Below are 109,551 nucleotides of genomic sequence, written 5' to 3'. Positions count from 1 at the left end.
GCGGGCGACGGCGACCTGCACGGTGCGCGCCCGGTCGTGGGCGGAGATGCCGGTGGTCACGCCGGTGGCGGCCTCGATGGAGGCGGTGAAGGCGGTGCCGTGGGGGGTGCGGTTGTTGCGCACCATCTGTTCCAGGCCGAGCTGGCGGCAGCGCTCTTCGGTCAGCGTCAGGCAGACCAGGCCGCGGCAGTGGGTGACCATGAAGTTGATCGCTTCCGGGGTCACGAACTCGGCGGCGAGCACCACGTCGCCCTCGTTCTCCCGGTCTTCCTCGTCCACCAGGATCACCATGCGTCCGGCACGGATGTCCGCGATGATCTCGGCAATGGGCGACAGGGCGGTCATTGTGCGGACTCCTCGCGCCAGGCCAGCATGCGTTCCACGTAGCGCGCGATGAGGTCGATCTCCAGGTTCACCCGGCTGCCCGCGGCGAGATGCTTGAGGTTGGTCACCGCCACCGTGTGCGGGATCAGGTTGATGGAGAAGTCCGTACCCTCCACCCGGTTCACGGTCAGGCTGACGCCGTTGACGGTGACCGAGCCCTTCTTCGCGATGTAGCCCGCGATGGCCGCCGGCGCGCGGATCACCAGTTCGTGGCTTTCGCCGATGGGCTCGAATTTGAGGACTTCACCCACGCCGTCCACATGGCCGGTGACCAAGTGGCCGCCCAGGCGGTCGGAGAGCTGCAGGGCCTTCTCCAGGTTGACCTCGGTGCCCACCGTATCCAGGCCCACGGTGCAGTTCAGCGTCTCGCGGGAGACGTCGAAATTCACCCGCTGGCCGTCCCGGGCCACCACGGTCAGGCACACGCCGCTGTTGGCGATGCTGTCGCCGATGGCCACGTCGGAGAGGTCCAGCCCGCCGGCGTCCACGGTCAGGCGCACGCCGTCTTCGAGGGGAGCGATGTGTTCGATACGGCCGCAGGCGGCCACGATTCCGGAAAACATGGGGGTTGGCATGGGAGGGAAAGGCGCAATTGTAGGGTAAACACCCGGGCCGCAGGAGTTTTCGGGTCTGGGTGCGGGGGGCTGAGTGTGTTCGTTGGGGCTTGTGGGTTCGGGGTGGCCGTGCGGGGCAGGCGGCCGGCGCCTCATGCGTGCCGAAATCGTTGCCGGCCGCCTGCCCCGCACGGCTGGAAACGGTGGGGATGGCCCAGCCGACGAAAACGCATCCGATCCAGCCGTGGGGATGCCCCTTCGTTTCCTGCCGGGAGTGGGGTGTGGGCCGCGGCGATTTCGGCACGCATGAGCCGCGGCCCACACCCCACTCCCGGCCACCCCGAACCCCCGGGCCTCAATAGCCCGGAAGCCCCATTTTCATCGCAGCGCGCGGTCCAGGATCTCGCCGAACGGGCCGGCACGCATGAAGCCCACCACGCGCAGGCCGTCGCGCTCCTGCCCGGCGGCGTCGAAGAAGATGATGCCCGGCGGGCCGAACAGGCTGAAGCGGCGCAGCAGGGCCTGGTGCTCCTCGCTGTTGGCGGTCACGTCGGCCTTGAGCAGCAGCATGTTCTGCATGCGCGCGGCCACGGCGGGGTCGGTGAAGGTGTAGCGCTCCATCTCCTTGCAGGACACGCACCAGTCGGCGTAGAAGTCCAGCATCGCCGGGCGGCCGGCGGCGGCGAGCCGGGCGTCCAGTTCCGCCACCGAACCAACTTTCTCGAACACCGGCCGCACGGCCGGCTCGCTGGCCTCTGCGCGCAGCACGGCGAGCGGCTGCAGCGGGTCGCGGGAGCCGGCCAGCGCGCCGATCAGCATGGCCGCGCCGGCCAGCAGCAGCACCACGCCCAGGCCCTTCCAGAAGCGCTGCCAGCCGTGGGCCTGGGCCGGCAGCGGGTCCAGGGCGTGCAGGAAGACGCCGGAAAAGAGCAGCAGCGCGGCCCACGCCAGCATGGTCACGAGTTCCGGTACCACCGGGGTGAGCAGCCACACCGCCACCGCCAGCAGCATCACGCCGAAGGCCTTGCGCACGCCCTCCATCCACGGCCCGGCCTTGGGCAGCACGCTGCGGGCGGCCACGCCCACGACGAGCAGGGGCGCGCCCATGCCCAGCGCCAGCACGAACAGCGCCGCGCCGCCCAGCACCGCGTCGCCGGTGCGGGCGATGTAGAGCAGGGCGCCTGCCAGCGGCGCGGCCACGCAGGGGCCGACGATGAGGGCCGAGAGCACGCCCATGGCCACCACGCCGCCGACCCGCCCGCCCTTGCGGTGGGCGGCGTTGTCCGCGAGGCGGCTCTGCAGGGCGCTGGGCAGTTGCAGTTCGTAGAAGCCGAACATGGACAGGGCCAGCAGCACGAAGAGCAGCGCGAAGGCGCCCAGTACCCAGACGTTCTGCAGCGCGTTGGACAGCAGCGTGCCGGACAGGCCCGCCGCCACGCCGGCCGCCGCATAGGTCACCGCCATGCCCAGCACGTAGGCCAGCGACAGGCCGAGGGCGCGGGAGCGGGAGATGTGGTGGCCGTGGCCGACGATGATGCCCGACAGGATGGGGATCATCGGGAAGGTGCACGGGGTGAAGGCGAGCAGCAGGCCGAAGCCGAAAAAGCTCGCCAGCACCAGCGGGCCGCTGGCGTCCGCGAGCAGGCCGGCGATGCGTCCGCTCTCGTCGCCGCTCGCCGCGGCCGCCGCAGCATCCGCCGGGGCGGCGGAGAAGCCCCCCAGCGCCCGGTCCAGCAGGCCGCCGGAACCCGTCGCGGGCGAGGCCGTGAGGTCGATGTCCGCGCTCTGGGGCGTGGGCGGGTAGCAGATGCCGCCGTCCCAGCAGCCCTGGCTGGTCACGGTGAGGCGGAAACGGCTCACGCCTTCGGGCGCGGCGACCGGCAGCAGGATGTTCACCGTGCCGCGCAGGGTTTCCACCATGCCGAAGAACTCGTCCTTCTTCATCTTCCCTGGCGCCCGCTCCGGCTCGCCCAACTGCACTTCGGCCGGTTCGGCCGTGAAGCGGAACTTGTCGCCGTAGAGGTAGTAGTCCCCATGCACGCGGAAGACGATTTCGACGGTTTCCGGGTCCAGGGCGCGTGCGGTGAAGGCGAAGGCCTTTTCCGGTTCCATCGGTTCGCCCTGGGCCTGGGCGGGAGGGGCGAACAGCGTGAAGAGGGCGGTGAGGAAGGCGAACAGCGGCAGCAGTCGGTGCATTGCGGGTTCTTGGTGGTTGTCGTTCGGTTCAGGCGTCCGGCGCGGGCGGTGTATGGCGGGTTTCGGCCGCGACCCAGGCGAGATAGCCCGGCAGGCCGCGCTCCACAGGGACCGCGACGATCTCGGGAAGTTCGTAGGGATGGGCGAGGCGGATCGCCGCCTCCACGGCCGCGTAGTGGGCGGACGTGGTCTTGATCAGCACCGGCACCTCGGCGGCCTCTTCCACGGCGCCCTGCCAGCGGTAAATGGACTGGCACTCCGGCAGGATGTTCACGCAGGCGGCCAGCCGCGCATCCACCAGGCTGCGGGCGATCAGGCGGGCGCTGTCCGTGTTGGGGGCGTTGGTGAAGACCAGCAGGACGGTGTCGGCGGCCATGGCGGCTCTCCCGGTCATTTCAGCAGGCGGCGGCGCAGCAGGGCGAGCGCCAGCCAGAAGGCGCCGATGCCGTAGGCGGCGAGCACGGCCAGGTGGGCGGCGACGGCGTGCGGCACTTCGCCCAGCAGCAGCGGGCGGGCGATCAGCACCGCGTGGGTCAGCGGCAGCAGGTCCGTGGCCAGGCGCAGCGCGGGCGGCAACTGCTCCAGCGGGAAGAATACGCCCGACAGCAGGGTCATGGGCGTCACGAACAGGGTGAAGTAGTACATGAAGAAGTCGTAGCTGGGCGCCAGCGCCGTCATCACCAGGCCCAGGGCGGCGAAGCTGAGCCCCGCCAGGAAGATCAGCGGCAGCACCCACAGGGCGTAGCGCGCCTCGGCGAAGCCAAAGGCCACCACGACCAGCAGGATGGCCGCGCCGGACAGCAGGGCCTTGGACGCGGCCCACACCAGTTCGGCGAACACCACGTCGTCCAGCTCCACCGGAGCGTTGAGGATGGCGTCCCAGGTCTTCTGCACGTGCATGCGGGAGAAGCCGGAATACAGCACCTCGAAGGAGGCGCTGTTCATGGTCGAGTAGCACACCATGCCGGCGGCGAGGAAGGTGATGTAGGGCATGCCCCCCACGTCCGGCACCAGCATGCCGATGCCGAAACCCAGGCCGAAGAGGTAGATCACCGGGTCGGCCAGGTTGCCCAGCACCGAGGGCAGGGCCAGCTTGCGCCAGACCAGGAAGTTGCGCTGCCACACGGGCACGAAGCGCAGGGACAGGCGGGGTGGGCGCCAGGGGCTGGGGGCGGGCGTATTCATTTCAGTCGCGCAGTTCCCGGCCGGTGAGCTTGAGGAACACGTCTTCCAGGTTGGCCGGGCGGTGCAGGTAGCGCAGGCCGGGCTGGGCGGCCAGGTGGGCGAGCAGCGGCGCCGGGTCGGTGAGGTAGCAAAAGGCGGTTTCGCCGCTGACCTCAAAACGCTGCGCCAGCGCGGCGGCATGGTGCGCCGCCCAGGCCGGGGCGCCGCCGTTGCCGTCGTCGTATTCGCCATAGACCTCCACCACCTGGGGTTCGATGTGGGCGGCGATGACCTCCCGCGGGCTGCCCTCGGTGAGGATGCGGCCGGCGTCGAGGATGGCGAGGCGGTCCGCCAGGCGTTCGGCCTCGTCCATGAAGTGGGTGGTCAGCAGCACCGTTGTGCCGCCGCGGACGAGCTGCTTGAGGCGGTCCCAGATCAGGTGGCGGGCCTGGGGGTCGAGGCCGGTGGTGGGTTCGTCCAGCACCAGCAGCCGGGGGCGGTTGACGAGCGCGCGAGCCAGCGTGAGGCGGCGCTTCATGCCGCCGGAGAGGGTGCCGATCTTCGCGTCGCGTCGGTTTTCCAGCCCAGCGAAGGCCAGCAGTTCGGGGATGCGCGCGGCGATCTCGGCGTCCCGCAGGCCGAAGTAGCGGCCATACACCAGCAGGTTCTCGGCGCAGGTGAAGTCCGGGTCCAGGTTGTCCTGCTGGGGCACCACGCCCACGCGGGCGCGGGCCTCGCGGGCGCGGGCCGGCACCGGCAGGCCGGTGAGGCGGATTTCGCCTGCGGTGGGCGCGCTGAGGCCCAGGGCGCAGCGCAGCGTGGTGGTCTTGCCGGCGCCGTTGGGGCCGAGCAGGGTGAAGCATTCGCCCGCGTGCAGGTCGAGGTCGATGCCGGCGACCACCGCGGTGTCGCCGTAGCGCTTGACCAGGCCGCGGATGGAAAGCGGCATCAGCCCACCGGCGGCGTGGTGTCGATGAAGCTCGGGCGGGCGAAGAGGTGCTCGGCGTAGCGCTTCAGCGCCGGATGGGCGGCGCGCCAGGGGATGTCCGGATGGCGCAGGTCCAGATAGGCCAGCGCCACGCCGGCGGCCACGTCGCCCAGGGAGAGGGCGTCGCCGTGCAGCCACGGGCGGCCGCCCAGGCGCGCTTCCAGTGCCGCCAGGCCGCGGGCGATCTTCTCCTTCTGGCGCGCGATCTCCGCGTCGCTGCGCTGTCCGTCCGGGCGGCGCGATTCCAGCAGGGCGGCCACCGCGGCATCGGTGATGCCGTCGGCCAGGGCCTCGCTCTGGCGCACCTGCACCGTGGCCAGGCGGTCGGCCGGCAGCAGGGCCGGCCCTGCGTCCAGGGTTTCCAGGTAGCCGGCGATGACCGGCGAATCGAAGAAGACCTCCTCGGCGTCGGTGATCAGCACCGGCACCTTGCCCAGGGGATTGATCGTGGGGATGCGGGTGTTGGCCTCCCACGGGGAGTCCACGACCAGCTCGAAGGGCAGCTTCTTCTCGGCCAGCACGATGCGAATCTTGCGGGCGTAGGGGCTGGTGAGGGAGGCGAAGAGCTTCATGGAAGGGTTCCCTTTCCGGTTGTCGTCAGAGCGGCGCCCAGTTGCGGGCGATGAGCTCGCGGATCAGGTGCAGCTTGCCGTGGAAGAAATGGTCCGCGCCCGGCACCACCACCACCGGCAGTTCCTGGGGGCGGGCCCAGTCGAACACGTTGAGAAGGGGCACGGTGTCGTCCACCTCGCCGTGGATGATCAGGCTGGACAGCCCGCCGGGCAGCGGCGGTGTGTCGTACTGGCGCGCGCCGTCGGCCGCGCTGCCGGCGGCCATGCCCACCAGGGCCAGGCGCTGCACCGGGGTCAGGCTGCCGGCCAGGCGGCTGGTGACCCGGCACTGCACGTAGCCGCCGAAGGAAAAGCCCCCCAGCGCCAGCGGCAGGCTGCCCCAGCGCGACTGCGCCCAGCCGATCACCGCCAGGATGTCCTCGGTCTCGCCGTTGCCGAAGTCGTGGGCGCCCTCGCTCTTGCCCACGCCGCGGAAGTTGGGGCGGATCACCGCGTAGCCCAGGTCGCGGAAGGCGCGGGCCAGGGTGTGCGCCACCTTGTTGGTGTTGGCGCCGCCGTAAAGGGGGTGCGGATGGCACACCACGGCCAGCCCGCGCACCTCGGCCGGGGTGTCGATGAGCGCGTCGATGGCACCGGCCGCGCCGCGCAGCAGCACGCTTTCGGTGGGGAGGGGGCGATTCATGCGGGACTGTCCGGCAGGCGCAGGCGCTCGACGATGCGCCCGTGCACCAGGTGGGAGTCGATGATCTCGTCGATGTCTTCCTGATCCACGTAGGTGTACCAGACGTTGTCCGGGTACACCACCAGCACCGGGCCGTCGTCGCAGCGGCCCAGGCAGCCGGCCTTGTTGATGCGCACGTTGCCGCGCCCCTTGAGCCCCAGCGCCGCGATGCGGTCCTTGGCGTGAGTCTGCATGGCGGTGGCCTGGTGGTCGTTGCAACAGGCTTCGCCGGGCTGGCGCTGGTTGCAGCAGAAGAAGACGTGGTGCTTGAAGTAGCTCATGGGGGCTCCCGTGGAAGCGACCGATTATAAGCGGCCCTCGCCGCCCAGGTGCTCGCCCCGCCACAGCCCCAGCGCCGACAGATAGGCCAGCGCGAGGAAGGGCCAGGCGGCGGTGACCAGACCGGTCAGACCGTGGAAGTTCAGAAAGTGCCCCGCCGCCGCGCCGGCGCGGAAAGGCAGGTAGGGGTTTTCCGGCATCAGATTCACCAGCGCGGTGGCGGCCAGCATCGCCATGCCGGCCAGCGCGTGCTGCAGTACGCGGGGCAGCAGCAGGCTGATGCCCAGCAGGGCCGCGCCGGCCATCAGCCCCTGGCGCGCGCCGGGGGTCAGCCACGCGAGCGGCGCGCTGGCGGAGAAGAAGCTGAAGGTGGCCAGCGTGGTGGTGCCCAGCGCGAGGGCGAACAGCAGCAGGATGGGCCACAGGCTGGGGGCGAGCATGATGCAGCGCACGAAGAGGCCCACGCCCACCACGGTGGCGGCCACGTGGGCGGCCTCCAGCAGGATGAAGCGTTCCGGTTCGAAAGCCACCGGATTGGGCAGGTCCAGCCACTGGCGCAGGTCGCCGCTGCCGAACAGCAGGCCGTCCGGGGTCAGTTGCGTGAGCAGCCACAGGCCCAGCAGCATCAGCCCGGCGTCGCCCGTGTGGCCACCGATGAAGCGCCGGTTGCGCCAGCGCTGCAGCCAGCCCTGGTCGCCGAACATCCGCGTGCCCCAGCGCGTGCCGGCCAGTGCCCCGAGCAGGCCGCCCAGCAGGTTGCAGCCCAGGTCCACGTTGGCGGCCACGCGGGTGGGCAGGAAGTTCTGCACGGTCTCCAGGGCGCAGCTGAGCAGGCCCGCGAGCAGCGTGGCGGCCACGACGCGTCCGGCTGGCCCCACGCGGCGCGCCAGGGCCGGCGCCAGCACGAAGCCGAAGGGTACGTAGCCGAGCACGTTGAGGGCGAGATCCTCGACGCGGTAGTAGCGCGGCCACGGTGCGGAGAGGAAGTCGAACAGCGGCAGCCCGCTCGCCTGCCAGCCGGTGAAGGGGTGCAGGCAGGCGTAGACGATCAGCGCCGCGTAGGCGACGGACAGGTGCAGCGGCAGGTTGGAAGCGTGACGCGCCATCGGGCCGTTCCGTGGGGCGGGAGGCCCGATTCTACCCAGTGATGCGGGCCGGAGGCCGAAATCCGGGCTACGTGCCCACGGAGCGCCGGAACGGACCCGGCCGCGGCAGCCGGGCCAGCACCGCGGCGGGTGACCAGGTGGCGGCGAGCGCATCCCAGTCCACCGCGTCCAGCGTGTTCTTGACCAGCAGGCCGAGTTCGGTGTCGCCTTCCATGACCAGGCGGCGGCTGAAGAAGAGCGTGTCGGCGTCTTCCTCGCGCAGGGCCAGGGCCAGGTAGTCGCGCACGGTGGCGGAAAGGGTCAGGTCCGGGCGGCCGGTGGCGGGCAGCGTGCGGAAGCCCCGTTCGGTGAGGCCGAAGTCCAGCGTCAGGCCGGCATCGGTCACGCGCAGGCGCAGGCGGCGGCCGGTGAGGGGGGCGAGGTCCGCCCGCGGCAGGATGCGGTCCAGGGCCAGGTTGAGGGCGAGGGTCAGGGCCAGCGTGGGCGGCTGCTGGGGCAGGCGGGCGACGACGCGGCCGACCAGCGGCGGCAGCCTGAAGGCGGGCAGGCGGCGGGCGGCGGCCTGCAGGCGGGCGAAGCTGGGCAGGGCGGGCAGGGTGGGCATGGCGGTCGTCCTGTGGAAAGGGTCAGGCGGCAACGTATTGTTCGACGCCGGGGCGGCCGTGCCAGAAGCCGTTGCACGGCGCCTCGTTCATGTAGGCGCGGCTGGCGGCGAGTGCGTCCTGCGGGTCCAGTTCGCCGGCCAGCGCGGCGCGGAAGGTGTCCACCACGGCGCGGGTGTGCTCGCCCTGGGGGCTGATGCGCAGCACGCCGGCCTGGGCCTTCAGCGCGGGCAGGTCGCCCAGCAGATTGTAGATGCGCGCGGACTGGGTCTGCACGCCGTTGAGCGTGAGGAAGGGCTCGCCTTCGCGGGTGCGCAGCACGATGCCTTCGCTCATGCCCAGGCAGCGGAACTCGCAGGTGTCCTTCTGCAGGTTGTAGTGGCGGGCCGTGAAGCAGCGTGCGGAATGGGCGAGCGGCAGCCGGCCCCAGGCGAAGACTTCGGTCTCCGGCGCGGCCTCGGTGCCGGCCAGCAGCATGGCGAGGGCCTGGCCGGACATCTCCGGCGCCATGACCCAGCGCCGGGCGCCGGATTCGCGCAGCAGGCCCAGGGTGGCGGGGTTGAAGACGTTGAGGGTGGGGCCGGCCACCCAGTCGCGACGGCCGGCTTCGGCCAGCAGGCGCACCGCGCCCATGTCGTTGGCCTCCACGCCGAATTCGCGCTGGGCGACGATGCGGCGCAGGGCCTTGAGGTCGGATTCGGATTCGATCAGCGCCTGAGTGGACAGCAGCACTTCCTTGCCGGCGGCGGCCAGCACGCCGGCCACTTCCAGCCAGTCGTCCAGGCGCAGTTCGTGGCGGCGGGAGCACACGGTTTCGCCCAGGTAGACGATGTCCACCGGGCTGTCCGCGACGTCGGCGTAGAAATCCAGCGTGGCCTGGCGCGGCCAGTAATAGAGCAGGGGGCCGAGGGCGAGTTTCATTGCGTTCTCAGGATTGCATCTGCTGCGCCGTTCGCCCTGAGCTTGTCGAAGGGCGTTTCCGGCATGGGCTTCGATCGGGCTTCGACAGGCTCAGCCCGAACGGTGTCTGGTTGCTGGTGGGTAAAGCCTTACTTCCACGGCCGGTAATAGGCGCCCAGGGTGTGGCTCTGGCCTTCGGACACCTTGTTGAGTTCGGCCATCCAGGCCGGCTGCACGGCGAAGCCGTCGGCGTCGGCCATGACCCGGTCCAGCGCGGCGCGCCACACCTTCGTCACCTGGGCCACGTAGGCGGGGCTGCGCTGGCGGCCTTCGATCTTGATGGCGCGCACGCCGGCGCGGGCGAGATCCGGCAGCAGTTCCAGGGTGTTGAGGCTGGTGGGCTCCTCGATGGCGTAATAGGTTTCCCCATTGACGTCGAAGCGGCCCTTGCACAGGGTGGGGTAGCCGGCGCGCTCGCCGTCGGCGAAGCGGTCGATGAGGATGCCGTTCAGGCGCGTCTCCATGCCCTGCGGGGTCTGCTCCCAGCGCACGTGCTTGCCGGGCGAGCACGCGCCGTTGCAGTTGGGCGATTCGCCGGTGGCGTAGGCGGACAGGGCGCAGCGCCCCTCCACCATGACGCACAGGCCGCCGAAGCCGAACACCTCGATCTCCACCGGGGTGCGGGCGATGACGCTCTCCACCTGGGCCAGGGACAGCACCCGCGGCAGCACCGCGCGCTGGATGCCGAAGCGCTCGTGGTAGAAGTTGATCGCCTCGTAGCTGGTGGCCGAGCCCTGCACGGACAGGTGCAGGCGCAGCCCCGGGTGGGTCTTGGCGGCGTAGTCCATCAGGCCGGGATCGGCGAGGATGACCGCGTCCAGCTCCATCTCGGCGGCCCGGTCCACGGCGGCGGTCCAGTCGCGCCAGTTGTGGGCCTGGGGATAGGTGTTCAGCGCCAGCAGCACCTTGCGCCCGCGCTGGTGGGCGTAGCGCACGCCCTCGAGCATGCCGGCCGGGTCGAAGTTGAGCCCGGTGAAGTTGCGCGCGTTGGTGGCGTCCTTGAAGCCGAGGTAGACGCAGTCGGCGCCGTGGTCGATGGCGGTCTTCAGGGCCGGCAGGCTGCCGGCGGGGCAGACGAGTTCTATGCGTTGCGAGGGAGTCATTGGGGTTGCGGGGCCGAAAAAGCCCCGCAACCTTAGTCCGAGCCCCGCCGCACTGCTTTGACCGTGGTCAAAGGGGCAGGGGTGGAAAGCTTATCAACCGGGCAATCAAATACCGTTCGGGCTGAGCCTGTCGAAGCCCGTTTGGAGCCAACGCCCTTCGACAAGCTCAGGGCGAACGGTGTTGCCTGGATGATTGCCGGGTCAGCGCACGTGGTGGGTGGCCGCCGCGGCGTGGTGATGGCCGGCGTGGGGGCGGTGGTGGGTCTGCGGGCCCAGGTAGCCGCCCGCCACCATGCCGATGGCGCTCGCCACCAGGCCGATCAGTTGCGGTTCCACGTCGCCTTCCGGCACGGTGAATTCCAGCAGCAGCCAGGTGGCCAGGCCGAACACGACGGCCAGCGCTGCGCCCAGGTTGTTGGCGCGCTTCCAGAACAGGCCGGCGGCCAGGGGTACGAAGGCGCCGGCCAGCGTGACGCGGTAGGCGTTCTCCACCATGGCGTGGATGGTGGATTCGGTGGCCGTGGCGTACAGCGTGACCAGCCCGGTGAAGCCCACCACCGTGGCGCGGGTGCTCCACAGCAACTGGCGGTCGGTCATGGTGGGGAAGAAGCCGCGCAGCACGTTCTCCGAGAAGGTCACCGAGGGCGCCAGCAGCGTGCCGGAAGCGGTGCTCATGATCACCGACAGCAGCGCGCCGAAGAACACCACCTGGGCGGTGAAGGGCATGTAGTTGAGGATCAGCGTGGGCAGGATGAGCTGGCTGTCCTCCTCCATCAGCCGCGCCACCATGTCCGGGTCGATCAGCGTGGCCGAGTAGGCCAGGAAGAGCGGCACCGCGGCGAAGAAGAAGTAGCCCACCCCGCCCAGCGTGGTGCCCCAGATCGCCACGCGCTCGTTGCGGGACGAGTTGACGCGCTGGAACACGTCCTGCTGCGGGATGGAGCCCAGCGCCATGGTGAGCAGCGCGGCGGTCCAGGCCAGGATGTCCATCGGGTCCATGGTGGGCAGCCATTCGAATTTGCCTTCCGCCGCCGCGTGGGAGATCACCCGGTCGAAGCCGCCGGCCATGTCGCCGGCCAGCCAGGTCACGTAGAGCAGGCCCAGCACGATGATGATCATCTGCACGAAGGTGGTGATGGCCACCGACCACATGCCGCCGAACAGCGTGTAGATCAGCACCACCGAGGCGCCGATCACCATGCCCTCGTTCATGGACACCACGCCGTTGGAGAGTACGTTGAACACCAGCCCGAGGGCGGCCACCTGGGCGCCCACCCAGCCCAGGTAGGAGGCCACGATGCACAGGGACAGGACCAGTTCGGTGCTGCGGTTGTAGCGCACGCGGAAGAAGTCGCCCAGCGTGAGCAGGTTCATGCGGTACAGGGGGCGGGCGAAGATCAGGCCGAACAGCACCAGGCAGATGGAGGCGCCGAGCGGGTCCGAGATCAGGCCGCGGAAGCCCTCGTCGAGGAAGGTGGCGGAGATGCCGAGCACGGTTTCGGCGCCGAACCAGGTGGCGAACACCATGGCCAGCACGATGTACATGGGCAGGTTGCGGCCGGCGACGATGTAGTCGCGCGCGTTGTGCACCCGGGTCGCGGCCCACAGGCCGATGCCGATGGAGACGACCAGGTAGGCGACGACGAGCCAGAGCATCATGGAGGACTTCTCCGCGAGGGTTCAGGGGGCTTTTGCAGCGCGCGAAGTGTAGCAACAAGTTTCGCGTACGTGGGGCGCGAAATGAGGCGCAAAGCCCCTGAACGGCGGAGAACGTGCGCCGATCGGCGCACAAAAAAGGTGCGTGGCGCTCAGGCCGGCGATCTCAGTGCCGTTGCGGCAGCGCAGCGAGCACGTCGCAGATCGTGTCCACGGCCCATTCCGCCGTGTCCTGGTCGATGATCAGCGGCGGCGACAGGCGCAGCACGCTGCGGTGGGTGTCCCGCGTGGCCAGCCCGCGCGCGAGCAGCAGTTCCGCGGCCAGCGCCGCGGAGGGGCCGTCCGGGTGGAGCTCGATGCCGATCAGCAGGCCGCGCCCGCGGATTTCCCGCACGCAGGGCGGGCGCCGGGCGGCGAGCCGTTCGCGCAGGTGCGCGCCGAGGCGCTCGGCGTGCTCCCAGATGCGGGTTTCGAACAGCAGGTCGAGCACCTCCAGCGCCACCGCCGCGCCCAGCGGATTGCCGCCGAAAGTGGAGCCGTGGTCGCCGGGCTGGAACACGTCCATCACCGCGTTGTCGGCGAGGAAGGCCGACACCGGCAGCAGGCCGCCGCCCAGGGCCTTGCCCAGGATGAGGCCGTCCGGGCGCACGCCGTCGTGGTCGCAGCCCAGCAGCCGCCCGGTGCGCCCCAGCCCGGTCTGCACCTCGTCGGCGATCAGCAGCACGTTGTGGCGGCGGCAGATTTCGGCGCAGCGCGACAGATAGCCGGAAGGCGGCACGATGATGCCGCCTTCGGCCTGCACCGGCTCCACCAAGAAGGCCGCCGTGCTGGGTGTGATGGCTTCCTCCAGCGCCTGCGGGTCGCCGTAGGGAACGAGCTTGAGACCGGGGGGGAAGGGGCCGAAGCCGTGGCGGTACTGGGCCACCGAGGACAGGCCGACGATGGCGATGGAGCGGCCGTGGAAATTGCCGTGGCAGGCGATGATCTCGGCCGCGTCGGTGGGCACGCCCTTGACCTGGTAGGCCCATTTGCGCGCCGCCTTGAGCGCGGTCTCGACCGCTTCCAGCCCGGTGTTGACCGGCAGTGCGCGGCGGTAGCCGAACATCACGCACAGGCGTTCGAGCAGCAGCGGCAGGCGGTCGTTGGAGAAGGCGCGGGAGGTCAGCGCCAGGCGCCCGGCCTGTTCGGTGAGCGCCCGCACCAGGCGCGGGTGCGAATGGCCGAAGGCCGCCGCCGAATAGGCGCCCATCATGTCCAGATAACGCCGCCCTTCCACGTCCCACAGCCACACGCCCTCGCCGCGCTGGAACACGACCGGCAGCGGCGCGTAGTTGTGCGCGCCGAAGCGGTGTTCCTTTTCCCGCAGCGCATGGGTGCCGGGGCCCAGCGCCGCCTCGGCGAAGGCGGCCACCCACGCCGCGCATCCGCCCCGCGGGTCGCGCTCGGGCAGGTACTCGACGATCTCCAGCGCAGCCACGTCGCCGCAGCCGCGCAGCAGGTGCAGGGCATCGGCCAGCGCCTGGGCATCCAGGCCATCGGGCTCCGGGCACAGCACGGCGGGCATGGCGGCCGGATCGACGGCGTCCAGGTCCAGGCTGACGCCGAAGCCGGCGGTGCCGTTGCGGGCGATGGCCAGCGCGTCGCGGAACACCGTGTCCAGCCCGCGGCGGCGCACCTCGTGCATGGTGAAGACGTGCACGCCGAGGCGGGTCAGGCGCTCCAGTTCTTCGTCCTCCCAGGCGCGCGCGCCGACCACGCACACGTGGGCGGGGTCCAGGCGCGGGCCGGGCACGCCGGAGAGCGCTTCCGCGCCTTCGCCGAGCAGCGCCGCCAGCGGCATGCCGTGGATGTTGCCGGAGTGGGTGCTGGCGTCGGTGTGGCTGTCCAGATGGGCGTCGATCCAGATCAGCCCCAGGGCGCCGCGGGCCTGCAGGCGGCGCGCGATGCCGCGCCAGGTGCCCACTGCCACCGAGTGGTCGCCGCCCAGCACCAGCGGCAGGCTGTCGGCGGGCAGGGCGGCGAGGTGGTCGGCCAGGCGGCGCGCGTAAGCGCCGGCGGCGGCCAGGCGTTCGGCCATGGGCGCGTCGAGCGCCGGCGGTGCCGGCGGGCGCAGCACGGCGTCGGCTTCGGCCAGGATGCCGCGGATGTTCAGGCGCTCGGGCAGGCCGGCAGCCAGCAGCGCGTCGGGAGCGGCGGCCGGGCCGGCACCGGGCGCACCGAGCGCGGCCGCCGCGCCGACCACCCGGACGGTGGCGCGCGATCCGCGCGAGAGCGGAATGGGTGGGGGCATGATCGCCTGCCTGTCGTCGTCGGTTCAACGTGGAGCCGGGATGCGGCAAGCGCCCGGCGTGCCCGTTTGATGACGGGCGGGCGGAATCGTTCAGCCCAGCAGGCGCGCCAGTTCGAGGCCCACCAGCACCGCGAGCAGCACGCCGGCCAGCGCCAGGAGGCGGTTCTGCCGGCGCTGGGCGGCGGACAGGCGGTCGAGTTCGTCGCGGACCGCCACCTGCTGGCGGGTGGGTTCGGTGAGGGCCTGGTGCACCAGGCGCGGCAGTTGCGGCAGCGTGCCGGCCCAGGCCGGGGCCTCGTCGCGCACGCCGCGCAGCAGCGCGCGCCAGCCCATCTGCTCGTCCATCCAGCGTTCCAGGAAGGGCTTGGCCGTCTTCCACAGATCCAGCTCGGGGTCGAGCTGGCGGCCCAGTCCTTCGATGTTGAGCAGGGTCTTCTGCAACAGCACGAGTTGGGGCTGCACTTCCATCTCGAAGCGGCGCGCGGTCTGGAACAGGCGCAGCAGGGTCTTGCCGAAGGAGATGTCCTTGAGCGGCTTGTCGAAGATGGGCTCGCACACCGCGCGCACGGCGCTTTCGAACTCGTCCACGCGGGTCTTGGCCGGCACCCAGCCGGCGTCGATGTGGGCCTGGGCCACGCGCTTGTAGTCGCGCTTGAAGAAGGCGAGGAAATTGGTGGCCAGGTACTGCTTGTCTACGTCGGTGAGCGTGCCCATGATGCCGAAATCGAGCGCGATGTAGCGCCCGTCCGGGTGCACGAAGATGTTGCCCGGGTGCATGTCGGCGTGGAAGAAGCCGTCGCGGAACACCTGGGTGAAGAAGATCTCCACGCCGGCGCGGGACAGGGCCTTGAGATCGGTGCCCTGGGCGCGCAGCGCGGCGGTCTGGGAGATGGGCACGCCGTACATGCGCTCCATGACCATCACCGAGCGCCCGCACCAGTCCCAGTACACCTCGGGCACGATGAGCAGCGGGGAATCGGTGAAGTTGCGCCGCAGTTGCGAGCAGTTGGCCGCCTCGCGCATCAGGTCCAGCTCGTCGGCCAGATACTTGGCGAACTCCGCCACCACCTCGCGCGGCTTGAGCCTACGGCCGTCGGGCCACATCTTCTCCAGCAACATGGCGCCGACTTCCATCAGCGCCACGTCGTGGGCGATGACCTTTTCGATGCCGGGCCGCAGGATTTTCACCGCCACCTCGGTGCCGTCCGGCAGGCGGGCGAAATGCACCTGCGCCACCGAGGCCGAGGCCACCGGCGTGCGCTCGAAGTCGCGGAACACCTCGTCCACCGGCTTGCCGTAGAAGCCTTCCAGCACCGCCAGCGCCCGTTCGGTGGGGAAGGGCGGCACGCGGTCCTGCAGTAGTGCCAGTTCGTCGGCGAGATCGGGCGGCAGCAGGTCGCGCCGGGTGGACAGCATCTGCCCGAACTTGACGAAGATCGGCCCCAGCGACTCCAGCGCCCGGCGCAGGCGCACCGCCCGCGGCTCGCGGAAACGGCGCCAGAAGAACAGCACCGTCCACAGCTTCGCCAGCCGGCCGCTGGTGTCGGCGTCGAGCACGATGCGGTCGAGGCCGAAACGCAGGCCGACGGTGACGATCTTGGCGAGGCGGAGCAGGCGCACGGGAAGGGGCAGAAAGTGGCGGCGAAGCGCGGACTTTAGCCGGAAAGCGGGGGGTGGGGAAAGGGCGGGGCGCCGGGCTAAGGGGGTTCCGCCCGCCGCAACGACTTGACCAGATCGCGCACCACCTGCTGGTGCGCCTCCGTGAGCGCGGCGATGTCGCGCATCAACTGGTAGTCGAATTCCCTGTTCGGCTCGCGCACGCCAACAAGGGCATGTCCTTGACCAAAACGCAACCATTCGGCGGTGACCCCGAGCCAGTCGGCGAGCACGCGCAGCTTGTCCTGGGCCGGAATGGCCTCGCCTTCCAGCCATTTACGGGTGGCATGCAGCGTCACCGGCGCGCCGGGGTAGCGCCGGTTGAATTCCCGCGCCAGTGCCGTGGGCCGCGCCGCGTCGGGCGCGGTGCGGGCGAGAGCATCGCGCAGGCGGGCACTGAAGGCATCGCGTTCGAGGTAGGGCTGCATGAGCGCAACGCTAGCAGCCGTCCCATTGTTGAGTGGTAGATGATTGTTTCTTGACTGAAAGTAGAGTTGCCGGCACACTCCGCCCCTATGCCAACTGGAAAGGGCGGGGTGGTGCCGAATGCCGATCCGCTCACGAATTCCGCGCTACCGGCCGTGACGGCCCACTTTTCGCACACCATGCAGAACAATCAATCAGCCTTGCCGGCATATGCCGAAGATGAAATCGACTTGCGTCAATTGGTCGCCACGCTGTGGCGGCACCGGGCTCTGCTCGCAGTTGCCGGAATTCTTGGCGCGGCGCTTGGCCTGGGCGCAAGCCTGCTGTCCACTCGCTATGTCACCGAAGGCCTGTTCCTCACCCCCTCGATCCGGTCGGTGAGCGACTACAAACGGTACGAGGGCATCCTGGCCAACGGTGTGCGCCTGCAGCAGTTCCTGCAAAACACCGGCCAGGCTGATACCCCGGCCGGAAGGATTCTTCACGAACTCGCGGACGACCCGGACCGTTACGGAAAAACCCTGAAACCCGAGTTTGCCATTACCAACAAGGATCAGCAGGCACTCGGCATCAGGGCCAAGGAAGACGAATCGTCTGCCATGCTGGGCATTCACATCGTCTTCGAACACCGTGAGCCTACCGACGGCGCTCCGGCCGCCCTGCTGTCCGAATATGTGCGCGAATCGATCATCCGGGCAAGCATGGAAGCGACCCTGCTTGCCCAGTGCACGGCCTTCCGCATGCGCGAGCAGGAACTGCGCAACGCCCAGATCCAGAACGAGTTCGCCATCCTCCAGGACGAAAGCCGCGCGGCAAACCTGCGTGAGCTCACCGTCCGTAACCCCGACGCCAGTGTCGCCGAAAGTCGCCAGATCGTCTCTTTGGAAAAAGGTACGGAACGCTTCCTGTCACCCGCCGCTCAACTGGTGGCCGCGGAAATCCAGATCGCCGACATGAAGCTCGCGGAAGTCCGCCGCAAGCGTGACCGCCTTTCCAGCGCGTTCAAGCGCGAATACTACTGTCAGGCTCAGCAGGCCCTGTACCAGGCGGCTAGCGGCCGTGCTTTCCTTGACCAGCTCGGGGGTATCCAGACCGCCGTGTTCCAGGGACAGGACATGTCCGTCGACATCGTCGAACAGACATGGAACGAGCTCGACGTGGAACGCGAGAGATGGAACAGCACTTATTTGTCCGGGATGCGGTTCGTGGCGCCGCCGGAGGGCATGGAGATCAGGCAGCGCAGGCCCGCCCCGGTGCCGGGTGTCGTGTTGGGCGGCATGCTGGGCGGCATGTTCGGCATCCTGCTTGTGCTCGTGCGCGCCTGGTGGCGCGGCAGCCGTGACGAGGCCGTGGCCCCGCAGCAGGGATAGGGCGGGCCTGCCGGGGATGCGCCCGCTGGCGGGGCGGCCGGCTGCCCCGGCATTCATGGGGCAAGCGCTTCGGCGGCAGCCAGGGGATTCATCACCTCGATGCCGTCGCGCATCGGGTAACTTGCCGCCACCGGCGCCACCAGCAACCTGCGGGTGGCGCCGACGTCGCCGGCGGCCAGGTGAAAACCCCTGGACACAGTGGGGGCCGAGGAACGCTTGATCTCGACCACCCAGACCTCTCCATTGCGCAGACGCAATACCAGATCGGCCTCGGCCCCGTGGGAAGTGCGATAGAAACTGGCTTCCGCTTCAGGGGCCGCAGCCAGCAATTGTTCGATCACGAACCCCTCCCAACTTGCTCCGGCCACCGGGTGCGCCAGCACGGCCTCCAGATCGGCAAGCCCAAGCAGGGCATGGACGATACCGCTGTCGCGCACATAGACTTTGGGTGCCCGCACCAGCCGCTTGCCGACATTGCCATGCCAGGCGGGCAGGCGGCGCACCAGCATCAGGTCGCACAGCAGATCGATGTAACGCGCCACCGTCTGGCCGCTGACGGCCAGCGAAGCCGCCAGTTGCGACTGGTTCAGCAAGCCGCCCTGACCATGCGCCAGCATGGTCCACAAGCGGCGCAAGGTGGTGGCGGGAATGCGTGGGCCGAGGGCCGGAATGTCGCGCTCCAGGTAAGTGGCGATGAAAGCCTCGCGCCAGCGCAGGCTGGCCGCATCGTCGTGGGCCAGCCAGGCAAGGGGAAAACCGCCGCGCACCCAGAGCGCATTGATCGGCCGGCTCGACTCATCGGCGGCTTGCGCCGCGGTGATCACTTCCCGTGCCTGGAACGGGGTGAGTTCAAGCCGTGCCACCCGGCCGGCAAGGCTTTCGCTGGCCTGCCGCAGCAACACCCCCGAGGCCGAACCCAGCAGCAGGAACTGGCCGGCATGCTCACCCGCCCGCCGGCGCTGGTCGATCACCCCGCGCAGGATGGCGAACAGTTCCGGCAGGCGCTGAACCTCGTCGAGAATCACCAGGCGGTTGCGGTGCGCCAGCAGAAACGCTTCCGGGTCGTCCAACTGGCGTTGGGCGGACGGCAGTTCCAGGTCGAGATACAGGGCATCGCCCCGCAGATCGGCCTCCGCCAGCGCCAGCGTGGTCTTGCCGGCCTGACGCGGCCCGAGCAGCACTACCGCCGGGAATTCCGCCAAGAGTTGGTGGAGATGGGATTGGGCGAGGCGTGGATTCATCCGTGCAATATACACATTACGTGGAGAGATTACACGGTTTGCGGCCACGAAACCGGCATGGTGCACCGCTGCCATCCGGCGGCCCACGCCGCCGGGGTTGGTGCGGATGCCGCCGATCAGAACGTCACTTTCACCCCCGCAGTCAGGCTGCGCCCCATCAGCGGCGCGGCGTCCTTGATGAAGGAGGTGTGGTTGTAGGCCAGCTTGTCGGTGAGGTTGGATGCCTTGAGGTAGAAGAGCCAGGGCACCGAATCCAGGCGGCCGGCGTAACTCACCCCCACGTTGACCATGTTGTAGCCCGGCGTGCTGCTCTCGAACTCGGCCACCCGGCGCTGGCGGCCGACGCGGTAGACCTCCACTTCCCCTTCCCAGCCCTGCCAGTGGGCGTCCAGGCGCAGGCCGGCGCGGCGGGCCGGGATGCGCGGCAGGTCGCGGTCGCCGCCGCCGGCGTCGAGGCGGGCGCGCACGTAGTCGCCGAACAGGGTGAGGCCGAACACCGGGTTCAGGCGCTGGCGGACCTGGCCTTCGACGCCGGTGAAGACGGCGTCGCGCTGGGCGTATTCGATGAGCTGCAGGCCCTCGTGCTCGTCCAGGGTGTGGGCGTAGATGAAGTCCGCCACCCGGTTGTGGAAGACGCTGACGCCGAAGGTGGTGGCGCCGGCCAGCTTCTTCAGGCTGAGGTCGATGTTGCGCGAGGTTTCCGCATCCAGGTCGGGGTTGCCCCGCTCCAGCGTGCGCGTGGCCATGTGCAGGCCGTCGGCGTAGAGCTCCTCGGCGGTGGGCAGGCGCTGGGCGCGGGACAGGGACAGGGCGGCGGCGTATTGCGGGGCGAAGTTCCACACCGCGCCGACGGACACCGAGTTGCCGTGGTGGCTGCGGTCGCGCGCTGCCGAATCCACGTCTATGCGCTGCCGTTCGTGGCGCAGGCCGGCCTCGAAGCGCCAGTCGCCGAGCCGGTATTCCTCCACCAGGAAAAGGCCGTGGCGGCGGGTCAGGGTCTGCGGGACGTAGGCTTCCTCGCCCAGGGCGGAGAAGTCGCGCCGCGTACCCTGCAGCCCGATCACGCCGCGCCAGCCGGCCAGCGGCAGATGTTCCAGTTCGATGCGGCCGTCGCTCGCCTTGCTGCGGAAGCGGGTCGCCACCTCGTCGCCTTCGATCTCGTCGTGGCGGTAGTCGGTGTGGCTGGCCCGCAGGCGCAGGCGGGCGAAGCCGGCGAAGGGCTCGCGGTATTCGCCGCGCAGGTCCCAGCGGTCGCTTTTCAGATCCACGTAGGGCACGCCGCCGTGCTCGTGGTCATGATCATGGTCGTGATCGTCGTCATCGTCGTCGTGCCCCTCGCAGTGCAGGTGGTCGCCGTGGGTATGGCAGTCCTCGAGTTCGTGGCTGTGGCCGGGCAGGCCGTACTCGTTGCGCTGGCGCGTCCAGGCAACGCCGAGATAGCCGCGCTCGCCGATCCAGGACAGGCCCAGGCTGCCGGTCTCGGTCTGGTTGTAGCTGCCGTCCACCCGGCTGCCCTCGTCCCAGCCGTCGCCGACGCGGTAGTCGCGCGCGTCGCGCTTGAGGCCTTCGGCATGGAAGGCGAAGCTGCCCGCGCCGGCGGTGATCTGGAACGCGCCGGCGGCTTCCCTGGCCGCCGTGCTGCCGCGCAATTCGACGCTGCCTTCCACGCCCCGTTCCGGGATGGCGGTGGGAATCCGGTTGTCGAGCACATTGACCACGCCGCCGATGGCGCCGCCACCGTAAGCGAGTGCGGACGGGCCGCGCAGCACCTCGATCCGTTCGCTGAGCAGGGGTTCGAGGGCGACCGCGTGGTCGGGGCTGATGGTGGAGGCGTCCATGATCTCGGCGCCGTCGGCCAGCACCTTGACGCGGGCGCCGTCCATGCCGCGGATGACGGGGCGGCTGGCGCCCGCGCCGAAGTGCGTGGCGCCGATGCCCGGTTCGGCGGCCAGCGTCTCGCCCAGCGTGGCGGCGCGGCGTCGTACCAGTTCCTCGCCTTCGAGCACGCTCACCGGCGTGCTCATCTGGTCGCTGCCGACGGCGAGCGCGCTGGCGGAAACGGTGACGGGGGCGAGCTGGACGGTCCCGCCGCCGTCCGGCGCGGGATTCGGTTGCGGGTCGGCGGCGAGCGCCGGGTGGGCGAAGGCGATCGTCAGCGCGAGGCCGATGGGGCGGAAGCGTGGGGTCATGGCGTGTCCTGCGTGTCGGGGCGTACGCGGCATCGGTGCAACCCGGTTGCGGCGCACGGAAGCGCTTCCGGCCGGCGGGCCGGAAGACGCGGGGTTGTTCGGGTGGGGTCGATGGGCGCGAATCCGCCGCGGCGGCAGCGGGGCGCGGGCGGTCAGGCGAGTGCGGGCGGGGCGCGGCAGCGCGGGGGCAGGGCCGCCGCCCGAAGCGGCGGCGGGACGCGGTGGTCCGGCGGGGTGAGGCGCCCTGCGGCGAGGACCGCACGCCCGCCCCCGTCGTCCAGCGGGAGGTCGATGCCGACGAGGGCGAGGCATTCGGCACAGACGCCGTCGGCTTGATCTTCGTCGTCCGGATGGTCCTGGACGTGCGAAATGTCGGCGAGAACGTCGGCGAAATGGCCGATGTAGTGGCCCAGTGCGCCGATCTGCGCCGCCGCCAGCACGAGTGCCAGCACCAGCAGGCGCAGGCCTGCGGCGAGGGCGGAGCGCGAGGCCGGGCGCGGCGGGGCGCCGGAAGCGCCGAGCCGCGCCGCCGCGGATGGGGATGGCGTCGAGGGCATGGCGGCATTCTAGAAGGGGGTCGGGTGGTTCTGCAACTTTGTTGCGAATTGGTGCGAACGGAGGAGCCGGCGTGAACGGAGTAACGTCCGCTCACGCGGCGGAGCCGGGCGGCGCCGGCCCATCCGCTATAATTGCGCGTTTCGAATTCCCGCCGAGTGCCATGAGCGCCGATCCCAAGACCCTGCTGACCGACCTGATCAAGGCCGCCCTCAAGAGTGTGGCGCCCGACCAGGCCGACACCGCCATCCTGCTGGAGCGCTCCAGGCAGGCGAGCCACGGCGATTTCGCCACCAACGTCGCGCTGCAACTGGCCAAGCCCCTGAAGCGCAATCCGCGCGAACTGGCCGCCCTGCTGCTGGCCGAACTGCCGGCCTCCGCGCTGGTGGCGAAGGCCGAGGTGGCCGGCGCGGGCTTCATCAACTTCACGCTGGCGGCTGGCGCCAAGACAGCGGTGGTGGGCGAGGTGCTGGAACGGGGCGCGGACTACGGGCGCGGCGTGCCCACGGGCGTGAAGGTGCAGGTGGAGTTCGTCTCCGCCAACCCCACCGGGCCGCTGCACGTGGGCCACGGCCGCGGCGCGGCCTACGGCGCGTCGCTCTCGGACCTGCTGGCCTTCGCCGGCTTCGACGTGACGCGCGAGTACTACGTGAACGACGCCGGCCGCCAGATGGACATCCTGGCGCTGTCCACCTGGCTGCGCTATCTGGCCTTCTTCGGCATCGAGGTGGCCTTCCCCCCCAACGCCTACCAGGGCGACTACGTCATCGACATGGCGCGCGAGCTGCGCGACGCCCATCAGGACCGCTTCGCCGGCGTCACGCTGGCGCAGGTGCTGGAAGGCACGCCGGGACTCCCGGCCGCCGAGCGCAAGGACGACGAGGCCAAGCAGCAGCGCGAGGACCACCTGGACGCGCTGATCGCCAACGCCAAGCGCCTGCTGGCCGAGGACTACGCCTGGGTGCACGGCTTCGCGCTGAACGAGCAACTGGGCGACGGCCGCGACGACCTGCAGGAATTCGGCGTGCATTTCGACAAGTGGTTCTCGGAACGCAGCCTGTTCGACACCGGCCTGGTGGAACGCGCGGTCGCCGAGCTGGAAAAGCGCGGCCACATCTATGTGCAGGACGGCGCGAAGTGGTTCCGCTCCACCGATTTCGGCGACGAGAAGGACCGCGTGGTGCAGCGCGAGAACGGCCTCTACACCTACTTCGCCTCCGACATCGCCTACCACCTCAACAAGTACGAGCGCGGCTTCGACCGCATCATCGACATCTGGGGCGCCGACCACCACGGCTACATCCCGCGGGTGAAGGGCGCCATCGCCGCCCTCGGCCTGCCGCCGGAAAAGCTGGAAGTGGCGCTGGTGCAGTTCGCGGTGCTGTACCGCAACGGGCAGAAGACCTCCATGTCCACCCGCTCGGGCGAGTTCGTCACCCTGCGCGAACTGCGCCGCGAAGTGGGCAACGACGCCTGCCGCTTCTTCTACGTGCTGCGCAAGAGCGACCAGCACCTGGATTTCGACCTGGACCTGGCCAAGAGCCAGAGCAACGAGAACCCGGTTTACTACATCCAGTACGCCCACGCCCGCGTGTGCTCGGTGCTCAACCAGTGGGGCGGCGAGGCCGCCGAACTGAAGGCGGCCGACCTCGGCCGGCTCGAAAACGAGCGCGAACTGGCCCTGTGCGCCCGCCTGGCGGCGTACCCGGAACTGGTGCAGAACGCCGCCGCCGACTACGCCCCGCACCAGATCGCCTTCTACCTGAAGGATCTGGCCGCCGATTTCCACGGCTGGTACAACGCCGAACGCATGCTGGTGGAGGACGAGGCCCTCAAGCTCGCCCGCCTGGCGCTGGCCGCCGCGGTGCGCCAGGTGCTGGCGGCCGGGCTGGCCCTGCTGGGCGTGTCCGCCCCGGCGTCGATGTAGTTTCCGGAGACAGACGTGAGCCGCGACTCCAAACCCCGGCGCAAGGCCGCCGCCAAACGCCCCGCCCGCAGCGGCGGCAGCACCGTCATCGGCATCTTCATCGGCCTGGTGCTGGGCGCCGTGATCGCCGCCGGGGCGGCGTGGTACTTCACCCGCGCCAATCCCTTCCAGGCCGCCCCGGCCAGCCCGCGCATGCCCGCGGCGGATCAGCCACCGGTGGCGCTGCCGGGCAAGCCGGGCGACCGCCCGGTGGTCAAGCAGGATTTCCAGTTCTACAAGATCCTGCCCCAGGGCGACGGCGGGCAGACGGCCCAGCCGGCGCCGGTGCCGCCCGCGCCGCCGGCGCCGGTGGAGCGCCTCTACCTGCAGGTCGGCGCCTTCGAGGACCCTTCCGAAGCCGACAACCTGAAGGCCCGTCTGGCGCTGTCCGGCATCGAGGCCAGCGCCCAGCGCGGCCAGACCGCCGACGGGCGCATCGTGCACCGCGTGCGCATCGGCCCCTTCGTCAAGCCGGAAGACATGGCGCCCATGCGCAGCCGGCTGGCCGAAGGCGGATTCACCGCCACCGTGGTGCGCGCCACGCCGTGAGCGCACCGGGAACGTAATTGCCCCATCGCCGTCTATCTGCCGTCACCGAACCGGAGAACCGCATGAATCGCCGTACCGCCCTCAAGCAGCTCGCCGCCCTGGGTGCCCTGGCCTCGCCGGCCGCGGGCGTGCTGGCCCAGTCCAGCGCCTACACCGTCCTCAATCCGGCCCAGCCCACCGACGATCCGGCGCGCATCGAGGTCATCAAGTTCTTCCACTACGGCTGCCCCCATTGCGCCAACCTGGCGCCGCTGATCCACCTGTGGGCCAAGGCGCAGCCGCAGGACGTGCATTTCCGCCACGTGCCGGTGGTGTGGAACAACGCCCAGCTCGCCGGCCTGGCGCGCCTGTACTACACGGCCGAAGTCAGCGGCGACCTGGAGACCCTGCACCCGCAGGTGTTCCGGGCGGTGCAGGAACAGAAGCTGCCGCTGCACACCGAGAGCGGCGCGAGCGCCTGGATCGCGGGCAAGGTCGCCGATCCCAAGCGCTTCATGGACGCCTACAAGTCCTTCGGCGTGCAGTCCCAGGTGCAGCGCGGCAACCAGCTCTCGGCGGCGATGAAGATCAGCGGCGTGCCGACGCTGGTGGTTGAAGGCAAGTACCTCACCGCCAGTTCCATGGCCGGCGGCCACGAAGGCGCCATCCAGGTGCTGGACCAGCTCGTCGCGCGGGCGCGCAGCGAACGCAGCAAGGGTTGAGCCGTCCGGTGAGCGGCGGCACGCCTCCGCTGCGGGTCCTGATCACCGGCGCCTCCAGCGGCCTGGGCGAAGCGCTGGCGCGCCACTATGCGGCGTCGGGCGCGCGTCTCGGTCTGGTGGCGCGCCGCGCCGATGCCCTCGCGCGGCTGGCGGGGGAACTGCCCGGCGAGACCCTCGTGCTGCCGGCCGACTGCGGCGATCCGGCGGCGATGCGGGAGGTGGCCGACCGTTTCATCGCCGAGTGTGGCGTGCCCGACGTGGTCATCGCCAATGCCGGCGTGTCGGTGGGCACGCTCACCGAGCACGCGGAGGATTTCGCCGCCTTCGAGCGCGTGCTGCGCACCAACCTGCTCGGCATGGTCGCCACCTTCCAGCCCTTCGTCGCCCCCATGCGCGAACGCGGCAGCGGCCGCCTGGCGGGCATCGCCTCGGTGGCGGGCGTGCGCGGCCTGCCCGGCGCCGGGGCCTACAGCGCCTCCAAGGCCGGCACCATCAGCTATCTCGAAAGCCTGCGCGTGGAACTGCACGGCAGCGGCATCAAGGTGGTCACCGTGGCGCCCGGCTACATCGCCACGCCCATGACCGCGGTCAATCCCTATCCCATGCCCTTCCTGCTGCCGGCGGACGAGGCGGCGCGCCGGATCGCCGCGGCCATCGCCGCCGGCCGGCGGTGGACCGTGGTGCCCTGGCAGATGGGCGTGGCCGCCCGCCTGCTGCGCTGGATGCCGGCCGCCCTGTACGACGCGCTGTTCGCCCGCGCCGGGCGCAAGCCCCGCGGCCTTCCGCTGTAGGGCCTGCCGTCATTCATTTCATGGGCCGCGCTCGGCCGAGTGGGCTTCCAGTGCAAGGCGCGGCGACGCGGATTGGGTGGCCCCCAATCAAGGAGCCGCAACGCGGCAATGGGGGCCCACTCGACCGAGCCCTTCGGGTTGTGTCCAAACGCCCCCGCTACGGCGTTGCGTTCCTTGTCAAGGGAGCCACCCTTGACGGCGTCGCGCGCCTTGTAGCGAGAGCGTTTGGACACAACGCGACCCATGAAATGAATGACAGCAGGCCCTTGTTCCCCCTCGGCGATGCATGGTTTATGATCGCCGACTTGCATTCAAGGAGGGGGAAATGGCTGAGGAAGCCATGGAGCGGCGCGGGCACCAGCGCTTTCTGGCAACGCGCCGCGGACAGGTGTGCTTCTGGGCCGTCATCGACGGCGAGAAGCTCGACCTCAACGATCTGTCGCTGGAAGGCTTCGCCTACCCGGCATCGACCGCCCCCGTGCCGGGGCGGGATTTCCCCTTCGTGCTGCTGCGCAGCGGCGTGCCCGACGAGGTGCGCGGCACCGCGCAGGTGGTCAATTACACTCACGATGCCGCCGGCGGACAGGCTGGCTGCCGATTCACCGCGCTGGAAGGCGACGGTATCGAGCGCCTCAAGGACTGGCTGGTGGCCCACGTCATCGCCAGCGCCACGGTGCGCATCACCGAGAAGGATGCGCGCGCCATCGTCGAGGGCGGCTCGCTGATCTGAGCCGGCCGCGCCGCTCAGGCGGACAGCGCCTCGTCCGGCGGGCAGCAGGGTTGGCCGAGGGCGGCGGCCACCTGGGGATGGGTCAGGCGGCCGTTGCACACGTTGAGCCCGGCCGCGAGATGGGGGTCTTCGGCCAGCGCCGCGCGCCAGCCCTTGCCGGCCAATGCCAGCACATAGGGCAGCGTGGCGGCGTTGAGCGCATAGGTGGAGGTGCGCGCCACCGCCCCCGGCATGTTGGCCACGCAGTAGTGCACGACGCCTTCTTCCACATAGGTCGGATCGGCGTGGGTGGTCGGGCGCGAGGTCTCGCAGCAGCCACCCTGGTCGATGGCCACGTCCACGATCACCGAGCCCGGCCGCATGCTGCGCAGCATGTCGCGGGTGATCAGCCTGGGCGCCGCGGCACCGGGCAGCAGCACCGCGCCGATCACCAGATCGGCACCCACCACCGCCTCCGCCACCGCGTGGCGGCTGGCGTGGCGGGTCGCCAGCCGCGGGCCGAAGCGATCCACCAGGCGGCGCAGCACGTCCAGCGAACGGTCGATGACCGTGACGCGCGCCCCCATGCCCAGCGCGATCAGCGCCGCATTGCCGCCCACCGTACCGCCGCCCAGGATCACGACCCGCGCCGGCTCCACGCCGGGCACGCCGCCCAGCAGCAGGCCGCTGCCCCCGGTCGCCTTTTCCAGGCAGTGGGCGCCGGCCTGCACGCTCATGCGTCCGGCCACTTCCGACATGGGCGCCAGCAGCGGCAGGCCGCCGCCGGGCGCGGTGACCGTCTCGTAGGCGATCGCCACCGCGCCGCTGACGACGAGGTCGCGCGCCTGCTCCGGGTCGGGCGCCAGGTGCAGGTAGGTGAACAGCACCTGGCCGGGGCGCAGCCGGGCGCGTTCGGCGGCCTGGGGCTCCTTGACCTTGACGATCAGCTCGGCGCCGGCGAACACCGCCTCCGCGCCATCCACCACCTGCGCGCCGGCGGCGCGGTAGGCGTCGTCGTCCGCGCCGATGCCCGCCCCCGCGCCGCGCTCGACCAGCACCTCATGCCCGAGGGCCGTGGCTTCGCGCACGCTGCCCGGGGTGAGCCCGACGCGGTATTCATGGACCTTGATTTCCTTCGGCACGCCGATGCGCATGGTGTCCTCCCTGCCCCTACAATCGGACCTCGTGTGCAATCTACCACCGCAGGCCGACCCCATGCGTGCCGAATCAGACGCTGCATTGACCGACGCCGCCGGCACCGTCCACCGCCCCGCGGACGGGGAGGTGCGCATCGTTTCCCTGGTGCCCTCGCTGACCGAACTGGTGTGCGACCTGGGCCTGGCCGAGCGCCTGGTCGGGCGGACGGGCTTCTGCATCCACCCGCGGGAGACGCTGCGTGCCATCCCCAAGATGGGCGGCACCAAGGACGTGAAGCTCGACGCGGTGCGCGCGCTGGCGCCCACCCACCTCATCGTCAACATCGACGAAAACCGCCGCGAGACGGTGGAAGAACTGGCGGCCTTCGTGCCCCACGTCATCGTCACCCATCCCAACGCGCCCGAGGACAACCCGGCCCTGTACCGCCTGTTCGGCGCGGTGTTCCACCGCCGGGACCAGGCTGAACGGCTGGCCGCGGACTTCGCCGCCGCGCTTGCCGAAGCCCACGCAGTGCGCGCCGAACTGCCGCCCGAGGACGTGCTCTACCTGATCTGGCGCGAGCCCTGGATGACCGTGGGGCGGGGCACCTACATCGCCGCCACGCTGGCCGCGGTGGGCTGGCAGACCTCCCCGACGAGGGTGGCGGCGAAGGGGCGGCGCGCTACCCGCAGGTGGATTGGCAGGCGCCCTGGCTCGGCCGCTTGGCGCGGGTGTTCCTGTCCACCGAACCCTACCGCTTCGGCGAAGGCCACCTGGAGGAAGTACAGGCTTTGGCCGGCGGCCGGCCGGCGTCGCTGATCGACGGCGAGATGACGTCCTGGTACGGCAGCCGGGCTGCGGCCGGGCTGCGCTATCTCGCGGCGCTGCGCCGCCGGTTGGGGCGACATGTTGCCGCGGGGGAAAGGGTCGTGGCTCAGCGCGTCAGCAGGTCGATATAGGCCTGGTAAGCGTAGCTGCGGTTCTTCTTCTGCCCCGTCAATTCCGCCACGATGCCCAGGGCTTCCAGCGCCTGCACGGCGGCGTTCGCCGTCGGGAAGGTGGTGTCCAGGCGTTGCCGGACGTGCTCCACGGTAAAGCGCGGCATCATGGGCAGCAGTTCGAACAGGCGATAGCTGGCCGGGCTGGCCTTGGGCGATTGCAGCAGTTTCTTGCGGTCGGCGGCGATCAGGCTGGCGACAGCGATGATGCCGCGCTCTGCTTCCGCCGCCGCGACCGCCACGCCTTCCAGGAAGAAGGCCACCCAGGCTTCCCAGTCGCCTTCGGTGCGGATGGCGGCGAGGCAGCGGTAATACTCTGTCTGATGTTGCTTCAGATAGCCGCTGAGGTACATCAAGGGTTCGGCCAGCAAACCCCAGTGTTCCAGCAGCGCCCCGATCAACAGCCGGCCGATGCGCCCGTTGCCGTCCAGAAAAGGATGGATGGTCTCGAACTGCGCATGCACCAGCGCGATCTTCACCAGCGGCGGCAGATCGCCCGATTCCCGGTGGATGAAGCGTTCCAGGTCCGCCAGCAGCTCCGGCACGCGCTCCGCGGGCGGCGGCACGAACGCCGCGTTGCCCGGGCGCGTGCCGCCGATCCAGTTCTGCGAGCGGCGCAACTCACCCGGTTGCTTGCCCGCACCGCGCGAGCCATCCAGCAGCAGGCCATGGGCCTCGCACAGCAGGCGCACGCTGATGGGCAGGCCCTGGGGACTGCGCAACTGGTCCTGCACGAAGCGGAACGCCCGCAGGTAGTTGCTTACTTCCGCCACGTCGTCGGCATTGCTGACCTTGAAGCCCGCCTCCTCGTCGAACAGGTCGGTCAGCGTGGCCTGCGTGCCTTCGATCTGCGAGGTGAGCAGGGCTTCCTTGCGCACGGCGCTGTAGAGCAACCAGTCTACCGATGGCTCCAGCCCCGACACCCCCGCCAGCCGCGCCAGTGCCTGTTCCGCCTTGCGGCCGAGATCGGCGAAGGACGCGGGTGCCAGCGACGGATCGGCGGGTGGCAGCCCATGGGGCACGAAGGCCCGCACCGGCTCGCCCAGCGTGGTCGACGTGACGTAAGTGCCTGTGCTGCGGGTCATGGAAAGCAGGCTTGAATGGCGATGGTTTGTATTAAAGCATTCTTTAGAGTGAAAGGCAGCAAGTAAAGTTGGTTTTAATGTCCCCCCCTCGCCTGGCTGGCCGCCCCCTGGTACGGAGCGGGCGGGACGGAATCGCGGGAGCGGCAGGCCCCGGGTTCACTGTCCCGCTGGCGTCTACTCTTGCCGGGCCGGCGCGGGTGCCGACCACACGCTGTCCGCCGGGCCGTCTTGCACGCGACGGGCGGTGGCGCGGGCGAGCCAGATGAAGCCGAGGGCGCCGGCCAGCGCCGTCAGGTCCACGCCCAGCGCGGACGCGTGCGCCCACAGGCCCAGGCCGGGGACAAGCCAGCCCAGCAGCGAAGTGGCCGGGATGGCGAGGGTGCAGGCCGCCGCCAGCCACAGCAGATGCACCGCCGCCCGCGCCGCGCCGCGCAGGAAGGCCCAGGCGATGGCGGCGAAGAAGGCGGCGTAGTAGATGATCGGATGCCAGGTGTTCGGATCGGCGAGCTGTCCGGGCAGCCACTTGCCGGCGGCGATGGTGAGCGAGATGCCGCACACACAGCCGAGGCAGACGCCGACGGTGGCGGCCGCCATCAGGCGCACGTCGCGGCGCTGGACGGGCCGCGCGCCGTCCGGAGCGGGGGCGGCTCCGCGGCTGGCCTTGATCCGCCGCGTCTCGACCCAGAGCAGGTTGCCGCCGTAGAACAGCCAGGCACCGGCGAGGCCGAGCAGGAAGTACATCCACTGTACGGGCGTGCCGCCGTAGGTGCCGAAGTGCAGCGCGAAGAAGCTGCTGACCGTGGCATTCGCCGCGTCCTGCCGGCCGGGCATGAAATCGGTATTCACGATCTTGCCGCTGTAGGGATCGACACCGACGAAGCCGCCGATGAAGCGGGGCGAGTGCGCCGCGGGGTCGTGGCCCCAGACGCGCAATCCGGCACGCGGTTCGGTCACGTTCAAGTATTGCAGGGACGTGGGCTCGAAGCCGGGCGACAGCGCCCGCACGCGCGCCAGCAGTTCGGCCGGCGGCAGCAGGGCCGCCGGGTCGCGCGGCGCGGCCCCCGGCGCCGGCCCGGCGCCGCCGACGCGGAAGGCGGCGGTGAGCGCGCCGCCGTGCAGGAATTTGTCCTGCAGGTCGTAGATCTGGTCGTGGAAGGCGAAGACGACGGACGTGAGCGCCATCACCACGTGGAAGGGCAGGCTGATGATGCCGACCACGTTGTGGGCGTCCAGCCACATGCGCTTGACGTTCCTGCCCACGCGCAAGGCAAAGAAGTCCTTCACTAGGGAAGGCAGCAGCACGATGACGCCCGACACCAGCGCCACGGCATAGAGGCTTGCGATGACGCCCATGATCCAGCGGTTGGGGTCGCTGTCCACCGGCAGGCCGACGACCCGGTGCAGCGTGTCGATGAATTCCGCGAGCCGCGAGGGATGGACTTCCTCGACCTGCGCGCTGCCGTCGGCGGCCAGCGTGGCGACGTAGTGGCGCACCCCCGAGGTGTCGTGGTCGTCCGCGCCCTGGGGCCGCACTTGCCAGTTCAGGGGCGGCAGGTGTTCGGCCGGCTGGAGGTTCACGCGGAAGTCCCTCGCCGCCTCCGGGTGCGCGGCCAGCGTGCGCTGGATCAGGATGGGCACCTCGTCCAGCGCCATGGCGGCGCTCGCGGTGCTGGCGGCGGACGGGGGGGCGACCCAGCGCGACAGCGGCTCCTTGAAGATCGTCAGGGCGCCGGCGTAGAAGGCGATGAACAGCGCCATGCCGGCGACGATGCCCGTCCAGGTGTGGACGGTCTTGTAAATGCGGATGAAGTCGGAACGCATGATGCTCAGGACAGACGAAACACGGCCAGCAGACCGAAAGCCAGCCCATTGGCCGCGCCGAGCCAGGCCCAGGCACGCAGACCGCTATGGAAGAAATAGACGCCGGAGAGCACGCCCAGCCAGACCGGGGGCAGCGACCACATGGCGAGCTGGCCCCGGATGCCCATGGGCAGGCCGGCCAGCGCCAGCGCGAGCAGGCCGCTGCACGCGAAGGCCAGGCTCAGGCCGAGCAGGGCGCCCGCCAGGGTCTTGCTCCACCAGTCGCGCCGGATGGCGGGTTTTGCCGCCGCGCTCATGGCTGCGCCTTGCGGGACGAACGCCATGCGCCCAGATAGGGAAAGAACACCAAGAGCAGCATCAGCCAGCAGGCGAAGACGAAGCTGGCCGCCGGAGCCTGCAGCGTCTGCAGCAAGGCGGCCAGGCCGGATGCCAGCAGCAGCGCGCCGGCCGCCCTGGCGGGCCGGGCCGGCCAGGCTGCGGCCCGCCAGCACTGGTTGGGCGAGGCGAGATAGATGCACAGGCAGCCGGCGGCGGCCAGCAGCAGGCCGAGCGTGAAAGATGCGTTCATGGGCGAGGCGTCAGAATCGGGCGTCGAGCGTCATCGCCACGCGGCGGCCTTCGTCCAGCATCCAGTTGCCGTCCAGCCCCAGGGTGCGGCCGCGCTCGTCCACGGCGACCACCCTGTCGGTGACGTTGAGCACGGCGAACTTCACGCTCAGGAACTTGTTGATCGCGTAGCCGCCGCCCAGGTCCAGCGTGGTGGATGCCTCGCGTTCGCGCACGCCCATCGCGCCGTTGCGATAGGCCGCCCAATACTGCTTGCCCGTGTAGTTGGCGCGCGCATAGAGGTTCAGCGCATCGGTCGGCGTCCAGTCCAGTTGTACGTTGAATACGTGTTCGGGCGTCTTGTCGAGGGGGTGGCCATCGAGCGAACTGCCGTCGAAGGAGGGTTCGCCGCCTTTGCGCTGCGAGTCGGTGTAGGTGTAGTGGCCGCCGATCCTCCACGTGGGCGCGAGCTTCGTTTCGAAACCCAGCTCGACGCCGCGCAGGGTCACTTCGTCGATGTTGTCGTAGATGTAGACGTGCCACGGGGCGCCCAGCAGCGGATCGATCTCGCCGGTATCGTAGCTGGCCACCTTGTCCTTGAAGTCGCTGTTGAACAGCGTCACGCTGAAGCTGCGGTCGGCATCGTCGAAACGCAGGCCCAGTTCGCTGGAAACGCTGGTTTCCGGCTCGAGGTCGGGGTTGCCGCACAGGGAGCCGCGTCCGGTGGAGGCGCCGGTGGTCATGCAATAGCCCGCGGTGCTCTGGCGGATGGTCGGCGCCTTGAAGCCCTTGGCCACGCCGCCGCGCAGCGTCCATTGCGGCGTGAAGTGATAGACGCCATAGAGGCGCGGCGTCCAGTGCTGGCCGTAGTTGTCATGGTCGTCCATGCGCAGGCCGGCGGTCAGGGTCAGATTGTCGGTGGCGAAGAACTCGTTCTCGACGAACAGGGCTTTCGAATCGAGGCTGACGTCGTCCGTGTTGGCCGGGTAGCCGGCAACCACGGCCTCGCGCGCGATGCCGGTCAGCTCGTTGCGGGAGAACTGGACGCCGACCTTGAGCAGGTTCCTGCCCAGCGGCAGGCTCATCAGCCCGTCCAGCACCGTATTGACGATTTCCGGAGTGCCCGGAATTTTCGAGCCGTCGGCGTTGCGCTTGGTTTGCGTGCCGGTTTCCTGCTGCAGGGCCAGCGTCGTGGTGATGTCGCCGCCCCAGCGCCCGTTGTGCGTGACCGACCACCAGTCGCGCGCGTGCTCGGCTTCCGGGGCCAGCGCGGCGGGGTTGTTGCGGGCGTAATCGGTGGAACTGCTGAGGGTCAGTTCCGCCTTGCCCACTTCCAGGGCGATGTCCTGATTGGCCGTCGGCTTCGCCGTCAGGCGCACGGACAGGGATTCGTCCTTCTGCTCCAGCGCGCCATAGACGGCGGCGGAGGTCGCGCCGGGCGGCTGGACGAAGTAGTCGTCCTCGTCGCGCTTGATCGACTTGCCCTGGATGGAAAGGCCCAGCACGTCGCTCTGGATCGGACCGCCGACCCAGAACTCGCCCTGCCGGCTGTCGCCCAGATAGCCGCGCTCCTGCCAGACGCCGCCCAGCGACACCGAACCGCCCCACTGCGCCGGCACCTTGCGCGTGATGATGTTGATGACGCCGCCGATGGCGTCGGAGCCGTACAGGGAGGACATCGGGCCGCGCACGACTTCGATGCGTTCGATGGCCGCCAGGGGCGGCAGCAGGTTGGACTGCACGCCGCTGGTGCCGCGGTTCATGGTTTCACGGGTGCCCTGGCGCTTGCCGTCCACGAGGAACAGCGTGTATTCGGCAGGCATGCCGCGGATCATGATGTCGGTCTCGGAAGCGCCGTAGCCGACCACCGACACCCCTTCCAGCCCGTTCAGCACTTCGCGCAGGTTGGTGTAGGGCTTTTTCTCCAGTTCTTCGCGGGTGATGACCGAAACACTGGCCGGCGCGTCCTTGACGGCCTGTTCGCGGCCGGCGGCCGTCACGACCACGGTTTCCAGCGTGGTTTCCTGTGCCTGCACCGAGGCGGCGGCAGCCGCCAGGGCGGCGATGGCGATGGCCCGCGGCCCGGGGCGAGTAACGGCGTGTTGCATCATGTCTCCAGTCAAACGGGAATGGTTTGCATTTACAAAAACGGCCGCTTAGTATCGCACCCGGTGCGCGCATCAATCTTTGCGCGGCGAAAGAAAATGTTTGTGCGCCGCACGGATGGGCCGGCGGCGGGAAAGGAGGAACGCGTGTCCGAACGCCGAGGCCGTGCGCCGCAAATCGTCCTGTCTGGCGCGTTGCATGCCCAGGTGGTCGCGGGAGGGAATACGGCCTACCGCATCGCCCCCGATCTGGACGCGGAGGTTCCCGTCCTGCACGGTGTGTGCCACGGCGCGCACCTGCGGCCGGGGCTGTCGATCCATTGTGCCGACGTGCGCGATCTCCACGACCTGAGCATCCAGACCCTGCAGGGCGAGAACCTGTACCTGGCCGTGCTGCTGGACGGCCAGGTGGACGTCTCCTTCGGCCCGTGCCGGATCGGCCTCGGCGCGACGCGCGCCAGCCGTGTCCGCAAGCCCGAAGCGGCGGCGGCGTTCGCCACGTTGCGCGAGCCGGAACTTTTCGTCCGGCGTGCCCGGCGCGGCAGCCATGAACGCAAGGTGGGCATCACCTTCAGCCGCGAATGGCTGGCCGCGGCCTGCCCCGAGAGCGACGCCGGATTCGCGGGGCCGCATCCCCTGTTCGACCGCCATCTCGCCGTCGGACGCTGGACGCCGACGCCGCGCGCCGTGGCGCTTGCCGAACAGTTGGTCCACCCGCCGGAGCTGCCGCCCCTGCTGCGGGGGCTTTATCTGGAAAGCCGCAGCGTCGAACTGGTGGCGGAGGCGCTGTGCCAGTTGAGCGATGCCGCGTCCACGTCGCCGGCACTACGGCCGCGGGAACGGCGGCGCATCGTCGAGGTACGCGAGCTGCTCGACAGCGGTGCCGCCGAAGGGCTAGCGCTCGACCAGATCGCGCGGCGGGCAGGCACCAATGTCTGCACGATGCAACGGCACTTCCGCACGGCCTTTGGCACGACCGTGTTCGAGTACGAGCGCCAGCGCCGCCTGCTGCGCGCCCGCCAGGCCCTGGAGCAGGAGGGCCGCAGCGTCGGCGAGGCGGCGGACCTCGCCGGCTACACCAGCGCGGCCAATTTCGCTACTGCCTTCAAGCGCCATTTCGGCCTCACGCCCCGCCAGTGCCGGCAGGGCTTCTGAGCCGGCGGGCCAGCCAGGGTCATCCGGCAGGGTCGAAGCGGTCGGGGGAGACGATGGCGAACAGCGGCCGGATCAGCCGATGCCGGGCCAGGCGCAGCAGGGCCTTGTCGCGGGTCAGCAGCAGGGCGGCTCCGGCGTCGCGGGCGATTTCGAGGAATTTCTGGTCGTCGGGGTCGCGGCAGACCGGTAGCGCAGGGGTGTCAGTGGTGGGCGCAGGGGCGTGTTTCACGCGGGCGCGATAGCTTTCCAGCAGGGTCGCCTGCCGTTCGGGCGTGATGCCGAACTGGCGGTAGGCGAGCACGCGGCGCAGTTCCTCCAGGGCGTCCTCCCGGCAGGCGGGGAGCAGCCGGCCGGCTTCGACGCGCAGGCGCAGGTCGGTGAGGCGCGGGTCCTCGAAGAACCACAGCGCCATCACGGTGTTGGTGTCGAGGACGACGAGGGGGGGCATGGCGGCCTTGGAAAAAAACGAGGGGGCCGAGGCCCCCTGCGTGTCCCGCATGGTGGCGCGGCTCAGATCGCCTTGTGGCTGTCCAGGCGAACCTTGACGTAGCTGCCGGGGGCTTCTTCCAGCACCTTGAGCTTGCCCTTGGCGGGGTCACGCGGCGCGGTCTGTTCGTCGTCGTGGGCCACGACCCAGGCCTGCCAGTCGGTCCACCAGGAACCGGCCTGCTGCTGGGAACCTTCGAACCAGGTGTCCGCGGTGGCGGGCAGCTTGGCCGCCGGGTTGAGCCAGTAGCCGTACTTGTTGGCGACCGGCGGATTGACGATGCCGGCGATGTGGCCGGAGCCGCCGAGCACGAAGCGCACCGGGCCGCCGAAACGGCGCGCGCCCATGTAGGTGCTCTTCCACGGCGCGATGTGGTCTTCGATGGTGGAGATGAAGTAGCAGGGCACCTTGATCTTGCCGAGATCGATGGGCACGCCCTCGATCTCGATGCCGCCCGGCTCCACCAGGCGGTTCTCCATGTACATGCTGCGCAGGTAGAAGCTGTGCATCTTCGCCGGCATGCGGGTGGAGTCGGAGTTCCAGTACAGCAGGTCGAAGGGGAAGGGGTCCTTGCCGAGCAGGTAGTTGTTCACCACGAAGGACCAGATGAGGTCGTTGGCCCGCATCAGGTTGAAGGTGCCGGCCATCTCCGAGCCTTCCAGGTAGCCGCGCTCGAACATCTTCTTTTCCAGGCTGGAGACCTGTACTTCGTCGATGAAAACGCCCAGTTCGCCCGGTTCGGCGAAGTCGGTCATGGTGGTGAAGAAGGTGGCCGCGGCGATGCGCTTTTCCTTCTTCGCCGCCAGGTAGGCCAGCGTGGTGGCGAGCAGGGTGCCGCCCAGGCAGTAGCCGGCCGCGTTCACTTCCTTCTCGCCGGTCTGCTTCTCGATGGCGTCCAGCGCGGCGATGATGCCTTCCTTGACGTAGGACTCGAAGGTCTTTTCGGCCTGGTGCTCGTCCGGGTTCACCCAAGAGATCACGAACACCGTGTGGCCCTGGTCCACGCACCACTTGATGTAGGAGTTCTTCTCGCGCAGGTCGAGGATGTAGAACTTGTTGATCCAGGGCGGCACGATCAGCAGCGGGCGCTTGTACACCTTGCCGGTGGTTGGCGTGTATTGGATCAACTGCATCATGTCGGTCTGGAACACGACCTTGCCCGGCGTGGTGGCGACGTTCTTGCCCAGCTCGAAGGCCGTGGTGTCCGTCATCTTGACGCGCAGGTTGCCGCCGCCTTCCTCCACGTCCCGCAGCAGGTTGTTGAGGCCCTTGAGCAGGTTCTGCCCGTGGCTCTTGACCGTCTCGCGGAACACTTCCGGGTTGGTGATGGCGAAGTTCGACGGGCTCATGGCGTCGATGTACTGGCGCGTGTAGAAGTTGACCTTCTTCTGCGTCTGTTCGTCCAGGCCTTCCACGCAGCACACCGTGTCATGCACGTGGCGCGCGGCGATCAGGTAGGACTGCTTGATGAAGTCGAACATGAAGTGCTGTTCCCACTCCTCGTCCTTGAAGCGCTTGTCGGCCTTTTCCGGCGTGGCCACCGGGGCTGCGTGCATGCCCATGAAGCGGAGCATGGAGTGCTGCCACAGGGAGAAGTAGTCCCACACCAGGTTCATCTGGGACTGGGCGAGCTTGTACGGGTTGGCGAGCAGCTTGGCCATCATGTCCATGAAGGCCTGGGCGATGCCCAGCTCGTCGGCCGGCGCAGCCACGCCCTTCTTGAGCTGGCGCTGCACGTGTTCGCCGATCAGCTTGGAGGCGCGCTGCGCCACCTCGGAATAGGTCTTGGCGACTTCCTTCGGGTCGGGAAGCTCGGCGTGGGTGTCTTCAAAGGTGGGTACAGCCATTTATTTTCGTGCTCCTCGTTCAAGCGTTTCTTGCGAAACGAATCACGCCCTCGCCATCGACCCGCCTGCAGAGCTCTCCCCGCACTGCAAGATGGTTGAGATGGGCGATTGCTTCCCCCATGGCGAACATGACCTGATGGGTGTCCAGTTCGCGTGGGAATAGTGTACCGAGCAGCTCTCCCGCGCAGCGTGGCGTAGTGCATGCCGCCAACAGTTCCGCGCAGCGGTCGCGGTGGTGCTCGACGAGTTGCTCCACCCGCGCCCGGATGCCGCGAAATGGCCTTCCGTGGGATGGTAGCACGAGCGTATCGTCGGGCAAGTTACGGATCCGGCGCAGGGAATCGAGGAAGCGGCCGAGGGGATCGTCCTCCGGCGTGGCCGCGAAAACGCTGACGTTGGTGGAGATGCGCGGCAGCAGCATGTCGCCCGAAATGAGGATGCCGAGCGCCTCACAGTACAGGCTGGCGTGCTCGGGGGCGTGGCCGTAGCCGACGATGACCTGCCAGTCGTAGGTGCCGATGCGCACCTGGTCGCCGTCGAAGAGGCGGCTGTAGGTGGCGGGCAGGTCGGGCACCCCGCGCCGGTAGGCGTTGCCGCGGCCGGCCAGTGCCTGCAAACGGGCTTCGTCCAGGCCGTGGCGGCGGAACTGTTCCACCATGTCCGTCACGCAATGGCCGGGCAACTGGTGCCACAGGGCGTGGCCGCCGAGGAATTCGCCCTGGGTCATGAGGATGCTCGCGCCGTCGCGCGCCGCCAGCCAGGTGGCCAGGCCCAGGTGGTCCGGGTGGCAGTGGGTGACGACGACCTTCTTCAGCGGACGGCCGTCGGCGGCGAGGACGGCCTCCCAGTGGGCGCGCACCTCGTCCAGGCCGAAGCCCGTATCCACCACGGCCAGCGCCTCGCCGTCGTCCAGCAGCCAGACGTTGACGTGGTCCAGGGCGAAGGGCAGCGGCATGCGCAGCCAGCCCACGCCGGGCGCGACGGGGCGCAGGCTGCCGGGCGCCGGGTGGTCGGCCCAGGGGTAGGCCAGCGCGGCGGAAGGGGAGGGGGCGGTGGCCTGGGTCATGGTGGTCTCTCCTGTGGGCGGGGTGCGATGCGCATTGCTCAAACCCCGGAAATCTGCTTAACTCTTTTTCGTTGTCGAAATTTTTATTTATATAAAACAATCACTTGATACTGTTCCGCAGCCGGCATGGCAGGGCGGACACGACACAGGCGGCATCATGGCCAGCGAACGAACCTACACCATTACCGAGCTTGCGCGCGAATTCGACGTCACCCCGCGCGCGATCCGCTTCTACGAAGACCAGGGCCTGCTCACCCCGTCCCGCAGCGGCCGCGCCCGCGTCTACACCCGCGCCGACCGCACCCGCCTGCGCCTGACCTTGCGCGGCAAGCGCCTGGGCCTGTCGCTCGCCGAGATCAGGGAGCTGATCGACATGTACGACGGCGTGCGCAACTCGGCGCCGCAACTGCAACGCTTCCAGCGCGTGCTCAGCGAGCGCCGGGCCGCCCTCCAGCAGCAGCGCGAGGACATCGAAGCGGTGCTCGCCGAGATCGACATGCTCGAACGCCAATGCTCCGCACTGCTCGGCGACAACGCCGCCGGGGCGGCCCAGGCCCGTGCCGAACTCGACAAGCGCATGCGCAGCGTGGCCTGATTTTTTGCGTGCAAGTTTACGTTGACGTAAACGTAAAAACAACGACAGAATTCATTCACAACAAACGCCACGCCCATCGAAGGAGACACGATGCGACGCGAAGCCCCCATCTTCCAGCCGAGAGACCCCGACTACGCGGAGCGCGTGCGCGAGAGCTTCGAGCGCCAGCAGGCCATGGCCCTGATCGGCGCGCGCATCCTCGCCGTGGAGCCGGGCTTCGTGGAGATCGAGCTGCCCTGGCGGGAGGACATCACCCAGCAGCACGGCTACATCCACGGCGGCATCGTCGGCATGATCGCCGACAACGCCGGCGGCTTCGCCGCCAACTCCCTGGTGCCGGCGGACACCAGCGTGCTCACCGTGGAATACAAGCTCAACCTGGTGGCGCCGGCCGAAGGCGAGCGCCTGGTGGCCTGCGGCGAGGTGGTGCGCCCGGGCCGCACGCTGATCGTCACCCGCGCCGACGTGTTCGCGGTGAAGGACGGCCAGTGGAACTTGTGCGCCACCATGCAGCAGACCATCATGGCCCTGGCGGGCAAGGCCGAGCGCAAGGCCTGACGCCATACATCGAATAAGAGTGGAGGAGACCTCGACATGAACATTCCCAGCCTGGACTTCAACCTGGGTGAGACCATCGAAATGCTGCGGGACACGCTGCGCGACTTCTGCGCCGCGGAGATCGCGCCGCGGGCGGCCGAGATCGACCGGGTGAACGAATTCCCCGCCGACCTGTGGAAGAAGCTCGGCGACCTGGGCGTGCATGGTATGACCGTGGAGGAGGAGTACGGCGGCACGGAGATGGGCTATCTGGCCCACATCATCGCCATGGAAGAAATCTCCCGCGCCTCGGCCTCGGTGGGCCTGTCCTACGGCGCGCATTCCAACCTGTGCGTGAACCAGCTCCGCCGCAACGGCAACGCGGCGCAGAAGCAGAAATACCTGCCCAGGCTGATCTCCGGCGAGCACGTGGGCGCGCTCGCCATGAGCGAGCCCAACGCCGGTTCCGACGTGGTGAGCATGAAGCTGCGCGCCGACAGGAAGGGCGACCGCTACGTGTTGAACGGCGCCAAGATGTGGATCACCAACGGGGGCGACGCGGACACGCTGGTGGTCTATGCCAAGACCGACGCCGTGGCCGGGCCGAAGGGCATCACCGCCTTCATCATCGAGAAGGGAATGAAGGGTTTCAGCCACGGCACCCACCTGGACAAGCTGGGCATGCGCGGCTCCAACACCTATCCCTTGTTTTTCGACGACGTGGAAGTGCCGGAGGAGAACGTGCTGGGCCAGGTGGGCGGTGGCGTCAAGGTGCTGATGAGCGGCCTGGACTACGAGCGCGCGGTGCTCTCCGGCGGCCCGCTGGGCATCATGGCCGCGTGTATGGATGCGGTGGTGCCCTATCTGCACGAGCGCAGGCAGTTCGACACCCCCATCGGCGAATTCCAGCTCATGCAGGGCAAGCTCGCCGACATGTATTCCACCTGGAGCGCCACCCGTGCCTATGTGTACGCCGTGGGCCAGGCCTGCGACCGGGCCGACCACGCCCGCTCCCTGCGCAAGGACGCGGCCGGCGCCATCCTGTATTCCGCCGAGAAGGCCACCTGGATGGCCGGCGAGGCCATCCAGGCCCTGGGCGGCGTGGGCTATACCAATGAGTATCCGGTGGGCCGCTTGTGGCGGGATGCAAAGCTGTACGAGATCGGCGCCGGCACCAGCGAAATCCGCCGCATGCTGATCGGCCGCGAGTTGTTCGCCGAGACGCTGTAGCAGGGTTTTCTCCCTCCCCTTCAAGGGGAGGGCCGGGGAGGGGATGGGTCTTGACCAAGCGATACACCGGATGACCCATCCCCATCCTGTCCTTCCCCTTGAAGGGGAAGGGACCTGCTAACCCGGGCACCACCATTCGAACGAACATACCCAGGACTTCACAGGAGCCTCACCATGTCCGACCCCATCGTCATCGTCTCCGCCGCCCGCACGCCCATGGGCGGCTTCCAGGGCGATCTTTCCTCCCTCACCGGCCCGCAGCTCGGCGCCGCGGCCATCCGCGCCGCCGTGGAGCGCGCCGGCATTCCGGCCGACAAGGTGCAGGAAGTGATCATGGGCTGCGTGCTGCCCGCCGGCGTGGGCCAGGCCCCGGCGCGGCAGGCGGCGCTGGGCGCGGGCCTGCCGCTGGCGGCCGGCTGCACCACCATCAACAAGGTGTGCGGCTCCGGCATGAAGGCCACCATGCTGGCCCACGACCTGCTGCTCGCCGGCAGCAACGAGGTCATGGTCGCCGGCGGCATGGAATCCATGTCCAACGCCCCCTACCTGCTGCCCAAGGCCCGCGGCGGCTACCGCCTGGGCCACGGCCAGGTGCTGGACCACATGTTCTTCGACGGCCTGGAAGACCGCTATTCGGAAGAGAGCAAGGGCCGCCTGATGGGCACTTTCGCCGAAGACTGCGCCACGCACTTCGACTTCACCCGCGCCGCCCAGGACGAGTTCGCCGTCGCCTCCACGACGCGCGCGCAGAAGGCCATCACCGAGGGCCTGTTCCAGTGGGAAGTGGCTCCGGTCACCGTCGCCGGGCGCAAGGGCGAGGTGGTCGTGGACAAGGACGAGCAGCCGCTGAAGGCCCAGCTGGAGAAGATCCCCACGCTCAAGCCCGCCTTCAGCAAGACCGGCACGGTCACTGCCGCCAACTCCAGTTCCATTTCCGACGGCGCGGCGGCGCTGGTGCTGATGCGCCGCTCCACCGCGGATCGCCTGGGCGTGAAGCCGCTCGCCACCATCGTGGGCCATGCGACCCACGCCCAGGAACCGGCCTGGTTCACCACCGCCCCGGTGGGCGCCATCCAGAAGGTGCTGGCGAAAACCGGCTGGCAGACCGGGGACGTGGACCTGTGGGAGATCAACGAAGCCTTCGCCGTGGTCACCATGGCCGCCATGAAGGAACTGAACCTGCCCCACGACAGGGTGAATGTGCATGGCGGCGCCTGCGCCCTGGGCCACCCCATCGGCGCCTCGGGTGTGCGCATCGTCGTGTCCCTGCTGGGCGCGCTGCGCCAGTACGGCAAGAAGCGCGGCGTGGCGAGCCTGTGCATCGGCGGCGGCGAAGCCACGGCGCTGGCGGTGGAGCTGCTGTAGGAGCGGGCTTGCCCGCGATGCGGGGCATGGGTTTGCCACGGGCCGCATCGCGGCCAAGGCCGCTCCCACAGGCAATGTCATGAGCGCAGGAGGAGACACGAAAAAATGATACTGACCCAGGAACAGGAAATGATCCGCGACTCCCTGCGCGCCTTCGCGCAGGAGCGCCTGGCCCCCTTCGCCGCCGAATGGGACCGCGACCACACCTTCCCCCGCCAGGCGCTGAAGGAACTCGCCGAACTCGGCGCGCTGGGCATGGTGGTGCCGGAGGAATGGGGCGGCGCGGGCATGGACTACATGAGCCTGGTGCTGGCGCTGGAAGAGATCGCGGCCGGCGACGGCGCCACGTCGACCATCGTCAGCGTGCAGAACTCGCTCGCCTGCGGCATCCCGGCGCGCTTCGGCAACGATGCCCAGAAGGAGAAGTGGCTCAAGCCCCTGGCGCGCGGCGAGAAGCTGGGCTGCTTCTGCCTCACCGAACCCCATGTGGGTTCGGACGCCTCGGCCATCCGCACCACCGCGGTTCGTGACGGCAACGAATGGGTGCTGAACGGCGTCAAGCAGTTCATCACCACCGGGCGCGAGGCGGACGTGGCCATCGTGTTCGCGGTCACCGACAAGAGCGCCGGCAAGAAGGGCATCTCCTGCTTCATCGTGCCCACCGATGCGCCCGGCTACATCGTCGCCCGCATCGAGGACAAGATGGGCCAGAAGGCGTCCGACACGGCGCAGATCCTGCTGGAGAACTGCCGCATCCCGGCGGAGAACCTGCTCGGCGCGGAAGGCGAGGGCTACCGCATTGCGCTCTCCAACCTGGAAGCCGGGCGCATCGGCATCGCCTCCCAGTGTCTGGGCATGGCCCGCGCCGCGCTGGAAGCGGCGGTGAAGTACGCCCAGGAGCGGGAGGCTTTCGGCAAGCCCATCTTCGAGCACCAGGCGGTGAATTTCCGCCTCGCGGACATGGCGACCCGGCTGGAGGCCGCGCGCCAGCTCGTGTGGCACGCCGCCAGCCTCAAGGACGCGGGCCGGCCCTGCCTCAAGGAAGCCTCCATGGCCAAGCTGTTCGCCTCGGAGATGGCCGAGTCCGTGTGTTCCGATGCCATCCAGGTGCACGGCGGCTACGGCTACGTGAGCGACTTCCCGGTCGAGCGCATCTACCGGGACGTGCGGGTGTGTCAGATCTACGAAGGCGCTTCCGACATCCAGCGCCTGGTGATCGGCCGGGCATTGGCGGACTGACCCTTACCAAGTTCCGCGGACCCCAACGCCTCCGGGACTCCCTGCCTCCCTCTCCATGTCCGGGGGTGTCCGCGGAACTTTCTTTATGCACTGGCCTGCCGGCGCAGGCGGAGACTGAACGATGGCCGAACCGATCGACTTCTATTTCGACTTCTCCTCCCCCTACGGCTATTTCATGGCCGAGAAGATCGACGCCCTGGCCGAGGCCCACGGCCGCACGGCGCGCTGGCGGCCCTACCTGCTGGGCGCGGTGTACAAGGTCACCGGCGACGTGCCGCTGCCCTCCAAGCCCCTCAAGGGCGAGTATGCGAAGCGCGACTTCGAACGCTCGGCCCGCTTCCTCGGCCTGACCTGCCGCATCCCCCAAGCCTTCCCCATCGGCACCCAGGTCGCCGCCCGGGCGTACTACTGGCTGGAGGACAATGACCCGGCGCTGGCCCGCCGCTTCGCGCTTGCCGCCTTGCGCGCCTATTTCGTGGATGGCCGCGACATCTCCCAGGAAGCGGCGGTGCTGGACATCGCGGCAGCCGCCGGCGCCGACCGCGCGGCACTCGCCGAGGCCCTCGCCGGCGAGGCCATCCGCCAGCGCCTGAAGGACGAATGCGCCCAGGCCATCGAACGGGGCGTGTTCGGCTCGCCCTTCGTCATCATCGACGGCGAACCCTTCTGGGGCGTGGACCGCATCCCGCAGATCGAACGCTGGCTCGCCACCGGCGGCTTCTGACCCATACAAGCACAATCCCGAACCCACGAGGACGAGGAGACATGAGCACCATCAAATCCACCATCAACCCGCGCAGCGTCGAGTTCCAGGCCAACGCGACGGCCATGCGTGCGCTGGTGGACGACCTGCGCGGCAAGGCCGCCGAAGTCGCCCAGGGCGGCGGCGAATCCGCGCGGGCCAAGCACACCGCCCGCGGCAAGCTGCTGCCCCGCGACCGGGTCGGCCACCTGCTGGACCCGGGCACCGCCTTCCTGGAAATCGGCCAACTCGCCGCCTTCGGCATGTACGACGGCGAGGCGCCCTCGGCCGGCGTCATCGCCGGCATCGGCCGGGTGCAGGGCGTGGAATGCATGATCGTCGCCAACGACGCGACCGTGAAGGGCGGCACCTACTACCCGATGACGGTCAAGAAGCACCTGCGCGCCCAGGAGATCGCCGAGCAGAACAAGCTGCCCTGCATCTACCTGGTGGATTCCGGCGGCGCCTTCCTGCCGAAGCAGGACGAGGTCTTCCCGGACCGGGACCACTTCGGCCGCATCTTCTTCAACCAGGCCAACATGTCGGCCCAGGGCATCCCCCAGATCGCCGTGGTGATGGGCTCGTGCACGGCCGGCGGCGCCTACGTGCCGGCCATGTCCGACGAGACCGTGATCGTGCGCAACCAGGGCACCATCTTCCTGGGCGGTCCGCCGCTGGTGAAGGCCGCCACCGGCGAGGTGGTCAGCGCCGAGGACCTGGGCGGTGGCGACGTGCACACGCGCCTGTCCGGCGTGGCCGACCACCTGGCGGAGAACGACAACCATGCGCTCTCCATCGCCCGCCGCATCGTCGCCAACCTGAACCGGGTCAAGCCGGTGAGCCTGGCCCTGGGCGAAGGCGAAGCCCCGGCCTACGACCCGGAAGAGATCTACGGCATCGTCCCCACCGACACCCGCAAACCCTACGACGTGCGGGAGATCATCGCCCGCGTGGTGGACGGCTCCCGCTTCGACGAATTCAAGGCCCGCTACGGCAGCACGCTGGTGTGCGGCTTCGCCCAGCTCTACGGCTACCCGGTGGGCATCGTCGCCAACAATGGCATCCTGTTCGGCGAATCGGCGCAGAAGGGCGCCCACTTCATCGAACTGTGCGGCCAGCGGGGTATCCCGCTGCTCTTCCTGCAGAACATCACCGGCTTCATGGTCGGGCGCAAGTACGAGAACGGCGGCATCGCCAAGGACGGCGCCAAGATGGTCACCGCGGTCGCCACCGCCCAGGTGCCCAAGATCACCACGCTGATCGGCGGGTCGTTCGGCGCCGGCAACTACGGCATGTGCGGCCGGGCCTATTCTCCGCGCTTCCTGTGGATGTGGCCCAATGCGCGCATCAGCGTGATGGGCGGCGAGCAGGCGGCCAGCGTGCTCGCCACCGTGCGCCGGGACGGCATCGAAGCCAAGGGCGGCGCGTGGAGCAAGGACGAGGAGGACGCCTTCAAGGCGCCCATCCGCGACCAGTACGAGGCCCAGGGCCACCCCTACTACGCCACCGCGCGCTTGTGGGACGACGGCGTGGTGGACCCGGCCCAGACCCGGCGCATCCTGGGGCTGAGCCTGTCGGCCGCCCTCAACGCGCCCATCCAGCCGACCAGGTTCGGCGTGTTTCGGATGTGAGGAGTATCGTCTAAAATGGCCATGTAGATGGCTATTTGTGGAGTTGCCCATGATCTCGATTGCCGATGCCAAGAATCATCTGCCCGCGCTGATCCATCAGGCCGAGACCGAGCGCACCGTCACAATCTCCCGCCGCGGCAGGCCGGTCGCGGTACTGGTTTCGGTGACGGAATACGACCGCCTTGTGCGCGCGGCGGAGGCCGCGCCGTCGTGGATGGCCGGTCTGGACGACTGGCGTGCCCGCATGCCCGCGGATCTCGAGGGCTTGAGCGAAACGGAACTCGATGCCGCACGGGACCGGGAAGCCTTCGCCCCACGCATCGATTTCAGCTCGGACGACTACGCCGAGCTGGATGCGGTGGCCAGCGCGCCCATCGCCGCCGAACCGGCCCGTCCCTACCGCCCGCGACGTAAATGAAATACCTGCTCGACGCCAACGTGTTGTCCGAACTGATGCGGCCCCGGCCGAATCCGTCGCTGGTTGCCACGGTCCGGCGCCACGAGCGCGACAGCGTGACCGCGAGCATCGTCTATCTGGAACTGTGGTCCGGGGTCGAGATGCTGGGCGACACGGCGCGTGCCCGCTACCTGCGCGAGGGCTATCGCGGCCTGTTCGCGCCCGGCGGGCTGCCGGTTCTGCCCTTCGATGCCGAGGCGGCCGGATGGCTGGCACGCGAACGCGCTCGCCTGCTGGCGAGCGGGCGGACGCCGCCGCTGCTGGACGCCCAGATCGCCGCCATCGCCGTCACCCGCGATCTGGTGCTGGTGACGCGCAATACCCGCGATTTCGAGCCTTTCGAAGGCTTGCGGCTGGAAAACTGGTTTGAAACCGGAAATGAGTGAAACGCCCCCGACGAGGCGAGGAGACGAGATGTACGAAACCCTGGAAATCGAACTGCAGGCCGGCGTGGCCACGGTGTGGATGAACCGCCCCGACGTGCACAACGCCTTCAACGCGCAACTGATCGCCGACCTCACCGCGGCCTGCCGGCAGCTCGATGCGGACGACGCGGTGCGCGTGGTGGTACTGGCCGGGCGCGGCAAGAGCTTCTCCGCCGGCGCGGACCTGAACTGGATGAAGGCCGCCGGCGCGGCGAGCGAAGCGGAGAACTTTGCCGACGCCATGAAGCTCGCCGGCATGCTGCGCACGCTGGCCGGGATGGACAAGCCCACCATCGCCCGCGTGCATGGCGCGGCCCTGGGCGGCGGCATGGGGCTGGCGAGCGCCTGCGACATCTGCGTGGCGGGGGACAGGGCGGTGTTCGCCACCTCCGAGGTCAAGTTCGGCATCATCCCCTCGGCCATCAGCCCCTACGTGATCCGCGCCATCGGCGAGCGCCACGCCTACCGCTACTTCCAGACCGCGGAACGCATCGACGCGACGCGGGCGGCGGAACTGGGCCTGGCCCACGAGCGCGTGGCCACCGAGGAACTGGACGCCAAGGTGGCCGAGATCGTCGCCGCCCTGCTGCAGGGCGGGCCGAAATCCCAGGCCGCGGCCAAGGACCTGATCCGCGGCGTGGCCAACCGCCCCGTGTCCGACGCGGTGGTGGAGGACACGGCCCGGCGCATCGCCCAACTGCGCGCCACGCCGGAAGCCCGGGAAGGGCTGTCCGCCTTCCTGGACAAGCGCCTGGCGGCCTGGGTGCCGCAGGCTTGATGAGCGCAGGCCATGGACGCCCCCTCCGCCTGGACCGCCACCCTGAGCGAGTTGAGCCCGCTGCTGGACTGGAGCGGGCTGCCGGTGGACCTGGCTTCCCTCGCGGTGCTGGCCGCCGGCCTGGGCTGGGCGAGCGGCTTGCGCCTCTATGCGCTGGTGTTCGTGCTGGGGGCGCTCGGGCGCTGGGGCGGCGTGCAACTGCCCGGCGGCCTGGAAGTGCTGACCCACGGCTGGATTCTCGTCCTGTCGGGCGTGCTGCTCGCCACCGAGTTCTTCGCCGACAAGCTGCCCTGGTTGGATTCCCTGTGGGACGGGCTGCACACCTTCATCCGCATCCCCGCCGGCGCGGCGCTGGCCGCTGCGGTCATGGGCGACCAGGGCGCGGGCGTGCAGGTGGCCGCGGCCCTGCTGGGCGGATCGCTCGCGGCCGGCACCCATCTCGCCAAGGCCGGGGCGCGGGCAGCGATCAACACCTCCCCCGAGCCGGTGAGCAACGTGGCCACCTCCCTGGGCGAGGATGCCATGTTCGCCGGCGGGCTGTGGCTGCTGCTCACCGAGCCGTTGTGGTTCGCCCTCGCGCTGGTGCTCTTCCTGCTGCTCGCCGCGGCGCTCATCGTGCTGCTGTGGCGCTTCGTCAAACGCATATTCCGGCCCCGCCAGGGGCCGGCCACGACATGACCGACCAGAGGTTGGGGAGACGAGATGTTTGAGAAAATCCTGATCGCGAACCGCGGGGAAATCGCCTGCCGCGTCATCAAGACCGCCCGCCGCATGGGTATCAAGACCGTGGCGGTGTATTCGGAAGCGGATGCCAACGCCCGCCACGTGCGCCTGGCCGACGAAGCGGTGCTGATCGGCCCGGCTGCGGCGCGGGAGAGCTACCTGGTCGTCGAGCGCATCATCGCCGCGGCCAAGGCCACCGGCGCCCAGGCCATCCACCCGGGCTACGGCTTCCTGTCCGAGAACGAGGACTTCTGCGAAGCCTGCGAGCGGGAGGGGCTGGTGTTCATCGGCCCGCCCGTGTCGGCCATCCGCGCCATGGGCTCGAAATCCGAAGCCAAGAAGCTGATGGAAGGCGCGGGCGTGCCCCTGACCCCCGGCTACCACGGCGACGACCAGGACCCGGACTTCCTGCACCGGCAGGCGGATGCCATCGGCTACCCCGTGCTGATCAAGGCCGCGGCCGGCGGCGGCGGCAAGGGCATGCGGCTGGTGGAGAAGGGCGAGGACTTCATCGCCGCGCTGGCCTCCTGCAAGCGCGAGGCGGCGTCCTCCTTCGGCGACGACCACGTGCTGGTGGAGAAGTACATCCTCCGTCCACGCCATATCGAAATCCAGGTGTTCGGCGACACCCACGGCAATGTTGTTTACCTCTTCGAGCGCGACTGCTCCGTGCAGCGCCGCCACCAGAAGGTGCTGGAGGAGGCCCCCGCCCCCCGCATGACCCCCGAACGCCGCGCGGCCATGGGCAAGGCCGCCGTGGAGGCCGCGAAGGCGGTCGGCTATGTCGGCGCCGGCACGGTGGAGTTCATCGCCAACCAGGACGGCAGCTTCTACTTCATGGAGATGAACACCCGCCTGCAGGTGGAGCACCCGGTCACCGAGATGATCACCGGCCTGGATCTGGTGGAATGGCAGTTGCGCGTAGCGTCCGGCGAGCCGCTGCCGCTGGCCCAGGAGCAGTTGCAGATCCGCGGCCATGCGCTGGAAGCGCGCATCTATGCGGAAGACCCGGCCAAGGGCTTCCTGCCCTCCACCGGCAAACTCGTCCATCTGGCGCCGCCCGCCGAGAGCCTGCACGTGCGCGTGGACACCGGCGTCGAGGAGTGCGACGAGATCAGCCCTCACTACGACCCCATGATCGCCAAGCTCATCGTCTGGGACGTGAATCGGGACCGGGCGCTCGCCCGCATGCTGCAGGCGCTGGCCGATTATCGCGTCGTGGGCGTGGCCAACAACATCGACTTCCTGTCCCGCCTCACGGCCTGCCCGGCCTTCGCCAATGCGGACCTGGACACGGGACTGATCGAGCGGGAGAAGGACTACCTCTTCCCCCAGGAAGCGGCTGTGCCCGCCGAGGTGTTCTTCATCGCCGCCCTGGCCGAACTGCTGCGGGAAAGCGAATTCGCCGGGAAGCACGCCCGCCGCGACAGCCACCCGGCTTCGCCCTGGCATGAGCGCGACGGCTGGCGGCTCAACGCCACCGCCCAGCGCGTGCTGCTGTTCCGCTGGCAGGAGCAGGAGGCCGCGGTGACCGTGTCCTACCTGCCGGATGCCTATCGTCTGAGCTTCAACGGCCGCAGCGTCACCGCCCGCGGTGAACTCAACCCCCGCGGGCTGCTGCGGGTCGATCTGGACGGCAAGCGCCTGGACGCCACGGTGATCGCCGCCGCCGGACGCCGCCACGTCTTCGTCCAGGGCCACGCCTGGGTGCTGGCCGCGGTGGACCCGCTGCATCACACGGGCGAAGGCGGCGGCGCGGAAGGCGGCCTGGTCGCGCCCATGCCGGGCAAGGTCATCGCGCTGGCCGCCGCCGAAGGCGCCACGGTGGAAAAGGGCGCGCCGCTGCTGATCCTGGAAGCCATGAAGATGGAACACACCATCACCGCCCCGGCTGCGGGCACGATCAAGGCCTTCCGCTTCAGCGTCGGCGACCAGGTGGGCGACGGCGCCGAACTAGTGGAATTCGAGCCGGCCGCCGCCTGAAAGGAGCGCGTGAGATGAATCTGCCCCAACAGGTCCGCCTGGTCGAGGTCGGCCCCCGCGACGGGCTGCAGAACGAGAAGCAACTGGTGCCGGCCGACACCAAGGTGGAGCTGATCCGCCGCCTCGCCGCTGCCGGGCTGAAGACCATCGAGGCGACCTCCTTCGTCTCGCCCAAGTGGGTGCCCCAGATGGGCGACAACACCGAGGTGCTGATCCGGGTGCTGGGCGGCGAGGCGCCCGCCGGGCTGGACTACCCGGTGCTGACCCCCAACCTGAAGGGCTTCGAGGCGGCACTGGCCGCGGGGGCGAAGGAAGTGGCGGTGTTCGGCGCGGCCTCCGAATCCTTCAGCCAGAAGAACATCAACTGTTCGATTGCCGAATCCCTGGAGCGCTTCCGCCCGGTCACCGAGGCTGCCCGGGCCGCCGGCGCGCGCGTGCGGGGCTACGTCTCCTGCGTGGCCGGCTGCCCCTACGAAGGCCCGGTGGCGCCGGAGAAGGTCGCCGACGTGGCGGAAACCCTGCTCGCCATGGGGTGTTATGAAATCTCCCTGGGCGATACCATCGGCACCGGCAACCCGGTTTCCATCAGCCGCATGCTGGAAGCGGTGCTGCGCCGGGTGCCGGCGGAGAAGCTCGCCGGTCACTACCATGACACCTACGGCATGGCCGCGGCCAACGTCTACGCCTCCCTGCAGATGGGTGTGGCGGTGTTCGACGCCTCGGTGGGCGGGTTGGGTGGCTGCCCCTACGCGGCCGGCGCCTCCGGCAACGTGGCCACCGAGGATCTGGTGTGGCTGCTGCACGGCCTGGGGCTGGAGACCGGCATCGACCTGGACGCCCTGGTGGACGTGGCCGCCTGGATCAGCGCGGAGCTGGGCCGCGAACCGGCCTCCCGCGTCGCCCGCGCGGTGCTGGCCAAGCGCGCCAAGGCCTGCGGCTGACATCGCGGCCAAGGCCGCTCCTACCCCTTGTGGGAGCGGCCTTGGCCGCGATCAAACGGTTCAATATGACAACTTCGACCCCGATCCGACGATGACCATCCCTTCCCCCTGTATCAACGTCTGCCGCATGGATGGCGCCAGCGGCCTGTGTTCGGGCTGCCAGCGCACGCTGGACGAGATCGCGCGCTGGAGCCGCACGGACGACGTCGAACGCCTGCGTATCCTCGCCGCCGTGGCCGCGCGCCGCGCGGCGCGCGCAGCCCGTGCGGAGGTGGCGCGATGAGCGGCGATGCCCTGTGCGTGGGGGTGTGCATGATCGACTGGGACACCGGCGTGTGCCTGGGCTGCGGGCGCACCGCCGACGAGATCAACGGCGTGCCGGTGGCCGAGCCGGCGCCGGCGGAAGCCCCACGCCCGCAGCCGTCCGCCGTAAACGCCCCGCTGCCGTCCAACGTGGCGGATGCCGTCGGGGAGGGCAGCGATTGAGGGCCCCCGCGAGGCTGCCCGCCACGGTGCAGGTCTTCGAGCGCGGCTGGCTGTCGGCCAACAACATCCTGCTCGACGACGGCGAGGCCGCCACGCTGATCGACAGCGGCTACCTCAGCCATGCCGACCAGACGATCGCGCTGCTGCGCGGCGCGCTGGCCGGCCGGCCGCTGGCGCGGCTCATCAACACCCATTCCCATTCCGACCACATCGGCGGCAACGCCGCGGTGCAGGATGCCTTCGGCTGCGAGATCACGGTGCCCGCCGGTATGTTCGACGCGGTGCGGCGCTGGGACGAGGACGCGCTGCTGCTCACCGTGGCGGACCAGAAGGGTGCCCCCTTCCGGGCCGATCACGCGCTGGCCGCGGGCGAATTCTTCATCGCCGGCGGGCTGCAGTGGCGGGCGCTGGCCGCCCCCGGCCACGACATGGACGCGCTGGTGTTCCACAACCCGGAGCGCCGCATCCTGATCTCCGGCGACGCCCTGTGGCGGGACGGCTTCGGCATCCTGTTCGCCGACGTGCTGGGCACCGGTGACGGCGTGGGCGAGGCGCGCCGCACGCTGGAAGCCATCGCCCGGCTGGCGGTGGACGTGGTCATCCCCGGCCACGGCGCGCCCTTCGTGGAGGTCGACGACGCGCTGGAACGGGCCTTCGGCCGCCTGCGCGCCTTCGAGGAGGACGGCGCCCGCATCGCCCGCAACGCCATCCGCGCCTGCATCACCTTCACCCTGCTCGACCGGCGCAGCATGGGGATCGGGGAACTGGCCGCCCATCTGGCCGAGGTGCCCCTGTACCGGGAGGCCAACGCGCGCTTCCTGGGCCTGTCCGCCGAAGCGCTGGCCGAATGGCTGGTGAAGGACCTGACCCGCGCCGGCGTGGCGCGGCGCGAGGGCGAGGAACTGCGGGCCGCGTAGGGTGGCCCCATCCATCGCGCGACCCTGCGCCATGCCTGCTATAGTGGGCACCCGAACCGTCCCCGTTCCGTTCCCATCCGCAGCCCCATGCAGCTCATCCTTATCAGCGGCCTGTCCGGTTCCGGCAAGAGCGTCGCCCTCCACGTGCTGGAGGACGCCGGCTATTACGTGGTGGACAACCTGCCCGCCACGCTGCTGCCGCAACTCGTGGCCCACCTGCGCGACGCCGGCTACGGGCGCGTGGCGGTGGCGGTGGACGTGCGCTCCGGGGCCAGCATCGCCGCGCTGCCGGAGCAGGTGGGCGAGCTGCGCAAGCTGGTGGACGACCTGCGCTTCATCTTCCTCGAAGCGCGTGACGACACGCTGATCGCGCGCTTCTCCGAGACCCGCCGCCGCCATCCGCTGGCCGAGGACGGCGTGTCGCTGGAGGAGGCGATCCGGCACGAGCGCGACCTCCTCTCCGACATCGCCGAGCTGGGCCACCGCATGGACACCAGCGACCTGCACGCCAACACGCTGCGGGCCTGGATCAAGGACTTCATCCAGATCGAGGCGTCCGCGGGCCTCACGCTGATGTTCCAGTCCTTCGGCTTCAAGTACGGCATTCCGCTGGACGCCGACCTGGTGTTCGACGTGCGCTGCCTGCCCAATCCCCACTACGACCTGCGCCTGCGCCCCTTCACCGGGCGCGATCAGCCGGTGATCGACTTCCTCGAAGCCTTGCCGGAAGTCGGGCAGATGGCCGAGGACATCCGCCGCTTCGTGGAGACCTGGCTGCCCTGCTACATCCGCGACAACCGCAGCTATCTCACGGTGGCCATCGGCTGCACCGGCGGCAAGCACCGCTCGGTGTATTTCGCCGAATGGCTGGCCGAACGTTTCCGCGACCGCGTCCGCGTGCTGGTGCGCCACCGCACCGTCGCGCGCCGCACCTCCGACACGGAAGGCAACGGCACGCAGTGAAACGGAAGCTGGCCGACTGGCTGCCGCTCGTCAAGCCGGGCGACTGGCTGGTGATCGCCGCGGGCCTCGCCCTGTGCGGGGTCGCCGCTGCCACGCTGTGGCGCGGCGGCGCGCCGGACAAGGCGGTGGTGCGTGCCGGCGGCGAAGTGTTCGGCGAGTACGGCCTGAACGCGCCCTTGCGCGTGGAAGTGCCCGGCCCGCTCGGCACCACGCTGATCGAGATCGAACCCGGCCGCGCCCGCGTGGCCGCCGACCCGGGGCCGCGCCAGTACTGCGTGCGCCAGGGCTGGCTGACCCAGGCCGGGTCGGTGGCGATCTGCGCGCCCAACCAGGTGAGCCTTTCCCTGACCGGGCGCGGAGGACAGTATGACTCCCTCAACTATTGAGCTCGTCCCCACCGTCGAGGACCGCCGCATCGCCCGCCATGCGGCGGCGGCCATCGTGCTCACCGTGGCCGAGGCGGCCATCCCGCTGCCCCTGCCCGGCGTCAAGCCGGGGCTGGCCAACATCGTCACGCTCATCGTGCTGGCGCGCTGGGGCTGGCGCGAGGCGGTGTGGGTGGCGCTGCTGCGCGTGGTGGCCGGCAGCCTGCTGCTGGGGCAGTTCCTGGCGCCGGGCTTCTTCCTCAGCTTCTCCGGCGCCGTCGCCAGCCTGGTCACGCTGGGCTTCGCCATGCATCTGCCGCGGCGCTGGTTCGGCCCGGTCAGCCTGTCCATCTTCGCCGCCTTCGCCCACATCGGCGCGCAACTGGTGGTCGCCCGCCTGTGGCTGGTGCCCCACGACGGCGTGTTCTACCTGACCCCGGTGTTCGCCGCCGCGGCGGTGCTGTTCGGCGTGGTCAACGGCCTGATCGCCGCCCGCCTGCTGCGGGATCGGCCCGCGGCCTAGGCGGCGGGCAGCACGAGCACGGCGCGCAGGCCGCCGGCGGGCGAGGCCTGCAGTTCGATGCGCCCGCCATAGAGCTGCGCCAGCTCGCGCACGATGGACAGCCCCAGCCCGCTGCCCGGCGTGCGTTCGTCGGCGCGCACGCCGCGGTCGAACACCGCTTCGCGTGCGGCCTCGGGCAGCCCCGGGCCGTCGTCGTCGATGGTGATGCGCCAGTGGTCGCCGTCCCCCTCGACGGTAATCTCGACCCGGCGGTGCGCCCACTTGCAGGCGTTGTCGATCAGGTTGCCGAGCATCTCCTGCAGGTCCTGCTCCTCGCCGCGGAAGGCGGCGTCGGCGGGACAGGCGGCGAGCACCAGGTCCAGGCCCCGTTCCGCATGTACGCGCTCCATGACCCGCAGCAGGCCGGCGATGGCCGGGCGCAGCGGGCTGCGCAGGCCCGGCGCCCGTACCGCGGCGGCGGCCCGGGCGCGCGCCAGGTGGTGGTCCACCTGGATGTGGGCGGTGGCGACCTGTTCGCGAACCAGGCGGGCGAGGACGCCGTCCTCCCGCGCGGCGGCGTTGGCGAGCACGGCAAGGGGTGTCTTGACGGCGTGGGCCAGGTTGCCGGCCTGGGTGCGGGCGCGGGCGAGCATTTCGGCGTTGCGTGCGAGTACGCCGTTGAACTCGTCCACCAGGGGCTGGATTTCCGACGGGAAGCGCTCCGTGATGGCCAGGGCGCTGCCCTCGCGCACCTGGGTGAGACCGTGGCGCAGCCGGGCCAGTGGCTGCAGGCCGATGCGCACCTGGACCACGGCGGCGGCGATCAGGCCGGCGGCCAGGATGCCCAGGGCGAGCAGCAGTTGCGTGTTGAAGCGCTGCAGCGGCACGCTCAGCAGCCCCTCGTCGGCGGCGACCACCAGCCGCCACGCCTGGCCGGGGCGTTCCTCGGGGCGCACGACCCGTTCGATGGCGCGCAGGGGTTCGCCCTCGGGGCCGTCGATGCGGTGGCTGTGCACCTCGCCGTCCGCCGGGCTGTCCGGCGGCAGGGCGAGCACCGTGTCCCACAGGGAGCGGGAGCGCAGGGGGGCCGTGGCGCCGTCCAGGCGCTCCACCTGCCAGTACAGCCCGCCGTAGGGGCGCTGCAGGCGCGGGTCGGACAGGGGGCCGGCGAGCGTCGGCGAGCCCTCGCCGTCGAAGGCGAGCGCGGCGGTGAGCTGGTCCAGGTGGGCGAGCAGTTCAGCGTGGAACTGGCGCGCCAGGTGCTGGCCGAACAGGTCCGCGAGCCCCCAGCCGGCGGCGGCGATGCTGCCGACGATCCACACCAGCGTGCCGATGAGCAGGCGCTGGCGCAGGGAGCCGCGCCAGCCGCCGGACGGAGCGCCGCCGTTCATGGCGGACACACCAGCCGGTAGCCGAGCCCGCGCACCGTCTCGATACAGCCGGGCGGCAGCTTCTTGCGCAGGCGGCCGATGAACACCTCGATGGTGTTGGAGTCCCGGTCGAAGTCCTGGGCGTAGATGTGCTCGGTCAGTTCGCTGCGGGAGACGATCCGGCCGGGCCGGTGCATCAGGTAGGCGAGCACGCGGAATTCGTGGCCGGTGAGGGCCAGCGGCCGTCCATCCACGCTGACCCGCGCGCTGCGGGTGTCGAGCACCAGCGGGCCGCATACCAGTTCGGCGCTCGCCTGCCCGGCGGCCCGGCGCAGCAGCGCGCGCACGCGGGCGAGCAGCTCTTCCAGGTGGAAGGGCTTGGTCAGGTAGTCGTCCGCGCCGGCGTCGATACCGGCCACCTTCTCGTGCCAGGCGTCGCGGGCGGTGAGGATCAGCACCGGCATCGTGTGGCCGGCGGCGCGCCAGCGGCGCAGCACGCTGAGGCCGTCCATTTGCGGCAAGCCCAGGTCGAGCACGACCGCGTCGTAGGGTTCCTCCTCGCCCAGGAAGAGGGCGTCGCGCCCGTTGTCGGCCACGTCCACCGCATGGCCCGCGGCGGCGAGCGCCTCCCGCAACTGGGCGGCGAGGGTGGGTTCGTCCTCCGCCACCAGCAGGCGCATCAGCGCTCCCCCCGGCTGCGGCTGCGCAGCAGTTCGCCGCTGCGGGCGTCGAGCTCCAGCTTCTGCAGCGTGCCGTCGCCGCGCAGCAGCTTGACCTCGTAGATCCAGACGCCGTGCTCGCGCTCCAGTTCGACTTCCATCACCTGGCCCGGATGGTCGCGTTCCACCACGTCCAGCACGCTGCGCAGGGGCAGGATCTGGCCGGCGGCGAGGGCCTCGCGGGCGCGGTCGTGGTCGTCCGCGGCGAGGGCCAGTCCGGCGGCGCCGGCGAGGATCAGGGCAAGGGCGAGGGAAGGTCTGGACATGGCGGGCTCCCGGGCGGATGGCAGGCAGTACGTGCCACCTGTTTAGCGCGGCGCAGGTGAACGACCGCTGAACGGCCGCTTCACCGGGCGTTCAGCCGCCTCCCCCCAGGATGCGTTCCCGATGCAATCCGCAATGGGAGATGAGACATGAAAGCAGACCTCCGTGCAATCGCCGCAGTACTGGCCCTGGCCTTGCCGCCGGCCGTGGGTGCCGCCGGCGTCGACGAGCAACTGGATCGCTACGCCGCCCAGGCGCGCGCCGAGGACCCGGGTTTCGCCGGGTTCTCCGCCCTGCGTGGCGAGCAGTTCCATCACCGCGACTTCTCCGGCGGCAAGCCCGATACGCCGTCCTGCGCCACCTGCCACGGCGACGATCCGGTGCAGCCCGGCAGGACGCGCACCGGCAAGGCGATCGAGCCCATGGCCCTGTCCGCGTCGCCCGCGCGCTACGGGGACGAGGCCAAGGTGGAGAAATGGTTCCGGCGCAACTGCCGCGAGGTGCTCGGCCGCGAGTGCAGCGCGGTGGAGAAGGGCGACTGGCTGAGTTACGTGCGCACCCGCTGAGGGCGCGCCGCAAGAGGAGGACGAAACGATGAACATCCTGCGCAGGATTTCCCCCCGCGCCGTGCTGGCGACCCTGCTGGTGCTGGCTCCGGGCCTGTTCGTGCTGGACAAGGCGCTGGCCGGCGGCGGCCACTACTACCCGCCGGTCGCGGACGCCGTGGTGGCCGAGGAGTGCGGCGGCTGCCACCTGGCCTTCCCGGCCGCGATGCTGCCGGCCCGTTCATGGGCCCGCATGATGCAGACGCTGGACCGGCACTTCGGCGACGACGCGAGCCTGGACGCCCGGACCGCCGAGCGCATCGAGACTTACCTGATGCTGCACGCCGCCGACGGCCAGGGCGCCCGCTACGCCGGCAAGATGCTGCGCGGCGTGGCGCCGGGGCAGGCCCCGCTGCGCATCACCGAGTTGCCGAAATGGCGGCGCGAGCATCGGGAAGTGTCCCGCGCCGAATGGGCCGACCCCAAGGTGGGGTCGAAGGCCAATTGCGCCGCCTGCCACCGCGACGCTGAACGCGGCTACTTCGAAGACTGATCGCCCTGGAGCACCGTCATGAAAACCATCCTGTCGGGCTTCATCGCCCTCGTCGTCCTCGCCTGGGGGGCGGATCTCGCCGCCCGCGGCGCCGGCCCCGGCGCGCTGCCTTGGCTGGCGCGGGAACAGGGGCTGTACCTGAGCGGCCTGCTGTCCATCGCACTGATGTCCTTCGCCATGGTGCTGGCCACGCGCCCGCCCTGGCTGGAGCGCCCCTTCGGCGGCATGGACCGGGTCTATCGCGCCCACAAGTGGGCCGGCATCCTGGCCGGCGGCTTCGCGGTGCTGCACTGGCTCGTCGAGCAGTCCGGCGACCTGCTCAAGGCCCTCTTCGGCCGCGCCGGCCGGCCGCCGAAGGAGGAATTCCTCGGCCTGCTGGAGAACCTGCGCGATGCCGGCGAGGAACTGGGCGAGTTCGCCTTCTACGCGCTGCTGGCCGTGGTGCTGCTGACCCTGTGGAAGCGTTTTCCTTACAAATTCTGGCGCCATCTGCATCGCGTCATGCCGGCGCTCTACCTGATGCTCGCCTTCCACGCCGCGGTGCTGGCGCCGCCGGGCTGGTGGAGCGGGCCGGCGGGCGGGCTGCTGGCGATCCTGCTGGTCGCCGGCATGTGGGGGGCGGGCGTGTCCCTGGCCGGGCGCATCGGCCATGGCCGCCGCGCGGGCGGGCAGGTGGTGGCGGTCGGGCGACCGGCGCCGGACGTCACCGAGGTGGTGTGCCGGCTCGACGGCGACTGGCGCGGCCACCGCGCCGGGCAGTTCGCCTTCGTCACTTTCGACCGGGGCGAGGGTGCCCATCCCTTCACCATCGCCTCCGCGGACCAGAGTGACCGCCGGGTGAGCTTCCACATCAAGGCCCTGGGCGACTACACCCGCGCGCTGCCGCAGTGTCTGGCGGCCGGGCAGCCGGTGAGCGTGGAAGGGCCCTACGGACGCTTCGAACTCGTCCACCTCGACCGCAGGGCGCGGCAGATCTGGGTGGCCGGCGGCATCGGCGTCACCCCCTTCCTTGCCTGGCTGGACGCGCTGAACCAGGATGGCGCGCAGGCTCCGGCTGCGGAACTGCACTACTGCACCCGGCGCGCGGACGGCGACCCCTTCGTGGCCCGCCTGCAGACCCTGTGCCGGGACCTGCCCGGCCTGGCGCTGCACATCCACGACGCCGCCGCCGGCGAGCGCCTGAGCGCGGTGCAACTGGCCGGCCCTTCCCAGGGCGCGCAGCGCGCCGAGGTCTGGTTCTGCGGGCCCGCGGCGATGGCCGCCGAACTGCGTCACGGCCTGTCACGGGCGTGGCGCGGCCGGTTGCGCTTCCATCAGGAGGCCTTCGAGATGCGCTGAGCCGGCTTCCGCGGCCGGAACACGCACCGGGAGGAGGCGTCCAACGGCCATCGGGGCGCAGCGGAGCAGGGCATGGGCGCGTTTCTCAGGACACTGGTGGCGGCACTGGTGTGGATCGCCGGGATCATGTTCGGGCTGTGGGCCGGCATCGGCGTGGTGCGGGCCGGGGAATCCCCTCAGCCGCGCAGGGACTGCATGACGGCTTCGGGAATGCGGTCGAGCGGCAGCACGGTGTCCACGCCGCCCAGGCGGATCGCTTCCCTGGGCATGCCGAACACCACGCAGGTCGATTCGTCCTCGGCGATGGTGCGTGCGCCGGCCTCGCGCATTTCCCTCAGGCCGCGCGCGCCGTCGTCGCCCATGCCGGTCATGATGATGCCGGTGGCGTTGCGCCCGGCGAACTTGGCGCACGAGCGGAACAGCACGTCCACCGACGGGCGGTGACGGTTCACCAGCGGGCCGTCGACGACCTCCACCTTGTACTGCGCACCGCTGCGCGCCACCATCATGTGCTTGCCGCCGGGGGCGATCAGGGCACGGCCGGGGGTGACCCGGTCGCCGTGGCGGGCTTCCCGTACCTCGATGGCGCACAGGGTGTTGAGCCGCTCGGCGAACATGCCGGTGAACCGCTCCGGCATGTGCTGGACGATGACGATGGGCGGGGAGACCGCCGGCAGACGGGTGAGCACCGCCTCCAGCGCCTGGGTGCCGCCGGTGGAAGTGCCGATGGCGATGAAGCGCTCGGTGGTGCGCACCATGCCGGCCCCGGTGCCCAGGCCGCCGGCCGGGGCCGCGGCGATCACCGCATCGGCGCTCAGCTTGGGACGCGGCACGGGCGTGGCGGCGAGCGCGGCGGCCCTGCCGAGGCGGCCCATGTGGGCGCGGGCGGCGGCCTTGACCGCGTGCACGATGTCGTTGGCGCTGTCCTCGAGGAACTGCCTGAGGCCCATGGTCGGCTTGGTGATGATGGACACGGCGCCGGCCGCCAGCGCATTCATCGCGGCCTCGGAGCCCTTCTCCGCCAGCGAGGAGCAGATCACCACCGGCGTCGGGTGCTCGGCCATCAGCTTGCGCAGGAAGGTGAGTCCGTCCATGCGCGGCATCTCGATGTCGAGCACGATCACGTCGGGCCATGCGCGCTTCATGTGTTCGAGGGCGAACAGCGGGTCGGACGCCGCGGCGATGACCTCGATGCCCGGGTCGACCGCCAGCGCCTGTTTGACGACCTGGCGCACTACCGCCGAATCGTCCACGACCATGACGCGTATCGGGGTCATTTCCGCCTCCTCGTTGGCTCGCCCGCGTCCTGGAAGGCCATCCAGGCGTTGCCGTTGGATACGTCGAAGATCAGCTTGCGGTGGCCGTCGCCGCCGAGATGTTCGGCGATGATGCGGATGCCGCGTTCGGCCAGCAGGCGATGGGTGACTTCGATGTTGCGCTGGCCCACGTCCAGTTTGGGGCCGGTTTGGGGCCGGTCGGGGAACATGTTGCCGCCGCCGAAAACCTTGGCGCGGTAGTCGGCGGGGCGGGTGCCGTAGCGGGCCATTTCCTGGTCGAAGATGGCCATGGCCTCGTCGCCGTAGCGTCCGTCCAGCGCCTGCTCCGGGCGGCGGTTGCGGCCGGGCAGCATGAAGTGGCACATGCCGCCCACCCGGCGCACGGGATGCCACAGGGTGATCGATATACAGGAGCCGAGCACCGTGCGGATGCGCGCTGGCGCCGCGCAGAAATGCAGGTCGCCGATGCCCAGGTAGATGTCGGGCACGGCGCTCATCGGGGCTTGCGATAGATGGTGGGGCGCACGGGGGCGAGCTGCTCCGGGTCGGCGATGCCGTTGAGGGTTTCGGAATGGCCGACGATGAACCAGCCGCCGGGTTTGAGGCGGGTGAGCAGGTTGGCGACGACCTTGCGTTTGGTGTCTTGGTCGAAATAGATCATCACGTTGCGCAGGAAGATGACGTCCACGGGTCCGATGGCCGGTGGCGGTTCGATCAGGTTCACCTGCATGAAGTTCACCCGGCTGCGCAGTTCGCGGCCGATCAGGAAGGTGCCGGCCTGCTCGCGCACGCCCTTCAGGCAGTACTTCTTCAGCAGTGCGGGCGGGATGCCCTGGGCGCGCTCCAGCGAATAGTGGCCGCGGCGGGCGCGCTCCAGCACCTGGGTGGAGATGTCCGACGCGGCGATCTTCCATGGCGCGCCGCCCAGTTCCTCCGCCAGCACCATGGCCAGGGTATAGGGTTCCTCGCCGCTGGAACAGGCAGCACTCCACACTTCGAACGGTGTACTGCGTGGGCGCTGCGGCAGGATGTCCTGGCGCAGGAAGTCGAAGTGCTTGGCCTCGCGGAAGAAGTAGGTCTCGTTGGTGGTCAGCAGATCCACCATGGTCTGCAGTTCCTGCGCGTTCCCGCTGGTGACCAGGCGGTAGTAGTCGCCGAAACTTGCCAGGCCGAGCGCGCGCAGGCGCTTGGAGAGCCGGCCGACCAGCAGCACCTTCTTGGAAGGTGCCAGATGGATGCCGGCCTGCTTGTAGAGCAGCGCCTGGAAGCGCGCAAAATCCTGGTCTCCGATGGCGCTGGCGGTCGATTGCTCCATGCTTGGCTGGGGTGGGGCGGAGCGGCTTAGAAGCGCTCGAAGCCTTCTTCGTTGAACGCCGCGGTGGTGACCTTGGGCAGGGGCTTGCGGACGCTCTGGTTCCTGGGTTTCTCCGTCCGTGCCGGTGCCTGCGACACGGAAGCGTGGCGGCCGTGTTCATCGGCGAGGTGGAAGAACTGCATGAGCGATTGCAGTTGTTCGGCCTGGGACCCCATCTCCTCGGCGGTGGCGGCGAGTTCCTCGGAGGCCGAGGCGTTCTGCTGGGTGGTCTGGTTCAACTGGTTCATGGCGTTGTTGATCTGCCCCACGCCGCTGGATTGTTCCGAAGACGTGGAGGCGATTTCCTGCACCAGGCTGGAAGTTTTGGTGATGGAAGGCACGATCTCGTCCAGCAACTTGCCCGCCTGCTCCGCCAGCCCCACGCTGCTGCCGGCCAGCTCGCCGATTTCCTGGGCGGCGACCTGGGAACGCTCGGCCAGCTTGCGCACTTCGGCGGCCACCACGGCGAAGCCCTTGCCGTGCTCGCCGGCGCGCGCGGCCTCGATGGCGGCGTTCAGCGCCAGCAGGTTGGTCTGGTAGGCGATGTCGTCCACGATGCCGATGCGCTCGGCGATCTTCTGCATGGCGCTGACCGTGCTGCCGACCGCCTCGCCGCCCTCGGTGGCTTCCTTGGCGGCCTTGGCGGCCATGGTGTCGGTGATCCTGGCGTTGTCGGTGTTCTGGTTGATGGAAGCGCTCATCTGCTCGATGGAGGCGGAAGTCTCCTCCACGCTGGCGGCCTGCTCGGACGTGGCCTGGGACAGGGACTGCGCCGTGGCGGAGACCTGGCCCGCGGCGTCGTTGAGCGCCTGCGCCGAAGCCACGACTTCGCGCACCGTGCCGGACAGCTTCTGCACCATGTCGGCGGTGGCCTGGGTGAGCTGGCCCACCTCGTCGCCGGATTCGGCTTTCACCTGGATGGTCAGGTCGCCGTTGGCGAGGCGGTTGGTGGCGTCCAGCACCCCGGCCAGAGGGCGGCTGACCCAGCGCCGCAAGGCGAAGAATACGATCAGCAGCAGGATGGCCACCGCCACCGTGGTGGACGCCGCCAGCCAGTTGCGGGTGTCGTGGCTCAGGGCGGTGAACTCGTCCATATAGCTGCCGGTGGCGACCACCCAGTTCCATTGGGGGAAGTGGGCGTAGACCACGATCTTGTCGCGGGCGGCGGCATCGCCCGCGTTCTTCCACGGGTAGTAGATGACGCCGTTCTTCCGGGTGACGATCTCGCGGATGAACTCGTTGCCGTCGCTGTCCCGGGAGCCCAGCATGTTGTTGCCTTCCAGGGACGGATGGAGCGTCAGTTCGCCCAGGGTCGCGCCTTCCTGGGCATCCAGCGCATAGATGTAGCCGGTCTGGCCGATGGTGATGGTGCGCACCTGTTCCTTGAGGTGCCGGAGGCCTTCGGTGAAGTCCTGGCCGATGAACAGCGCGCCGATCACGCGGCCATCCGCGGCCTTGACCGGCGCGTAATGGGTCATGTAGTCGCGGCCGAACAGCCGGGCCTTGCCGACGTAGGCGTTGCCGGCGCGGAGCAGGGCGTAGGCCGGATGGGAAGTGTCCAGCGCGGTGCCCTGCGCCCGCTCGCCGTCCTCCTTCTTCAGCGAGGTGGAGATGCGCACGAAATCCTCGCCCCGGCGCGCGAACACGGTGGCGACGCCGGCCGTGTTGCGCGTGAAGCGGTCGACGGCGGCGTAGTTCTGGTTCAGCACCGTGCCGCCGCTGCGCAGGATGGGCGTGCCGCCGGATTCCTCGAGCTCGAAGCCGCCGGAGAACTGGTCGGCGAAGACGCGCGCCAACTGGGTGGCGCTGGATTCGAGGGAGCGGTTGTAGGCATCCATGGACTGGATGGCCATGCGGTTGGTCAGGGTCAGATTGACCAGGCTGTCCGCTTCCAGCGCGTTGCCGACATGGCGTGCCAGGAACACGGTGGTCGCGCCGAAAATCAGCAAGGACACCGGCAGCAGGATCAGGATCAGCTTCTGGGTGATGGTGCGGTGATGCAGGAAATTCATTTTTTTGTCTCCTCTGCCTTGCATGAAGTCCGCGGCCGGTGGCCACCGGCCGGACCCGCGGCGCCTAGGTGCCGCGCTCCTCGCCTTCGGGCGCGAGGCTGGCGCCGACGGTGGCCAGTTGCGCCATTTCATCCACCGACAGCACGCGGTCGATGTTGAGGATGATGACGAACTTGCCCGCCACCTTGCCCATGCCCTGGATGAAGTCGGCGCGGATGCGGGCGCCGAAGGTCGGCGGCGGCTCGATTTCCCCGCGCGGGATCTCCAGCACCTCGTTGACGCTGTCCACGACGATGCCGATGTCCTGGCGGATTTCGGCATCGTCCACCACCTGCGCCATCTCCACGATGACGATGCAGGTGCGTCGCGCCACCGCGGTGGGCCTGCCGCCGAAGCGCGCGGACAGGTCCACCACCGGCACCACGGCGCCGCGCAGGTTGATCACGCCGCGGATGAAGGCGGGCATCATCGGAATCTCGGTGAGCGACCCGTACTCGATGATTTCCTTGATGTTGAGGATGCCGATGGCGAACACCTCGCCGTTCAGCGTGAAGGTCAGGTACTGCTGCGAGCCCTGCTCGCCGACTGCCAGCGCAAGCGGCAAGGGGGCGGCCTGTTGTTGTGCGACGATCTGTCCCATGTGCGCCGGCTCCTTCAGAAACGCTCGAAGCTTTCTTCGTCGAACGCGGTGGCGGTGACCTTGGGCAGGGGCTTGCGGACGCTCTTGCCCTTGGCCGTCTTCGCCGGTGCCGGCGCCTGCGGCGCGGAGGCGGCCGGGGTGGTGCGCCGGACCGTCTCGAAGCGCTCTTCGGTGATGCGGAAGAACTGCATCAGCGCCTGCAGTTGTTCGGCCTGGGAGCCCATCTCCTCGGCGGTGGCGGCCAGTTCCTCGGAGGCCGAGGCGTTCTGCTGGGTGGCCTGGCTCAACTGGCCCACGGCCTGGTTGATCTGGGTCACGCCGCCGGCCTGTTCCTCGGAGGCGGAGGCGATTTCCTGCACCAGGTCGGAGGTCTTGCGGATGGAGGGCACCATCTCGTCGAGCAGGTGCCCGGCCTTTTCGGCGAGCTTGACGCTGGAGCCGGCCAGTTCGCCGATCTCCTGCGCGGCCACCTGGCTGCGCTCGGCGAGCTTGCGCACTTCGGCGGCGACCACGGCGAAGCCCTTGCCGTGTTCGCCGGCGCGCGCGGCCTCGATGGCGGCGTTCAGCGCCAGCAGGTTGGTCTGGTAGGCGATGTCGTCGATGATGCCGATCTTCTCGGCGATGGACTTCATCGCGTCCACCGTCTCCTTGACCGCGCCGCCGCCGTCGGCGGCCTCGGAAGCGGCCTTGGCGGCGATGCCGTCGGTGACGCGGGCGTTCTCGGTGTTCTGGTTGACGCTGGCGGTGGTCTGTTCGAGGGTGGAAGAGATTTCCTCCACGCTGGCGGCCTGTTCGGAGGCGCCCTGGGAGAGTGACTGGGCGGTGGCCGAAACCTCTTCGGAGGCGGAGGACAGGTTGTCGGCGGCGCCGCGCACCTCGCCGATGATCTGCGACAGCTTGCCCACCATGTTCTGCATGGCGCCGAGCAACTGGCCGACTTCGTCGTGCGAGCGCGCCTCGACCCGGACCGTGAGGTCGCCTTCGGCCAGGGCGTTGGCCGCTTCGACCGCCTCGCCCAGCGGACGGGTGATGGAGCGCGCGATCAGCCAGGCGGAGCCGGCGGCCAGCAAGATGGCGAGCACCGCCAGGGTGATCATCAGCGTGCGCGAGGCCTGCGCGATCTCCTCGGCGAGGTGGCCCTCGCTTTCCATCAGTTCGCCCTGGTAGGCGATGATGTCGGTGATGCTTTTCAGGTAGCCTTCCTGCGTCTTCTGCATGTCGCCTTGCAGCAGCGTCAGCGCGGCTTCGTGCTGGCCGTCGAGGATCAGGGTGCTGAGCCTGCCGATGTTGGTCACGAAGGCGGTGCGGGTGGTGCCCAGTTCGCGCAGCATGGCCTGTTCGCGCTCGGAATCGAGGGTTTTCTGCAGGCGATCCGAGTTCTCGTTGATGACGGGGGTCAGTTCGCGGCCGATGCGGGCGATTTCGCGTTCCGCTCCCGCGCGGTCGCGGGCCAGCATGGCATTGCGGGTGTACTGCGCGCCGAGGTTGACCTGATCGAGGATGTTGTTGGCCCACACCGTCTTCGGATAGCGGTCGTCGACGACCAGCGAGATCTGGTCCGACAGCCTGCCGAGGCGGGCGATGCTGATGGCGGCGATGATCACCATCAGCAGGATGATGAGGCCGAAGGCGATGGAGAGGCGGACGCCGATCTTGAGATTTGAAAGCATGTTGAGAGACCCTCCCTGAGTCTAGGTCGATCGTGGTGGCTGGAGTTGTCCTGTCAGTTCGCCAGGCTGTTGCGCCCGGTCTGGTTGTGCGACAGGGAGGTCTCCTCTCCCTTTGCTGCCAATTGTGCCAATGCCTGCACGTCGAGGATCAGCGCCACCTCGCCGCTGCCCAGGATGGTGGAGCCGCCGATGCCGCGCAGGTTGCGGAACAGGTGGCCGAGGGGCTTGATGACCGTCTGGAACTCGCCCAGCAACTGGTCGACGACGATGCCCGCCTTCTGCCCGGCGGCCCTGACCACCACGACGTTCTCGCGCCGGGGCCGTTCGCCGTCGATCTCGAACAGATTCCGCAGGCGGATGAAGGGGAGCACCTCGCCGCGCAGGTTGAGGTAGTTGCGCTCGGTGGTGACGGCCTGCAGTTCCATGCATTCCACCACCGTGTCGAGCGGGATCACGTAGCTGGCCGCGCCGGCGCCCACCAGGAAGCCGTCGATGATCGCCAGCGTGAGCGGCAGGCGGATGGAGAAGCGGGTGCCTTCGCCTTCCGTGGAGCTGACTTCCACCCGGCCGCGCAGGCTCTGGATGTTGCGCTTGACCACGTCCATGCCCACGCCGCGTCCGGAGAGGTTGGACACCCGGTCGGCGGTGGAAAAGCCGGGTTCGAAGATCAGCCCGTAGATCTCGTTGTCGGAGAGGCTCTGTCCGCTGGCGATGAGGCCGCGTTCGACCGCCTTGCGGGTGATCTTGTCGCGGTTCAGGCCGCCGCCGTCATCGACGATCTCGATGACGATGCTGCCCGAGTCGTGGAAGGCGTTGAGCGCCAGCCGGCCGCGCGGCGGCTTGCCGCGTGCGGCGCGCACCTCGGGCGGCTCGATGCCGTGGTCGATGGCATTGCGCACCAGGTGCATCAGCGGGTCGCCGATCTTTTCCACCACCGACTTGTCCAGCTCGGTCTCGCCGCCGGTGATGACCAGTTCGATGTCCTTGCCCAGCTCCTTGGACACGTCGCGCACCACGCGGTTGAAGCGGCCGAAGGTTTCGCCGATCTGCACCATGCGCAGTTGCAGCGCGGAGTCGCGGATGCTCTCCACCAGCCGGCTGACGATGGAGGTGGCCTCGGTCAGGTCGGCCTGGCCGGCGCGGCTGGCGAGGAGATTCACGCTGGCGCCGGCGATCACCAGTTCGCCGACCAGGTCGATCAGGCGGTCGAGCTTGTCGGCCTGGATGCGGATCAGGCGGGCATCGGCGGCCTTCTTGTCGCTCACCTGCTTCTGCTTGACCACCGCGGCCTCGACCAGCTCGGGCTGCACGACGTGCTGTTCGACCAGGATTTCACCCAGCGGCGCGGCCGGATGGGGTTCGCCGGCTGCGTCGGGCTCCGTGCCGGCACTCTGCGTGCGCAGGCCCTCGTCCAGTTCGGCCTGGGTCAGCGCGCCCACGCGCACGAGGATCTCGCCCAGGCGCATGCTGTCTTCCGGCAGCGCCGCCATCAACTGCATGTAGTCGGCCAGCCGGCTGCGCGGCGGCAGGATGTACAGCGCGCATTCGTCGCGCACGAAGTCGAACACGCGCTCGATCGCGGCCTTGTCGGCGTCGGAGGAGAAGCTGATCTCGAAGCCCAGGTAGCAGGCTTCCGGGTCCATCTCCTCGGCGGCCGGCATGGCGTCGGCCAGCGTCTCGATGCGCTCGATGCGGCCCAGCGTGGTCAGGTAGCGCAGGAAGGACAGCGGGTCCATGCCGTTCTTCAGCACGTCCGGGCCGAAGCGCAGGGAGATGTGCCAGCAGTCCGTTTCCACCGCGCCGCCGCCGGAACTGAGTACCGGTTCGGCCTTGGGCGCGGGCGCTGCCGCGGCGCCAACCGCATCGGCCGACAGCCAGTCGCGCTGCAGGCGGGCGAGCAGGGCGTCGCCGTCGGTCTGCAGGTCCCCGCCCGGCGCGGCGGTGCCGGATTCGAGCACGCCGATCAGGTGGCCCATGTGGTCGGAGCAGGCCAGCAGCAGGGCGATCAGGTCGGCATTGGCGGTAATCTCGCCGTTGCGCAGCTTGTCGAGGGCACTTTCCACCACGTGGGTGAAGGCCACCAGAAAGCCGCATTCGATGACGCCGGCGCCGCCCTTGATGGTGTGCGCGGCGCGGAACACCGCGCCGAGGATGTCTGCGTCGTCCGGGTTGTCTTCCAGTTGCAGCAGCGCGGCCTCCATGGCCTCCAACTGCTCGCGGCTTTCGGTGACGAAGACGGAGGTGATCTCATCCATCGTTCAGCGCGCCTCCTGTGCGGGCACCAGTATCGGGTCGCCGAAATGGGCCGCCATGTTGAAGAAATCCACCACCTCGCTGACCGCGGGGCTGTGGGCCACGATGTGCGCCTGCTTGCCGAGCCGTGCGGCCTCGCGCTTGACCAGCACCAGCAACTGGAAGCCGGCGGTGTCGATCTCGCCCACCGTGGACAGGTCCAGCTCCAGCTCGTCGCAGGCTGCGAGCGCCTCGACCAGGGCCTGCTTCTGCGTGGCGGCGTTGTAGATGGTCATGTCCTCGATGATCGCGAGGCGCTGGGCGACGTTCTTTTTCTTGCTCATGGTTTCTCCGTTGCGCGCAGGACCCGGGTCAGAACAGTTCCACCTTCGGGCTGCCGCCGCTGGCGCCGCCGCTCTGGTTCAGGCTGTTCTGGTGGGTGCTGCGCTGGCTGTCCATGACGTACTGCGAATACAACTGGTCGAGGTGCTCGGCCAGCGGCACGTAGGCGAAATCCGGGCGCTCGGCCAGCAGCAGGCGCTCGGCCAGGCCGGCGAGATGGCTGTCCAGGCGTTCCAGCGCCTGCATGGTGTGTTCGATCTGCTGCCGGGTGACGTCCTGGAACTGCACGCTGGCCAGCGTATCCATGAACATCGTCGCCAGTTCCTCGCTGCTGCCGCGCACGGTTTCGATCACCATGGCCTGGTGGCGCAGGATGTCCTCGTAGCTGGTGCCCACCTGTACGAGCTGGTCGGCGAACTGGCCGAGCGCGGCCTGTTCCCGGTCCAGGTTGACGGAGGAGAGCTTCTCCTGCAACTGGGTCTCGATGGCGCCGGCCACGCCCTGGATGCCCCGGTTGATCGCCTGCACCGCCCTCTCGGTTTCCGCCGACAGCTTGCGCACTTCGTCGGCCACCACCGCGAAGCCGCGCCCGGCCTCGCCGGCGCGCGCCGCCTCGATGGCGGCGTTGAGCGCGAGCAGGTTGGTCTGCGCGGCGATGTCCTTGATCAGGTTGGTCAGCGATTCCAGCGAGCGCGCCTCGCTCACCACCTGCGCCACGCGCTGCTGGTCGGCCTGCGCCTCGGTGATGCGGGTCTCGATGTACTGGCGCATCTCGCCGATCAGGCGCTGGTTCTGGACGATGTTCTCCTCCGAGTGCTCGGCCAGTTGGTTGGCCTCGGAGGAACTCGTGGTGACGAATTCGTTGAGCCGGCCGACCACCCCGTCGATCGCCTGCAGCCGGCTGGTGATGTCGTAGGCCGCCTGCTCGGTCTGCTGGATCACGCTGTCGAGCTGGTTGCGCAGCACGCCGTTGTAGGTGGGGACGGCGCGCAGTTCCTGGGACACCTCTTCGTTGACCACCTCGACGTTGCGCGAGGAGGATGCCATCTGCTGCTGGACGGTGGCCATGCCCGCGAACTGGTCGCGGAAGAAGGCCAGCGACACCAGACGCTGGGCGAGATAGGCCACCGAGAGGATCAGCACCGTTCCGATCGCATCGCCGGACGGTTGGGTGATGCCCAGCCCGGCGAGGAAGGTGCGATGGAACCAGCCGTTGAGAAAGTACACCGCGATGCCCGCGCTCAGCGCCACCAAGGCGACGACCAGGGTGGAACGGCGGTACAGGGTGGCGATGTCCATGATGGTGCTCCGGTGCGGTCAGCGCACGACCAGCTTGATGGTGTTGAGCAACTCGTCGGCGGAAGCCGGCTTGACGATCCAGCCGGAGGCGCCCGCCGCCTTGGCCTCGGCCTTCTTCGACTGCTCCGATTCGGTGGTCAGGAACAGGATGGGCATGAAGCGGCAGTTCGGCAGCTTGCGCACTTCCCGGATCAGTTCTATGCCGTTCATGCCCGGCATGTTGAGGTCGGTGATCAGCAGATCCACCTTGGCCCCGGCCTGGAATTTTTTCAGTGCTTCCTGGGGGTTGGAAGCCTTTTCCACGCCGTAGCCGGCCTTGGTGAGGATGCCGGAGATGCTCAGCAGGATGGTTGCGGAATCGTCGACGAGGAAGATGGTTTTCATGGGTGCAGTGCTCTGTGCCGTATGCGCCGAATAAAAACGCCCTTTTCGACCATGAGGCCGGAGAGGGCGCTTGCCTCGGATGAGTATACGACGATATTGCACTGCAACTTTAGGGTTGCACGCACTTGTATTACGGCGCAGGCCCGTCGCCGGGCGTCGGGGCGGGCCGCGGGCGGCGCATTCCGGACGAATGTGCGGAAGGGTCCGTGGTGCGTTGCAAATACGGGGAAACGGCGGGCGTTCAGCCGAGATGGCGCGCGAACCACTCCGTGAGCCGCTTCCAGCCGTCCTCGGCCTCGGCCTTGCGGTAGCTCGGCCGGTAGTCGGCGTGGAAGGCGTGGGGCGCGTCCGGGTAGACGACGATCTCGCTCCCGCTGCCGGCCTTCTTCAGCGCCTCGCGCATCGCCTCCACGTCGGCGAGCGGGATGCCCTGGTCCTGTCCGCCGTACAGGCCGAGCACGGGCGCGTGCAGCGCGCCGGCCACGTCGATGGGATGGCGCGGGGTGTTGTCGCCCGGCGTGCCGCCGAGGCGGCCGTACCAGGCCACGCCGGCCCTCAGGGCCGGGTTGTGGGCGGCGTACAGCCAGGTGATGCGTCCGCCCCAGCAGAAGCCGGTGGTGCCCAGGCGCGCCGGATCGCCGTTCTGGCCGCCGGCCCAGGCCGCGCAGGCGTCCAGGTCCGCCAGCACCTGGGCGTCGGGCACCTTCGAGACGATGCCGGAGAGGATGTCGGGAATGTTCTCGATCCTGGACGGATCGCCCTGGCGGAAGTACAGCTCGGGGGCGATGGCGAGATAGCCCAGGTGCGCCAGCCGCCGGGCGACGTCGCGGATGTGCTCGTGTACGCCGAAGATTTCCTGCACCACGAGGACCACCGGCAGGTCGCGCTTGCCCGTGGGGCGGGCGAAATAGGCGGGCAGCGCATCGCCGCCGGAGGGAATGCCCGCCGTGCCCTGGTCCAGGCCTTCGGCCGGGGTGGCGATCACGCTCTGCGCCATCACCGGCTGCACGGCCAGCGCGAAGCCGGCGGCGCCCAGGGTGGCGACGAAGCCGCGCCGGTCGAGGTGGGCGGCGGGGAGCAGGCTGTCGAAATCGGCGGCGTCTGTGTCTTTCATCCTTGTCTCCTTGTCGTGCGGTGAAACGGCAGGGGAATGCGATCGCCCCCGAAGGGCGATGCCGATGTGGACCCGCTCAGCGCGGAAAGCGTTCGTCCAGCCCCGGAATCAGGCGGCCGCCGCGCCGCCGCGTGCCGGCGCCGGCCAGCGCCCCCAGGCCGGCGGCGCCGTGGGCGTGGCAAATGGCGCAGGCCAGCGCGTCGGCCGCATCCGGCCCGGGCGCGGCGGGCAGCGTCAGCAGGCGCTGCACCATGTGCTGCACCTGTTCCTTGCTGGCCTTGCCGTAGCCCACCACCGACTGCTTGACCTGCAGCGCGGTGTATTCGGCCACCGGCAGGTCGCAGGACACCGCGCCGCAGATCACCGCGCCGCGCGCCTGGCCCAGCAGCAGGGTGGATTGCGGATTCACGTTGACGAACACCTTTTCCACCGCCACCTGGTCGGGGGAGTAGGTCTGGATCACCTCGCGCACGCCGTCGAGCAGGGTGCGCAGCCGTCCCGGCAGTTCACCGTCCCGGGTGCGGATGGTGCCGCTCGCCACGTAGCGCAACTGGCTGCCGAGGCGGTCGATGAGGCCGAAGCCGGTGATGCGCAGGCCGGGGTCCAGCCCCAGGATGCGGGTGGCGACGGTAGTGGAGGCGGCGGTCATGCCTGCATTCTACCGAGTGCCGCACGCAGGGCGAAGAACCCGTTGGGCTGACGCGGGGAGCCCGACTCCCAAGTCATCCATGTTGGGCGTCGCTGCGCCTGTCCTGAGCGAAGTCGAAGGGCTCGGCCCAACCTGCCCGCTTGGCTGGCAAAGCCCCTCTCCCCTCGCGGGAGAGGGGTTGGGGAGAGGGGGCTGGGCCAGCCGGACCGCCATGGACTGCCTTACGCCCCTGCCGGGCGCCCCTCTCCCCAGCCCTCTCCCGCAAGGGGAGAGGGAGCGCGCAACCAAGCCGGCAACAACGTTGACATGGGCGAACCGTATTGAGGCTAGCCCCTGCGCGCCAGCCATACGCCCGCCACTGCGATGCCCATGCCGGCCAGCGCGGGCAGGGCGAGCGTCTCGCCGAACATGGCCCAGGCAATCAGGGCGGTGGTGGGCGGGGTGAGGTAGAACAGGCTCGCCACGTTCACCGCGCTGCCGCTGCGGATCAGCAGGTTGAGCAGGCTGATGGCGCCGATGGAGAGCACCAGCACCAGCCACAGCAGGGCGAAGACGAATTCCCCCTGCCAGGCTATGTGCATCGTTTCCGTGCCGGCGGCGGCCACGGCGGTGAGGGCCAGCACGGGCAGGAACTGGATCACCGAGCCCGTGCGCAGGTCGAAACGGGGGCAGAAGCGCTTCTGGTACAGGGTGCCGGCGGTGATTCCCGCCAGGGCCACCAGGGCCGGCAGCAGGGCGTGGCCCAACTCGTCCAGGTCCGCGCCGCCCGCCTTGTCGCCCACCACCAGCGCCACGCCGGCGACGCCCAGCGCCAGCCCCGCCCACTGGCGCGCGCCGACCCGCTCGCCCAGCAGCCAGCCGGCGCCCAGGGCGGTGAGCAGCGGCTGCATGCCCACCACCAGCGCGGTGACGCCCGCCGGCAGGCCGCGGGAGATGGCGATGAACACGCCGCCCAGGTAGAAGGCATGCAGCAGCACGCCGGAGACGCCGATGTGGAAGGCCTCCCGCGGCGTGCGGGGCCACGGTGCGCGGGTTGCCAGGGCGAGGGCCAGCATCAGGGCGATCACCAGCACGTAGCGGGCGCACAGGAAGGTGAGCGGCTCGGCATAGGGCAGGCCGAACTTGGCGCCGATGAAGCCGGTGCTCCACAGCAGCACGAAGAGCGGCGGCACGAAGAGGGTCGTCAGGGCGGTGCGGGGCGGGTTCATGGGCGCATGGTGCCGGGCGGGGCACACCGGCAGAAAGGCACAGCTTGGAGCGAATCCACAGGTACAGCTTGCGCCGCGGAAGGCGGAAACGGAGCGGGCCGCAAGCTGCGGCCCGTTTCCCGGATGCGCTGGTACGGCAGGGGGCTCAGTCTTCGAGCACCGCCGACGTATACACCTCCTGCACGTCGTCCAGCCCTTCCAGCGCGTCGAGCAGCTTCTGCATGCGCGCGGCATCGTCGCCGGCAAGCTCGGTCTCGTTCTGCGGCTTCATCGTCACCTCGCCGAACTCGGCGGTGAAGCCGGCGCCTTCCAGCGCTTCCTTGACCGCGGTGAATTCCCATGGGCCGGAGATGACTTCGATGGAGCCGTCGTCGTTGGTGACCACGTCCTCGGCACCGGCTTCCAGGGCCGCTTCCATCAGCGCGTCCTCATTGGTGCCGGGGGCGAACATCAGCACACCGCAGTGCTTGAACTGGAAGGCCACGCAGCCGTCGGTGCCCATGTTGCCGCCGTACTTGGAGAAGGCGTGGCGCACGTCGGCCACGGTGCGGGTCTTGTTGTCGGTGAGGCAGTCCACCATCACCGCCGCGCCGCCGATGCCGTAGCCTTCGTAGCGCGCTTCCTCGTAGGTCACGCCTTCGAGCTGGCCGGTGCCGCGCTTGATGGCGTTCTCGATGTTGTCCTTGGGCATGGACTCGCCCCTGGCCTTGTCGATGGCCAGTCGCAGGCGCGGGTTGGCGTTCGCGTCACCGCCGCCCATCCGGGCGGCGACGGTGATTTCCTTGATCAGCTTGGTGAAGACCTTGCCGCGCTTGGCGTCCTGACGCCCCTTGCGGTGCTGGATGTTGGCCCACTTGGAATGACCCGCCATGGAATGCCCTCGATGCTGCCGGTTGATATGGAGAGGCGGGCATTATACAGGGGCGCCCCCATGCCCGGACAGCCGCGCGCCGGTGGTATGCTCGCCGGGTTCGCAAACCAGGGACCGTGTCCATGTCCGTTCGATTCGCAAGCCTCCTCTTCGTCCTGTTCGCCGCCTTCGTACCGCAGGCCTTCGCGCAGGAGGTCATCTCCTTCCACGGTTGTACCGACGCAAAGGGCCAACCGGTGGTCTCGGTGGCCGATCCGGCTGCCCCGCTGGTGGCCGGCAGCGGCGAGGACGCAGGCCGCCCGGCGATCCGCTACAACCCCACGCTGCTGCCCGAACTCCCGCAGGCCGTGCGGCTTTTCTTCTTCGCCCACGAATGCGCGCGCCACAACCTGGGCCTGCCGCTCACGCGTACCCTGTCCGCCGAAGAGGCGCAGCGCGCCGACTGCTGGGGGCTGGACAGCCTGACGCGTTCCGGCCTGCTGCGGGGCGAGGCCGCCGTGGCGGCGCTGCAGGCGGACCTGCGCTTCACCCCCGAGCAATGGGCGGTGCTGCCCGGCCCCCAGCGCGCCTTCGACCTGCCGGCCTGCCGGGCGCGCACCGGCAACCGCCTGCGCCTGGACGTGGCGCCGACCGCCGAGCAGGACAACTGGAACACCTGCGTGCGCGTGTGCGGCGAGACCCTGCGCGCCTGCCGGGGCGCGGCCTGCAACAAGGACTACGATAGTTGTGTGGCCCGCTGCGGCGGGAACTGAACGCAGCGCGCCAACCCCATCGAGGAGCCCACCATGGCCGAGCCCCTGCCCATCGCCCGCGCGGGCGACAAGACCCTCCACCTGCTGCCGCGCATGGCCAACCGCCACGGCCTGATCACCGGAGCCACCGGCACCGGCAAGACGGTGACGCTGCAGAAGCTGGCGGAAAGCTTCGCTTCCATCGGCGTGCCGGTGTTCCTGGCCGACGTGAAGGGGGACCTCTCCGGCATCGGCGCGGCCGGTGTCGCGTCCGAGAAGCTGATGCAGCGCTTGGCGGCGATCGGCATCCACGAGTTCGCGCCCGTCGCCAACACGGCGGTGTTCTGGGACGTGTTCGGCAAGGACGGCCACCCGGTGCGGGCCACCATCTCCGACATGGGGCCGCTGCTGCTGGCGCGCTTGCTCAACCTCAACGACACCCAGACCGGCGTGCTGCAACTGGTGTTCAAGATCGCCGACGACAACGGCCTGCTGCTGCTGGACCTCAAGGACCTGCGCGCCATGGTCCAGTACGTGGGGGAGAACGCCAAGACCTTCACCACCGAATACGGCAACGTCTCCGCGGCCTCCATCGGCGCCATCCAGCGCAACTTGCTGGCCCTGGAGGAGCAGGGCGGCGACGTGTTCTTCGGCGAGCCCATGCTGGACATCGCCGACCTGATGCAGACCGATGCCGCCGGGCGCGGCGTCATCAACGTGCTCGCCGCCGACCGCCTGTACCAGTCGCCCAAGCTCTATTCCACCTTCCTGCTGTGGATGCTGGCCGAACTCTTCGAGCAGCTCCCCGAAGTGGGCGACCCGGACAAGCCCAAGCTGGTGTTCTTCTTCGACGAAGCCCACCTGCTGTTCAACGATGCCCCCAAGGCGCTCATCGAGAAGATCGAGCAGGTGGTGCGCCTGATCCGCTCCAAGGGCGTGGGCGTGTATTTCGTCACCCAGAATCCCATGGACGTGCCGGAAACGGTGCTCGGCCAGCTCGGCAACCGGGTGCAGCACGCCCTGCGCGCCTTCACCCCGCGCGACCAGAAGGCGGTCAAGACCGCCGCCGAGACCATGCGCGCCAATCCGGCCTTCGACGCCGCCACGGCCATCACCGAACTGGGCGTGGGCGAGGCGCTGGTGTCCTTCCTGGACGACAAGGGTCGGCCCGAGGTCGTGGAGCGCGGCTTCGTGGTCGCCCCCGGCTCGCGCCTCGGCCCGCTGACGGCCGACGAGCGCGCGGCGGCGATCCGCGCCTCGGTGGTGTACGGCCATTACGAAAAGGTGCTGGACCGGGAGTCCGCCTACGAGCGCCTGCGTACCCAGGCCGAAGCGGCTGCCGAGGCCGCGCCGCAGCCGAAAGCCGCCCGCGGCGGCACGGCGGCCCAGCCGGCGCCGGAAGGCGGCGGCCTGAACGATATCCTGTTCGGCTCCACCGGGCCGCGCGGCGGCAAGCGCGACGGCCTGGTGCAGATCGCCGCCAAGACGGTGACCCGCAGCATAGGCAGTTCGCTGGGACGCCAGATCGTGCGCGGCCTGCTGGGTTCGCTGCTGGGCGCCAAGCGCTGACGGCGCTGGACAGCGCTGGAAATATCTAGGCGCCCAGTGCCGCCAGCGCCTCGCGCGCGGCACGGTCCACCAGGGCGCCGCCGTCGAGCAGGCGGCAGGCTGCGCGCGCAGCCAGCTCGCCGAGGGCGCGGCGCGTGGCCACCAGCACCTGCGGGCCGTCCGGCGTGGCGATGATGACCAGGCGCTGCGTGGCGCCGCTCCACACGATGCAGCCGCGCAACGCGCCGCCGTCGGGCAGATCCACTTCCACCCAGCTTCCCGGTCCTGCCGTCGCCGCGGCATGGTGGCCGATGGCGGTGGCGGCGTAGCCGCCGTGATGCAGGATGCGCAGGCCGTGGGCGCCCACGGGGGCGCTGAGTGCGGCTTGTTCCGGGGCCGGCGGCGGGTAGTGGGGCAGGTCGGTACCGGCCAGCAGGGCGCCGTGCAGTTCCAGGCAGGGGGCCAGTGCGGCTTCGCGCGCCGCCTCGTCCAGGCCGAGCGCGGCCAGCCCCTGACTCAGCTCGCGCACCAAGGCCGGCAGGCCCTCCAGCCAGCGCTTGCGGCCATGCGGTTCCAGCGGCGGATGGGCACTGCGCGCCAGGCGGTCGGCCAGGCCCGCGCAGGTCTGCCATTGGGGGTGGCCCTCGCCGTAGTTGTAGTGCACGCGGGCGAGCAGCGGCAGCCAGTGGAGGGCGAGGAAGCTGCGCACCGAGCCGTGCGTGTCCACGCTGAACAGCCGGTTGATCAAATGGGTGGCCTGGATCAGCGAATGCTCGCGCCGTTCGGCCCGTTCGGCGATCGGTACGGCGGCCTGGGCGAGGGCTTCGGCCTCGGCGCGGCGTTCGTCGGCAACGGCCTCCGCGGCTGCGAGCGCCGTCCCGTAGCCGGCGATCGAGGTCTCGTCGCCGGCGAGCAGGGTGCCGGTGGCGGCATCCAGCGCCCGGCAGGCCGGATGCTCGGCCGTGCATGCGGGCCCCAGCGTGAGGCCGATGGTGGCCGTCACGTCGAGCAGGCGGCGGGCGGGGTGCCGGGGGTCGCTCAGCAGGGCGTCGTCGGCCAGCACCAGGCGCTGCAGCGGGGTCTGCAGGCGCGACAGCACGGCCAGCACCGGCGGGGCGATTTCCTTGTGCTCACGCAGCGCCTCGAACACCCGTTCCACGGTTTGCGCCGCTGCCTGGGCGTCCAGCATGCGCAGGTGCAGTTCGCCGAGGCCGCCCGCGGGGGCGGCCATGCCGTGTTCGGCGGGCGAAGGGGGGGGCGGTTCGGGGGGAAGCTCGGGGGGCGGTTCAGCGGCGGCCGGCGGCGGTGCGGGACGTGGTGCCGGTCGCGTGCGTTCCGTTTGCCGCGGCGCGATGCCGGCGGCTTCGAGCACGCCGTTCAGTTCGCCGTAGAGTCCGTTCAGCGTGCGTGCCAGCGGTTCGGCGCAGCGTTCCAGGAAGCGCAGGCGTTGGTCGGGGTCGAAGCCGGCGGCGTCGGACAGGGCGCGCAGCGCGCTGCAGACCGCCTCGGGGCCGACCGGCGTCTGCTCGGCGGCCGCCTCGCGCTGGTCGAGCAGGGTCATGTAGCGCAGGTGCAGGCGGGTGAGTTCGGCGCCGCAGCGTTCGCGCAGGCGGCGTGCGAGGGCGGTGAGTTCGAGGGTGAATTCCAGGTCTTCTTCATGCACCAGGCTGATCCGCGAGGCGGTCAGCCCGTGCGCCTGCTCGAAGCCGCGGCGGTCGTGCAGGCCGGCCAGTTCGTCGTGGCAGCGGCCGGCGGCGGCGGCGAAGCGCGCGATCCAGTCATCCTGGTCGAGGCCCATGTTGCGGGCGAAATCCGTCAGCCTGTCGAGTAGCGCCGCCCTGCAGCGATCGCGCAGCCGGGTCTGCAGCGGCGCGCGGCTCTCGAGGGAGGTTGTATCGTTCATCTCGGCCTCCGGGGCAGGGCGAATGCGCAATTATGCCGCTAAAGCGAACGGACTGCCCAAGTTGGTGCGCGCGGCGCGGGATTTGTCGGATGCGGCGCATGGTGGCTTAATGCCCGGTTTCGGTGGAGGGTGGCATGGGGCAGGGTGGGAGCCGCGTCGGCTTGCTGTTCGCATTAGCCGGGGCGGTGGGCTTCTCGTTCAAGGCCATCCTGGTCAAGCTGGCCTACCGCTACGGCGTGGACGCCGAAACCCTGCTCGCGCTGCGCATGGTGTTCGCGCTGCCCTTCTTCCTGGCCATGGGCGTGGCGGCCGGCCACCGCACGGCGCGGCGCCTGGACGGGCGCGACTGGCTGTGGATGGCCGGGCTGGGCTTCGTCGGCTACTACCTGGCGAGCTATCTCGACTTCCTCGGCCTGAACTACATCAGCGCCGGGCTGGAGCGCCTGATCCTGTTCCTCTATCCGACGCTGGTGATCGTGCTGTCGGCGCTTTTCCTGGGCAAGCCCGTCACCCGGCGGGCGGTGGCGGCGCTGGGGCTGTGCTATCTCGGCATCGCGCTGGCGCTGGGGCACGACCTGAAGATCGCCGGCGAGGCCGGCACGGTGCTGCTGGGTTCGGTGCTGGTGTTCGGCAGCGCGCTGGCCTATGCGCTCTACCTGATGGGCAACGGGGAGGTGGTGGGGCGGCTGGGGTCGATGCGGGTCACCGCGCTGGCCACCAGCTTCGCCTGCCTGTTCTGCATCGCCCAGTTCCTGCTGCTGCGCCCGGTAGCTGCGCTGGCGCAGCCGTGGCCGGTGTACGGCCTGAGCCTGGCGATGGCGCTGTTCTCCACCGTGGCGCCGGTGTGGCTGGTGTCCGAGGCGATCCGCCGCCTGGGGGCCGGCCCGGTGTCCCTGACCGGCACGCTGGGGCCGGTGATCACCATCTTCCTCGGCTGGCTGCTGCTGGACGAGACCCTGGGCGCCAGCCAGATCGCCGGCGCCGCGCTGGTCATCGGGGGCGTGCTGGTGATGGCGCGGCGCTGAGGTTTCAGGCGGCCTGCGGGCCGAGGCCCAGGCGCCCGCAGATTGCCAGCGTCAGGTCGGCCTGGTTCATGGAATAGAAATGCAGGCCGGGCGCGCCCGCGTCCAGGAGGCGCTGGCACAGCTCGGTCACCACGTCCAGGCCGAACTCGCGGATGGAGGCCGAGTCGTCGCCGAAGCTCTCGAACTTGCGCCGCATCCAGCGCGGGATCTCGGCGCCGCAGGCGTCCGAGAAGCGCGCCAGCTTGCTGAAGCTGGCGATGGGCATGATGCCCGGCACGACGGGCACGTCCACGCCCAGCGCGCGCGCTTCGTCCACGAAGTGCAGGTAGGCGTCCAGGTTGTAGAAGTACTGGGTGATGGCCGAATCCGCGCCGGCCTCGACCTTGCGCCGGAAGGCGAGCAGGTCGTCGCGCGGGCTCTTCGCCTGCGGGTGCCATTCCGGATAGGCGGCCACCTCGATGTGGAAGCGGCGGCCGGTTTCGGCACGGATGAATTCCACCAGTTCGTTGGCGTAGCGGAACTCCCCCGGCGTGCCCACGCCCGAGGGCAGGTCGCCGCGCAGCGCGACGATGCGGCGGATGCCGGCATCCGCGTACTGCTGCAGGATGGCGCGCAACTGCTCGCGGGTGGAACCGATGCAGGACAGGTGCGGCGCGGCCTCGTGCCCGGCGGCGGCGATCTCCTGCACGGTGGCGAAGGTGCGCTCGCGGGTGGAGCCGCCGGCGCCGTAGGTCACCGAGAAGAAGGCGGGCTCCAGCACGGCCAGGCGCTCGCGCACGGCGCGCAGCTTCTCCGCCCCGTCCGGGGTCTGGGGCGGGAAGAATTCGATGGAAAGTTCAGTCTTGGGCATGTCGCATCCAGAGGAAGAATTCGCGGTTGCCGTCGCCGCCGGCGATGGGGGAATCGTACCAGCCGCATACCGCCAGTCCGGCCGCGGCCGCGGCGGCGCGCAGTTTGTCTTCCACCTCGCGGTAGAGGGCGGCGTCGCGCACGATGCCGCCCTTGCCCAGCCCCTGCGGGCCGACCTCGAACTGGGGCTTGACCAGCGCCAGGATGTCGCCGCCGGTGGCGAGCAGCGCCGGCCATTGTGGAAACAGCAGCGCGAGCGAGATGAAGCTGGCGTCGCAGACGATGAGGCCGAAGCCGCCGGGCGGAAAATGCCCGCCCAGGGCCACCGCGCTCAGGTGGCGGGCATTGATGCCTTCCAGCGTGACGCAGCGCGGGTCGTCCGCGAGGCGGGGATGAATCTGGCCGTGGCCGACCTCGACACCCACTACGCGGGCGGCGCCGGCCTGCAGCAGGCAGTCGGTGAAGCCGCCGGTGGACTGGCCCACGTCCAGGCAGGTACGGCCGGTCGGCTCCAGCCCGCTGGCCGCCAGCGCGCCGGCGAGCTTCCGCCCGCCGCGGGAGACGAAGCGGTCGGCCTCGTCCGCCGCCACCGCGAGCACCGCCGATTCGGGCAGTTCCTGCGCCGGCTTGGTCACCGGGGCACCGTCGGCGCTGACCCGTCCGGCTTCGATCAGTGCCCGCGCCGCGGTGCGCGAGGGGGCCAGGCCCTGCTGCACCAGCAACTGGTCGGCTCGCGGCAGGTCCCGGTGGACCGGCGCGGCCGCCAGGGGGCGCTCCGTGGCCGGACGGCTGCTGCGGCGGTGGAAGGATTTCATGGCCGATCGCCCCGCAGATGCGCCTGCGCGGCGCGGCCCAGGCGCTGGTCGAAGGTGGCGAGCGGCGCACCCAGGACGTCGGCGAGCCAGAGGTAGGCCGCGTCGTAAACGGTGAGGCGGTAGCGCCGGGCGAGTTCGAGCAGGGCCAGCGGCTCGGTCGCGTGGCGATTCAGGTCGAGGCTGGCGTAGTCCTGCAGGCCCAGGCGCGCGGATTCCGGCGCGCCGGCCGTGGCTTTCTTGGCGGCCACGCTGGCGATCTCGAAATCCAGCAGCCAGGGCGCGTGCAGGCTGCGGCCGTTCAGGTGCTCGGCCGCGAGGGGGCGCTCGGGCTCGTCGAACAGCAGGGCCGCGAGCACGCTGCAATCGACCACCAGCGGCGGTTCGACCACATAGCGCGCCAGGTTCTCGGCGACGATGAGCGGCGCGGGATCGGCGGACATGGCGTCAGCGGCCGTCGCGCTCGGCCCGCAGGATGTCCACCGCGCGCGGGCTGCCGGCCAGTGGCGCGGGATAGCGCGCACGGTGTTCCTCGGCGATCTGCATGATCGTCTTGCGGCCGGTCCGCGGCGCGTGGACATCCGCGGGCGCCACCGCCGCCGCGTCCCTGGTGGCGGGCGTTTCGACGGCCTGCTCGATGATGGCCATCAGCTCGCCCTGAAGGGAACGGTGATTGAGCGCGGCACGCAGGCGCAGGCGCTCGGCGAGCGCTTCGGGCACGTTCTTGATCGAAAGGTGGGGCATGGCATGTCTCCACAATGGTTCCATTGCGGAACCATTGTGGAGTCGTTCGTGCGCGGGAGTCAATCAGTAGCGGTAGTGCTCGGCCTTGTACGGCCCTTCCACCGGCACGCCGATGTATTCGGCCTGTTCCGGGGTCAGCGTGGTGAGCTCGGCGCCGATCTTCTTCAGGTGCAGGCGGGCGACCATCTCGTCCAGCTTCTTGGGCAGCACGTAGACGCCGACTGGATAATCGGCGGTCTTGGTGAACAGCTCGATCTGCGCCAGGGTCTGGTTGGCGAAGGAGTTGCTCATCACGAAGCTGGGGTGGCCGGTGGCGCAGCCGAGGTTCACCAGGCGGCCCTCGGCCAGCAGGATGATGCGGCGGCCGTCCGGGAAGATGATGTGATCCACCTGCGGCTTGATGTTCTCCCACTGGTACTGGCGCAGGCTGGCGACCTCGATTTCCGAGTCGAAGTGGCCGATGTTGCAGACGATGGCGTTGTTCTTCATCGCCGCGAGGTGCGCGTGGGTGATGACGCTCACGTTGCCGGTGGTGGTGACGAAGATGTCGCCCAGCGCGGCGGCGGTGCCCATGGTCACGACGCGGTAGCCTTCCATCGCCGCTTGCAGCGCGCAGATCGGGTCGATTTCGGTGATCCACACGGTCGCGCCCAGCCCGCGCAGCGACTGCGCGCAGCCCTTGCCCACGTCGCCGTAGCCCAGCACCACGGCGATCTTGCCGGCGATCATCACGTCGGTGGCGCGCTTGATGCCGTCGACCAGCGATTCGCGGCAGCCGTAGAGGTTGTCGAACTTGGACTTGGTGACGGAATCGTTGACGTTGATCGCCGGGAACTTCAGTTCGCCCCGGGCGTGCATCTGGTACAGGCGGTGCACGCCGGTGGTGGTTTCCTCGGTGACGCCCTTGACCTGTGCGAGCCGGGTCGAGTACCAGACCGGATCCTGCGCGAGCTTGGCGCGGATCGCGGCGAACAGCACCACGGCTTCCTCGCTGTCCGGCTTGTCGAGCACCGAGATGTCCTGCTCGGCGCGGGCGCCCAGATGCAGCAGCAGCGTGGCGTCGCCGCCGTCGTCGAGGATCATGTTGGAGTAGCCGCCATCGGGCCACTCGAAGATGCGGTGGGTGTAGTCCCAGTAGTCTTCCAGCGATTCGCCCTTGACCGCGAACACCGGCACGCCCTCTGCGGCGATGGCCGCGGCGGCGTGGTCCTGGGTGGAGAAGATGTTGCACGAGGCCCAGCGCACCTGGGCGCCGAGCGCGGTCAGCGTCTCGATCAGCACCGCGGTCTGGATGGTCATGTGCAGCGAGCCGGTGATGCGCGCGCCCTTCAGGGGCTGGCTGGCGGCGTATTCCTCGCGGATCGCCATCAGGCCGGGCATTTCGGTTTCGGCGATGCGGATTTCCTTGCGCCCCCACTCGGCGAGCGAGAGGTCGGCAACGACGTAATCCTTGAGATCAGCCACAGAGTTCATGTCGTAATCCTTGAACGTGTGGCCGGGAGGGGGTGCTGCGGTGGTCTCACCTCGCTACCCCGTGCCCGGCACGGGTTAAGGTGAGCGCGGTTCTGAAAGGACCGAGCCTGGGACGGATGTCTCGCAGCGCTCCTCGGTTGGGGCGGATTATAGCCGCAAGCGGCGCGGGACGTCTCGCCCCGCGCCGCGGACCGTCCGCCGAAGGCTCAGAGCCCGGCGGCGGCCCTGAGGGCGGCTGCCTTGTCCGTCTGCTCCCAGGTGAATTCCGGCTCGTCGCGGCCGAAGTGGCCGTAGGCAGCGGTCTTGGAGTAGATCGGGCGCAGCAGGTCGAGCGTCTGGATGATGGCCTTGGGGCGCAGATCGAAGTGGGCGCGGATCAGTTCGACGATCTTCTCGTCGCTGACCTTGCCGGTGCCGAAGGTGTTCACCATCAGGCTCACCGGTTTGGCCACGCCGATGGCGTAGGCAACCTGCACCTCGCACTTGTCCGCGAGGCCGGCGGCGACCACGTTCTTGGCCACGTAGCGGCCGGCGTAGGCGGCCGAGCGGTCCACCTTGGAGGGGTCCTTGCCGGAGAACGCGCCGCCGCCGTGGTGGGCCGCGCCGCCGTAGGTGTCGACGATGATCTTGCGCCCGGTCAGGCCGCAGTCGCCGTGCGGGCCGCCGATGACGAAGCGGCCGGTGGGGTTGATGAGATAACGCACCTCGCCGCGGATCAGTTCCTTGGGCAGCACCGGCTTGATGATCTCCTCGATCACCGCCTCCGTGATCTGGGCGTGGGAGACTTCCGGGTTGTGCTGGGTAGACACCACCACGGTGTCCACCGCCACCGGCTTGCCGTCCACGTACTTCACCGTGAGCTGGCTCTTGGCGTCCGGGCGCAGCCAGGGCAAGCGCCCGTCCTTGCGCACCTCGGCCTGGCGCTGCATGATGCGGTGCGCATAGTAGATGGGCAGCGGCATCAGGCTGGGGGTCTCGTTGGTGGCGAAGCCGAACATCAGACCCTGGTCGCCGGCGCCCTGGTCCAGATCCAGCCCTTCGCCTTCGTTCACGCCCTGGGCGATGTCGGAGGACTGGCGGTTGATGGCCGCCAGCACCGCGCAGCTCTTGTAGTCGAAGCCGATGTCGGAGTTGTCGTAGCCGATGCGGCGCACCACGTCCTGGGCGATCTCGCGGTAGTTGGGGTGGGCGGTGGTGGTGATTTCACCGGAGATGACCACCAGGCCGGTGGACACCAGCGTCTCGCAGGCCACGCGCGCCTTGGGGTCGTCGGCCAGGATGGCGTCGAGCACGCCGTCGGAGATCTGATCGGCGACCTTGTCCGGGTGGCCTTCCGAGACCGATTCGGAGGTGAAGAGGAATTCGTTGGACATGCTGCTGCTCCTGCAAAGGAAAATCCCCGGGCTTCTGGCGTTGCAGCCGGCTCCGGGGATTTCACGAGCAGCTGACGCTTTAGCAGTATTTCTGTACCGGTGTCCCGGCGGCCGCCCTGCAAGTTGTCGTATTAACTCGGCGGCTGGGCGATAATTATAAGCTTTGAGTCCAGGCGGTCAAACTCGTCCGCTCGTCGCCCGTGTTCATGCACTTCCTGTTCCGCGTCCTGTCCCGCCTGCCTTTGCGCTGGCTGCACCTCCTCGGCGGATGGGCCGGGTGGCTGGTCCTGCGCTGCGATGCGAGCTACCGCCGCCGCCTGCGGGCCAACCTGGCGCGGGCCGTGGGCCGCGACGACCCCGCGCTGATCGGCGAGGCCGCGCGCGAAGCTGGCCGCCAGGCGCTGGAACTGCCCTGGGTATGGTTGCGTCCGGCCGCCGAGGTGGTGGCCGCCGTACATCGCGTGGAAGGCTGGGAACTGGCCGAGGCGGCGCTGGCCGAAGGGCGCGGTCTGCTGTTCCTGACTCCGCATCTCGGCTGCTTCGAGATCACCGCCCAGTTCATCGCCAGCCGTACGCCGATCACCGTGCTGTATCGCCCGCCGCGCAAGGCCGTGCTGCAGCCGCTGATGGAGGCCGGGCGCGCGCGCGGGCAGATGCGTACGGCGCCGGCCGACCTGTCCGGCGTGCGCAAGCTGGTCAAGACCCTGCGCAGCCGCGAGGCGGTGGGCATGCTGCCCGACCAGGCGCCCGGCGTCGGCGAAGGCGTGTGGGCACCGTTCTTCGGCCGTCCGGCATGGACCATGACGCTGGCTGCGCGCCTGGCCGAAGTCCGCGACGTGGCGGTGATCTACGTGTGGGCCGAGCGCCTGCCGCGGGGCGAAGGCTACGTGCTGCGCTTCAGCGAGGGGAACGAAGCGCTCGCCGGAACGCCGGAGGAACGCTGTGCCGCCATCAACCGCGACATCGAGCGGCTCATCCTGGCCTGCCCGGCGCAATACCTGTGGGGCTACGACCGCTACAAGCGCCCCAAGGGCGTGTCGGCGCCGGATGTCCCGGCCGCGGAGGAAGCATGAGCAGGCGCAAGCGCAGGAAACGCGACATGAGCGCAATCGGGCGGCTGGCGAGCCACGCGGGCGTGGCCGGGCTGTGGCTGCTGCACTGGTTGCCGCTGCCGGTGCTCGCGGCGCTGGGGGTCGCCCTGGGCGAACTGCTGTTCCGTTTCGCCGGTGAGCGCCGCCACGTGGTGCTGACCAATCTGCGGCTGTGCTTCCCGGCGCTCGACGACGCCGCGCGCCGGGCGTTGGCGCGTCGCCATTTCCACGCCCTGGGGCGCAGTCTGCTCGAACGCAGCCTGCTGTGGTGGGCACCACAGGCGCTGCTGCAGCGCCTAGTGCGCTTGGACGGTGCCGAACGCATGCGCAGCCTGCTGGATGCCGGCAGGCCGGTGATCATGCTGGCGCCCCACTTCATCGGTCTGGACATGGGCGGCTCGCGCATCGCCATGGACTTCGACTCCGTGAGCATCTACGCCCGGCAGCGCAACCCGGTCTTCGACCGCTGGTTCCTGCACGGGCGCAGCCGCTTCGGCGACCAGCAACTGCTTGCCCGCGAGGACGGCGCGCGCCCCACGGTCAAGGCGATGAAGGCGGGGCGGCCGTTCTACTACCTGCCGGACATGGACTACCGCGGCCGGGATTCCATCTTCGTGCCCTTCTTCGGCGTGCCCGCGGCCACCATCACCGGCCTGCCTCGTCTGGCGCGCCTGGCCGGCGCGGCCGTGGTGCCGGTCCTCACCCGCATGCTGCCCGGCGGGCAGGGCTATGTGGTGGAGTTCGGCGAAGCGTGGGCGGATTTCCCGTCGGGGGACGTGGAAGCCGACACCCTGCGCATGAACCGCTGGATCGAAGACGCGGTGCGCAGCATGCCCGAGCAGTACTACTGGGTGCACCGCCGCTTCAAGACCCGCCCGCCGGGCGAACCGCGCCCTTACTGAGTGGAGCGCGCCGGTGGACGCGGCGCAGCCGCTGGAGGAGAATTCCCGGTCGGACTTTCCCCGGATGCCCCCTTCATGCGACTGCGCTTCACCAAGATGCACGGCCTCGGCAACGACTTCGTGGTCATCGACGCCACCCGCGCGCCGGTCGAACTGACCCCGGAGCGGGTGCGGGCGATCGCCGACCGCCATTTCGGCGTGGGCTGCGACCAGTTGCTGGTGGTGGAGCCGCCGAGCGGCGCCGGGGTCGATTTCCGCTACCGCATCTTCAACGCCGACGGCGGCGAGGTGGAGCAGTGCGGCAACGGCGCGCGCTGCTTCGTGCGCTTCGTGCATGAGAAGGGCCTGACGGACAAGCGCGAGATCCGCGTCGAGACCCGCTCCGGCATCATCGCCCCGCGCCTGGAGGGCAACGGCCTGGTCACCGTGGACATGGGCGTGCCGGTGCTGGAGCCGGCGCGCATTCCCTTCGTGTCGGACTCCGGCGCGGTGGTTCAGCCCCTCGACGTGGGCGGCACGGCGGTGCCCATCACCGCGGTGTCCATGGGCAACCCCCACGCGGTGCAGGTAGTGGCAGACGTGGATACCGCCCCGGTCGCCGCGCAGGGGCCGCTGATCGAAAACCACGCGCGCTTCCCCGCGCGGGTCAACGCCGGTTTCATGCAGGTGGTGTCCCCTTCCCACATCCGCCTGCGCGTCTACGAGCGCGGCGCGGGCGAGACGCTGGCCTGCGGCACCGGCGCCTGTACCGCGGTGGTGGCCGGCATCCTGCGCGGCCTGCTGCAATCGCCGGTGCGCGTGGAGACGCGCGGCGGCGAACTGGAGATCGCCTGGGCCGGGCCGGGCACGCCGGTCATGATGACCGGGCCAGCCGTCACGGTTTTCGAGGGCGAGCTGGAAGTCGCCTGAACCCAACATCCCCCGCGCCGCGAGGCGCCATGCCCCGCAGGAGCCGATTCCGATGAACCCCGAAGACGTCGCCAGCTACCTCAAGCAGCACCCGGACTTTCTCGCCCAGCACGGCGATCTGTTCGCCGAACTCACCGTGCCCCATCCCCACGGTGGACAGGCCATCTCGCTGGCCGAGCGGCAGTTGCATGCCCTGCGCGACAAGATCCGCCAGCTCGAAGGCAAGCTCGCCGAACTGATCAGTTTCGGCGAGGAGAACGACGAGATTGGCGAGAAGGTGCACCGCTTCAGCCTCGCCCTGCTCGAAGCCCCCGACTACGAGACCCTGCGCCACGCCGTCTTCCACAACATGCGCGAGGATTTCGCCGTGCCGCGGGTGGCGCTGCGCATCTGGAACAGCGTGATCACCCACGACGACGAGGATTTCGCCGAAGTCAGCGAGGCCGCGCGCTTCTACGCCGGCGACCTGCACCAGCCCTATTGCGGCGCGCCCGGCAACATCGAGGTGGTGGGCTGGTTCGGCGAGGCCGCGCCCCACGTGCGTTCGGTGGCGCTGGTGCCCCTGCGCCGCGGCGCCCAGGTGTTCGGCCTGCTCGTGCTCGGCAGCGAGGAGCCGGAACGCTTCTACGCCGGCATGGGCACGCTCTACCTGGGGCGCATCGGCGACTTGGTGTCCACCGCGCTGCTCCGCCAGCTCGGCTGAGCGGCGGGCGGGGCAGCGCGTGTCCGACTGCGTCGAGGCCTATCTCGGCTGGCTCGCCAGCCAGCGCCGCGCCGCACGCCTGACGCTGGAAAACTACCGCCGCGACCTGGAAGCGCTGCAGCGCCTGGCCGGCGACCGCACGTTGGAAACTCTGGCCCAGCACGACATCCGCCGCTTCGTCGCCCGCCTGCACGGGGAGGGGCTGGGCGGGCGCTCCATCGCGCGCCGGCTGTCGGCCTGGCGCGGCCTGTTCCGCTGGCTGGTGCGCCAGCGCGGGCTCGCCGCCAACCCGGCCGAGGGCGTGCGTGCGCCGCGTGCCCCCAAGACCCTGCCCAAGGCCCTGTCGCCCGACCAGGCCCAGGCCCTGCTCGACGCCGAGCCGGACGCGGGCGAACTGATGGTCCGCGACCGGGCGATGTTCGAACTGTTCTATTCCTCCGGCCTGCGCCTGGCGGAGCTGGCCGCGCTGGATGCCGCCATCGCCGCCGATCTGGACGAAGGCCTGCTCACCGTGACCGGCAAGCGCAACAAGACGCGCAGCGTGCCGGTCGGCAGCAAGGCGGTGGCCGCGCTGCGCGAGTGGCTGGCGCTGCGCCCCGCCGTGGCCGCAGCGGACGAACCGGCACTCTTCGTCAGCCGACGCGGCGGGCGGCTCAGCCCCGGCGCGATCCGTTCGCGCCTGGCGCGCTGGGCGCAGGACTGCGGCCTGGGCGTGCATGTGCATCCCCACATGCTGCGCCACAGCTTCGCCAGCCACATGCTGCAGTCCAGCGGCGATTTGCGCGCGGTGCAGGAACTGCTGGGGCATGCCAGCATCCAGAGCACGCAGGTCTATACCCATCTGGATTTCCAGCATCTGGCGAAAGTCTACGACGCAGCCCACCCGCGGGCGCGCAAGCGCTGAGTGCTTAGGACGTGCAGCCGGCCGCGGCATGTTCTATCTTTCATAAAGCGCCCCATTTTGGGGATTGAAAATCAAGCGATGCTTATGGCGGTACGGTATTCTCGCTGCAAGTAACGAAAACAGTGCTAGCCGGGAGGCCCCGTATACGGGGCGAGGAAGCGAAGCAAAATGACAACGGCAGTGACCCCGACAGGCCGCGCAGACGGCGATGCAGAAGAGGCAGCCCGGCACGAGACGCAGCGCACCCTGCGCTCCGTGGCGCTGCTGCTGGCGCGCTACCAGGTGCGCAACCTCAAGCGCACCTTCGACGAGTTCGAACGCGACATTCTGCTTCCCATCCTGCTCGGCGAGATCGCCCTGCACAATCTCGGCGAACGCGAGAACGGCCTGGAATTCGTCGAGCGCATGCCGGACCCGGACGACGACGCCCCCTGCGACACCCGCAGCCTGCGCCCCTGCAATGCCTATTCGATCGCGGCCGCCACCGGCCTGCCGCGCGAGACGGTCCGCCGCAAGATCGGGCGGCTGATCGAGCTGGGCTGGATCAACCGTCGCCACAACGGCCACCTCTACGTCAGTTCCGACGCCCTGGCCAAGTTCGGCGAACTGCTCTGTTCGCGCGAACTGCCGGAACTGCTGGCCATCGCCGATCGCGCACGCCGCCTGATGAAGTGACGGGATCCGCGCCATGGAGCCGCGGGCCCGCCGCATCGTGCAGATTCTCGAGAGCGAGATTCTCGCCATCTGCGCGGATGCCGGTTTCGATTGCGCCGACTTCGACGGCCTGTTCGACCGCCTGGAACGCCACGACGAGTCCACGCGGAACCTGTCCGCCCCGGTGGTCGAAGCGCTGCGCAGCCTGCTGAGCCTGCGCCGCGACATGCTGGCGATCCACATCCGCCGCGCCTGAACGTGGCCGGCCGCCGCGCAAGGCGGTAGACTCTGCGGCCTTTCCCCTCCCGCGCATACCCCCAATGGCCCGACTCGTTCTCAAGCCCGGCAAGGAGCGTTCGCTGCTGCGCCGCCATCCGTGGATCTTCGCCGGTTCGGTGGCGGAACTCGACGGCCGCGCCCGGCCCGGCGACACGGTGGAGGTCGCCGCTGCCGACGGACGGCTGCTGGCGAAGGCCGCCTGGTCGCCGGAATCGCAGATCCGTGCGCGGGTGTGGAGCTTCGACTCCGATGCCACCATCGACCACGCCTTCTTCAAGCGCAAGGTGGCCGAAGCCGTGGCGCGCCGCGCCGCCCATCCGCTGCTCGCGGGGCAGGCGGGGCTGCGCCTGATCCACGGCGAATCCGACGGCCTGCCGGGCGTCATCGCCGACCGCTACGGCGCAGTCGTCGTGCTGCAACTGACCAGTGCCGGCGCCGACAAGTGGCGTGCGGCCATCGTCGGCGCGTTGGTGCAGGCCACCGGCTGCGCCGCGGTGTACGAGCGCTCGGATTCGGACGTGCGCGGGCTGGAAGGCCTGCCGCCGGTGGCCGGTTGCGTGCATGGCGAACTGCCCGCCGGGGCGCTCACCATAGCGGAGAACGGCGTCGTCATGGAGGTGGACGTGGTCGGCGGGCACAAGACCGGCTTCTACCTGGACCAGCGCGACAATCGCCTGCTCACCGGGCGGCTGGCTGCCGGGCGGCGGGTGCTCAACTGCTTCTGCTACACCGGCGGCTTCTCGCTGCAGGCGCTGGCCGGCGGCGCGGCCTCGGTGCTGTCCATCGACTCCTCCGGCCCCGCGCTCGCCATCGCGCAGCGCAACCTCGCGCACAACCCCGGGCTCGACGCCAGCCGCGCCGAATGGCGCGAGGACGACGTGTTCCAGGCCCTGCGCGCGCTGCGCGCCGAGGGACGCAAGTTCGACCTGATCGTGCTCGACCCGCCCAAGTTCGCGCCCTCGGCCGCCCACGCGGAACGCGCCGCGCGCGCCTACAAGGACATCAACCTGCTGGGTTTCCGCCTGCTCGACCCGGGCGGCATCCTGATGACCTACTCCTGCTCGGGCGGGATCGGCCTGGAGCTGTTCCAGAAGATCGTCGCCGGGGCGGCCATCGACGCCGGCGTGGATGCACGCATCATCCACCGCCTGGCCGCCGCAGCCGACCATCCGGTGGGGCTGGCCGTGCCCGAAGGCGAATACCTGAAAGGACTGGCCTGCCAGGTCGGTTAGGGCCTGGGGATTCTTGTTCTGCCTCAAGGCGGGCGGCCCGTCCGCTGCCTAGGATGCCCTTCAGTGGCCCCTCGCGGGCCGCGCACCCCAGACCCCCGGAGAGAGCATCCATGAGCGAACTGCCCCTGTTCAACGATTCCGTCTTCCCCTTCGACGCGCGCGGCGTGGCCAAGCGCTTCCGCCACGCGGCCATCTTCGGCGCACTGGAAGCGCTGATGGACGGCGAAACCATGCGCTTCGTCAACGACCATGATCCGCTGCCGCTGCTCAACCAGATCCGCCAGCGCTACGGCGACCAGGTGGGCATGGAGTACGTCGCCCGCGAACCGGAGCGGGTGGTGATCGATCTTTCCATCTGCCTCAGTGCGCGCGAGAAGAAAGCCGCGCCGGAGACGGCACCGGTCGCCGGCGGTTGCGGCGGCGGAGGCGGCGGGGGCTGCGGCTGCTCGGGCGGTTGAGGCTTCTTACTGCGGGCTGCGGTGATGCGGGCTCGGACCCGGTTCACCGGCGTGGAAAGCGGTGCCGATCAGCACGAGGCTCGCCAGCAGCAGCAGGAAGTAGCGCCACTGCCAGGCCGGTGACGGCGGCTTGCCGCTGCCGCGCCCGGCGTGGCGCGCGACGCCCAGGCCCAGTGCGGCGAGCAGCAGCAGGGCCGCGCCCAGCAGACGCGAGGACAGGCCGCTGAAATGGACGCCGTGGGAGGGGTCGTACCGGGCCGGCATGAAGAACTCCGGCCCGCCGAGCAGCCAGGCGCCGCCCAGCAGGCACAGCACGATGACGGAGGCGAGGAAGCTGCGCATGGCGCCGGCTCAGCCGGCGTCGGGCCACAGTTCGCCGCTGGCCGCCCGCCCCGGCGGCGTGAGGCCGAAGTGGCGCCAGATCGTGGCGGTGGCCATGCGCCCGCGCGGCGTGCGCTGCAGATAGCCCTGCTGGATCAGATAGGGTTCCAGCACGTCCTCAATGGTGTCGGAGGATTCGCCCACCGAGGCGGCCAGGTTGTCCAGCCCCACCGGGCCGCCGCCGAACTTCTCCAGCATCGCGCCCAGCAGTTTGCGGTCCATGATGTCCAGGCCCAGGTGGTCCACGTCCAGCATGGTCAGTGCGGCATCGGCCACGGTCGCGGTAATGCGCCCGCCGGCCTTCACTTCCGCGTAGTCGCGCACGCGGCGCAGCAGGCGGTTGGCGATGCGCGGCGTGCCGCGCGCGCGGCGGGCGATCTCGAAGGCGCCCGCGTCCTCGATGTCCACGTTGAGGAGTCCCGCCGAGCGGCCGACGATGTAGCCCAGTTCCTCGGGCGTGTAGAACTCCAGCCGCGAGACGATGCCGAAGCGGTCGCGCAGCGGGTTGGTCAGCATGCCCGCGCGGGTGGTGGCACCCACCAGCGTGAACGGGGGCAGGTCGAGCTTGACCGAGCGGGCCGCCGGGCCTTCGCCGATCATGATGTCGATCTGGAAGTCCTCCAGCGCCGGGTAGAGGATTTCCTCCACCACCGGCGACAGGCGGTGGATTTCGTCGATGAACAGCACGTCGTGGGGTTCGAGGTTGGTCAGCAGCGCGGCCAGATCCCCGGCGCGCTCCAGCACCGGGCCGGAGGTCTGGCGCAGGTTTACGCCCATCTCGGCGGCGACGATGTGGGCCAGCGTGGTCTTGCCCAGCCCGGGCGGGCCGAACAGCAGCACGTGGTCCAGCGCCTCGCTGCGCCCGCGTGCGGCCTGGATGAAGATTTCCAGTTGCTCGCGGATCTTCTGCTGGCCCACGTAGTCGGCCAGGCGCTTGGGGCGTAGCGCGCGCTCGATGGCGTCTTCCTGGCGGTCCTCCGCCTGCGGGGAAATGAGGCGCGGGGCGGCCAGCTTGTCGGTTTCGATCATGCGCAGAAGTTTAGCCGATGGCGGGCACCAAGTCCGCCCGCGGCGCAGGCAAAAAAACGGGGAGCCGAAGCTCCCCGAACTTTGCACGGAGGGTGCAGATGCTCAGGCTTGGCGCTTGCGCAACAGGCCCAGACCCGCGAGGCCGATGCCGAGCAGCGCGAGGGCGCCGGGTTCGGGCACGCCCAGGGGTGCGGTGGAAATCGTGAACCCGAAGGCCAGGGTGGTGTTCAGGCCTTCCTCGGTCTGGAAGCCGATGCAGCCCGCAGGGGCGCCGGCTGCCGCGCAGCTCGCGGCCGGCAGTACGCTGAGCACTTCGCCGTCGAGCGGGAAGATGTTGACGAAGTAGGTGACGACGCCGTCGCCGTCGCCCGCGTCATACTGGAACGATTGGTTCAGCAGGCCCGAAACCAGGATGAAAATGTCGTCGCAGTTGCTGTCCGACGGAAAGCCACAGTTGCCTTGGTTGGGCGTTTCGGCGAAGACGATGTCGAACAGGGTGGTCTGTGTCGGCAGCGCCCCACCGGCGGGGTTGGTCGGCGTCAACGTTACGGCGGCACGCAGGGTCGCCTCCGTGAGGGTATTGCCGGTGATGGGTTGGTTGAAGTGGGTCAGCGAGGTACTGAACCCCAGATAGGGGGGTAGCGTCGGCGGTGCGCCGCCGCCGATGTACGTGTCGACGGAGCCGCTGAAATCCGGGTTGTTGATCACCAGAGAGCTTTCGGCGGCGTTGCCCCATGAAATGCTCGTGGCACCGGGGGCCGGTGCGGTGCTGGTGCTACCGCCGACAGTCCAACTGACGAAACCGCTGTCGATGTCGTAACCCCAGGAAACGACCGCGGCCTGGGCACTGCCGGCCAGCAGCGCGGCGGAGGCGAACAGGCTGCCCAGCAGGGTCTTGCCGCGGGGAGTTGTGGTGCTGAACATGATCGTTCTCCTGTCTTCAAGCGCAGGGCTAACTGCTTGCTCCAATCGAGCATCAGCCGTGCCAGACTATTGAAGTTCAGGAAAAACAACGTGTTGCGAGCTTTGCGCAAGCAGCGGCGTGTGGAAGTGTAAAGTGCGGCGACAGGCCCTGCGGTCCGGACGCTCAGGCCTTCGACAACTGCCTGAGGGCGAGCCGGATGCCCTCCGACACACCGACCTCCTGGTCCAGCCCCTTCATCGCACCCAGCGCCTCGCGCTCGTTGTAGCCCAGCGCCAGCAGCGCGTTGAGGATGTCGCTCTTCGCGTCGGCCGGCAGAGCGGCCCCCGGTGTGGCGGCGAGCCGGGCGCCGGCCAGCGTGGGCAAGGCCTGGCCGAGCTTGTCGCGCAGTTCCAGCAGCAGGCGTTCGGCGGTCTTCTTGCCGATGCCGGGCACCTTCACCAGGCGGCCGGCTTCCTGCAGCGCCACGGCCTGGGCCAGGTCGCTCACCGACAGGCCGGAGAGCACGGCCAGGGCGGTGCGTGCGCCGATGCCGGACACCTTCAGCAATTGGCGGAAGGCGGCGCGCTCCTCCTGGGTGGCGAAACCATAGAGGAGGTGGCCGTCCTCGCGGATGGCGAGGTGCGTGTGCAGGGTCACCGGCTGGCCGGTGGCGGGCAGGCCGTAGAAGGTGCTCATGGGCACGTCCACCTCGTAGCCGACGCCGTGCACGTCGACGAGGATCTGGGGCGGGTTCTTTTCCAGCAGGATGCCGGCGAGTCGTCCGATCATGAGGGGGTCCGGTGGGTGGAAGGCGGTCAGCCGGTGGTCGGCCAGGGGGCGAAGGCCAGTGCGGCGGCGAGGACGAGTCCGTGCAGGCAGGCCGCGGCGATGGTCTGCCGGATGGGGGCGCCGAGGGCTTGCGGCGCCTCGGCGTCGGCGAGCAGGCCGCGCGCGGCGTGGAAGGAAATCACCAGCGTCAGCGCCGCGGCGGCGGCTTTCTGGGGCAGCAGGTTGCGCTCGACCATCAGCACGAGCCAGATGTAGGCCAGCAGCGCGATCACCAGATACCCCCACTTGGCCGCCTGCGGTCCCAGGCGCACGACCAGCGTGCGTTTGCCCGCTGCGGCGTCGCCGGCGTGGTCGGGGAACTGGTTGATGTAGAGCAGGTTGGCCACCAGCAGCGCGTAGGACAGTCCGGCTACGAAGGGCAGCACGCTGAAGGCGCCGCGCTGCACGTAGTCGCTGCCCGCCACCACCAGCAGCCAGGCCGCGACGATGCACGGTTCGCCCAGCCCGCGGCCGACCAGGTGGAGCGGCGGCGCGGAATAGGCCCAGGCCACCAGCAGGCCGGCGGCGCCGATCGCGAGCAGGCCGGGGCCGGACACCCACGCCAGCCACAAGCCGCCGAGGGCCGCCGCGGCGAGCAGGCCATAGCCCAGTTGCGCGGTCTGGCGGGCGCTCAGCACGCCGTTCTGGATGAAGCGGCTGCCGCCGGTGTAGGGGAACAGCCGCCCGTCGTTGAGGGCGTCGGCGCGGCGGTCGTGGTAGTCGTTGATGACGTTGCCGCCGGCGTGGGCGAGCAGGGCCAGCAGGACGGTGGCGACCGCAGTCAACGGGTCCAGCGCCACGCCGCTGCCGTGGGCGACTGCCAGGCCGAGCAGGCAGGCGACCAGGGTGACCGACAGGAAGGCCGGGCGGGTGGCCGCGAAGGCGCGGGCGAGCGGATTGCGGAAGCGCGCGGGGGTCGGTTCGGCTGCTGCTGCAGGGGCCTGGGAAGGGGCGGTCACGGCGTCACAGCAGCACGATGTCGAACTGTTCCTGCGTGTAGCTGGCCTCGGGGTGCAGCGAAATCTTCTTGCCGATGAAGTCCGAGAGCATGGCCAGCGACTGGGATTCTTCGTCCAGGAAGAGGTCGATGACGTTGGGCGCGGCCAGCACGCGGAACTCGCGCGCGTTGAACTGGCGCGCCTCGCGCAGCAGTTCGCGCAGGATTTCGTAGCACACCGTGCGCGCGGTCTTCACCTCGCCGCGCCCGCCGCAGGTGGGGCAGGGTTCGCACAGCAGGTGGGCCAGAGATTCCCGCGTGCGCTTGCGGGTCATCTCCACCAGGCCCAGCGCGGTGAAGCCGTTGATGCTCATCTTGGTGTGGTCGCGCGCCAGCGCCTTGCGGAATTCGTCCAGCACCATGTCCCGGTGCTCGGCGGTTTCCATGTCGATGAAGTCGATGATGATGATGCCGCCCAGGTTGCGCAGGCGCAGTTGGCGGGCGATGGCCTGGGCCGCCTCCAGGTTGGTCTTGAAGATGGTGTCGTCGAAGTTGCGCGCGCCGACGAAGCCGCCGGTGTTCACGTCCACCGTGGTCATGGCCTCGGTCTGGTCGACGATGAGGTAGCCGCCGGACTTCAGCTCCACGCGCCGGGCCAGCGCCTTCTGGATCTCGTCCTCCACGCTGTGCAGGTCGAAGAGCGGCCGCTCGCCGGTGTAGTGCTCCAGCAGCGGCAGCACCTTGGGGCTGTATTCCTGGGCGAAGGCGGTGAGCTTGTGGAAGTTCTCCCGCGAGTCGATGACGATGCGCCCGGTGTCGGCGTCCACCAGGTCGCGCAGCACGCGCTGGCCCAGGTTGAGGTCCTCGTACAGCACGCGCGGCGGTTGCGCCCCCGTGGCCCGCGCCTGGATTTCGCCCCACAGCTTGCGCAGGTAGGCGATGTCGGCGGCGAGTTCGTCATCGCTGGCCGATTCGGCCATGGTGCGCACGATGAAGCCGCCCGGCTCATCCCCCGGCACCAGGCGGGTCAGGCGCTCGCGCAAGGCCTCGCGCCCGGCCTCGTCCTCGATGCGCTGGGAAATGCCGATGTGCTTTTCCTGGGGCAGGTAGACCAGCATGCGCCCGGCGATGCTGACCTGGGTGGACAGGCGCGCGCCCTTGGTGCCGATGGGGTCCTTGAGCACCTGCACGGTCAGGTTCTGCCCTTCCGTGAGGATGCGCTCGATGGGCTTGGCCGCCTCGCCGTGCTGGCGCTCGCTCCAGATGTCCGCCACGTGCAGGAAGGCGGTGCGCTCCAGGCCGATGTCGATGAAAGCCGACTGCATGCCGGGCAGCACCCGCACCACCTTGCCCAGGTAGATGTTGCCGACGATGCCGCGGCTGGCGGTGCGTTCGACGTGCAGTTCCTGGACGACGCCCTGTTCCACCAGGGCAACCCGCGTCTCCTGCGGGGTGCAGTTGATGAGGAATTCGATGCTCATACGTAAATGGATTCAATGGGAAATGCGCAATGGCGGACGGCGGGCCGCCATTGCGCATTGCCCATCGTAGAAGCACTACAGGCAAGAATAGCCGAAGGTTTCGAGCAACTGGGCGGTTTCGAACAGCGGCAGGCCCATGATGCCGCTGTAGCTGCCCGAGATGTGCTCGGCGAATATCGCGGCGCGGCCCTGGATGCCGTAGGCGCCGGCCTTGTCCAGCGGTTCCCCGCTGGCCACGTAGCGGCGGATTTCACCCTCGCCGATGGTGCGGAAGCGCACCTCGCTCACGCTCACCGCGCAGCGCGTGCGCTCGCCGTCGCTGACCGCCACCGCGGTGTAGACGCGGTGGGTACGGCCGGAGAGGCGGCGCAGGATGGCCATCGCGTCCTCGGCGCACGCGGGCTTGCCGACGATTTCGCCGTCCACTTCCAGCGCGGTGTCGGCCGCCAGCACCGGCTGGCGCGGCAGGTGGCGCCAGATGAGGCGGCGCATGCCCGCTTCGGCCTTGGTGAGCGCCAGGCGCTCGACATAGCGTTCCGCCGCTTCGTCGCCGAGCGGCTTTTCGTCCACGTCGGCATCCTCGCCCCGTTCGCCGTCTCGAAAGGCGAGCACATCGAAGCGGACGCCGATCTGACGCAGCAACTCGCGCCGGCGCGGACTGCGCGATGCGAGATAGATGCGGGGCTGGGCGAGGCTCATAGCCGGAACGTGTTAATTGAACGGTGCCGCATTCTAGCGCGTTCCGGTGCACCGGCGCGCTTTTGCGCGCATTGCGGCGGCGATGGGGGGAGCCACCTTGCACCCTGCGGCACCACCTAGGGCTTAAGCGCTTGTGTACAGGCCGTTCCGCAAAACAGTCGGCGCGGTGCGCATTATCTATTCGCGATGGTAGGGGTGGTTCTTGAGCACGCTCCACGCGCGGTACAGCGCCTCGGCGAGCAGGGGGCGGACCAGTGCGTGGGGCAGGGTGAGGCTGGTCAGGCGCAGGGTTTCGTCGGCGGTGGATTTCAGTTCCGGCGCCAGGCCGTCGGGGCCGCCGGCGATCAGTGCCACGTCGCGGCCGTCGGCCTGCCACTGCTGCAGGCGTTCGGCGAGCTTGCGGGTGGTGAGGTCGGCGCCGCGCTCGTCCAGGATCACCCGGCGGCAGCGGGGCGGCAGCACCGCCACGATGCGGGCGGCCTCGGCGGCCATCATGGCCTCCACGGTCTTGCCGGTGGTGCGCGGTTCGGCCTTGACCTCGACGAGTTGCAGGGGCAGTTCGCGCGGCATGCGGCGGGCGAATTCCTCGTAGCCGGCGCTCACCCAGTCCGGCATGCGGTGGCCGACGGCGACCAGCAGCAGCCTCACGCCCGCGTCAGCCGACCTTGCGCCGGGCGGGCGCGGCAGCGCCGTGGGCCCACAGTTCTTCCAGGTTGTAGTAGCTGCGGATGGCGGGCTGCATGACGTGCACCACCACGTCGCCCAGGTCCACCAGCACCCATTCGCCGGTTTCCTCGCCTTCCACGCTGACCACTTGGCCGCCGGCTTCCTTCACCTTGTCCTGCACGTTGCGGGCGAGCGCCCGGGTCTGCCGGTTGGAGTCGGCGCTGGCGATCACGATGCGGTCGAACAGGGCGGTGAGTTTCGAGGTGTCGATGACCTCGATGTCCTTGGCCTTGATGTCCTCGAGGGCATCGACGACCAGCTTCTGCAGTTTGGCGATTTCCATCAGTTCCGGCGGTATAGGTGGTGCAGCCCAATATAGTCGAGAACCGAATCGGGGAGCAAATAACGCGCACTGGCGCCGTGGGCGAGCAGGTCGCGGATCAGGGAAGCGGAAATGTCCAGCGGCGTCATGTCGAAGGGAACGACGAGCCCGGCCGGTGTTCCGGTGATGGACGCGGGGTCGCTCGCGATGCGCCCGGCACAGGCGGCGTCGAGGGCGGGCGACAGTACGCCGGGCCAGCGCCGGCCGTGGGGCGCATGGCCGGGGCGGTTGGCCACGGCGACATGGGCGAGCGTGAAAATCTCTTCCCAGCGGTGCCAGTCCGGCAGGCCCTGGAAGGCGTCGGCGCCGAGGATGAGCACCAGCGGGCGCGCGAGGCCGAGTTCGGCGCGCAGGCGTTCGAGGGTGGGCACCGTGTAGCTGGGCGTGGCGGCGCGGATCTCGCTGTCGTCCACCTCGAAGGCCGGATTGCCGGCCGCCGCCAGGCGGACCATGGCCAGGCGGTGGGCGCTGCTGCAGTGGGGGGTGTCCCGGTGCGGTGGCCGGCCGGCGGGGGTCAGGCGCACGCGGGCGAGGCCGAGCGCCTCGCGCGCCTCTTCGGCCAGGCGCAGGTGGCCGAGGTGAATGGGGTCGAAGGTGCCGCCCAGCAGTCCGAGGGGGCCGGCTTCAGTCGCGGGCATCGTTGTCGTCGACGATCAGCGGCGCCGAATGCACCACTGCGCCGGGAATGCCGAACACGTCGCGGGCGTTGATGTAGAAGCTGGCGAAGAGGGTCGGCACCAGCACCAGCGGCACCAGAAAGGTGAGCACGGTGGCCAGCACCGGCACCGCCAGCCCGACCACGCCGATGACGATGCCGGGCAGGATGGCGCCGAACAGCATCAGTGCGATGGAGTAGGCGAGGAAGGGACGCCAGTTGCGCAGGCAGGCGAAGAAGCTGAAGAACATCGCCTTGGGCGCGGGCAGCTTCCACCAGCCGGCCAGCAGCGGCGCGAACCAGTAGGCCATCATCACCGGCGTGGACAGCGCCACCGCGAGCAGCAGCGCGAAGGTGAAGCCGGGCTCCTGCACCGCTTCGGGGTCCAGCTTGCCGCCGCCCATGGCCTTGAGCAGGGTGCCGCCGTCGGCCGCCATGGTCAGCGCCAGTACCAGCAGGCTGGCAATCAGATAGATGCCGCCGATGGCGATCAGGGCGGCGACGTTGGAGCGGAAACCGGAGAACAGGATGTCCGGCCCCACCTTGCGGCCTTCGTCGATGGCGCGGCAGCCGTTGAGCACGCCCAGCGAGAGCACCGGCATCAGCAGCGAGGCGATGGGCTGGCCGATGAGCGGGAAGATGCTGACCACCACCAGCGTGAGCAGGTAGCCGAAGGCCAGGAAGGTCATCAGCGCCGGGTTGCGGCGCCACAGGTGCAGGCCTTCGCTGAGCCAGCACCAGCCGCGGTGGAGGGGGAGTTGTCTAGCTTGCATCGCTGTGCGGTTCCGGATTCGGGGGCGGATGGGGTTGTTGCCGGGATCGGGCGTTCGTGGTGCAGCGGGTCACGGGGAGCCCGCTACCAGCGGCGGTACGTTTCGGGTGCGCTGGCGCAGGATGTCGCGGTATTCGTCGGGGTCCTTCACCAGCACCATCTCGCCGGCCCGCGGCAGGTGGAAATCCGCCGCGCGCGACAGCCAGAAGCGCAGTGCGGCGGCGCGCAGCATGGCCGGCCAGGCGGCGCGTTCTTCGTCGGTGAAGGGGCGTTCGGCGTGATAGGCGCCGAGCAGTGCCCGGCAGCGCGCCTCGTCCAGCGCGCCGCCGGGCAGGGCGCACCAGTCGTTGACGGTCACCGCCACGTCGAACAGCAGCGCGTCGCAGCCGGCGAAGTAGAAGTCGATCACGCCGCCGATGTGCTCCCCGTCCCACAGCACGTTGTCGCGGAAAAGATCGGCGTGGATCACCCCCTGGGGCAGCGCGTCGGTGGGCACCCGGACCTGGAAGGCGAGTTCTGCGTCCAGCAGCGCCTGCTCGTCGCCGGGCAGGAAGGGGCGCACTTGGGCCGCAGTGGCGCTGCGCCAGGCCGCGCCGCGCGGGTTGTCCTGGCGGCGGCCGTAGGAGAGCCCCGCCAGGTGCAGTCCGGCGAGCATGGCGCCGACGCGCTCGCAGCGCGCCGGGGTGGCGGGCAGGTCGGCTTGACCGGTGAGCCGCATGACCAGCACTGCGGGCTTGCCGGACAGGGTGCCGAGGTATTCGTTGTCCTGGTCGGCGATGGGCGCCGGCACCGGCAGGCCGTGGCGCGCCAGGTGGGCCATCAGGTGCAGGTAGAAGGGCAGCTCCGCGCGCGGGATGGTCTCGAACAGCGTCAGCACGTAGCGTCCGAGCGTGGTGGTGACGAAGAAGTTGCTGTTCTGCACCCCGGCCGAGATGCCCTGCACGTGCGCAAGCCGGCCGACCGCGTAGCGACGCAGCCAGTCGGAGAGTGCTTCGGCGGTGACGGGGGTGAAGACGGACATGGCGGGGCAGGGGCTTCAAATGGCCCCGTTCGCCCTGAGCTTGTCGAAGGGCGTGGGCATCGACCGGGCTTCGACAGGCTCAGCCCGAACGGGCCGTGATGTACTCAATTTCCGGGCAAATGGCGGATCACCAACTCCGGATCACCCACATGGGCACCGACAGCGTGGGCACGGCTTCCTGCGCGCGCACGAACTGGCCGTTGCCCTTCTGGTCGATCAGGTAATACGGTGTGCCGTGGGGCGGGGTCACCTTGACCATGTAGAGCCGGCCCTTGAGGCGGTATTCCTCCACCGTGTCCTCGCCGCGCTTGACGATGGTGACTTCCGGTTCGAAGTCGCCATCGGCCATGCCGGGCGGCGGCGGGGGCGGTTCCGGCAGTGGCTGCAGGTCGGCCGGCTGCTGGGCGAAGGCCGGCAGCGCGCAGGCCAGGGCGAGGATGAGTAGTTTGCGATGCATGTTGGATTCTCCGCGAGCGTGATGCGATTGTAGCCCGGATGGAGCGCAGCGGAATCCGGGAAGGCGGCGTGGAGGGCGCGCTACAGATTCAGCATCAGCTCGTGTTCTTCCGGCAGCGGCAGGAAGCCGCGCGCCTCGTAGTGCTTGAAGATGGCCTCGACCACCTCTTCCGGCTTGTCGATGACCTGGACCAGATCCAGGTCTTCCGGGTTGATCAGGCGCTCGCTCACCAGGCGGTCGCGGAACCAGTCGAGCAAGCCCTTCCAGAACGGCGCATGGACCAGGATGACGGGAATCCGCCGGCTCTTCTTCGTCTGGATCAGGGTCATGACTTCCAGCAACTCGTCCAGCGTGCCGAAGCCGCCGGGCAGGACCACGTAGGCGGTGGCGAACTTCACGAACATGAATTTGCGCGCGAAGAAGTGCTGGAAGGACTGGGAGATGTCCTGGTAGGGGTTGGCGGCCTGCTCGTGGGGCAACTGGATGTTGAGTCCGACGGACGGGCTCTTGCCGAAGTAGGCCCCTTTGTTGGCGGCTTCCATGATGCCCGGGCCGCCGCCCGAGATCACCGCGAAGCCGGCGTCCGACAACTGGCGGGCGATGCGCTCGGTGAGCATGTAGTACATGTGATCCGGCGGCGTGCGGGCGCTGCCGAAGATGGAGACCGCCGGACGGATCGCGCTGAGCCGCTCGGTGGCCTCGACGAACTCGGCCATGATGCCGAAGACGCGCCAGGATTCGCGGGCGTTGAAGCGCCGGGCTTCGCTGGGGATGCCGTGTGGCAGTTTCTCTTTTGCGGTCATGGAAGGACGCTGCGGGACGTTGGGGGAAAAGGCGTAAACGATACCCCAGAGCGCGTCCGCGGTACCATTCGTTCCTTCGTTCGCTCCTTCACCCGCCCGCCATGCCCACGCTGCTGCTCGTCGACGGTTCCAGCTATCTGTACCGCGCCTTCCATGCCCTGCCCGACCTGCGCAACAGCGCGGGTGAGCCCACCGGCGCCATCCGCGGCGTGCTCTCCATGCTGCGGCGGCTGGAATCCGAATACGCCGCCGAATACCGCGCCTGCGTGTTCGACGCCAAGGGCAAGACCTTCCGCGACGACTGGTACCCGGACTACAAGGCCCACCGCCCCCCCATGCCGGACGACCTGCGCGTGCAGATCGAGCCGCTGCACGAGGCGGTGCAGGCCGAAGGCTGGCCGCTGCTGATGATCGACGGCGTGGAGGCCGACGACGTCATCGGCACGCTCACCCGCCAGGCCGCGGAACGCGGCTGGGAAGTGGTGATCTCCACCGGCGACAAGGACCTGACCCAACTCGTGCGCCCCGGCGTGCGCTGGGTGAACACCATGAGCGAGGAAGTGCTGGACGAGGCCGGCGTTACCACCAAGTTCGGCGTGTCGCCCGAGCGCATCGTCGACTACCTGGCCCTGGTGGGCGATGCGGTGGACAACGTCCCCGGCGTGGAAAAGTGCGGCCCCAAGACCGCGGTGAAATGGCTCACCGAGTACGGCACGCTGGACAACCTGGTGGCCAACGCCGACAAGGTGGGCGGCAAGGTGGGCGAGAACCTGCGCAAGCACCTCGATTTCCTGCCCCTCGGCCGCCGCCTGGTCACCGTGGTCACGGACGTCGCCCTGCCGGTGAAACTGGAAGACCTGCCCGCGCGCGAGGACGACAAGGCCGCGCTGCGCGCGTTGTACGAGCGTTTCGAGTTCCGCTCCTGGCTCAAGGATGCGGAGAACGCGGCGGCGGCGGCCGCGGGCGAACCCGCCGCGGAGGCCGACGATCCGCCCGTCGCCCCCGGCGCCCACCGCACGGGCTACGTCGGCATCCTCGACTGGCCCACCTTCGACGCCTGGCTGGCGAAGATCCGGGCCGCCGAACTTACCGCCTTCGACACCGAAACCACCAGTCTCGACCCCATGGCCGCGCGCCTGGTCGGCATGTCCTTCTCTACCGTGCCAGGCGAGGCCGCCTACCTGCCGCTGGCCCACCGCGGCACGGAAGCGCCCGAGCAGTTGCCGGTGGACGAGGTGCTGGCGGCCCTTCAGCCCTGGCTGGAATCCGACGCCCACGCCAAGGTCGGCCAGAACCTCAAGTACGACGCTCACGTGCTCGCCAACCACGGCATCCGCCTGGGCGGCATTGCCCATGACACTTTGTTGCAGTCCTACGTGCTGGAAAGCGACAAGTCTCACGACATGGATTCGCTCGCCAGGCGGCATCTGGGCCTCGTCACCATCCCCTACACGGACGTGTGCGGCAAGGGCGCCAAGCAGATCGGCTTCGACGAAGTCGCGGTGGACCGCGCCATCGAATACGCCGCCGAGGACGCCGACGTCACGCTGCGCCTGCACCGCAAGCTGTGGCCGCAGATCGAGCGCGAAAGCCGGCTGGCCGCGCTCTACCGCGACATCGAACTGCCCACCCTGTCCGTGCTGCTGGAGATGGAACGCACTGGCGTGCTCATCGACCCCTTTCTGCTCGCTAGCCACGGCCAGGAGCTCGGCCGCCGCCTGCACGAGCTGGAAGGCGAGGCCTACGAATTGGCCGGCCAGCCCTTCAACCTGGGCTCCCCCAAGCAACTCGGCGAAATCCTGTTCGGCAAGCTCGGCCTGCCGGTGGTCAAGAAAACCGCCACCGGCCAGCCCTCCACCGACGAGGAAGTGCTGGAAAAGCTCGCCGAAGACTATCCGCTACCCAAGCTGCTGCTGGAGCACCGCGGGTTTGCCAAGCTCAAGAGCACCTACGCCGACAAGCTGCCGCGCATGGTCAATCCGCGCACGGGCCGCGTACACACCAGCTTCTCGCAGGCCACCGCGGTCACCGGTCGGCTCGCCAGCTCCGACCCCAACCTGCAGAACATCCCCATCCGCACCGCCGAAGGCCGCCGCATCCGCGCCGCCTTCATTGCACCGCGCGACCACCTCATCGTCTCGGCCGACTACTCGCAGATCGAACTGCGCATCATGGCCCACCTCTCCAACGACGCCCGCCTGCTGGAAGCCTTCGCCCGCGGCGAGGACGTCCACCGCGCCACCGCTGCGGAAGTCTTCGGCGCCGTGCCGGCCGAAGTTACCAGCGAGCAGCGCCGCTACGCCAAGGTGATCAACTTCGGCCTCATCTACGGCATGAGCGCCCACGGCCTGGCCAAGAACCTGGGCATCGAACGCGTTGCCGCCCAGGGCTGGATCGACCGCTACTTCGCCCGCTACCCCGGCGTGGCCGAGTATATGGATCGCACCCGTGTCGAAGCGCGTGAGCGTGGCTACGTCGAGACAGTCTTCGGCCGCCGCCTCTACCTGCCCGACATCCGCGCCCAGCAAGCCGGCCGCCGCCAGGCCGCCGAACGCGCGGCGATCAACGCGCCCATGCAGGGCACCGCCGCCGACCTCATCAAGAAGGCCATGATCGCCGTCAGCGCCTGGCTCAAGCGCGAACGGCTGGATTCGCGCCTGATCCTGCAGGTGCACGACGAGCTGGTGCTGGAGGTGCCCAGCGGGGAACTCGAACGGGTTCGTGCCGAACTGCCGGTGCTGATGGGGGGCGTGGCGCAACTGGCCGTGCCGCTGCTGGTGGAAGTGGGGGCGGGGGCGAACTGGGATGAGGCGCACTGACCTGTAGGAGCGGCCTTGGCCGCGATGTGGAGCACCGTAGCCCGGATGGAGCGCAGCGCAATCCGGGAGCGGCCGTGCCACCACCACCGTTGCCCCGGATTCCGCCTTCGGCTCCATCCGGGCCACGAACCCATGGCTGGTGCAACATCCGTACCCTGGCCTCGGCAACGTTGTGCGAGGGTTCACCCCACGGGCCGCACGGCGCAGGAGGACCCGTACGGAGGAGGCCACCCATACGGAGGCTTCATGCGACCATCCCGACGGGAATCTTGACTGTCTTCATGTTCTCGATATCCTTGCAAATCTAGGAATGAAATTCCACGATTGCAAGAATGTTTGACCGTCAGATCCTACCGCTCCTCATCGAAGAACTCGCCCATACGCCAGCCGTCGTATTGCTCGGCCCCAGGCAGGTGGGCAAGACCACCCTGGCACTGCAACTGGCGCAGGGGCGGCCCAGCCTGTATCTGGACCTGGAATCGGATGCGGATCGTGCCAAGTTGTTCGAAGCCGAACTCTACCTGGCTGGTCATCAGGACAAGCTCGTCATTCTGGATGAGGTTCATCGCGTCCCCGCATTGTTTCCCGTTCTGCGCGGCCTGATCGACCAGGCCCGGCGCGCAGGACGGCGTAGTGGGCTGTACCTGCTGCTCGGTTCCGCTTCCCTTGATCTTCTCGCCCAATCGGGTGAAACGCTTGCGGGGCGGGTCTCCTACATGGAGTTGGGGCCGCTGGTAGTCACGGAGGTGGGCGAAGCAGCGGCGAACCGCCTGTGGTTGCGTGGAGGACTCCCGGACAGCTTTTCCGCGGCGAACGACGAACGTAGTCTGCGCTGGCGGCAGAACTTCATACGCACCTATCTCGAACGGGATGTTCCGCAGTTCGGGCCGCGCATCCCAGCCGAAACCCTGCGCCGTTTCTGGACCATGCTCGCCCACCTGCAAGGCAGCCTGCTGAATGTGGCCCAACTCGCCCGCAACCTCGGCGTGGACGCCAAGACGGCCCATCGCTACATCGACCTCCTGTGCGATCTCCTGCTGGTACGCCGTTTGCCGCCCTGGCATGCCAACGTCGGAAAACGGCTGGTGAAATCACCCAAGATCTACGTCAGGGACAGCGGTCTGGTGCATGCGCTGCTCGGCATCGGGACGCAGGAGGCGCTGCTCGGGCACCCCGTGCTGGGGGCCAGTTGGGAAGGGTTCGTACTGGAAAACCTGCTGGCGTGCGCCGGCGCCGATACCCAAGCGTACTTCTACCGTACAAGCGGCGGCGCGGAAATCGACATCGTGCTGTACCGCCCGGATGGCGCCCTCTGGGCCGTCGAGGTCAAGCGCAGTCTTAGCCCCAGGCTGGAACGGGGTTTTCACTCCGCCTGCGAAGACCTCCAGCCCGCCCGCAAGTTTGTCGTCTATCCCGGAACGGAAAGCTATCCGATGGCCGGCGGGGCGCAGGCCTTGTCACTGGTGGAACTCTGCGCGCTCTTGGGATAACCGCCGCGCTGCGGTCGGTCAGACGGACTCAATAAGCGTTCGGGTTGATGAATCCCTTGAAGATCGTCAAGAGAATTATCTTCAGATCAAGCCATAGCGACCAGTTGTCGATATACCAGAGATCATGCTCCACGCGAGCCTTCATCTTCTCCAGTGTATCGGTCTCGCCGCGAAGGCCGTTCACCTGCGCCCAACCCGTAATGCCCGGTTTGACCTTATGGCGCTGCATATAGGACTCAACCATGTCCTTGTAGTACTCGTTATGCGCAAGAGCATGCGGTCGAGGCCCGACAATTGACATCCGGCCCTGCAGCACATTGTAGAACTGCGGCAATTCGTCCAGGCTCGTACGACGCAGGAAAGCTCCGATAGGCGTGATGCGGGCGTCTCCCTTCTTTGCCTGAGTCACCTGCCCGTCAGCCTCATGGTGCACCACCATAGTACGGAACTTGTACACTTTGAAATTACGACCGTTGATGCCGGTCCGATACTGCTTGAACAATACCGGCCCGGGTGAAGTCAGTTTGATTGTTAGTGCGATGACCCCACATACCGGCAGTATCAATATAAATATCAGCCAACCGAGCACAAGATCCTCTATTCGCTTGGCGATTCGCGCTGCCCCGTCCATCGGTGTGGCGCTGAGATCGATGGAATAGAATCCTGCCACGCGGCTCACCTGGTGGTTGAGCAGTGGAAGGTCGTCCAGTTGCGGCATGAAGCGGACGGATACCACGTGGTGGCGCAGTGCATAGAGGGCGGACTGGATGTGCGCTCCTTCGCTCAGCGGCAACATTAGCCACACTTCGTGTGCTCCCGTCGTGTCGGCCTGTTCGGGTAAGGTGGTGAGCCAGTCGGATGACTGGTCACACTCCACAATTCCAGCCACGGCGTAGCCCTGGGAGCGCAGGGCGAGTTCGGCGGGCAGACGAAGTCCCTTGCGTCCAGTAGGGGCTACCACCAATACCTGCTTCAGGTTGCGCCCCGCCCGGCGGGCCCAGCGCAGTGCCAGAAAGGTCAGCAGACGCAAGCTGATGCCCAGCCCGACACTGATGAGTACGGTGTAGGTGGCCCAAAGGCGTGAATAACTGGCCGACGTCTTCAGCAGGAAGCCGAACATCGCCAGCATTGCTACGGCAAGCAGCCAGCCCCCGGCAACATGCATAACTTGCCGCAGAAAGGACTGTCCGCGCCACGACCCATACGCCCCCATCAGGAACAGGGAGGCCACCACCGTACTGGCCCATGTAATGGCCACTATCAGATAGTGGGAGGGGAGATCGAAAGTGCCGAAACGCATGAAGAACGCGATATGTGCCGCCAGCATGGCGACACCCGCATCGATCAGTGCTGCGGCCTGCGTAACGGGGTACCGTTCAGCAAAAGTGGGGGAGTAGCTCGGAGAATAAGGCATCTGTGCGGGAGATCAGGTTTCCGGAATCAAGAACTCCTCGCGGGTGTGTCCGGCCTCCAGCGCAGCCTTCATCCACTTTGGCATCATCCCGCGGCAGGGCCAGGTTTTGCCCGAGACAGGATCCCGGTACTTGGGCTTAACCGAGGCACGAGTCGTCGGTTGCTTGATACGCTCTTCCTTTGCAGGTCCTATGGCACCAAAACCCAGATCGGCGGCGGTCAGTTCATAGTCACGAATCTTCTGTCTGATCTCGGCGATCACGCTCGTAATTTCGGCTTCTCGGATCGCCTCGGCCTGCTTCTGCAATGCCTCGATCTGCGCCATAATTTCCACGTATGTTGGCATCGTTTCTTCCTTGGTCAGGGTGTTCATACCACGACTGTGACATTCACAGCCTTTAGGGAATCGCTGATTTATTCCTCCGCCGGCGCCCCGGCACAGAGATGCGCTTGAGATAATGGAGGCTGTGTTCGAATGACAGGACGTGGGCCGATGCAATCGAGCTTTTCCGAGTTGGAGTACGCCGCC

112 protein-coding genes, 1 pseudogene and 1 riboswitch (1 of these 114 only partly in view) are annotated in these 109,551 nt (G+C 69.3%); of the genes and pseudogenes, 44 read left to right on the top strand and 69 right to left on the bottom strand.

The features are described from left to right. The 17 genes from ribBA to E6O51_RS00485 all read right to left on the bottom strand — a co-directional run. A protein-coding gene (ribBA, locus tag E6O51_RS00565) for a bifunctional 3,4-dihydroxy-2-butanone-4-phosphate synthase/GTP cyclohydrolase II (protein ID WP_136383024.1) crosses the window boundary here: on the bottom strand, positions 1-345 show its beginning. The gene continues 747 nt to the left of window position 1, outside the view; 345 of the gene's 1,092 nt are visible here — the first part of the coding sequence; it begins with the start codon at positions 343-345; the stop codon falls past the left edge of the window. Continuing rightward, positions 342-947: a riboflavin synthase gene (locus E6O51_RS00560; protein ID WP_136383023.1), complete on the bottom strand. Its 606-nt coding sequence runs from the start codon at positions 945-947 to the stop codon at positions 342-344. Before E6O51_RS00560 ends, ribBA begins: the two co-directional genes overlap by 4 nt. A gap of 369 nt (positions 948-1,316) precedes the next feature. Continuing rightward, positions 1,317-3,134 (bottom strand): protein-disulfide reductase DsbD, encoded by a 1,818-nt coding sequence (gene dsbD, locus E6O51_RS00555; protein ID WP_136383022.1) that lies wholly within the window; start codon positions 3,132-3,134, stop codon positions 1,317-1,319. Between the two features lie 28 nt (positions 3,135-3,162). After that, positions 3,163-3,510, bottom strand: coding sequence for a divalent-cation tolerance protein CutA (gene cutA, locus E6O51_RS00550; protein ID WP_136383021.1), 348 nt, complete (start codon positions 3,508-3,510; stop codon positions 3,163-3,165). A 14-nt stretch (positions 3,511-3,524) separates the two neighbouring features. Further along, on the bottom strand, positions 3,525-4,319 hold the full coding sequence (locus E6O51_RS00545; protein ID WP_136383020.1) for an ABC transporter permease: 795 nt from the start codon (positions 4,317-4,319) through the stop codon (positions 3,525-3,527). Between the two features lies 1 nt (position 4,320). After that, positions 4,321-5,247: an ATP-binding cassette domain-containing protein gene (locus E6O51_RS00540; RefSeq protein WP_136383019.1), complete on the bottom strand. Its 927-nt coding sequence runs from the start codon at positions 5,245-5,247 to the stop codon at positions 4,321-4,323. Beyond that, entirely contained in the window at positions 5,247-5,858 is a 612-nt protein-coding gene (locus E6O51_RS00535; RefSeq protein ID WP_136383018.1) for a glutathione S-transferase, read from the bottom strand. The genes E6O51_RS00540 and E6O51_RS00535 overlap by 1 nt, the downstream gene beginning before the upstream one ends. 25 nt (positions 5,859-5,883) lie before the next feature. Further along, positions 5,884-6,540, bottom strand: coding sequence for an alpha/beta hydrolase (locus E6O51_RS00530; protein ID WP_136383017.1), 657 nt, complete (start codon positions 6,538-6,540; stop codon positions 5,884-5,886). Beyond that, entirely contained in the window at positions 6,537-6,860 is a 324-nt protein-coding gene (locus tag E6O51_RS00525) for a (2Fe-2S) ferredoxin domain-containing protein (RefSeq protein WP_136383016.1), read from the bottom strand. Before E6O51_RS00525 ends, E6O51_RS00530 begins: the two co-directional genes overlap by 4 nt. A gap of 24 nt (positions 6,861-6,884) precedes the next feature. After that, entirely contained in the window at positions 6,885-7,964 is a 1,080-nt protein-coding gene (locus tag E6O51_RS00520; protein ID WP_136383015.1) for a VanZ family protein, read from the bottom strand. 67 nt (positions 7,965-8,031) lie between these two features. Beyond that, positions 8,032-8,568 carry a ubiquinone anaerobic biosynthesis accessory factor UbiT gene (ubiT, locus tag E6O51_RS00515; RefSeq protein ID WP_136383014.1) on the bottom strand — a complete coding sequence of 179 codons (537 nt, stop codon included), beginning with the start codon at positions 8,566-8,568 and terminating at the stop codon, positions 8,032-8,034. A gap of 22 nt (positions 8,569-8,590) precedes the next feature. Continuing rightward, positions 8,591-9,487, bottom strand: a complete 897-nt coding sequence (locus tag E6O51_RS00510) for a U32 family peptidase (RefSeq protein ID WP_136383013.1) — start codon at positions 9,485-9,487, stop codon at positions 8,591-8,593. Between the two features lie 128 nt (positions 9,488-9,615). Beyond that, positions 9,616-10,629, bottom strand: a complete 1,014-nt coding sequence (ubiU, locus tag E6O51_RS00505) for a ubiquinone anaerobic biosynthesis protein UbiU (RefSeq protein ID WP_136383012.1) — start codon at positions 10,627-10,629, stop codon at positions 9,616-9,618. A 201-nt stretch (positions 10,630-10,830) separates the two neighbouring features. Then, a complete protein-coding gene (locus E6O51_RS00500) occupies positions 10,831-12,288 on the bottom strand; it encodes a sodium:solute symporter family protein (RefSeq protein WP_136383011.1) in 1,458 nt (485 codons plus the stop codon). A 163-nt stretch (positions 12,289-12,451) separates the two neighbouring features. After that, the gene (gene rocD / locus E6O51_RS22435) at positions 12,452-14,575 is read right to left on the bottom strand and encodes an ornithine--oxo-acid transaminase (RefSeq protein WP_136383010.1); all 2,124 of its coding nucleotides are present in this window, start codon (positions 14,573-14,575) and stop codon (positions 12,452-12,454) included. A 90-nt stretch (positions 14,576-14,665) separates the two neighbouring features. Beyond that, entirely contained in the window at positions 14,666-16,195 is a 1,530-nt protein-coding gene (gene ubiB, locus E6O51_RS00490; protein ID WP_136383009.1) for a ubiquinone biosynthesis regulatory protein kinase UbiB, read from the bottom strand. A 77-nt stretch (positions 16,196-16,272) separates the two neighbouring features. Beyond that, complete coding sequence (locus E6O51_RS00485; protein WP_211091284.1) at positions 16,273-16,659, bottom strand: hypothetical protein; 387 nt, start codon at positions 16,657-16,659, stop codon at positions 16,273-16,275. A gap of 111 nt (positions 16,660-16,770) precedes the next feature. Here E6O51_RS00485 and E6O51_RS00480 point away from each other — a divergent pair, with 111 nt between their 5' ends. Further along, positions 16,771-18,027, top strand: coding sequence for a lipopolysaccharide biosynthesis protein (locus E6O51_RS00480; protein WP_330997863.1), 1,257 nt, complete (start codon positions 16,771-16,773; stop codon positions 18,025-18,027). A gap of 53 nt (positions 18,028-18,080) precedes the next feature. Here E6O51_RS00480 and E6O51_RS00475 read toward each other — a convergent pair whose 3' ends face one another. The 3 genes from E6O51_RS00475 to E6O51_RS00465 form a co-directional block, all read right to left on the bottom strand. Then, the gene (locus E6O51_RS00475; RefSeq protein WP_136383008.1) at positions 18,081-19,268 is read right to left on the bottom strand and encodes an ATP-binding protein; all 1,188 of its coding nucleotides are present in this window, start codon (positions 19,266-19,268) and stop codon (positions 18,081-18,083) included. 116 nt (positions 19,269-19,384) lie between these two features. After that, entirely contained in the window at positions 19,385-21,457 is a 2,073-nt protein-coding gene (locus E6O51_RS00470; RefSeq protein WP_136383007.1) for a TonB-dependent receptor domain-containing protein, read from the bottom strand. A gap of 152 nt (positions 21,458-21,609) precedes the next feature. Next, positions 21,610-22,014: a hypothetical protein gene (locus tag E6O51_RS00465; RefSeq protein WP_136383006.1), complete on the bottom strand. Its 405-nt coding sequence runs from the start codon at positions 22,012-22,014 to the stop codon at positions 21,610-21,612. Positions 22,015-22,175: 161 nt separating this feature from the next. Here E6O51_RS00465 and argS point away from each other — a divergent pair, with 161 nt between their 5' ends. The 5 genes from argS (at position 22,176) to E6O51_RS00440 (ending at position 26,749) form a co-directional block, all read left to right on the top strand. After that, entirely contained in the window at positions 22,176-23,939 is a 1,764-nt protein-coding gene (gene argS / locus E6O51_RS00460; RefSeq protein ID WP_136383005.1) for an arginine--tRNA ligase, read from the top strand. Between the two features lie 15 nt (positions 23,940-23,954). Then, positions 23,955-24,527, top strand: a complete 573-nt coding sequence (locus E6O51_RS00455) for an SPOR domain-containing protein (RefSeq protein ID WP_136383004.1) — start codon at positions 23,955-23,957, stop codon at positions 24,525-24,527. 62 nt (positions 24,528-24,589) lie between these two features. Next, on the top strand, positions 24,590-25,228 hold the full coding sequence (locus tag E6O51_RS00450) for a thiol:disulfide interchange protein DsbA/DsbL (protein WP_136383003.1): 639 nt from the start codon (positions 24,590-24,592) through the stop codon (positions 25,226-25,228). Continuing rightward, positions 25,225-26,019 carry an SDR family oxidoreductase gene (locus tag E6O51_RS00445; RefSeq protein WP_230976656.1) on the top strand — a complete coding sequence of 265 codons (795 nt, stop codon included), beginning with the start codon at positions 25,225-25,227 and terminating at the stop codon, positions 26,017-26,019. Before E6O51_RS00450 ends, E6O51_RS00445 begins: the two co-directional genes overlap by 4 nt. Positions 26,020-26,344: 325 nt before the next feature. Further along, the gene (locus tag E6O51_RS00440; RefSeq protein ID WP_136383002.1) at positions 26,345-26,749 is read left to right on the top strand and encodes a PilZ domain-containing protein; all 405 of its coding nucleotides are present in this window, start codon (positions 26,345-26,347) and stop codon (positions 26,747-26,749) included. Between the two features lie 14 nt (positions 26,750-26,763). Here the strand turns inward: E6O51_RS00440 and ald are convergent, their stop codons facing one another. Continuing rightward, the gene (ald, locus tag E6O51_RS00435) at positions 26,764-27,882 is read right to left on the bottom strand and encodes an alanine dehydrogenase (protein ID WP_136383001.1); all 1,119 of its coding nucleotides are present in this window, start codon (positions 27,880-27,882) and stop codon (positions 26,764-26,766) included. Positions 27,883-27,943: 61 nt separating this feature from the next. Here ald and E6O51_RS00430 point away from each other — a divergent pair. Then, a pseudogene (locus tag E6O51_RS00430) lies at positions 27,944-28,824 on the top strand (helical backbone metal receptor). On the opposite strand, the gene E6O51_RS00425 reads toward E6O51_RS00430, so the two are convergent. The 5 genes from E6O51_RS00425 to E6O51_RS00405 all read right to left on the bottom strand — a co-directional run bounded on the left by E6O51_RS00425 (position 28,800) and on the right by E6O51_RS00405 (position 34,426). Continuing rightward, on the bottom strand, positions 28,800-29,948 hold the full coding sequence (locus E6O51_RS00425) for a Fic family protein (protein WP_136383000.1): 1,149 nt from the start codon (positions 29,946-29,948) through the stop codon (positions 28,800-28,802). The pseudogene E6O51_RS00430 and the gene E6O51_RS00425 sit on opposite strands and share 25 nt — an antisense overlap. A 174-nt stretch (positions 29,949-30,122) precedes the next feature. Further along, positions 30,123-31,769, bottom strand: a complete 1,647-nt coding sequence (locus E6O51_RS00420; RefSeq protein ID WP_136382999.1) for a PepSY-associated TM helix domain-containing protein — start codon at positions 31,767-31,769, stop codon at positions 30,123-30,125. Between the two features lie 5 nt (positions 31,770-31,774). Further along, positions 31,775-32,065, bottom strand: a complete 291-nt coding sequence (locus tag E6O51_RS00415; protein WP_136382998.1) for a hypothetical protein — start codon at positions 32,063-32,065, stop codon at positions 31,775-31,777. After that, complete coding sequence (locus E6O51_RS00410) at positions 32,062-32,337, bottom strand: hypothetical protein (protein WP_136382997.1); 276 nt, start codon at positions 32,335-32,337, stop codon at positions 32,062-32,064. Before E6O51_RS00410 ends, E6O51_RS00415 begins: the two co-directional genes overlap by 4 nt. Positions 32,338-32,347: 10 nt before the next feature. Next, positions 32,348-34,426, bottom strand: a complete 2,079-nt coding sequence (locus E6O51_RS00405; protein ID WP_136382996.1) for a TonB-dependent receptor domain-containing protein — start codon at positions 34,424-34,426, stop codon at positions 32,348-32,350. A gap of 141 nt (positions 34,427-34,567) precedes the next feature. On the opposite strand from E6O51_RS00405, the gene E6O51_RS00400 reads away from it, so the two are divergent. Then, positions 34,568-35,575: a helix-turn-helix domain-containing protein gene (locus E6O51_RS00400; RefSeq protein ID WP_168735136.1), complete on the top strand. Its 1,008-nt coding sequence runs from the start codon at positions 34,568-34,570 to the stop codon at positions 35,573-35,575. A gap of 19 nt (positions 35,576-35,594) precedes the next feature. Here E6O51_RS00400 and E6O51_RS00395 read toward each other — a convergent pair whose 3' ends face one another. From E6O51_RS00395 to E6O51_RS00385, 3 genes are all read right to left on the bottom strand, one after another. Next, positions 35,595-36,023, bottom strand: a complete 429-nt coding sequence (locus E6O51_RS00395) for a putative toxin-antitoxin system toxin component, PIN family (RefSeq protein ID WP_136382994.1) — start codon at positions 36,021-36,023, stop codon at positions 35,595-35,597. Positions 36,024-36,085: 62 nt separating this feature from the next. After that, complete coding sequence (locus tag E6O51_RS00390) at positions 36,086-37,909, bottom strand: PHA/PHB synthase family protein (protein WP_136382993.1); 1,824 nt, start codon at positions 37,907-37,909, stop codon at positions 36,086-36,088. A gap of 19 nt (positions 37,910-37,928) precedes the next feature. Continuing rightward, positions 37,929-38,975, bottom strand: coding sequence for an MBL fold metallo-hydrolase (locus E6O51_RS00385; RefSeq protein ID WP_136382992.1), 1,047 nt, complete (start codon positions 38,973-38,975; stop codon positions 37,929-37,931). Positions 38,976-39,132: 157 nt separating this feature from the next. On the opposite strand from E6O51_RS00385, the gene E6O51_RS00380 reads away from it, so the two are divergent. From E6O51_RS00380 to E6O51_RS00290, 19 genes are all read left to right on the top strand, one after another. Then, positions 39,133-39,570, top strand: a complete 438-nt coding sequence (locus tag E6O51_RS00380) for a MerR family transcriptional regulator (protein ID WP_136382991.1) — start codon at positions 39,133-39,135, stop codon at positions 39,568-39,570. Positions 39,571-39,660: 90 nt separating this feature from the next. Continuing rightward, positions 39,661-40,128 carry a PaaI family thioesterase gene (locus tag E6O51_RS00375; protein WP_136382990.1) on the top strand — a complete coding sequence of 156 codons (468 nt, stop codon included), beginning with the start codon at positions 39,661-39,663 and terminating at the stop codon, positions 40,126-40,128. Positions 40,129-40,164: 36 nt separating this feature from the next. Further along, positions 40,165-41,337, top strand: coding sequence for an isovaleryl-CoA dehydrogenase (locus tag E6O51_RS00370; protein ID WP_136382989.1), 1,173 nt, complete (start codon positions 40,165-40,167; stop codon positions 41,335-41,337). A 174-nt stretch (positions 41,338-41,511) separates the two neighbouring features. After that, the gene (locus E6O51_RS00365) at positions 41,512-42,702 is read left to right on the top strand and encodes an acetyl-CoA C-acetyltransferase (protein WP_136382988.1); all 1,191 of its coding nucleotides are present in this window, start codon (positions 41,512-41,514) and stop codon (positions 42,700-42,702) included. 105 nt (positions 42,703-42,807) lie between these two features. Further along, positions 42,808-43,941 carry an acyl-CoA dehydrogenase gene (locus E6O51_RS00360; RefSeq protein ID WP_136382987.1) on the top strand — a complete coding sequence of 378 codons (1,134 nt, stop codon included), beginning with the start codon at positions 42,808-42,810 and terminating at the stop codon, positions 43,939-43,941. Between the two features lie 121 nt (positions 43,942-44,062). Next, the gene (locus tag E6O51_RS00355; RefSeq protein WP_136382986.1) at positions 44,063-44,665 is read left to right on the top strand and encodes a 2-hydroxychromene-2-carboxylate isomerase; all 603 of its coding nucleotides are present in this window, start codon (positions 44,063-44,065) and stop codon (positions 44,663-44,665) included. A gap of 41 nt (positions 44,666-44,706) precedes the next feature. Beyond that, entirely contained in the window at positions 44,707-46,314 is a 1,608-nt protein-coding gene (locus E6O51_RS00350) for a carboxyl transferase domain-containing protein (RefSeq protein WP_136382985.1), read from the top strand. A 49-nt stretch (positions 46,315-46,363) separates the two neighbouring features. Beyond that, positions 46,364-46,732, top strand: a complete 369-nt coding sequence (locus E6O51_RS00345) for a type II toxin-antitoxin system Phd/YefM family antitoxin (protein WP_136382984.1) — start codon at positions 46,364-46,366, stop codon at positions 46,730-46,732. Continuing rightward, the gene (locus E6O51_RS00340; RefSeq protein ID WP_136382983.1) at positions 46,729-47,157 is read left to right on the top strand and encodes a type II toxin-antitoxin system VapC family toxin; all 429 of its coding nucleotides are present in this window, start codon (positions 46,729-46,731) and stop codon (positions 47,155-47,157) included. Before E6O51_RS00345 ends, E6O51_RS00340 begins: the two co-directional genes overlap by 4 nt. Before the next feature lie 28 nt (positions 47,158-47,185). Beyond that, positions 47,186-47,974: an enoyl-CoA hydratase/isomerase family protein gene (locus E6O51_RS00335; protein ID WP_136382982.1), complete on the top strand. Its 789-nt coding sequence runs from the start codon at positions 47,186-47,188 to the stop codon at positions 47,972-47,974. 12 nt (positions 47,975-47,986) lie between these two features. Next, entirely contained in the window at positions 47,987-48,652 is a 666-nt protein-coding gene (locus tag E6O51_RS00330; protein WP_136382981.1) for a DUF4126 domain-containing protein, read from the top strand. 24 nt (positions 48,653-48,676) lie between these two features. Next, positions 48,677-50,680 (top strand): acetyl/propionyl/methylcrotonyl-CoA carboxylase subunit alpha, encoded by a 2,004-nt coding sequence (locus tag E6O51_RS00325; protein WP_136382980.1) that lies wholly within the window; start codon positions 48,677-48,679, stop codon positions 50,678-50,680. Positions 50,681-50,694: 14 nt separating this feature from the next. Then, a complete protein-coding gene (locus E6O51_RS00320; protein ID WP_136382979.1) occupies positions 50,695-51,621 on the top strand; it encodes a hydroxymethylglutaryl-CoA lyase in 927 nt (308 codons plus the stop codon). 91 nt (positions 51,622-51,712) lie between these two features. After that, a complete protein-coding gene (locus tag E6O51_RS00315; RefSeq protein ID WP_136382978.1) occupies positions 51,713-51,904 on the top strand; it encodes a DUF1289 domain-containing protein in 192 nt (63 codons plus the stop codon). Next, entirely contained in the window at positions 51,901-52,107 is a 207-nt protein-coding gene (locus tag E6O51_RS00310; RefSeq protein ID WP_136382977.1) for a DUF1289 domain-containing protein, read from the top strand. The genes E6O51_RS00315 and E6O51_RS00310 overlap by 4 nt, the downstream gene beginning before the upstream one ends. Further along, a complete protein-coding gene (locus E6O51_RS00305; protein WP_136382976.1) occupies positions 52,104-53,024 on the top strand; it encodes an MBL fold metallo-hydrolase in 921 nt (306 codons plus the stop codon). The genes E6O51_RS00310 and E6O51_RS00305 overlap by 4 nt, the downstream gene beginning before the upstream one ends. Positions 53,025-53,111: 87 nt before the next feature. Beyond that, positions 53,112-53,987 (top strand): RNase adapter RapZ, encoded by an 876-nt coding sequence (rapZ, locus tag E6O51_RS00300; RefSeq protein ID WP_136382975.1) that lies wholly within the window; start codon positions 53,112-53,114, stop codon positions 53,985-53,987. Beyond that, positions 53,984-54,373 (top strand): NusG domain II-containing protein, encoded by a 390-nt coding sequence (locus E6O51_RS00295; protein ID WP_136382974.1) that lies wholly within the window; start codon positions 53,984-53,986, stop codon positions 54,371-54,373. Before rapZ ends, E6O51_RS00295 begins: the two co-directional genes overlap by 4 nt. Then, positions 54,354-54,875 (top strand): Gx transporter family protein, encoded by a 522-nt coding sequence (locus E6O51_RS00290; protein WP_211091282.1) that lies wholly within the window; start codon positions 54,354-54,356, stop codon positions 54,873-54,875. The genes E6O51_RS00295 and E6O51_RS00290 overlap by 20 nt, the downstream gene beginning before the upstream one ends. Here E6O51_RS00290 and E6O51_RS00285 read toward each other — a convergent pair. From E6O51_RS00285 to E6O51_RS00275, 3 genes are read right to left on the bottom strand one after another with little or no spacing between them, the layout of a single operon-like run. After that, the gene (locus E6O51_RS00285) at positions 54,872-56,245 is read right to left on the bottom strand and encodes a sensor histidine kinase (RefSeq protein WP_136382973.1); all 1,374 of its coding nucleotides are present in this window, start codon (positions 56,243-56,245) and stop codon (positions 54,872-54,874) included. The two genes, E6O51_RS00290 and E6O51_RS00285, sit on opposite strands and share 4 nt — an antisense overlap. Next, positions 56,242-56,904: a response regulator transcription factor gene (locus E6O51_RS00280; protein WP_136382972.1), complete on the bottom strand. Its 663-nt coding sequence runs from the start codon at positions 56,902-56,904 to the stop codon at positions 56,242-56,244. The genes E6O51_RS00285 and E6O51_RS00280 overlap by 4 nt, the downstream gene beginning before the upstream one ends. Then, positions 56,904-57,209 (bottom strand): PepSY domain-containing protein, encoded by a 306-nt coding sequence (locus E6O51_RS00275; RefSeq protein ID WP_136382971.1) that lies wholly within the window; start codon positions 57,207-57,209, stop codon positions 56,904-56,906. Before E6O51_RS00275 ends, E6O51_RS00280 begins: the two co-directional genes overlap by 1 nt. A 147-nt stretch (positions 57,210-57,356) precedes the next feature. On the opposite strand from E6O51_RS00275, the gene E6O51_RS00270 reads away from it, so the two are divergent. The 3 genes from E6O51_RS00270 to E6O51_RS00260 are packed head-to-tail and all read left to right on the top strand — an operon-like array spanning position 57,357 to position 59,643. After that, positions 57,357-57,773: a DUF1924 domain-containing protein gene (locus tag E6O51_RS00270; protein WP_136382970.1), complete on the top strand. Its 417-nt coding sequence runs from the start codon at positions 57,357-57,359 to the stop codon at positions 57,771-57,773. 28 nt (positions 57,774-57,801) lie between these two features. Beyond that, entirely contained in the window at positions 57,802-58,305 is a 504-nt protein-coding gene (locus E6O51_RS00265) for a diheme cytochrome c (protein ID WP_136382969.1), read from the top strand. An 18-nt stretch (positions 58,306-58,323) separates the two neighbouring features. Continuing rightward, the gene (locus tag E6O51_RS00260) at positions 58,324-59,643 is read left to right on the top strand and encodes a ferredoxin reductase family protein (protein WP_136382968.1); all 1,320 of its coding nucleotides are present in this window, start codon (positions 58,324-58,326) and stop codon (positions 59,641-59,643) included. Positions 59,644-59,819: 176 nt separating this feature from the next. On the opposite strand, the gene E6O51_RS00255 is transcribed toward E6O51_RS00260, so the two are convergent. The 14 genes from E6O51_RS00255 to E6O51_RS00190 all read right to left on the bottom strand — a co-directional run bounded on the left by E6O51_RS00255 (position 59,820) and on the right by E6O51_RS00190 (position 74,695). Next, positions 59,820-60,920 (bottom strand): protein-glutamate methylesterase/protein-glutamine glutaminase, encoded by a 1,101-nt coding sequence (locus E6O51_RS00255; protein WP_136382967.1) that lies wholly within the window; start codon positions 60,918-60,920, stop codon positions 59,820-59,822. Beyond that, on the bottom strand, positions 60,917-61,417 hold the full coding sequence (locus tag E6O51_RS00250) for a chemotaxis protein CheD (RefSeq protein WP_136382966.1): 501 nt from the start codon (positions 61,415-61,417) through the stop codon (positions 60,917-60,919). Before E6O51_RS00250 ends, E6O51_RS00255 begins: the two co-directional genes overlap by 4 nt. Further along, complete coding sequence (locus E6O51_RS00245) at positions 61,414-62,235, bottom strand: CheR family methyltransferase (protein WP_136382965.1); 822 nt, start codon at positions 62,233-62,235, stop codon at positions 61,414-61,416. The genes E6O51_RS00250 and E6O51_RS00245 overlap by 4 nt, the downstream gene beginning before the upstream one ends. 26 nt (positions 62,236-62,261) lie before the next feature. Beyond that, positions 62,262-64,286 carry a methyl-accepting chemotaxis protein gene (locus E6O51_RS00240; RefSeq protein ID WP_168735135.1) on the bottom strand — a complete coding sequence of 675 codons (2,025 nt, stop codon included), beginning with the start codon at positions 64,284-64,286 and terminating at the stop codon, positions 62,262-62,264. Positions 64,287-64,350: 64 nt separating this feature from the next. Further along, positions 64,351-64,926: a chemotaxis protein CheW gene (locus E6O51_RS00235; RefSeq protein WP_136382963.1), complete on the bottom strand. Its 576-nt coding sequence runs from the start codon at positions 64,924-64,926 to the stop codon at positions 64,351-64,353. Between the two features lie 14 nt (positions 64,927-64,940). After that, on the bottom strand, positions 64,941-66,596 hold the full coding sequence (locus E6O51_RS00230; protein WP_136382962.1) for a methyl-accepting chemotaxis protein: 1,656 nt from the start codon (positions 66,594-66,596) through the stop codon (positions 64,941-64,943). 53 nt (positions 66,597-66,649) lie between these two features. Beyond that, entirely contained in the window at positions 66,650-68,851 is a 2,202-nt protein-coding gene (locus E6O51_RS00225) for a chemotaxis protein CheA (RefSeq protein ID WP_136382961.1), read from the bottom strand. A gap of 3 nt (positions 68,852-68,854) precedes the next feature. Then, positions 68,855-69,172 (bottom strand): STAS domain-containing protein, encoded by a 318-nt coding sequence (locus tag E6O51_RS00220; RefSeq protein WP_136382960.1) that lies wholly within the window; start codon positions 69,170-69,172, stop codon positions 68,855-68,857. A 28-nt stretch (positions 69,173-69,200) separates the two neighbouring features. Continuing rightward, positions 69,201-70,469 (bottom strand): methyl-accepting chemotaxis protein, encoded by a 1,269-nt coding sequence (locus E6O51_RS00215; RefSeq protein ID WP_136382959.1) that lies wholly within the window; start codon positions 70,467-70,469, stop codon positions 69,201-69,203. Between the two features lie 18 nt (positions 70,470-70,487). Then, positions 70,488-70,853 carry a response regulator gene (locus tag E6O51_RS00210; RefSeq protein WP_136382958.1) on the bottom strand — a complete coding sequence of 122 codons (366 nt, stop codon included), beginning with the start codon at positions 70,851-70,853 and terminating at the stop codon, positions 70,488-70,490. Between the two features lie 241 nt (positions 70,854-71,094). After that, on the bottom strand, positions 71,095-71,967 hold the full coding sequence (locus E6O51_RS00205) for a dienelactone hydrolase family protein (protein WP_136382957.1): 873 nt from the start codon (positions 71,965-71,967) through the stop codon (positions 71,095-71,097). 76 nt (positions 71,968-72,043) lie between these two features. Beyond that, positions 72,044-72,616, bottom strand: coding sequence for a crossover junction endodeoxyribonuclease RuvC (gene ruvC, locus E6O51_RS00200; RefSeq protein WP_136382956.1), 573 nt, complete (start codon positions 72,614-72,616; stop codon positions 72,044-72,046). 326 nt (positions 72,617-72,942) lie between these two features. Beyond that, positions 72,943-73,824, bottom strand: coding sequence for a DMT family transporter (locus tag E6O51_RS00195; RefSeq protein ID WP_136382955.1), 882 nt, complete (start codon positions 73,822-73,824; stop codon positions 72,943-72,945). A 145-nt stretch (positions 73,825-73,969) separates the two neighbouring features. Continuing rightward, positions 73,970-74,695: a YebC/PmpR family DNA-binding transcriptional regulator gene (locus E6O51_RS00190; RefSeq protein ID WP_136382954.1), complete on the bottom strand. Its 726-nt coding sequence runs from the start codon at positions 74,693-74,695 to the stop codon at positions 73,970-73,972. A gap of 122 nt (positions 74,696-74,817) precedes the next feature. Here E6O51_RS00190 and E6O51_RS00185 point away from each other — a divergent pair, with 122 nt between their 5' ends. Continuing rightward, a complete protein-coding gene (locus tag E6O51_RS00185) occupies positions 74,818-75,447 on the top strand; it encodes a hypothetical protein (protein ID WP_136382953.1) in 630 nt (209 codons plus the stop codon). 33 nt (positions 75,448-75,480) lie between these two features. Beyond that, positions 75,481-76,995 carry a helicase HerA-like domain-containing protein gene (locus tag E6O51_RS00180; RefSeq protein WP_136382952.1) on the top strand — a complete coding sequence of 505 codons (1,515 nt, stop codon included), beginning with the start codon at positions 75,481-75,483 and terminating at the stop codon, positions 76,993-76,995. 25 nt (positions 76,996-77,020) lie between these two features. Here the strand turns inward: E6O51_RS00180 and E6O51_RS00175 are convergent, their stop codons facing one another. After that, positions 77,021-78,877 (bottom strand): DUF1631 family protein, encoded by a 1,857-nt coding sequence (locus E6O51_RS00175; RefSeq protein ID WP_136382951.1) that lies wholly within the window; start codon positions 78,875-78,877, stop codon positions 77,021-77,023. A 161-nt stretch (positions 78,878-79,038) separates the two neighbouring features. Between E6O51_RS00175 and E6O51_RS00170 the strand changes: the two genes are divergently transcribed. Further along, positions 79,039-79,902 (top strand): DMT family transporter, encoded by an 864-nt coding sequence (locus E6O51_RS00170; protein ID WP_330997862.1) that lies wholly within the window; start codon positions 79,039-79,041, stop codon positions 79,900-79,902. A 4-nt stretch (positions 79,903-79,906) separates the two neighbouring features. Here E6O51_RS00170 and metF read toward each other — a convergent pair whose 3' ends face one another. The 6 genes from metF to metK all read right to left on the bottom strand — a co-directional run bounded on the left by metF (position 79,907) and on the right by metK (position 85,153). Next, the gene (gene metF / locus E6O51_RS00165) at positions 79,907-80,752 is read right to left on the bottom strand and encodes a methylenetetrahydrofolate reductase [NAD(P)H] (RefSeq protein WP_136382949.1); all 846 of its coding nucleotides are present in this window, start codon (positions 80,750-80,752) and stop codon (positions 79,907-79,909) included. After that, positions 80,739-81,566, bottom strand: coding sequence for a TlyA family RNA methyltransferase (locus E6O51_RS00160; RefSeq protein WP_136382948.1), 828 nt, complete (start codon positions 81,564-81,566; stop codon positions 80,739-80,741). The genes metF and E6O51_RS00160 overlap by 14 nt, the downstream gene beginning before the upstream one ends. Next, entirely contained in the window at positions 81,563-82,006 is a 444-nt protein-coding gene (locus E6O51_RS00155; protein WP_168735134.1) for a type II toxin-antitoxin system VapC family toxin, read from the bottom strand. Before E6O51_RS00155 ends, E6O51_RS00160 begins: the two co-directional genes overlap by 4 nt. A 4-nt stretch (positions 82,007-82,010) precedes the next feature. After that, positions 82,011-82,307 (bottom strand): FitA-like ribbon-helix-helix domain-containing protein, encoded by a 297-nt coding sequence (locus tag E6O51_RS00150; protein ID WP_136382946.1) that lies wholly within the window; start codon positions 82,305-82,307, stop codon positions 82,011-82,013. A gap of 63 nt (positions 82,308-82,370) precedes the next feature. Beyond that, positions 82,371-83,780 carry an adenosylhomocysteinase gene (ahcY, locus tag E6O51_RS00145; RefSeq protein ID WP_136382945.1) on the bottom strand — a complete coding sequence of 470 codons (1,410 nt, stop codon included), beginning with the start codon at positions 83,778-83,780 and terminating at the stop codon, positions 82,371-82,373. 75 nt (positions 83,781-83,855) lie between these two features. After that, positions 83,856-83,921, bottom strand: a riboswitch (S-adenosyl-L-homocysteine riboswitch). 65 nt (positions 83,922-83,986) lie between these two features. Beyond that, complete coding sequence (gene metK / locus E6O51_RS00140) at positions 83,987-85,153, bottom strand: methionine adenosyltransferase (protein ID WP_136382944.1); 1,167 nt, start codon at positions 85,151-85,153, stop codon at positions 83,987-83,989. 206 nt (positions 85,154-85,359) lie between these two features. Here metK and E6O51_RS00135 point away from each other — a divergent pair, with 206 nt between their 5' ends. From E6O51_RS00135 to E6O51_RS00095, 9 genes are all read left to right on the top strand, one after another. Then, complete coding sequence (locus E6O51_RS00135) at positions 85,360-86,226, top strand: lysophospholipid acyltransferase family protein (RefSeq protein WP_136383277.1); 867 nt, start codon at positions 85,360-85,362, stop codon at positions 86,224-86,226. A gap of 26 nt (positions 86,227-86,252) precedes the next feature. After that, positions 86,253-87,146 carry a lysophospholipid acyltransferase family protein gene (locus tag E6O51_RS00130; protein WP_136382943.1) on the top strand — a complete coding sequence of 298 codons (894 nt, stop codon included), beginning with the start codon at positions 86,253-86,255 and terminating at the stop codon, positions 87,144-87,146. A 75-nt stretch (positions 87,147-87,221) separates the two neighbouring features. Then, positions 87,222-88,055, top strand: coding sequence for a diaminopimelate epimerase (gene dapF, locus E6O51_RS00125; protein ID WP_136382942.1), 834 nt, complete (start codon positions 87,222-87,224; stop codon positions 88,053-88,055). 52 nt (positions 88,056-88,107) lie between these two features. Continuing rightward, a complete protein-coding gene (locus tag E6O51_RS00120) occupies positions 88,108-88,758 on the top strand; it encodes a DUF484 family protein (RefSeq protein WP_136382941.1) in 651 nt (216 codons plus the stop codon). A 19-nt stretch (positions 88,759-88,777) separates the two neighbouring features. Next, positions 88,778-89,662 (top strand): tyrosine recombinase XerC, encoded by an 885-nt coding sequence (gene xerC, locus E6O51_RS00115; RefSeq protein ID WP_136382940.1) that lies wholly within the window; start codon positions 88,778-88,780, stop codon positions 89,660-89,662. Positions 89,663-89,830: 168 nt separating this feature from the next. Next, positions 89,831-90,337 carry a helix-turn-helix domain-containing protein gene (locus E6O51_RS00110; protein WP_230976655.1) on the top strand — a complete coding sequence of 169 codons (507 nt, stop codon included), beginning with the start codon at positions 89,831-89,833 and terminating at the stop codon, positions 90,335-90,337. A 13-nt stretch (positions 90,338-90,350) separates the two neighbouring features. Then, positions 90,351-90,572 carry a hypothetical protein gene (locus E6O51_RS00105; RefSeq protein ID WP_136382938.1) on the top strand — a complete coding sequence of 74 codons (222 nt, stop codon included), beginning with the start codon at positions 90,351-90,353 and terminating at the stop codon, positions 90,570-90,572. Positions 90,573-90,636: 64 nt separating this feature from the next. Next, entirely contained in the window at positions 90,637-91,827 is a 1,191-nt protein-coding gene (locus E6O51_RS00100; RefSeq protein ID WP_136382937.1) for a class I SAM-dependent rRNA methyltransferase, read from the top strand. A 110-nt stretch (positions 91,828-91,937) separates the two neighbouring features. Continuing rightward, positions 91,938-92,285, top strand: coding sequence for a DUF2249 domain-containing protein (locus E6O51_RS00095; RefSeq protein ID WP_136382936.1), 348 nt, complete (start codon positions 91,938-91,940; stop codon positions 92,283-92,285). A gap of 6 nt (positions 92,286-92,291) precedes the next feature. Here the strand turns inward: E6O51_RS00095 and E6O51_RS00090 are convergent, their stop codons facing one another. From E6O51_RS00090 to E6O51_RS00025, 14 genes are all read right to left on the bottom strand, one after another. Next, on the bottom strand, positions 92,292-92,627 hold the full coding sequence (locus tag E6O51_RS00090; protein ID WP_136382935.1) for a hypothetical protein: 336 nt from the start codon (positions 92,625-92,627) through the stop codon (positions 92,292-92,294). A 9-nt stretch (positions 92,628-92,636) separates the two neighbouring features. Further along, entirely contained in the window at positions 92,637-93,695 is a 1,059-nt protein-coding gene (gene ruvB / locus E6O51_RS00085) for a Holliday junction branch migration DNA helicase RuvB (RefSeq protein WP_136382934.1), read from the bottom strand. A gap of 102 nt (positions 93,696-93,797) precedes the next feature. Then, positions 93,798-94,619 (bottom strand): THxN family PEP-CTERM protein, encoded by an 822-nt coding sequence (locus E6O51_RS00080; RefSeq protein ID WP_136382933.1) that lies wholly within the window; start codon positions 94,617-94,619, stop codon positions 93,798-93,800. Between the two features lie 163 nt (positions 94,620-94,782). Further along, the gene (gene ruvA / locus E6O51_RS00075) at positions 94,783-95,388 is read right to left on the bottom strand and encodes a Holliday junction branch migration protein RuvA (RefSeq protein ID WP_136382932.1); all 606 of its coding nucleotides are present in this window, start codon (positions 95,386-95,388) and stop codon (positions 94,783-94,785) included. 26 nt (positions 95,389-95,414) lie between these two features. Then, a complete protein-coding gene (locus E6O51_RS00070; protein ID WP_136382931.1) occupies positions 95,415-96,386 on the bottom strand; it encodes a prenyltransferase in 972 nt (323 codons plus the stop codon). Between the two features lie 4 nt (positions 96,387-96,390). Further along, positions 96,391-97,845 carry a ribonuclease G gene (gene rng / locus E6O51_RS00065; RefSeq protein ID WP_136382930.1) on the bottom strand — a complete coding sequence of 485 codons (1,455 nt, stop codon included), beginning with the start codon at positions 97,843-97,845 and terminating at the stop codon, positions 96,391-96,393. A gap of 75 nt (positions 97,846-97,920) precedes the next feature. Next, positions 97,921-98,544 carry a Maf family protein gene (locus E6O51_RS00060; protein WP_136382929.1) on the bottom strand — a complete coding sequence of 208 codons (624 nt, stop codon included), beginning with the start codon at positions 98,542-98,544 and terminating at the stop codon, positions 97,921-97,923. 177 nt (positions 98,545-98,721) lie between these two features. Then, complete coding sequence (rlmH, locus tag E6O51_RS00055) at positions 98,722-99,192, bottom strand: 23S rRNA (pseudouridine(1915)-N(3))-methyltransferase RlmH (RefSeq protein ID WP_136382928.1); 471 nt, start codon at positions 99,190-99,192, stop codon at positions 98,722-98,724. 7 nt (positions 99,193-99,199) lie between these two features. Next, positions 99,200-99,553 (bottom strand): ribosome silencing factor, encoded by a 354-nt coding sequence (gene rsfS / locus E6O51_RS00050; RefSeq protein WP_136382927.1) that lies wholly within the window; start codon positions 99,551-99,553, stop codon positions 99,200-99,202. Continuing rightward, on the bottom strand, positions 99,553-100,230 hold the full coding sequence (nadD, locus tag E6O51_RS00045; protein WP_136382926.1) for a nicotinate-nucleotide adenylyltransferase: 678 nt from the start codon (positions 100,228-100,230) through the stop codon (positions 99,553-99,555). Before nadD ends, rsfS begins: the two co-directional genes overlap by 1 nt. After that, positions 100,217-101,020, bottom strand: a complete 804-nt coding sequence (locus tag E6O51_RS00040; RefSeq protein WP_136382925.1) for a BPSS1780 family membrane protein — start codon at positions 101,018-101,020, stop codon at positions 100,217-100,219. Before E6O51_RS00040 ends, nadD begins: the two co-directional genes overlap by 14 nt. Before the next feature lie 69 nt (positions 101,021-101,089). Next, complete coding sequence (locus E6O51_RS00035; RefSeq protein WP_136382924.1) at positions 101,090-102,040, bottom strand: homoserine kinase; 951 nt, start codon at positions 102,038-102,040, stop codon at positions 101,090-101,092. Positions 102,041-102,167: 127 nt separating this feature from the next. Next, complete coding sequence (locus tag E6O51_RS00030) at positions 102,168-102,497, bottom strand: DUF2782 domain-containing protein (protein WP_136382923.1); 330 nt, start codon at positions 102,495-102,497, stop codon at positions 102,168-102,170. A gap of 80 nt (positions 102,498-102,577) precedes the next feature. After that, positions 102,578-103,300 (bottom strand): LOG family protein, encoded by a 723-nt coding sequence (locus E6O51_RS00025; protein ID WP_136382922.1) that lies wholly within the window; start codon positions 103,298-103,300, stop codon positions 102,578-102,580. A gap of 101 nt (positions 103,301-103,401) precedes the next feature. Here E6O51_RS00025 and polA point away from each other — a divergent pair, with 101 nt between their 5' ends. Next, a complete protein-coding gene (gene polA, locus E6O51_RS00020) occupies positions 103,402-106,119 on the top strand; it encodes a DNA polymerase I (protein WP_136382921.1) in 2,718 nt (905 codons plus the stop codon). 332 nt (positions 106,120-106,451) lie between these two features. Next, positions 106,452-107,609 carry an ATP-binding protein gene (locus E6O51_RS00015; protein ID WP_136382920.1) on the top strand — a complete coding sequence of 386 codons (1,158 nt, stop codon included), beginning with the start codon at positions 106,452-106,454 and terminating at the stop codon, positions 107,607-107,609. Positions 107,610-107,637: 28 nt separating this feature from the next. Here E6O51_RS00015 and E6O51_RS00010 read toward each other — a convergent pair whose 3' ends face one another. Then, the gene (locus E6O51_RS00010) at positions 107,638-109,023 is read right to left on the bottom strand and encodes an undecaprenyl-phosphate glucose phosphotransferase (protein ID WP_136382919.1); all 1,386 of its coding nucleotides are present in this window, start codon (positions 109,021-109,023) and stop codon (positions 107,638-107,640) included. 12 nt (positions 109,024-109,035) lie between these two features. Further along, the gene (locus E6O51_RS00005; RefSeq protein ID WP_330997861.1) at positions 109,036-109,395 is read right to left on the bottom strand and encodes an H-NS histone family protein; all 360 of its coding nucleotides are present in this window, start codon (positions 109,393-109,395) and stop codon (positions 109,036-109,038) included. Positions 109,396-109,551 lie beyond the last annotated feature (156 nt).

The organism is Pseudothauera rhizosphaerae, assembly GCF_004801305.1.
Lineage (GTDB): Bacteria > Pseudomonadota > Gammaproteobacteria > Burkholderiales > Rhodocyclaceae > Pseudothauera > Pseudothauera rhizosphaerae.
This window is presented reverse-complemented; position numbering and strand designations above follow the sequence as displayed.

Bases quoted from the DNA above. Each gene is read 5' to 3' on its own strand.
- E6O51_RS00560 (WP_136383023.1), bottom strand. From the start codon at position 947: ATGTTTTCCGGAATCGTGGCCGCCTGCGGCCGTATCGAACACATCGCT.
- dsbD (WP_136383022.1), bottom strand. From the start codon at position 3,134: ATGCACCGACTGCTGCCGCTGTTCGCCTTCCTCACCGCCCTCTTCACG.
- cutA (WP_136383021.1), bottom strand. From the start codon at position 3,510: ATGGCCGCCGACACCGTCCTGCTGGTCTTCACCAACGCCCCCAACACG.
- E6O51_RS00545 (WP_136383020.1), bottom strand. From the start codon at position 4,319: ATGAATACGCCCGCCCCCAGCCCCTGGCGCCCACCCCGCCTGTCCCTG.
- E6O51_RS00540 (WP_136383019.1), bottom strand. From the start codon at position 5,247: ATGCCGCTTTCCATCCGCGGCCTGGTCAAGCGCTACGGCGACACCGCG.
- E6O51_RS00535 (WP_136383018.1), bottom strand. From the start codon at position 5,858: ATGAAGCTCTTCGCCTCCCTCACCAGCCCCTACGCCCGCAAGATTCGC.
- E6O51_RS00530 (WP_136383017.1), bottom strand. From the start codon at position 6,540: ATGAATCGCCCCCTCCCCACCGAAAGCGTGCTGCTGCGCGGCGCGGCC.
- E6O51_RS00525 (WP_136383016.1), bottom strand. From the start codon at position 6,860: ATGAGCTACTTCAAGCACCACGTCTTCTTCTGCTGCAACCAGCGCCAG.
- E6O51_RS00520 (WP_136383015.1), bottom strand. From the start codon at position 7,964: ATGGCGCGTCACGCTTCCAACCTGCCGCTGCACCTGTCCGTCGCCTAC.
- ubiT (WP_136383014.1), bottom strand. From the start codon at position 8,568: ATGCCCACCCTGCCCGCCCTGCCCAGCTTCGCCCGCCTGCAGGCCGCC.
- E6O51_RS00510 (WP_136383013.1), bottom strand. From the start codon at position 9,487: ATGAAACTCGCCCTCGGCCCCCTGCTCTATTACTGGCCGCGCCAGGCC.
- ubiU (WP_136383012.1), bottom strand. From the start codon at position 10,629: ATGACTCCCTCGCAACGCATAGAACTCGTCTGCCCCGCCGGCAGCCTG.
- E6O51_RS00500 (WP_136383011.1), bottom strand. From the start codon at position 12,288: ATGATGCTCTGGCTCGTCGTCGCCTACCTGGTCGTCTCCATCGGCATC.
- rocD (WP_136383010.1), bottom strand. From the start codon at position 14,575: ATGCCCCCACCCATTCCGCTCTCGCGCGGATCGCGCGCCACCGTCCGG.
- E6O51_RS00485 (WP_211091284.1), bottom strand. From the start codon at position 16,659: ATGCAGCCCTACCTCGAACGCGATGCCTTCAGTGCCCGCCTGCGCGAT.
- E6O51_RS00475 (WP_136383008.1), bottom strand. From the start codon at position 19,268: ATGAATCCACGCCTCGCCCAATCCCATCTCCACCAACTCTTGGCGGAA.
- E6O51_RS00470 (WP_136383007.1), bottom strand. From the start codon at position 21,457: ATGACCCCACGCTTCCGCCCCATCGGCCTCGCGCTGACGATCGCCTTC.
- E6O51_RS00465 (WP_136383006.1), bottom strand. From the start codon at position 22,014: ATGCCCTCGACGCCATCCCCATCCGCGGCGGCGCGGCTCGGCGCTTCC.
- argS (WP_136383005.1), top strand. From the start codon at position 22,176: ATGAGCGCCGATCCCAAGACCCTGCTGACCGACCTGATCAAGGCCGCC.
- E6O51_RS00450 (WP_136383003.1), top strand. From the start codon at position 24,590: ATGAATCGCCGTACCGCCCTCAAGCAGCTCGCCGCCCTGGGTGCCCTG.
- E6O51_RS00440 (WP_136383002.1), top strand. From the start codon at position 26,345: ATGGCTGAGGAAGCCATGGAGCGGCGCGGGCACCAGCGCTTTCTGGCA.
- ald (WP_136383001.1), bottom strand. From the start codon at position 27,882: ATGCGCATCGGCGTGCCGAAGGAAATCAAGGTCCATGAATACCGCGTC.
- E6O51_RS00425 (WP_136383000.1), bottom strand. From the start codon at position 29,948: ATGACCCGCAGCACAGGCACTTACGTCACGTCGACCACGCTGGGCGAG.
- E6O51_RS00420 (WP_136382999.1), bottom strand. From the start codon at position 31,769: ATGCGTTCCGACTTCATCCGCATTTACAAGACCGTCCACACCTGGACG.
- E6O51_RS00415 (WP_136382998.1), bottom strand. From the start codon at position 32,065: ATGAGCGCGGCGGCAAAACCCGCCATCCGGCGCGACTGGTGGAGCAAG.
- E6O51_RS00410 (WP_136382997.1), bottom strand. From the start codon at position 32,337: ATGAACGCATCTTTCACGCTCGGCCTGCTGCTGGCCGCCGCCGGCTGC.
- E6O51_RS00405 (WP_136382996.1), bottom strand. From the start codon at position 34,426: ATGATGCAACACGCCGTTACTCGCCCCGGGCCGCGGGCCATCGCCATC.
- E6O51_RS00395 (WP_136382994.1), bottom strand. From the start codon at position 36,023: ATGCCCCCCCTCGTCGTCCTCGACACCAACACCGTGATGGCGCTGTGG.
- E6O51_RS00390 (WP_136382993.1), bottom strand. From the start codon at position 37,909: ATGGCTGTACCCACCTTTGAAGACACCCACGCCGAGCTTCCCGACCCG.
- E6O51_RS00385 (WP_136382992.1), bottom strand. From the start codon at position 38,975: ATGACCCAGGCCACCGCCCCCTCCCCTTCCGCCGCGCTGGCCTACCCC.
- E6O51_RS00380 (WP_136382991.1), top strand. From the start codon at position 39,133: ATGGCCAGCGAACGAACCTACACCATTACCGAGCTTGCGCGCGAATTC.
- E6O51_RS00375 (WP_136382990.1), top strand. From the start codon at position 39,661: ATGCGACGCGAAGCCCCCATCTTCCAGCCGAGAGACCCCGACTACGCG.
- E6O51_RS00370 (WP_136382989.1), top strand. From the start codon at position 40,165: ATGAACATTCCCAGCCTGGACTTCAACCTGGGTGAGACCATCGAAATG.
- E6O51_RS00365 (WP_136382988.1), top strand. From the start codon at position 41,512: ATGTCCGACCCCATCGTCATCGTCTCCGCCGCCCGCACGCCCATGGGC.
- E6O51_RS00360 (WP_136382987.1), top strand. From the start codon at position 42,808: ATGATACTGACCCAGGAACAGGAAATGATCCGCGACTCCCTGCGCGCC.
- E6O51_RS00355 (WP_136382986.1), top strand. From the start codon at position 44,063: ATGGCCGAACCGATCGACTTCTATTTCGACTTCTCCTCCCCCTACGGC.
- E6O51_RS00350 (WP_136382985.1), top strand. From the start codon at position 44,707: ATGAGCACCATCAAATCCACCATCAACCCGCGCAGCGTCGAGTTCCAG.
- E6O51_RS00345 (WP_136382984.1), top strand. From the start codon at position 46,364: ATGATCTCGATTGCCGATGCCAAGAATCATCTGCCCGCGCTGATCCAT.
- E6O51_RS00340 (WP_136382983.1), top strand. From the start codon at position 46,729: ATGAAATACCTGCTCGACGCCAACGTGTTGTCCGAACTGATGCGGCCC.
- E6O51_RS00335 (WP_136382982.1), top strand. From the start codon at position 47,186: ATGTACGAAACCCTGGAAATCGAACTGCAGGCCGGCGTGGCCACGGTG.
- E6O51_RS00330 (WP_136382981.1), top strand. From the start codon at position 47,987: ATGGACGCCCCCTCCGCCTGGACCGCCACCCTGAGCGAGTTGAGCCCG.
- E6O51_RS00325 (WP_136382980.1), top strand. From the start codon at position 48,677: ATGTTTGAGAAAATCCTGATCGCGAACCGCGGGGAAATCGCCTGCCGC.
- E6O51_RS00320 (WP_136382979.1), top strand. From the start codon at position 50,695: ATGAATCTGCCCCAACAGGTCCGCCTGGTCGAGGTCGGCCCCCGCGAC.
- E6O51_RS00315 (WP_136382978.1), top strand. From the start codon at position 51,713: ATGACCATCCCTTCCCCCTGTATCAACGTCTGCCGCATGGATGGCGCC.
- E6O51_RS00310 (WP_136382977.1), top strand. From the start codon at position 51,901: ATGAGCGGCGATGCCCTGTGCGTGGGGGTGTGCATGATCGACTGGGAC.
- rapZ (WP_136382975.1), top strand. From the start codon at position 53,112: ATGCAGCTCATCCTTATCAGCGGCCTGTCCGGTTCCGGCAAGAGCGTC.
- E6O51_RS00290 (WP_211091282.1), top strand. From the start codon at position 54,354: ATGACTCCCTCAACTATTGAGCTCGTCCCCACCGTCGAGGACCGCCGC.
- E6O51_RS00285 (WP_136382973.1), bottom strand. From the start codon at position 56,245: ATGAACGGCGGCGCTCCGTCCGGCGGCTGGCGCGGCTCCCTGCGCCAG.
- E6O51_RS00280 (WP_136382972.1), bottom strand. From the start codon at position 56,904: ATGCGCCTGCTGGTGGCGGAGGACGAACCCACCCTCGCCGCCCAGTTG.
- E6O51_RS00275 (WP_136382971.1), bottom strand. From the start codon at position 57,209: ATGTCCAGACCTTCCCTCGCCCTTGCCCTGATCCTCGCCGGCGCCGCC.
- E6O51_RS00270 (WP_136382970.1), top strand. From the start codon at position 57,357: ATGAAAGCAGACCTCCGTGCAATCGCCGCAGTACTGGCCCTGGCCTTG.
- E6O51_RS00265 (WP_136382969.1), top strand. From the start codon at position 57,802: ATGAACATCCTGCGCAGGATTTCCCCCCGCGCCGTGCTGGCGACCCTG.
- E6O51_RS00260 (WP_136382968.1), top strand. From the start codon at position 58,324: ATGAAAACCATCCTGTCGGGCTTCATCGCCCTCGTCGTCCTCGCCTGG.
- E6O51_RS00255 (WP_136382967.1), bottom strand. From the start codon at position 60,920: ATGACCCCGATACGCGTCATGGTCGTGGACGATTCGGCGGTAGTGCGC.
- E6O51_RS00250 (WP_136382966.1), bottom strand. From the start codon at position 61,417: ATGAGCGCCGTGCCCGACATCTACCTGGGCATCGGCGACCTGCATTTC.
- E6O51_RS00245 (WP_136382965.1), bottom strand. From the start codon at position 62,235: ATGGAGCAATCGACCGCCAGCGCCATCGGAGACCAGGATTTTGCGCGC.
- E6O51_RS00240 (WP_168735135.1), bottom strand. From the start codon at position 64,286: ATGAATTTCCTGCATCACCGCACCATCACCCAGAAGCTGATCCTGATC.
- E6O51_RS00235 (WP_136382963.1), bottom strand. From the start codon at position 64,926: ATGGGACAGATCGTCGCACAACAACAGGCCGCCCCCTTGCCGCTTGCG.
- E6O51_RS00230 (WP_136382962.1), bottom strand. From the start codon at position 66,596: ATGCTTTCAAATCTCAAGATCGGCGTCCGCCTCTCCATCGCCTTCGGC.
- E6O51_RS00225 (WP_136382961.1), bottom strand. From the start codon at position 68,851: ATGGATGAGATCACCTCCGTCTTCGTCACCGAAAGCCGCGAGCAGTTG.
- E6O51_RS00220 (WP_136382960.1), bottom strand. From the start codon at position 69,172: ATGAGCAAGAAAAAGAACGTCGCCCAGCGCCTCGCGATCATCGAGGAC.
- E6O51_RS00215 (WP_136382959.1), bottom strand. From the start codon at position 70,469: ATGGACATCGCCACCCTGTACCGCCGTTCCACCCTGGTCGTCGCCTTG.
- E6O51_RS00210 (WP_136382958.1), bottom strand. From the start codon at position 70,853: ATGAAAACCATCTTCCTCGTCGACGATTCCGCAACCATCCTGCTGAGC.
- E6O51_RS00205 (WP_136382957.1), bottom strand. From the start codon at position 71,967: ATGAAAGACACAGACGCCGCCGATTTCGACAGCCTGCTCCCCGCCGCC.
- ruvC (WP_136382956.1), bottom strand. From the start codon at position 72,616: ATGACCGCCGCCTCCACTACCGTCGCCACCCGCATCCTGGGGCTGGAC.
- E6O51_RS00195 (WP_136382955.1), bottom strand. From the start codon at position 73,824: ATGAACCCGCCCCGCACCGCCCTGACGACCCTCTTCGTGCCGCCGCTC.
- E6O51_RS00190 (WP_136382954.1), bottom strand. From the start codon at position 74,695: ATGGCGGGTCATTCCAAGTGGGCCAACATCCAGCACCGCAAGGGGCGT.
- E6O51_RS00185 (WP_136382953.1), top strand. From the start codon at position 74,818: ATGTCCGTTCGATTCGCAAGCCTCCTCTTCGTCCTGTTCGCCGCCTTC.
- E6O51_RS00180 (WP_136382952.1), top strand. From the start codon at position 75,481: ATGGCCGAGCCCCTGCCCATCGCCCGCGCGGGCGACAAGACCCTCCAC.
- E6O51_RS00175 (WP_136382951.1), bottom strand. From the start codon at position 78,877: ATGAACGATACAACCTCCCTCGAGAGCCGCGCGCCGCTGCAGACCCGG.
- metF (WP_136382949.1), bottom strand. From the start codon at position 80,752: ATGCCCAAGACTGAACTTTCCATCGAATTCTTCCCGCCCCAGACCCCG.
- E6O51_RS00160 (WP_136382948.1), bottom strand. From the start codon at position 81,566: ATGAAATCCTTCCACCGCCGCAGCAGCCGTCCGGCCACGGAGCGCCCC.
- E6O51_RS00155 (WP_168735134.1), bottom strand. From the start codon at position 82,006: ATGTCCGCCGATCCCGCGCCGCTCATCGTCGCCGAGAACCTGGCGCGC.
- E6O51_RS00150 (WP_136382946.1), bottom strand. From the start codon at position 82,307: ATGCCCCACCTTTCGATCAAGAACGTGCCCGAAGCGCTCGCCGAGCGC.
- ahcY (WP_136382945.1), bottom strand. From the start codon at position 83,780: ATGAACTCTGTGGCTGATCTCAAGGATTACGTCGTTGCCGACCTCTCG.
- metK (WP_136382944.1), bottom strand. From the start codon at position 85,153: ATGTCCAACGAATTCCTCTTCACCTCCGAATCGGTCTCGGAAGGCCAC.
- E6O51_RS00135 (WP_136383277.1), top strand. From the start codon at position 85,360: ATGCACTTCCTGTTCCGCGTCCTGTCCCGCCTGCCTTTGCGCTGGCTG.
- E6O51_RS00130 (WP_136382943.1), top strand. From the start codon at position 86,253: ATGAGCGCAATCGGGCGGCTGGCGAGCCACGCGGGCGTGGCCGGGCTG.
- dapF (WP_136382942.1), top strand. From the start codon at position 87,222: ATGCGACTGCGCTTCACCAAGATGCACGGCCTCGGCAACGACTTCGTG.
- E6O51_RS00120 (WP_136382941.1), top strand. From the start codon at position 88,108: ATGAACCCCGAAGACGTCGCCAGCTACCTCAAGCAGCACCCGGACTTT.
- E6O51_RS00110 (WP_230976655.1), top strand. From the start codon at position 89,831: ATGACAACGGCAGTGACCCCGACAGGCCGCGCAGACGGCGATGCAGAA.
- E6O51_RS00105 (WP_136382938.1), top strand. From the start codon at position 90,351: ATGGAGCCGCGGGCCCGCCGCATCGTGCAGATTCTCGAGAGCGAGATT.
- E6O51_RS00100 (WP_136382937.1), top strand. From the start codon at position 90,637: ATGGCCCGACTCGTTCTCAAGCCCGGCAAGGAGCGTTCGCTGCTGCGC.
- E6O51_RS00095 (WP_136382936.1), top strand. From the start codon at position 91,938: ATGAGCGAACTGCCCCTGTTCAACGATTCCGTCTTCCCCTTCGACGCG.
- E6O51_RS00090 (WP_136382935.1), bottom strand. From the start codon at position 92,627: ATGCGCAGCTTCCTCGCCTCCGTCATCGTGCTGTGCCTGCTGGGCGGC.
- ruvB (WP_136382934.1), bottom strand. From the start codon at position 93,695: ATGATCGAAACCGACAAGCTGGCCGCCCCGCGCCTCATTTCCCCGCAG.
- E6O51_RS00080 (WP_136382933.1), bottom strand. From the start codon at position 94,619: ATGTTCAGCACCACAACTCCCCGCGGCAAGACCCTGCTGGGCAGCCTG.
- ruvA (WP_136382932.1), bottom strand. From the start codon at position 95,388: ATGATCGGACGACTCGCCGGCATCCTGCTGGAAAAGAACCCGCCCCAG.
- rng (WP_136382930.1), bottom strand. From the start codon at position 97,845: ATGAGCATCGAATTCCTCATCAACTGCACCCCGCAGGAGACGCGGGTT.
- E6O51_RS00060 (WP_136382929.1), bottom strand. From the start codon at position 98,544: ATGAGCCTCGCCCAGCCCCGCATCTATCTCGCATCGCGCAGTCCGCGC.
- rsfS (WP_136382927.1), bottom strand. From the start codon at position 99,553: ATGGAAATCGCCAAACTGCAGAAGCTGGTCGTCGATGCCCTCGAGGAC.
- nadD (WP_136382926.1), bottom strand. From the start codon at position 100,230: ATGCCCGCGACTGAAGCCGGCCCCCTCGGACTGCTGGGCGGCACCTTC.
- E6O51_RS00040 (WP_136382925.1), bottom strand. From the start codon at position 101,020: ATGCAAGCTAGACAACTCCCCCTCCACCGCGGCTGGTGCTGGCTCAGC.
- E6O51_RS00035 (WP_136382924.1), bottom strand. From the start codon at position 102,040: ATGTCCGTCTTCACCCCCGTCACCGCCGAAGCACTCTCCGACTGGCTG.
- E6O51_RS00030 (WP_136382923.1), bottom strand. From the start codon at position 102,497: ATGCATCGCAAACTACTCATCCTCGCCCTGGCCTGCGCGCTGCCGGCC.
- E6O51_RS00025 (WP_136382922.1), bottom strand. From the start codon at position 103,300: ATGACCGCAAAAGAGAAACTGCCACACGGCATCCCCAGCGAAGCCCGG.
- polA (WP_136382921.1), top strand. From the start codon at position 103,402: ATGCCCACGCTGCTGCTCGTCGACGGTTCCAGCTATCTGTACCGCGCC.
- E6O51_RS00015 (WP_136382920.1), top strand. From the start codon at position 106,452: ATGTTTGACCGTCAGATCCTACCGCTCCTCATCGAAGAACTCGCCCAT.
- E6O51_RS00010 (WP_136382919.1), bottom strand. From the start codon at position 109,023: ATGCCTTATTCTCCGAGCTACTCCCCCACTTTTGCTGAACGGTACCCC.
- E6O51_RS00005 (WP_330997861.1), bottom strand. From the start codon at position 109,395: ATGAACACCCTGACCAAGGAAGAAACGATGCCAACATACGTGGAAATT.